Source organism: Zobellella denitrificans (genome assembly GCF_002407485.1).
Taxonomy (GTDB): Bacteria; Pseudomonadota; Gammaproteobacteria; order Enterobacterales; family Aeromonadaceae; genus Oceanimonas; species Oceanimonas denitrificans.
Genome location: NZ_CP012621.1, coordinates 3,173,873 through 3,286,769, shown reverse-complemented (window position 1 = coordinate 3,286,769; position 112,897 = coordinate 3,173,873). Strand labels below are relative to the sequence as shown.

106 protein-coding genes, 2 pseudogenes and 1 riboswitch (2 of these 109 cut by a window edge) are annotated in these 112,897 nt (G+C 65.7%); of the genes and pseudogenes, 78 read left to right on the top strand and 30 right to left on the bottom strand.

The features are described 5' to 3' along the window. Positions 1-16, top strand: partial view of an S-formylglutathione hydrolase gene (gene fghA, locus AN401_RS15505; protein ID WP_198401748.1) — the 3' portion only. The gene continues 824 nt to the left of window position 1, outside the view; the window shows 16 of its 840 coding nt (coding positions 825-840); its start codon lies beyond the left edge, outside the window; the stop codon is at positions 14-16. Positions 17-221: 205 nt separating this feature from the next. Here the strand turns inward: fghA and AN401_RS15500 are convergent, their stop codons facing one another. After that, the gene (locus tag AN401_RS15500; RefSeq protein WP_198401747.1) at positions 222-2,264 is read right to left on the bottom strand and encodes a diguanylate cyclase; all 2,043 of its coding nucleotides are present in this window, start codon (positions 2,262-2,264) and stop codon (positions 222-224) included. Positions 2,265-2,486: 222 nt separating this feature from the next. Further along, positions 2,487-3,761: an L-methionine/branched-chain amino acid transporter gene (gene yjeH / locus AN401_RS15495; protein ID WP_096779854.1), complete on the bottom strand. Its 1,275-nt coding sequence runs from the start codon at positions 3,759-3,761 to the stop codon at positions 2,487-2,489. A 140-nt stretch (positions 3,762-3,901) separates the two neighbouring features. Between yjeH and AN401_RS15490 the strand changes: the two genes are divergently transcribed. The 4 genes from AN401_RS15490 to AN401_RS15475 all read left to right on the top strand — a co-directional run bounded on the left by AN401_RS15490 (position 3,902) and on the right by AN401_RS15475 (position 8,454). Beyond that, positions 3,902-4,327 carry an Lrp/AsnC family transcriptional regulator gene (locus tag AN401_RS15490; RefSeq protein WP_096779853.1) on the top strand — a complete coding sequence of 142 codons (426 nt, stop codon included), beginning with the start codon at positions 3,902-3,904 and terminating at the stop codon, positions 4,325-4,327. 2 nt (positions 4,328-4,329) lie between these two features. Beyond that, the gene (locus tag AN401_RS15485) at positions 4,330-6,342 is read left to right on the top strand and encodes a UvrD-helicase domain-containing protein (protein ID WP_096779852.1); all 2,013 of its coding nucleotides are present in this window, start codon (positions 4,330-4,332) and stop codon (positions 6,340-6,342) included. A 78-nt stretch (positions 6,343-6,420) separates the two neighbouring features. Beyond that, positions 6,421-7,134 (top strand): GntR family transcriptional regulator, encoded by a 714-nt coding sequence (locus AN401_RS15480; RefSeq protein ID WP_094038273.1) that lies wholly within the window; start codon positions 6,421-6,423, stop codon positions 7,132-7,134. A gap of 258 nt (positions 7,135-7,392) precedes the next feature. Beyond that, positions 7,393-8,454, top strand: a complete 1,062-nt coding sequence (locus tag AN401_RS15475) for a succinylglutamate desuccinylase/aspartoacylase family protein (protein WP_096779851.1) — start codon at positions 7,393-7,395, stop codon at positions 8,452-8,454. 432 nt (positions 8,455-8,886) lie between these two features. Here the strand turns inward: AN401_RS15475 and AN401_RS15470 are convergent, their stop codons facing one another. Both AN401_RS15470 and AN401_RS15465 read right to left on the bottom strand, forming a co-directional pair. Beyond that, positions 8,887-10,356, bottom strand: a complete 1,470-nt coding sequence (locus AN401_RS15470; RefSeq protein ID WP_096779850.1) for an amidohydrolase family protein — start codon at positions 10,354-10,356, stop codon at positions 8,887-8,889. A gap of 278 nt (positions 10,357-10,634) precedes the next feature. Then, the gene (locus AN401_RS15465) at positions 10,635-11,825 is read right to left on the bottom strand and encodes an amidohydrolase family protein (protein WP_096779849.1); all 1,191 of its coding nucleotides are present in this window, start codon (positions 11,823-11,825) and stop codon (positions 10,635-10,637) included. Positions 11,826-12,093: 268 nt separating this feature from the next. On the opposite strand from AN401_RS15465, the gene AN401_RS15460 reads away from it, so the two are divergent. From AN401_RS15460 to AN401_RS15440, 5 genes are all read left to right on the top strand, one after another. Next, complete coding sequence (locus AN401_RS15460) at positions 12,094-13,683, top strand: ABC transporter substrate-binding protein (RefSeq protein WP_198401746.1); 1,590 nt, start codon at positions 12,094-12,096, stop codon at positions 13,681-13,683. A 206-nt stretch (positions 13,684-13,889) separates the two neighbouring features. Continuing rightward, a complete protein-coding gene (locus AN401_RS15455; protein WP_094038268.1) occupies positions 13,890-14,861 on the top strand; it encodes an ABC transporter permease in 972 nt (323 codons plus the stop codon). Between the two features lie 14 nt (positions 14,862-14,875). After that, complete coding sequence (locus tag AN401_RS15450) at positions 14,876-15,865, top strand: ABC transporter permease (RefSeq protein WP_094038267.1); 990 nt, start codon at positions 14,876-14,878, stop codon at positions 15,863-15,865. Between the two features lie 10 nt (positions 15,866-15,875). Further along, the gene (locus AN401_RS15445; protein ID WP_094038266.1) at positions 15,876-16,874 is read left to right on the top strand and encodes an ABC transporter ATP-binding protein; all 999 of its coding nucleotides are present in this window, start codon (positions 15,876-15,878) and stop codon (positions 16,872-16,874) included. Then, positions 16,871-17,881: an ABC transporter ATP-binding protein gene (locus AN401_RS15440; protein ID WP_232513332.1), complete on the top strand. Its 1,011-nt coding sequence runs from the start codon at positions 16,871-16,873 to the stop codon at positions 17,879-17,881. The genes AN401_RS15445 and AN401_RS15440 overlap by 4 nt, the downstream gene beginning before the upstream one ends. 82 nt (positions 17,882-17,963) lie before the next feature. On the opposite strand, the gene AN401_RS15435 is transcribed toward AN401_RS15440, so the two are convergent. Further along, a complete protein-coding gene (locus AN401_RS15435; RefSeq protein WP_198401745.1) occupies positions 17,964-18,443 on the bottom strand; it encodes an Lrp/AsnC family transcriptional regulator in 480 nt (159 codons plus the stop codon). 147 nt (positions 18,444-18,590) lie between these two features. Here AN401_RS15435 and hppD point away from each other — a divergent pair, with 147 nt between their 5' ends. The 3 genes from hppD (at position 18,591) to AN401_RS15420 (ending at position 22,629) form a co-directional block, all read left to right on the top strand. Next, entirely contained in the window at positions 18,591-19,682 is a 1,092-nt protein-coding gene (hppD, locus tag AN401_RS15430; RefSeq protein WP_408645724.1) for a 4-hydroxyphenylpyruvate dioxygenase, read from the top strand. A 136-nt stretch (positions 19,683-19,818) separates the two neighbouring features. Beyond that, complete coding sequence (locus AN401_RS15425) at positions 19,819-21,210, top strand: sodium-dependent transporter (protein ID WP_232513331.1); 1,392 nt, start codon at positions 19,819-19,821, stop codon at positions 21,208-21,210. 186 nt (positions 21,211-21,396) lie between these two features. Next, the gene (locus AN401_RS15420; RefSeq protein WP_096779847.1) at positions 21,397-22,629 is read left to right on the top strand and encodes a Glu/Leu/Phe/Val dehydrogenase dimerization domain-containing protein; all 1,233 of its coding nucleotides are present in this window, start codon (positions 21,397-21,399) and stop codon (positions 22,627-22,629) included. A gap of 314 nt (positions 22,630-22,943) precedes the next feature. On the opposite strand, the gene AN401_RS15415 is transcribed toward AN401_RS15420, so the two are convergent. Both AN401_RS15415 and AN401_RS15410 read right to left on the bottom strand, forming a co-directional pair. Next, complete coding sequence (locus AN401_RS15415; protein WP_094038263.1) at positions 22,944-24,284, bottom strand: sigma-54-dependent transcriptional regulator; 1,341 nt, start codon at positions 24,282-24,284, stop codon at positions 22,944-22,946. Beyond that, complete coding sequence (locus AN401_RS15410) at positions 24,281-26,152, bottom strand: sensor histidine kinase (RefSeq protein ID WP_096779846.1); 1,872 nt, start codon at positions 26,150-26,152, stop codon at positions 24,281-24,283. Before AN401_RS15410 ends, AN401_RS15415 begins: the two co-directional genes overlap by 4 nt. A gap of 285 nt (positions 26,153-26,437) precedes the next feature. Between AN401_RS15410 and AN401_RS15405 the strand changes: the two genes are divergently transcribed. Together AN401_RS15405 and AN401_RS15400 are read left to right on the top strand one after the other, a co-directional pair. Continuing rightward, positions 26,438-27,844 carry a cytochrome ubiquinol oxidase subunit I gene (locus AN401_RS15405; RefSeq protein WP_096779845.1) on the top strand — a complete coding sequence of 469 codons (1,407 nt, stop codon included), beginning with the start codon at positions 26,438-26,440 and terminating at the stop codon, positions 27,842-27,844. A 1-nt stretch (position 27,845) separates the two neighbouring features. Then, on the top strand, positions 27,846-28,841 hold the full coding sequence (locus AN401_RS15400; RefSeq protein ID WP_094038260.1) for a cytochrome d ubiquinol oxidase subunit II: 996 nt from the start codon (positions 27,846-27,848) through the stop codon (positions 28,839-28,841). Positions 28,842-28,954: 113 nt separating this feature from the next. On the opposite strand, the gene AN401_RS15395 is transcribed toward AN401_RS15400, so the two are convergent. The 4 genes from AN401_RS15395 to AN401_RS15380 all read right to left on the bottom strand — a co-directional run bounded on the left by AN401_RS15395 (position 28,955) and on the right by AN401_RS15380 (position 34,798). Beyond that, positions 28,955-30,139: a YeeE/YedE family protein gene (locus tag AN401_RS15395; protein WP_096779844.1), complete on the bottom strand. Its 1,185-nt coding sequence runs from the start codon at positions 30,137-30,139 to the stop codon at positions 28,955-28,957. Positions 30,140-30,192: 53 nt separating this feature from the next. Beyond that, the gene (locus AN401_RS15390) at positions 30,193-31,119 is read right to left on the bottom strand and encodes a sulfurtransferase (RefSeq protein ID WP_096779843.1); all 927 of its coding nucleotides are present in this window, start codon (positions 31,117-31,119) and stop codon (positions 30,193-30,195) included. A gap of 217 nt (positions 31,120-31,336) precedes the next feature. Continuing rightward, the gene (locus AN401_RS15385) at positions 31,337-32,821 is read right to left on the bottom strand and encodes a Na+/H+ antiporter NhaC family protein (RefSeq protein ID WP_096779842.1); all 1,485 of its coding nucleotides are present in this window, start codon (positions 32,819-32,821) and stop codon (positions 31,337-31,339) included. A gap of 573 nt (positions 32,822-33,394) precedes the next feature. Further along, positions 33,395-34,798 carry a glutamine synthetase family protein gene (locus AN401_RS15380; RefSeq protein WP_269769024.1) on the bottom strand — a complete coding sequence of 468 codons (1,404 nt, stop codon included), beginning with the start codon at positions 34,796-34,798 and terminating at the stop codon, positions 33,395-33,397. Between the two features lie 201 nt (positions 34,799-34,999). Between AN401_RS15380 and puuD the strand changes: the two genes are divergently transcribed. The 5 genes from puuD to AN401_RS15355 all read left to right on the top strand — a co-directional run bounded on the left by puuD (position 35,000) and on the right by AN401_RS15355 (position 40,314). Next, entirely contained in the window at positions 35,000-35,764 is a 765-nt protein-coding gene (gene puuD, locus AN401_RS15375) for a gamma-glutamyl-gamma-aminobutyrate hydrolase (protein ID WP_096779840.1), read from the top strand. Continuing rightward, on the top strand, positions 35,761-36,327 hold the full coding sequence (gene puuR / locus AN401_RS15370; protein WP_096779839.1) for an HTH-type transcriptional regulator PuuR: 567 nt from the start codon (positions 35,761-35,763) through the stop codon (positions 36,325-36,327). Before puuD ends, puuR begins: the two co-directional genes overlap by 4 nt. Before the next feature lie 17 nt (positions 36,328-36,344). Further along, positions 36,345-37,829: an aldehyde dehydrogenase PuuC gene (gene puuC / locus AN401_RS15365; RefSeq protein WP_096779838.1), complete on the top strand. Its 1,485-nt coding sequence runs from the start codon at positions 36,345-36,347 to the stop codon at positions 37,827-37,829. 14 nt (positions 37,830-37,843) lie between these two features. Next, positions 37,844-39,118 carry an NAD(P)/FAD-dependent oxidoreductase gene (locus AN401_RS15360; protein WP_096779837.1) on the top strand — a complete coding sequence of 425 codons (1,275 nt, stop codon included), beginning with the start codon at positions 37,844-37,846 and terminating at the stop codon, positions 39,116-39,118. Positions 39,119-39,882: 764 nt separating this feature from the next. Further along, positions 39,883-40,314, top strand: coding sequence for an META domain-containing protein (locus AN401_RS15355; protein WP_096779836.1), 432 nt, complete (start codon positions 39,883-39,885; stop codon positions 40,312-40,314). A gap of 139 nt (positions 40,315-40,453) precedes the next feature. Here the strand turns inward: AN401_RS15355 and AN401_RS15350 are convergent, their stop codons facing one another. The 4 genes from AN401_RS15350 to AN401_RS15335 all read right to left on the bottom strand — a co-directional run bounded on the left by AN401_RS15350 (position 40,454) and on the right by AN401_RS15335 (position 43,547). Beyond that, positions 40,454-40,795, bottom strand: a complete 342-nt coding sequence (locus tag AN401_RS15350; protein WP_096779835.1) for a 4a-hydroxytetrahydrobiopterin dehydratase — start codon at positions 40,793-40,795, stop codon at positions 40,454-40,456. 9 nt (positions 40,796-40,804) lie between these two features. Continuing rightward, positions 40,805-41,602, bottom strand: a complete 798-nt coding sequence (gene phhA / locus AN401_RS15345; RefSeq protein ID WP_094038251.1) for a phenylalanine 4-monooxygenase — start codon at positions 41,600-41,602, stop codon at positions 40,805-40,807. 108 nt (positions 41,603-41,710) lie between these two features. Further along, complete coding sequence (gene pncB, locus AN401_RS15340; RefSeq protein ID WP_096779834.1) at positions 41,711-42,904, bottom strand: nicotinate phosphoribosyltransferase; 1,194 nt, start codon at positions 42,902-42,904, stop codon at positions 41,711-41,713. After that, positions 42,897-43,547, bottom strand: a complete 651-nt coding sequence (locus AN401_RS15335; RefSeq protein ID WP_094038249.1) for an isochorismatase family protein — start codon at positions 43,545-43,547, stop codon at positions 42,897-42,899. The genes pncB and AN401_RS15335 overlap by 8 nt, the downstream gene beginning before the upstream one ends. Positions 43,548-43,691: 144 nt before the next feature. On the opposite strand from AN401_RS15335, the gene AN401_RS15330 reads away from it, so the two are divergent. Then, positions 43,692-44,033: a DUF2750 domain-containing protein gene (locus tag AN401_RS15330; protein WP_094038248.1), complete on the top strand. Its 342-nt coding sequence runs from the start codon at positions 43,692-43,694 to the stop codon at positions 44,031-44,033. 81 nt (positions 44,034-44,114) lie between these two features. On the opposite strand, the gene AN401_RS15325 is transcribed toward AN401_RS15330, so the two are convergent. Both AN401_RS15325 and AN401_RS15320 read right to left on the bottom strand, forming a co-directional pair. Then, on the bottom strand, positions 44,115-45,680 hold the full coding sequence (locus AN401_RS15325) for a GGDEF domain-containing protein (RefSeq protein WP_096779833.1): 1,566 nt from the start codon (positions 45,678-45,680) through the stop codon (positions 44,115-44,117). A 23-nt stretch (positions 45,681-45,703) separates the two neighbouring features. Next, a complete protein-coding gene (locus AN401_RS15320; protein ID WP_094038246.1) occupies positions 45,704-46,456 on the bottom strand; it encodes a transporter substrate-binding domain-containing protein in 753 nt (250 codons plus the stop codon). A gap of 753 nt (positions 46,457-47,209) precedes the next feature. On the opposite strand from AN401_RS15320, the gene AN401_RS15315 reads away from it, so the two are divergent. The 12 genes and pseudogenes from AN401_RS15315 to zapE all read left to right on the top strand — a co-directional run bounded on the left by AN401_RS15315 (position 47,210) and on the right by zapE (position 58,891). Then, positions 47,210-48,376 carry a methyl-accepting chemotaxis protein gene (locus tag AN401_RS15315; protein ID WP_096779832.1) on the top strand — a complete coding sequence of 389 codons (1,167 nt, stop codon included), beginning with the start codon at positions 47,210-47,212 and terminating at the stop codon, positions 48,374-48,376. Between the two features lie 12 nt (positions 48,377-48,388). Then, complete coding sequence (locus AN401_RS15310; protein ID WP_094038244.1) at positions 48,389-48,757, top strand: response regulator; 369 nt, start codon at positions 48,389-48,391, stop codon at positions 48,755-48,757. A 12-nt stretch (positions 48,758-48,769) separates the two neighbouring features. Beyond that, on the top strand, positions 48,770-49,096 hold the full coding sequence (locus tag AN401_RS15305) for an STAS domain-containing protein (RefSeq protein ID WP_094038243.1): 327 nt from the start codon (positions 48,770-48,772) through the stop codon (positions 49,094-49,096). Between the two features lie 30 nt (positions 49,097-49,126). Continuing rightward, complete coding sequence (locus AN401_RS15300; protein ID WP_096779831.1) at positions 49,127-51,271, top strand: chemotaxis protein CheA; 2,145 nt, start codon at positions 49,127-49,129, stop codon at positions 51,269-51,271. A 48-nt stretch (positions 51,272-51,319) separates the two neighbouring features. Next, positions 51,320-51,853: pseudogene (locus AN401_RS20410) on the top strand (MCP four helix bundle domain-containing protein); the annotation flags it as partial. Positions 51,854-52,108: 255 nt separating this feature from the next. After that, positions 52,109-52,948 (top strand): annotated as a pseudogene (locus tag AN401_RS20405) (methyl-accepting chemotaxis protein); the annotation flags it as partial. A gap of 83 nt (positions 52,949-53,031) precedes the next feature. Then, positions 53,032-53,568 (top strand): chemotaxis protein CheW, encoded by a 537-nt coding sequence (locus AN401_RS15290; RefSeq protein ID WP_096779829.1) that lies wholly within the window; start codon positions 53,032-53,034, stop codon positions 53,566-53,568. 74 nt (positions 53,569-53,642) lie between these two features. Beyond that, entirely contained in the window at positions 53,643-55,319 is a 1,677-nt protein-coding gene (locus AN401_RS20370) for a methyl-accepting chemotaxis protein (RefSeq protein WP_198401744.1), read from the top strand. Between the two features lie 32 nt (positions 55,320-55,351). Further along, the gene (locus AN401_RS15280) at positions 55,352-56,158 is read left to right on the top strand and encodes a CheR family methyltransferase (RefSeq protein ID WP_096779828.1); all 807 of its coding nucleotides are present in this window, start codon (positions 55,352-55,354) and stop codon (positions 56,156-56,158) included. A 20-nt stretch (positions 56,159-56,178) separates the two neighbouring features. Next, positions 56,179-56,649 carry a chemotaxis protein CheD gene (locus tag AN401_RS15275; protein WP_198401743.1) on the top strand — a complete coding sequence of 157 codons (471 nt, stop codon included), beginning with the start codon at positions 56,179-56,181 and terminating at the stop codon, positions 56,647-56,649. A gap of 1 nt (position 56,650) precedes the next feature. After that, complete coding sequence (locus tag AN401_RS15270) at positions 56,651-57,724, top strand: protein-glutamate methylesterase/protein-glutamine glutaminase (protein ID WP_096779826.1); 1,074 nt, start codon at positions 56,651-56,653, stop codon at positions 57,722-57,724. Positions 57,725-57,793: 69 nt separating this feature from the next. After that, positions 57,794-58,891 (top strand): cell division protein ZapE, encoded by a 1,098-nt coding sequence (zapE, locus tag AN401_RS15265; RefSeq protein WP_096779825.1) that lies wholly within the window; start codon positions 57,794-57,796, stop codon positions 58,889-58,891. Between the two features lie 215 nt (positions 58,892-59,106). On the opposite strand, the gene AN401_RS15260 is transcribed toward zapE, so the two are convergent. Together AN401_RS15260 and AN401_RS15255 are read right to left on the bottom strand one after the other, a co-directional pair. Further along, positions 59,107-59,715 (bottom strand): hypothetical protein, encoded by a 609-nt coding sequence (locus tag AN401_RS15260; RefSeq protein ID WP_096779824.1) that lies wholly within the window; start codon positions 59,713-59,715, stop codon positions 59,107-59,109. A 128-nt stretch (positions 59,716-59,843) separates the two neighbouring features. Further along, positions 59,844-60,668, bottom strand: coding sequence for a hypothetical protein (locus AN401_RS15255; protein WP_096779823.1), 825 nt, complete (start codon positions 60,666-60,668; stop codon positions 59,844-59,846). 716 nt (positions 60,669-61,384) lie between these two features. Between AN401_RS15255 and AN401_RS15250 the strand changes: the two genes are divergently transcribed. From AN401_RS15250 to AN401_RS15210, 9 genes are all read left to right on the top strand, one after another. After that, positions 61,385-61,966 (top strand): anthranilate synthase component II, encoded by a 582-nt coding sequence (locus AN401_RS15250; RefSeq protein WP_096779822.1) that lies wholly within the window; start codon positions 61,385-61,387, stop codon positions 61,964-61,966. A 389-nt stretch (positions 61,967-62,355) separates the two neighbouring features. Then, positions 62,356-63,570, top strand: coding sequence for an aspartate aminotransferase family protein (locus tag AN401_RS15245; RefSeq protein WP_094041410.1), 1,215 nt, complete (start codon positions 62,356-62,358; stop codon positions 63,568-63,570). A 77-nt stretch (positions 63,571-63,647) separates the two neighbouring features. Continuing rightward, positions 63,648-64,664, top strand: a complete 1,017-nt coding sequence (gene astA / locus AN401_RS15240; RefSeq protein ID WP_096779821.1) for an arginine N-succinyltransferase — start codon at positions 63,648-63,650, stop codon at positions 64,662-64,664. Positions 64,665-64,668: 4 nt separating this feature from the next. Continuing rightward, entirely contained in the window at positions 64,669-66,138 is a 1,470-nt protein-coding gene (astD, locus tag AN401_RS15235) for a succinylglutamate-semialdehyde dehydrogenase (RefSeq protein WP_096779820.1), read from the top strand. A gap of 164 nt (positions 66,139-66,302) precedes the next feature. Further along, the gene (locus AN401_RS15230; RefSeq protein WP_096779819.1) at positions 66,303-67,103 is read left to right on the top strand and encodes a DUF1338 domain-containing protein; all 801 of its coding nucleotides are present in this window, start codon (positions 66,303-66,305) and stop codon (positions 67,101-67,103) included. Between the two features lie 177 nt (positions 67,104-67,280). Further along, complete coding sequence (locus AN401_RS15225; RefSeq protein ID WP_096779818.1) at positions 67,281-68,144, top strand: NAD(P)-dependent oxidoreductase; 864 nt, start codon at positions 67,281-67,283, stop codon at positions 68,142-68,144. A 274-nt stretch (positions 68,145-68,418) separates the two neighbouring features. Continuing rightward, the gene (gene hupA / locus AN401_RS15220; protein ID WP_094040604.1) at positions 68,419-68,691 is read left to right on the top strand and encodes a nucleoid-associated protein HU-alpha; all 273 of its coding nucleotides are present in this window, start codon (positions 68,419-68,421) and stop codon (positions 68,689-68,691) included. Between the two features lie 107 nt (positions 68,692-68,798). Further along, complete coding sequence (locus AN401_RS15215) at positions 68,799-69,233, top strand: hypothetical protein (RefSeq protein WP_094040605.1); 435 nt, start codon at positions 68,799-68,801, stop codon at positions 69,231-69,233. Position 69,234: 1 nt separating this feature from the next. Then, positions 69,235-69,591: a sirohydrochlorin chelatase gene (locus AN401_RS15210; RefSeq protein WP_096779817.1), complete on the top strand. Its 357-nt coding sequence runs from the start codon at positions 69,235-69,237 to the stop codon at positions 69,589-69,591. A 105-nt stretch (positions 69,592-69,696) separates the two neighbouring features. On the opposite strand, the gene purD is transcribed toward AN401_RS15210, so the two are convergent. Beyond that, the gene (purD, locus tag AN401_RS15205; protein ID WP_096779816.1) at positions 69,697-70,983 is read right to left on the bottom strand and encodes a phosphoribosylamine--glycine ligase; all 1,287 of its coding nucleotides are present in this window, start codon (positions 70,981-70,983) and stop codon (positions 69,697-69,699) included. Between the two features lie 219 nt (positions 70,984-71,202). Then, the gene (purH, locus tag AN401_RS15200) at positions 71,203-72,786 is read right to left on the bottom strand and encodes a bifunctional phosphoribosylaminoimidazolecarboxamide formyltransferase/IMP cyclohydrolase (protein WP_096779815.1); all 1,584 of its coding nucleotides are present in this window, start codon (positions 72,784-72,786) and stop codon (positions 71,203-71,205) included. Positions 72,787-72,983: 197 nt separating this feature from the next. On the opposite strand from purH, the gene zntR reads away from it, so the two are divergent. Next, a complete protein-coding gene (zntR, locus tag AN401_RS15195; protein WP_094040610.1) occupies positions 72,984-73,412 on the top strand; it encodes a Zn(2+)-responsive transcriptional regulator in 429 nt (142 codons plus the stop codon). 139 nt (positions 73,413-73,551) lie between these two features. Here the strand turns inward: zntR and AN401_RS15190 are convergent, their stop codons facing one another. The 5 genes from AN401_RS15190 to AN401_RS15170 form a co-directional block, all read right to left on the bottom strand. Continuing rightward, on the bottom strand, positions 73,552-73,974 hold the full coding sequence (locus AN401_RS15190; RefSeq protein WP_096779814.1) for a universal stress protein: 423 nt from the start codon (positions 73,972-73,974) through the stop codon (positions 73,552-73,554). A gap of 7 nt (positions 73,975-73,981) precedes the next feature. After that, positions 73,982-75,298: a TRAP transporter large permease gene (locus tag AN401_RS15185; RefSeq protein WP_094040612.1), complete on the bottom strand. Its 1,317-nt coding sequence runs from the start codon at positions 75,296-75,298 to the stop codon at positions 73,982-73,984. Continuing rightward, complete coding sequence (locus AN401_RS15180; RefSeq protein ID WP_094040613.1) at positions 75,298-75,828, bottom strand: TRAP transporter small permease subunit; 531 nt, start codon at positions 75,826-75,828, stop codon at positions 75,298-75,300. Before AN401_RS15180 ends, AN401_RS15185 begins: the two co-directional genes overlap by 1 nt. Positions 75,829-75,889: 61 nt before the next feature. Then, a complete protein-coding gene (locus AN401_RS15175) occupies positions 75,890-76,897 on the bottom strand; it encodes a TRAP transporter substrate-binding protein (protein WP_094040614.1) in 1,008 nt (335 codons plus the stop codon). 266 nt (positions 76,898-77,163) lie between these two features. Then, on the bottom strand, positions 77,164-78,096 hold the full coding sequence (locus AN401_RS15170) for a LysR family transcriptional regulator (RefSeq protein ID WP_094040615.1): 933 nt from the start codon (positions 78,094-78,096) through the stop codon (positions 77,164-77,166). Positions 78,097-78,303: 207 nt separating this feature from the next. Here AN401_RS15170 and AN401_RS15165 point away from each other — a divergent pair, with 207 nt between their 5' ends. The 14 genes from AN401_RS15165 to AN401_RS15100 all read left to right on the top strand — a co-directional run bounded on the left by AN401_RS15165 (position 78,304) and on the right by AN401_RS15100 (position 91,371). Continuing rightward, positions 78,304-79,767, top strand: coding sequence for an NAD-dependent succinate-semialdehyde dehydrogenase (locus AN401_RS15165; protein ID WP_096779813.1), 1,464 nt, complete (start codon positions 78,304-78,306; stop codon positions 79,765-79,767). 25 nt (positions 79,768-79,792) lie between these two features. Then, positions 79,793-81,073 (top strand): 4-aminobutyrate--2-oxoglutarate transaminase, encoded by a 1,281-nt coding sequence (gene gabT / locus AN401_RS15160; protein WP_096779812.1) that lies wholly within the window; start codon positions 79,793-79,795, stop codon positions 81,071-81,073. 152 nt (positions 81,074-81,225) lie between these two features. After that, positions 81,226-81,417 carry a heavy-metal-associated domain-containing protein gene (locus AN401_RS15155; RefSeq protein ID WP_096779811.1) on the top strand — a complete coding sequence of 64 codons (192 nt, stop codon included), beginning with the start codon at positions 81,226-81,228 and terminating at the stop codon, positions 81,415-81,417. A gap of 105 nt (positions 81,418-81,522) precedes the next feature. Further along, positions 81,523-81,927, top strand: a complete 405-nt coding sequence (cueR, locus tag AN401_RS15150) for a Cu(I)-responsive transcriptional regulator (protein WP_096779810.1) — start codon at positions 81,523-81,525, stop codon at positions 81,925-81,927. Positions 81,928-82,048: 121 nt separating this feature from the next. Next, positions 82,049-82,513 carry a Na+/H+ antiporter subunit E gene (locus AN401_RS15145; RefSeq protein WP_094040620.1) on the top strand — a complete coding sequence of 155 codons (465 nt, stop codon included), beginning with the start codon at positions 82,049-82,051 and terminating at the stop codon, positions 82,511-82,513. After that, the gene (locus AN401_RS15140) at positions 82,513-82,812 is read left to right on the top strand and encodes a monovalent cation/H+ antiporter complex subunit F (protein ID WP_096779809.1); all 300 of its coding nucleotides are present in this window, start codon (positions 82,513-82,515) and stop codon (positions 82,810-82,812) included. Before AN401_RS15145 ends, AN401_RS15140 begins: the two co-directional genes overlap by 1 nt. Then, positions 82,799-83,101 carry a monovalent cation/H(+) antiporter subunit G gene (locus tag AN401_RS15135; RefSeq protein ID WP_094040622.1) on the top strand — a complete coding sequence of 101 codons (303 nt, stop codon included), beginning with the start codon at positions 82,799-82,801 and terminating at the stop codon, positions 83,099-83,101. The genes AN401_RS15140 and AN401_RS15135 overlap by 14 nt, the downstream gene beginning before the upstream one ends. After that, entirely contained in the window at positions 83,094-83,372 is a 279-nt protein-coding gene (locus tag AN401_RS15130) for a Na(+)/H(+) antiporter subunit B (RefSeq protein WP_094040623.1), read from the top strand. Before AN401_RS15135 ends, AN401_RS15130 begins: the two co-directional genes overlap by 8 nt. Then, on the top strand, positions 83,369-84,055 hold the full coding sequence (locus AN401_RS15125) for an MnhB domain-containing protein (RefSeq protein WP_096779808.1): 687 nt from the start codon (positions 83,369-83,371) through the stop codon (positions 84,053-84,055). The genes AN401_RS15130 and AN401_RS15125 overlap by 4 nt, the downstream gene beginning before the upstream one ends. Then, on the top strand, positions 84,052-84,354 hold the full coding sequence (locus AN401_RS15120) for an NADH-quinone oxidoreductase subunit K (RefSeq protein ID WP_096779807.1): 303 nt from the start codon (positions 84,052-84,054) through the stop codon (positions 84,352-84,354). The genes AN401_RS15125 and AN401_RS15120 overlap by 4 nt, the downstream gene beginning before the upstream one ends. Beyond that, positions 84,354-85,808 (top strand): complex I subunit 5 family protein, encoded by a 1,455-nt coding sequence (locus tag AN401_RS15115; RefSeq protein ID WP_096779806.1) that lies wholly within the window; start codon positions 84,354-84,356, stop codon positions 85,806-85,808. Before AN401_RS15120 ends, AN401_RS15115 begins: the two co-directional genes overlap by 1 nt. Then, positions 85,805-87,301, top strand: a complete 1,497-nt coding sequence (locus AN401_RS15110) for a complex I subunit 5 family protein (protein ID WP_096779805.1) — start codon at positions 85,805-85,807, stop codon at positions 87,299-87,301. Before AN401_RS15115 ends, AN401_RS15110 begins: the two co-directional genes overlap by 4 nt. Continuing rightward, positions 87,298-88,812, top strand: coding sequence for a proton-conducting transporter transmembrane domain-containing protein (locus tag AN401_RS15105; RefSeq protein WP_096779804.1), 1,515 nt, complete (start codon positions 87,298-87,300; stop codon positions 88,810-88,812). Before AN401_RS15110 ends, AN401_RS15105 begins: the two co-directional genes overlap by 4 nt. Positions 88,813-88,965: 153 nt before the next feature. Next, positions 88,966-91,371 carry a heavy metal translocating P-type ATPase gene (locus AN401_RS15100; protein WP_157772288.1) on the top strand — a complete coding sequence of 802 codons (2,406 nt, stop codon included), beginning with the start codon at positions 88,966-88,968 and terminating at the stop codon, positions 91,369-91,371. Between the two features lie 9 nt (positions 91,372-91,380). On the opposite strand, the gene chrA is transcribed toward AN401_RS15100, so the two are convergent. After that, complete coding sequence (chrA, locus tag AN401_RS15095; RefSeq protein WP_096779802.1) at positions 91,381-92,511, bottom strand: chromate efflux transporter; 1,131 nt, start codon at positions 92,509-92,511, stop codon at positions 91,381-91,383. 278 nt (positions 92,512-92,789) lie between these two features. On the opposite strand from chrA, the gene AN401_RS15090 reads away from it, so the two are divergent. From AN401_RS15090 to AN401_RS15020, 15 genes are all read left to right on the top strand, one after another. Beyond that, positions 92,790-93,680 carry a FliM/FliN family flagellar motor switch protein gene (locus AN401_RS15090; protein ID WP_094040908.1) on the top strand — a complete coding sequence of 297 codons (891 nt, stop codon included), beginning with the start codon at positions 92,790-92,792 and terminating at the stop codon, positions 93,678-93,680. Positions 93,681-93,692: 12 nt separating this feature from the next. After that, positions 93,693-94,055 (top strand): flagellar motor switch protein FliN, encoded by a 363-nt coding sequence (fliN, locus tag AN401_RS15085; protein ID WP_094040909.1) that lies wholly within the window; start codon positions 93,693-93,695, stop codon positions 94,053-94,055. Beyond that, positions 94,045-94,776, top strand: a complete 732-nt coding sequence (gene fliP, locus AN401_RS15080; protein ID WP_096779801.1) for a flagellar type III secretion system pore protein FliP — start codon at positions 94,045-94,047, stop codon at positions 94,774-94,776. The genes fliN and fliP overlap by 11 nt, the downstream gene beginning before the upstream one ends. Beyond that, complete coding sequence (locus AN401_RS15075) at positions 94,777-95,046, top strand: flagellar biosynthetic protein FliQ (RefSeq protein ID WP_094040911.1); 270 nt, start codon at positions 94,777-94,779, stop codon at positions 95,044-95,046. After that, complete coding sequence (gene fliR, locus AN401_RS15070; RefSeq protein ID WP_096779800.1) at positions 95,043-95,822, top strand: flagellar biosynthetic protein FliR; 780 nt, start codon at positions 95,043-95,045, stop codon at positions 95,820-95,822. Before AN401_RS15075 ends, fliR begins: the two co-directional genes overlap by 4 nt. A gap of 3 nt (positions 95,823-95,825) precedes the next feature. After that, positions 95,826-96,959, top strand: a complete 1,134-nt coding sequence (gene flhB / locus AN401_RS15065; RefSeq protein ID WP_094040913.1) for a flagellar biosynthesis protein FlhB — start codon at positions 95,826-95,828, stop codon at positions 96,957-96,959. A 38-nt stretch (positions 96,960-96,997) separates the two neighbouring features. Beyond that, complete coding sequence (gene flhA / locus AN401_RS15060; protein WP_269769037.1) at positions 96,998-99,043, top strand: flagellar biosynthesis protein FlhA; 2,046 nt, start codon at positions 96,998-97,000, stop codon at positions 99,041-99,043. Positions 99,044-99,197: 154 nt separating this feature from the next. Further along, positions 99,198-99,284, top strand: a riboswitch (cyclic di-GMP riboswitch). Between the two features lie 125 nt (positions 99,285-99,409). Beyond that, positions 99,410-100,258: an OmpA family protein gene (locus AN401_RS15055; RefSeq protein ID WP_096779799.1), complete on the top strand. Its 849-nt coding sequence runs from the start codon at positions 99,410-99,412 to the stop codon at positions 100,256-100,258. After that, entirely contained in the window at positions 100,255-101,610 is a 1,356-nt protein-coding gene (locus tag AN401_RS15050) for a sigma-54 dependent transcriptional regulator (protein WP_232513330.1), read from the top strand. The genes AN401_RS15055 and AN401_RS15050 overlap by 4 nt, the downstream gene beginning before the upstream one ends. Before the next feature lie 5 nt (positions 101,611-101,615). Beyond that, positions 101,616-101,936 (top strand): flagellar hook-basal body complex protein FliE, encoded by a 321-nt coding sequence (gene fliE / locus AN401_RS15045; RefSeq protein WP_094041231.1) that lies wholly within the window; start codon positions 101,616-101,618, stop codon positions 101,934-101,936. 9 nt (positions 101,937-101,945) lie between these two features. Further along, positions 101,946-103,670 carry a flagellar basal-body MS-ring/collar protein FliF gene (gene fliF / locus AN401_RS15040; RefSeq protein WP_096779797.1) on the top strand — a complete coding sequence of 575 codons (1,725 nt, stop codon included), beginning with the start codon at positions 101,946-101,948 and terminating at the stop codon, positions 103,668-103,670. Next, the gene (locus AN401_RS15035; RefSeq protein WP_094041225.1) at positions 103,663-104,676 is read left to right on the top strand and encodes a FliG C-terminal domain-containing protein; all 1,014 of its coding nucleotides are present in this window, start codon (positions 103,663-103,665) and stop codon (positions 104,674-104,676) included. The genes fliF and AN401_RS15035 overlap by 8 nt, the downstream gene beginning before the upstream one ends. Beyond that, positions 104,676-105,371, top strand: coding sequence for a FliH/SctL family protein (locus AN401_RS15030; RefSeq protein ID WP_094041223.1), 696 nt, complete (start codon positions 104,676-104,678; stop codon positions 105,369-105,371). The genes AN401_RS15035 and AN401_RS15030 overlap by 1 nt, the downstream gene beginning before the upstream one ends. After that, positions 105,358-106,692: a FliI/YscN family ATPase gene (locus AN401_RS15025; protein ID WP_096779796.1), complete on the top strand. Its 1,335-nt coding sequence runs from the start codon at positions 105,358-105,360 to the stop codon at positions 106,690-106,692. The genes AN401_RS15030 and AN401_RS15025 overlap by 14 nt, the downstream gene beginning before the upstream one ends. Then, the gene (locus AN401_RS15020) at positions 106,685-107,092 is read left to right on the top strand and encodes a hypothetical protein (RefSeq protein WP_096779795.1); all 408 of its coding nucleotides are present in this window, start codon (positions 106,685-106,687) and stop codon (positions 107,090-107,092) included. Before AN401_RS15025 ends, AN401_RS15020 begins: the two co-directional genes overlap by 8 nt. Positions 107,093-107,143: 51 nt before the next feature. On the opposite strand, the gene flgN is transcribed toward AN401_RS15020, so the two are convergent. From flgN to flgA, 3 genes are all read right to left on the bottom strand, one after another. Beyond that, positions 107,144-107,566: a flagellar export chaperone FlgN gene (flgN, locus tag AN401_RS15015; protein ID WP_096779794.1), complete on the bottom strand. Its 423-nt coding sequence runs from the start codon at positions 107,564-107,566 to the stop codon at positions 107,144-107,146. Then, positions 107,563-107,844, bottom strand: coding sequence for a flagellar biosynthesis anti-sigma factor FlgM (gene flgM, locus AN401_RS15010; protein WP_094041219.1), 282 nt, complete (start codon positions 107,842-107,844; stop codon positions 107,563-107,565). The genes flgN and flgM overlap by 4 nt, the downstream gene beginning before the upstream one ends. Positions 107,845-107,912: 68 nt before the next feature. Then, positions 107,913-108,656: a flagellar basal body P-ring formation chaperone FlgA gene (flgA, locus tag AN401_RS15005; protein WP_232513329.1), complete on the bottom strand. Its 744-nt coding sequence runs from the start codon at positions 108,654-108,656 to the stop codon at positions 107,913-107,915. A gap of 81 nt (positions 108,657-108,737) precedes the next feature. Between flgA and flgB the strand changes: the two genes are divergently transcribed. The 6 genes in view from flgB to flgG are tightly spaced (at most 40 nt apart) and all read left to right on the top strand, a layout consistent with a single transcriptional unit that may run on beyond the window. Continuing rightward, complete coding sequence (gene flgB / locus AN401_RS15000) at positions 108,738-109,103, top strand: flagellar basal body rod protein FlgB (RefSeq protein WP_094040706.1); 366 nt, start codon at positions 108,738-108,740, stop codon at positions 109,101-109,103. A gap of 2 nt (positions 109,104-109,105) precedes the next feature. After that, a complete protein-coding gene (flgC, locus tag AN401_RS14995) occupies positions 109,106-109,525 on the top strand; it encodes a flagellar basal body rod protein FlgC (RefSeq protein ID WP_094040707.1) in 420 nt (139 codons plus the stop codon). A 2-nt stretch (positions 109,526-109,527) separates the two neighbouring features. Continuing rightward, complete coding sequence (locus AN401_RS14990; RefSeq protein WP_096779792.1) at positions 109,528-110,184, top strand: flagellar hook assembly protein FlgD; 657 nt, start codon at positions 109,528-109,530, stop codon at positions 110,182-110,184. A gap of 22 nt (positions 110,185-110,206) precedes the next feature. Next, complete coding sequence (gene flgE, locus AN401_RS14985; protein WP_094040709.1) at positions 110,207-111,388, top strand: flagellar hook protein FlgE; 1,182 nt, start codon at positions 110,207-110,209, stop codon at positions 111,386-111,388. 10 nt (positions 111,389-111,398) lie between these two features. Beyond that, positions 111,399-112,127 (top strand): flagellar basal body rod protein FlgF, encoded by a 729-nt coding sequence (locus AN401_RS14980; RefSeq protein ID WP_096779791.1) that lies wholly within the window; start codon positions 111,399-111,401, stop codon positions 112,125-112,127. A 40-nt stretch (positions 112,128-112,167) separates the two neighbouring features. After that, positions 112,168-112,897 carry the 5' portion of a flagellar basal-body rod protein FlgG gene (gene flgG / locus AN401_RS14975; protein WP_094040711.1) on the top strand. The gene runs 56 nt beyond the window's last position, so 730 of the gene's 786 nt are visible here — the first part of the coding sequence; it begins with the start codon at positions 112,168-112,170; its stop codon lies off the right edge, out of view.

Here is a 112,897-nt window from a genome sequence, read left to right as displayed (position 1 = left end):
TCTGGGCAACCGGTAGTCAGACCAACCACTGCCAGCATATCCACCATAAGCCCGGCATTCGCCGTGAGCCGGCCCTGCTCCGGCGCTTTATGCGCCACCAGGGGGTCTTCACGGTGGCCGGGCTGATGCGCTGGTGCCTGGCGATGGCTCGGGTGGCGGCCTCCTGGGCCGTGCCCAGGTTGGGCGGGTACTGGCACTCCACCACCCGGGGGACATGCGTTTTAATGCGTCGTTAACACTTCGGAGCCTGGCGGAGCAAGGTCGGAGGGGGCTGCTGGGTCGCCTACCACGCGGTTCCTGCCCTGGTGCTTGGCCCGGTAGAGGGCGGCATCGGCCCTGTTGTAGAGGGTATTGAAGTCATCATCATCGACCAGTTCGGTAATGCCGACACTGATGGTGACCGATATCCGTTGTTCCGCTGTCTGGACAGGGGCAGCCGCAATCCGCGTTCGCAACCGCTCACCCACTTCCATGGCCTCGGCCGCGGCGGTGTAGGGAAGCAGGGCTGCGAACTCCTCGCCGCCGATCCGGGCGAACCGGTCGTTGGTGCGCAAGGTCTCCCGGCTGAACTCGGCCACGGCTTTAAGCACCTCATCGCCCGCACTATGGCCGTAACTGTCGTTGACGCGCTTGAAGTAATCGAGGTCGAGCAGCAGCAGCGACAGCGGCTGCTGGTAGCGCCGGGCCCGGCCGATCTCCTGCTCCGCCTCCGTTACGAAGCTGCCCCGGTTCATGGCCCCGGTCAGGGCATCCGTCGTCGCCAGGGTTTTCAGCTCGTTGTGCGTGCGCTCTTCGGCAATTACCGTTCCCACCCAGCGTGCCAGCAGGCGCAGGAACTCCCTGTCGCTGCTGTCGAAGACGCGGGAATGTGGCTGCGTCGAGGAGAAATTCAGGGTGCCGTAGACGGCGCCGTTGACCTTGATGGGGATGCCGAAATAGGCTTCCAGCCGGAAGGCCTCGAAGCAGGGATGGCCGGCGTATTCGGAGTGACTCATGTGCTCTATGGTCACCAGATCCCTGGCCCCGAGGGTGATTGAACAATAGGTCCGGGCCAGTGCGAATTCATCCCCGGCCTTCAGCGCTACCGTCGGTGGCACGAAACAGCACTCGACCCGGTAGCGATCACCGGATACCCGGCTGACGATGCCAAACTCCACGCCCAGGTGACGGCAGCCGAGCGCCAGTGCCAGGTGCAGCCTGGCGGCGAGTTCCCCGTCCGGCTGAGTGGCGATATCGTTCAGGATCCGCAGGCTGTCGTTGACATAGAGCAGGCGCCGCTGCTGCTCCAGCAACTGGTGTTTAAACCGGCGCTGCAGCTGCAGCGAACGGGCCAGCCAGCCCGCCCCCGCCAGCAGCAGCAGAGAGACCAGCCCGGCCCCCAGGCGATAGCGGAGCCAGCGCCGCTCATGCTCGGCGAACACCTCCTCGACGGCCTTGGTCACCGCCACCACCATGGAATAGCCGGGCAGCAGGCGGTAGCTGACAAACCTTCTGATGCCGTCGATAGTGCTATCGGCCTCATACATGCCCGAGGTCGGCGCATCGGGTTGCAGAAAAGGGCGGTCGGGTGGCACCCGGGTGCCGATGCTGTCGGTATCCAGCCTGGAGTCGCTGCCCCTGGCCCGGAACACCCCGTCGGTACCGACCAGGGAGATGGAGCCGCTACGGCCCAGGTCTACCGAGCCGAAAAAACGGGAAAAGTAGTCAGGGCTCAGGGAGATCACCAGTACGCCAATAAAGCCTCCGAGCTCATTCAAAAGAGGACGGGTGACCTGGATGCTGTATCGGCCCGATACCCGACCCAGTATCGGCTTGCTGATAAACAGGTTGTCTTCTTTGCTTTCCCTGTGCACCTGGAAATGTTCGCGATCGCTGAGATCCACCGGTTCTGCATCGGGATCCAGGTTGGAATAGGCAAGCAGGCCGTCGGCTCCAATCACGGCGATCTGCACCAGCAGGGCTTCACCGTCGGCCTTTTGAATAATACGAACCATCTGCTCGAAACTGCTCCGTTCCTCTCCCCAAGCCTGCCGCAGCAACAGCAGCGCCGCATTGACATCATGGAAGATACGAACCACATGCTCCTCGAAGGCGCGGGCCAGGTTGGCTGCTTCGTTATGGGCATCGCGTTCCACGGCGGCACGATTGCGGCCTTGTTCGAGCAGCAGGGCAAACCAGAGGGCGGCGACCAGCACGGTTGCCAACACCGGTATGGCCAGGGGATGAAGGGCGCGGGGAAGACGCGAGTGAGCGGGATCGAACATGAGTGACGCTGCCTGTATCCATGGCGGGGCTGAGCCCTGAGCGAGTGGCGCCGATATTATCCCGCACCGGGTGATATTGCCATGATTTGTATCAGGTTTTATAAAGAATTAAGTCACATTATCAGGCCTGGGCCCACATTGCTCGCTGCGCAGTAACGCCAATGGGCCGCCCTTCCCGTGGAGCGCAAAAGCTGCGCTCCCATTAAGCCGAACGAGACCCCTTCAGGCCGGAGTCTGCGGAGGCAGTGGCTGGCGCCGCTTTTTCCGGCGCCGGGCGCGCCAGGCCACAAAGCCGGTGCCCAGGGCCAGGGCGTAGCCCGCCTCCGGCCCGAGCGAGAGCAGCACCCCCAGGCAGAGCAGGCTGGCCAGGGCCGCCAGGGCGCGCCAGGGGCCGGTGAGCAGCCTGACTCCCGCCACCATGGCGAGCAGGTAGACCAGGATGAAGTTGCCGTTGGCGTAGCGGATCAGGGTATCCAGCGGCAGCCGGAACAGCCAGGCGGCCAGCACGCAGAGGGCGCACACGCCGATCACCCAGGCCAGGGCGCGCAGCGGCGCGCCGTTGCGGTTGAGGCGGGCCAGGCTCGCGGGCAGCTTGCCCTCGTCCGCCAGGCTCCACAGCAGCCGGGCGAATCCCTGGATATAGATATTGATGCTGGCGAAGCAGGCCAGGTAGCCCACCAGCGCCGCCGCCCAGCGCCCGCCTTCGCCGAACAGCCCGGCCATCAGGGTGGGGATGGAGGTGGTGTTGGCCAGCTCATCACCGAACACCCCGAAGCGGAGCACCGCCAGGGCACAGCCCAGGTACACCAGCCCGGCCAGCAGCACCCCGAACAGCAGCGCCAGGGGAAAGTCCCGCCGGGGATTTTTGAACTCTTCTCCCATATGGGTAAAGGCTTCCAGCCCCACGAAGCACCAGAACATCACTCCCAGGGCGGCGGGCAGCAGGCCCCATTGCACCTGGGCGAGGGGCGGCAGGGCGGGCGGCGCCGCCAGCAGACCGCCGGCCCACCAGATGGCCAGCAACAGCAGCACTATGGCCAGCGCAATCAGTACCTGCACCAGGCCGGAGGCCCGGGTCTTGCGGCTGCCGAGCAGCAGGATAAGCCCCAGGGTGCCGAGTTGCACCAGCAGATCGCCGCCGGCGGAAAGATCGAACAGGGCGTGCCAGAAGCCGGCGGTGAGGGTGAGAGCGGCGGGAATGCCGACCGGCAACACCGCCAGGAACAGGAAGGCGGCCAGTTTTTCCATGGGCGCGCCCAGGCCCCGGCCGATCAGGTGCGGCGCGCCACCGGCGTGGGGAAAACACTGGCCCAGGCGGGCGAAGCTGAACGCCACCGGCAGCACCAGCAGTATCAACCCCAGCCAGGCCCACAGCGAGCCCGGGCCGGCGATGCTGGCGGCCACCGCCGGCACCACGAAGATGCCGGTGCCGAGCAATGAGGTGGCCATCATGCCGGTGCCATGGGCCAGCCCCAGTTCCTTGTTCAAACGCGCCATTTTAGTTTCGATTCCGTGCCTGAGAATTCTGATATATTAGCGCCCACGCATCAGATTCCGACGCTGCAAAACGCCGTTTGCCGGCGGCAGTTCGTCGCTTTGTGCCGCCGTTTCGCCGGCGGGTGGGAGAAAGGCTTCGGGTGGACAAATTCGATCGACAGATAGTGGCCCTGCTGGCGGCCAATGCCCGCATGGCGGTGGCGAGCATCGCCCGCGAGGTGAGCCTGTCCCGCTCGGCGGTGTCCGAGCGCATCCGCCAGCTGGAGGAGCGGGGCATCATCCGCGGCTATCACGCCCGCATCGGTGGGGGCGGCGGCGCCGTGCGCGCCTATTTCGAGCTGCATTATCATGTGCACCGCTGCGAGCAATACGCCGCCCTGCTGCGCGCCATTCCCGAGGTGAAGCTGTGCTACACCATCAGCGGCGAGACCGACATGCTGGTGTATGTGGAGGCGGCCTCCATGATCCGGCTGGATGAGGTGCGCGGCCAGATCGAGAACATGCCCAATATCAAGACGGTGAAAACCCACATGATCTTGTCCGAGCTTATCAACAACCTGGGGTGAGCATGCAGATATACAAGGCCCACTGGCTGGCGCCCTGGTTCAACCATCCCTTCCTGGCCACCGAGCTGACCGCGGACGGCCTGGTGCTGCACCTCAAGCGCGAGCGCCACGGGCTCGGCTGGCACGAACTGAGCGCGCCGCCCCGGCTGGAGGAAGCCCGCCGCCTGTACCGGCTGCGGCTGTTCTGCACCCAGGGCGATATCGAGCTGGGCTGGCTGCCCCGGGCGGTGGCCGAGCCCCTGGCCGAGGCGGTCACCCTCGGCTGGTACCGATATCATGCGAACCGGGTGCTGCCCCTGGCGGAGCAATGCCTGGGGCTGCTGGACGCCGGCTACCTGCGCCATTCCCGCTGGCGGCGGCTGCAGGCGCTGGTGGCCGGGGAGGCGGTGGACTGGTCCGCCTGTCCGCCGCCCGAGACGCTGGACGACCGGGCCCGGGCCGCCTTCGAGCTGGTGGCCACGCTGCAGGCGGCGGACGAGGCCTGGTGGGAGCAGTGCTGCCAGGATTATTGCCGGCAGGCCCTGGCCGAGCATACTGCCCTGTTCGACGGCCTGGAAGCCCATCCGCTGACCCCGGCCCAGCGCCTGGCCTGCGTGGTGGACGAAGACCACAACCTGGTGCTGGCCGGGGCCGGCTGCGGCAAGACCAGCGTGATGGCGGCGCGGGCCGCCTTTCTGCTGGCGTCGCGCCAGGCCCGGGCCGACGAACTGCTGCTGCTGGCCTTCGGCAACGAGGCGGCGGCGGAAATGGCCGAGCGGCTGGCGCGCCGGCCCGAGACCACTCCGGTCAAGGTCAGCACCTTTCATGCCCTGGGGCTGATGATACTGTCCCGGGTGGAGGGGCGCACCCCGCCCCTGAGCCCGTTGGCCCAGGACGAGCGGGCCCGCCAGGGCGCCTTCGCCGCCTGGCTGGAGCAGTTCGGGCAGGAGGATCCGGCCTACGGCGAGCGGCTGCTCGACTGGCTGCGCCGCCACCGCTTCCAGGTGGTGCCCCGGCCGGATTTCATGCGGCTGGCGCGGGAGTGGGCACCGCTGGTGGCGGCACTCAAGCTCTATGGCGAGCCGGATCCCGTCGAACTGACCCCGGATCAGGCCGAGCAACTGGCCCTGGTGCGGCCGCTGCTGCACCGTTACCAGGCGCAGCTGCGCGAGCGGGGCGACATCGACTTCGACGACATGATCGAAAAGGCCACCCATTATGTGCGCCAGGGCCGGTTCGAGGTGCCCTGGCGCCATGTGCTGGTGGACGAGTTCCAGGACATTTCCGCGCCCCGGGCCGAGCTGCTCAAGGCCCTGCGCGATGCGGCCCCCGGGCTTTCCCTATTCTGCGTGGGGGACGACTGGCAGGCCATCTACCGCTTCAGCGGCGCCGATGTGTCGCTGACCACCCGCTTTGCGGAGCATTTCGGCGCCAGCCGGATCACCGTCCTGGACCAGACCTTCCGCTTCAACAACCGTATCGAGCAGGTGGCCAGCCGCTTCGTGACCCGCAACCCCGGCCAGTTGCCCAAAACCCTGGGTACCCACAAGCGCAGCGAGGGCCCCTGCGTGCACGTGCTGCCGGTGGAGCACGACAGCCAGATGGACGCGGTGACCCGGCTGCTGGGGCAGATCGCGGCCCAGCGGCCGGACGCCTCCGTCTACCTGCTGGCCCGCTTCCGTTTCAGCTTGCCGGACGAGTCCCAACTGGCGGGCTGGCGCCGGCGCTTCCCGGATCTCCGGCTGGAGGCCCAGACCCTGCACGGCGCCAAGGGCAAGGAGGCGGACTGCGTGATCCTGCTGGGCCTGGTGCGGGGACGTTACGGCTTTCCCCCCGACAAGAGCGGCCCCAGCCTGCTGGAGCTGCTGCTGCCGGAGGAGGAAGCCTTCCCCCATGCCGAGGAGCGCCGGTTGTTCTATGTGGGGCTGACCCGGGCCCGGGATCAGGTGTTCCTGCTGGCGGATCGGCAGATCCCCTCGGTGTTCGTCAAGGAGCTGCTCGACGGCGGCTACCCCGGCGTCAGCCGCTGGGGCTAGGGTAACAAGGCGCTGGAGCCGGTCCGGCGGTTTTGTTAATCTTTTTTACATGAAAATTTATGCATTCCGGGAGGGAAAGTGCCCAGTATCAAGCGAAGGGAAATCCAGCGTATCGTCGGTATCATTTCCCGCGCCATCCTGGAGCAGCGGCTGGCGCCGGGCACCCGGCTGGTGGAAACTCGGCTGTCCGAGGCGCTGGGCGCCAACCGCAACCATGTGCGCGCCGCCCTGCTGGAACTCAGCCATCAGGGGCTGGTGGCCATCGCCGCCAACCGGGGGGCCACCGTGGCCTGTCCCAGCCAGCAGGAGGCGGCCGAAGTGTTTGCCATGCGCCGCATCCTGGAAGAGGAGGCGGTGGCCCTGGCCGCCCGGGGCGAGCGGCGGGGCGAGCTGGCCCCGCTCCGGGCGCTGATAGAAGAAGAGCGGCGGGCGGTCGAGGAGGGCCGACGGCCGGCGGCGGTGGACTGCGCCGCCCGCTTTCATATCGAACTGGCCAGGCTCGGCGGCAACCGCCTGCTGGTGGAGGTGCTGGAACGGATGATCGCCAAGACCTCGCTTATCGTCAGCATGTACCAGAAAGACAGAAACGCCCACCACTGCCATTGTGAAGAGCACGGCAAGCTGCTGGATCTGGTGGCGGCGGGGGAGGCCGACACGGCCGCCCTGTCCATGCGCCGCCACCTGGAACATCTGGAGGCCAGCCTGGAGCTGACCGAGGAGGAAGAGCAAAGCCTGGATCTGGCGGCGCTGTTCGCCGAACTGCAAACCGAGGCGGAAACCGGCCCGCGCTGAGCCGGCTGCCGCCTTTCCTCACTCCCCATTCGGCCCTTCCCGGGCCTCCCTGCGGCGGGGCCTGCGCCCCGCGCGGTATCGATCAGATAAATATTCTGCTTTTTTGAATAATTCAAAAGCAAGCTTTCGCTGTGCTTCCATTTAGTGCTTTATTATTCGTTAACCTTAGTGTAACGTTTTTTGCTGATTTTATTGCTAACAATTATGTTGCTTTATTTTTAGCAATGAGTTCGGGCTATTTCACTTAGGGAAAGAATCATGACCATAAAACCTCTTATCTGGGGCGGTGCCCTGGGCGTGCTGACCTCGACCTTGCCGGTGCTGGCCGAAACCCGGTTCAACGGCGATATGATCCAGGGCAAGCCGGTGATCACCCGGCTGGATGTGGAGTCCCTCGAGCCGGGCAAACAGCATGAGTTCTACTTTCGGGTGGCGGGCCAGAACAACGCCGGCCAGCACTACTACCTGCCGGTGAGCGTGCTGAAGGGGGAAGCACCGGGCAAGAAGGTGATGCTGGTGGCCGGGGTGCACGCCAACGAGATGAACCCCTATCTCACCGTGCACAAGGTCAAGGAGCGGCTCGCCGTAGAGGCGCTGAAGGGCACCGTGACCATAGTGCACCAGTTCAACATTCCCGGGCTTATCGCCAATGTGCGCGAATTCGTGCCCTCGGGGCCGGTCAAGGTCAATGAGAACCTCAACCGCCAGGCCAACACCGAAGACACCCGCACCTCGGGCCAGCGGTATTCCCACAGCATCTGGAACGATCTGCTCAAACACAATGCGGACTATGCCATCGACATGCATACCGCCAACCCCACCACCTTCCCGTTGTTCGCCTACACCGACTACAGCATTCCGGCGGTGAAGGAGATGACCCGGCTGTTCGGGGTGGACGTGGCCTTCAGCAGCCAGAGCCAGACCACGGTGGACGGCGCCTACAACGGCATAGGGGTACCGGCCTTTACCCTGGAGATCGGCGCAAGGGATGTGTACGAACCCGAACTGGTGGAACGGGCGGTGGACGGCACCCTCAACTTCCTGCGCCATATCCAGCTGATCGAAGGCGAGGTGATGCAGCCCGAGCTGCCGGTGGAAACCGAGCACTGGGAGGACGTGCGCGCCGAGTTCGGCGGTTTCGTGGTGCCCAAGGTGCAACTGCTGGACAAGGTGAAGAAGGGAGACCTGATGTTCGTGCAGTACGACGCCTTCGGCCACGAGGTGAAACAGTACCACAGCCCGGCCGACGGGGTGGTGGTGCAGATCATCCAGAACCCCATGGCGGAAAGCGGCAGCCAGCTCGGCAGCGTGGTGTACTAGCGCACCGATCAGTTTAAAAATCGACCAACCGGCTATTTGTTGTCTGTTGCAACCTAGAGAAGAGGCAACAGGGCCACCTCCGCCGACACGCCGCAAAATATGACACTCGCTGTTTCGGCCTGCTGCGAACATTCACTGGAGGTTCGGTCAGGCCGAAACGGCTCGTCACGGCGAGCAAGCTCGCCCCCTGTAGGCTCGCACCTGCCGAATGTCGCGGAAACCGCCGTATCATCGCTTCGCGATGCTGGCGGCGGTGCAAGGCGCTTCGCGCCCCCTGGCAGGTGACGGTCGGCGGAGGCCATCCCTGTCACCTCTTTGCAAGCCCCGGCGCCGCTTGATGGTGGTCCGGCAGACGACTGCGGGATGAAGGGGAGGACCAAGGGTGGCAGCGAAGCCGGCCCTCCGCGCCAGGGAGGATTCACGGCGTGTTGTCTATGGCCGGCTCAGCGGAAAGCTGGGCGGGAAGATCTCCGCCAGCGGCGGATGGCGGTGGCAGCGCTCCGGGTAGCTGGTCATGAACCGCTCGAACTGGCGCTGAGCCTGGTGGTGCAGCTCCTGCACATCCAGCCCGGCCTTGACCAGTTGGCCGTCCCATACCACCTTGTCGCCGTTGACGATCACTCCCTTGATATCCCGGCCGTTACCGTTGATCACCATGGTGGTGATGGGATCGAACACCTGACCGGTGTGGATGCGGTCGAAGTCGAACACCATGATATCGGCCCTGGAGCCCGGGCAGAGCCGGCCGATGTCCTCCCGCCCCAGGGCCCGGGCGCCGCCCAGGGTGGCCATGTTGTAGTAATCGGCGGCGGAGGCGGCGGTGATGTCGTTGCTTTCCACCCGGCTCAGGATGGCGCCGATATGCATGTTCTGGATCATGTCCGGCGGAAAGGTATCCGTGCCCAGACTGAGGTTGATGCCGGCCTGCCGGAACTGGCGCACGTCATGGAAATACTTGCTGTGGCGACCGGCCACTATGGGGCAGATCACCGCATTGGCTCCGGCCTGCCCCAGCAGTGCCAGCTCCCGCTCCACCTTTTCCGGTGTGCTGTGCTTGCCGCCCAGGTATTGCAGATGGGGCAGCAGCAGGCGGTGATCCAGCAGGCCGTTTTCGGCCATCAATTCCACCGACGACATGCCATTGTGCAGCTCATGCACCATGTCCAGCTCAAATTGCCCCTGACAGCTGTGCAGCCGCACCGGGCAGTCCAGTGCACGCATGGCGCTGGCGGTCTGGCGCAGCAGCTCCGGGGTACAGCCCTCTATCCGGTCCGGCGCCAGCATGCCCCTGATGGTGTCGCCGTGGCGGCCCTGCAGCTCTTCCACGTAGCGCACCGCCTGCTCCAGTCCCTGCAACCCCCGTTGTTCGTCGAAACGCATGTCGAGGCTGCCGTCCGGGTTGACCACGCCGTAGCCCGACATATAGGCCGGCCCCAGGTAGGCGCGCACGCCCAGGCTCTCGGCGATGTCGGCGGCGCGGCGGAACTCGTCGGCGGTTTCGGCCCACTCCCGGTACAGGATGGAGGTGATGGGAGCGATGGTGGTGATGCCGTTCAGCAGCAACTGGCTGAAGGCGTAGCGCTTGTTGAAGTCGAGTTCGGCGTCGCTGTAGGTCTCGCGTCGCTGCCAGTCGCTGGCGGGCAGTCGGCCCTTCTGCCAGCCCGGCTGGTGATCGAAGGCCAGTACGGTGGAGTCCAGGTCGGCCACCGCGTCCAGGTCGATAAAGCCGGGGCCGAGCAGGGCGTTGCCCATGTCCTGGGTCTCGTCGACCTGGCCCTGGTAGCCATGGCCGACGAACAGCACGCTGTCGCCGCGGTAGACCAGCTCGCCCTGCTCGTAGATATGGTGGCCGCCGTCCTTGAAGCCGATCACGTAGCGGGCGGTCATTTTGATGGTTTTCATGGGGTGAAACTCCGTCGGTATATAGTGTTAACTAGCTGTTCCGAATAGTAGATCACTGCCGACAGCGACCGGGGCTGCTAAGCAGACCCTTCGCGCCAGGGATGGCGCGACGGAGCCCCCAGGGGGCGAGTTTGCTCGCCGTGACGAGTGGTTTCAGCCTGACCGAACATCCAGTGAATGTTCGCAGCAGGCTGAAACCGCGAGTGTCATATCCTCACGGCGTGTCTGCGTGCGGTGCCCGGTCGATGTAGCGCTATTTGGATCAGTTATTTAAGTGGTCAGAACAGGCATTCGCCCCGGTCGGCGACCAGCCGGCCGGCCTTGAACACGGCGCGCTCCCGTGGCGGCTCGGCGATCACCTCGGCCACCGCCTGCCCTGCCAGCAGCACCAGATCCGCCCGGCAGCCCACTTCCAGGCCGTAGTCCTTCAGCCCCATCACCTCGGCGCCGCCCCGGGTGATGGCGTGCAACGCCTGAGCCAGCTCCCGGTCCTGGCGCCAGCGGTATTTCAGCCCCATCAGCATGGCCCGCTGCAGCATGTCGCCGTTGCCATAGGGGCTCCAGGTGTCGCGGATGCCGTCGTTGCCGGCGGCCACCCTGACCCCGGCGGCGCGCAGTTTTTCATAGGGCGGCACCTGGCGATTGGCGGGGGCCGTGGTGGCGATGGCGATGTCCGCCTCGGCCAGCCCGGCGATCAGCCGATCCTGGTAGCCGGGATCCACCTCGCCCAGGCAAAAGGCGTGGCTGATGGTGACCTTGCCCTGCATGCCCAGGGCGCGGGTGCGCTCTGTCATCAGTTCCACCGAGAAGGCGCCCAGCTCGCCCGGCTCATGCAGGTGCAGATCCACCCCCTTGCCGTATTTGGCGGCGAGCTCGAACACGGCGTCGAGATGGGCCACCGGATTGCGCTCGAAGCTGGACGGATCTATGCCGCCCACATAATCGGCGCCCAGTTTGATCGCCTCTTCCATCAATGCCCGGGTACCGGGCCGGCCCAGCAGGCCGCTCTGGGGAAAGCAGACCGTCTCTATGTAAATCTGCTCGGCCAGGGCGTCCCGGGTGGCCAGCACCCCTTCCATATGGCGCAGGCCGATTTCCGTGTCCACGTCGATATGGGTGCGGATATGGGTGGTGCCCAGGCGAATCGCCTGGCGGGCGATGCGCTCGGACTGGCGCCGGCTGTCGAACGCCTGTTCACGCCGGAAGCGACGCTCGTTATCGATGATGGCGGGCAACTCCCGCGGCACTTCGTTGACATACCAGTCCATGCCCCACAGGGATTTGTCGATATGGGCGTGGCCGTCGATAAAGCCGGGCAGGGCCAGGCGGTGGCCGCCTTCGACCACATGGGCACCGGGCGGCGGCGTGATATGGGGTTCGATACGGCCGATGCGGCCCTGCTCGATCAGCAAGTCCCGGCTTTGCTGTTGGCCGTTGAGGCGTACCTGCCGGATGAGGGTGGTCGTCATGGTTGCTCCCTGTTGGTCCTATCGAAGGCGGACCCCTTGTGTTTGAGTGAGGGCAGCGATCCGCTGCCCGGGACTGGACTCATCTTACCGAGTGGTAACTTTGTGTTTTTTGATTGATATCACATGGTATATAAATTGTTAGCAATTTTATATTGATTTGTTAATAGGTGCAAAGCTAACGTACAGACAAAGTCCGGTGTGGCCAGTGCGGCCCCCGGACTGCCAGGCCGGCCAAGCCGGTGTTTTTCACTCACAGGGAAGGTAGTAGATGATGAAACTCAAGACGGTAGCAGCCTGCCTGATGGCGGCTTCGTGCAGCCTGATGGCACAACCGGCGATGGCGGAAAAGGTGGTGCGCTGGGCCCAGCAGTCGGATATCCCCACCCTGGACCCTTACGCCTTCGCCTCGACCCCGGCCCTGGCGTTCCAGAACCATATCTATGAAGGCCTGGTGCAATGGAACGAGCAACTGGAGATGGAAGGGGCCCTGGCCACCCGTTGGGAGCAACGGGACGACACCACCCTGCGCTTCTACCTGCGTGAAGGGGTCCGCTTCCACAACGGTAACGACTTCAATGCCGACGACGTGGTCGCCTCCATCGCCCGGGTCACCCACCCGGACTCCGGCATCCGCGGCAACGCCTCTTCCATCAAGGAGGCGGTGAAGGTGGACGAGTACACCGTCGATATCCGGCTGAGCTCCAAATCTCCCATCGCCCTCAACGAGCTGAGCGGCATCCTGATGATGGACAAGGAATGGATGGAAGAGCACCGGGCGCTGGAGCCCACCAGCATGAGCAAGGGCACCGAAGGCTACGCCACCAACAACACCAACGGCACCGGCCCCTTCCGGCTGGAAAGCCGCCGGCGTGACGCCGAGATGGTGCTGGTGAAGAATGCGGACTGGTGGAACGGCGACCAGGCGCAGCACAATATCGATCGCATCATCTACAAGCCGGTGTCATCCGACGCCACCCGCCTGGCCGGCATCCTGGCCGGGGAGTTCGATCTGGTGAGCGACGTCCCCCTGCAGGACCTGCCCCGGCTGGAGAAGGAAAAGCGCGTGGAGGTCATGGTCCGGCCCTCGCTGCGGGTGATCTTCCTGTCCCTGAACATGGCCGATGAGCTGAACGCGGGCAATGTGGACGGCAAGAACCCGCTCCAGGACCGGCGGGTGCGCGAGGCCATGCACATGGCGATCGACCGGGAGGCGATCGTCAAGAAGATCATGCGCGGCATGACCGACGTGGCCAACACCTTCGTGGCCCCGGCCATCGCCGGCTTCGACGCCGAACGCGGGGTCGAACTCGGCTACGATCCCGAGCGGGCCAAGGCGCTGCTGGCCGAGGCCGGCTACCCGAAGGGCTTCAAGCTGGCCTTCGACTGCGAGCAGGGCTACTACCTCAATGCGGAGCAATGGTGCCAGGCGGTGCAGCGCTACTGGGCGCGGATCGGCATCGACAGCAGCCTCAACGTGCATCCGCGCAGCGTCTATTCCCAGATCCGCGACAACGGCCGTACCGACGTGGCGGTACTGGGGTGGGCCAACCTGCCCCTGTACGATGCCTACAGCATCAACCAGCAACTGCTCCACTCCCGCGACGGCGGCATCTACGGCGCCTTCAATATCCCCCGCTTCAAGAACGACACCATAGACCGGCTGATCGAGCAGTCCAACACCGAGCTGGATCAGCAGGTCCGGGCCGATCTGATGGGCGAGGTGCTGGCGCTGGCCCAGCAGGAACTGCCTTTCCTGCCCCTGCACTTCGAGCCGGTGGCCTGGGCGACCTCCGACAAGCTGTCGATCACCCAGAACCCGGACAACGTGGTACGGCTCTGGTACGCCAGCCTGAACTAAATAGCTGTTCCGAATAGTGCTACATCGACCGGGTTCCGCACGCAGACACGCCGTGAACCCATCCCTGGGGGCTCCGCCGCGCCATCCCTGGCGCGGAGGGTCTGCTTAGCGGAACCCTGTCGCTGCCGGTAGTTATCTACCATTCGGAACAGTTATTTAGGACAAGGGGGCCCGCGGGCCCTTGTTTCCCATCAAAGGAGTGAACTATGTTGGCTTTTATTATCCAGCGCCTGATCCAGGCCTGCGGGCTGATGCTGTCGGTGGCCTTGATCGCCTTCGTGATGTTCCAGTTCGTCGGCGATCCGGTCGACAACATGCTGCCCGAGAGCGCCACCCCGCTGGAGCGGGAAGAGCTGCGGGAAAAGCTGGGTCTTAACGACTCCGTCATTACCCAGTACGCCCGCTTCGTGGGCAACATCGCCCAGGGCGATTTCGGCATTTCCTACTACAACAAGATGGAAGTGCTCAACCTGATCACCGAGCGGTTGCCCGCCACCCTGGAGCTGGTGTTCGTCGCCGTGATCATCTCCCTGGCGGTGGGATTGCCGGCGGGGGTCTGGGTCTCGCTGTCGCGCAACAAGTGGCTCACCAGCCTGGTGCAGACCATTTCCCTGGTAGGGGTGTCGCTGCCCAGCTTTATCGCCGGCATCGCCCTTATCATCATCTTCTCCGTCTGGCTGGGCTGGCTGCCGTCCCACGGCCGGGGCGAGGTGATGGATCTCGGCTGGTGGAGCACCGGATTGTTCAGCAAGTCGGGCTGGGCCTCCATCATATTGCCGGCCCTGTCCCTGGCGCTGTTCATGATCACCATGATCATGCGCCTGGTGCGCAGCGAGATGAAGGAGGTGCTGCGCACCGACTACATCAAGTTCGCCAAGGCCCGCGGCATCCGCCAGCGCAGCATCAACTACGGCCATGCCCTGCGCAACTCCCTGCTGCCGGTGATCACCATCGTCGGCCTGCAGATCGGGGGGCTGATCGCCTTCGCCGTGGTCACCGAGACGGTGTTCCAGTGGCCGGGCATGGGGCTGTTGTTTATCCAGGCGGTGAACTACGTGGATATACCGGTGATCTCTGCTTATCTGGTGTTCATCTCCCTGATCTTCATCTGCATCAATACCCTGGTCGACATCCTCTACCGGGTGATAGATCCGCGCATGAAATCCAGCAACCATTAAGGACGAGGTAACCCATGGATATCGATACCGTCTCCAAACCGGCACCGGCCGCCGAGGGCAAGGCGTCCCGGCCCGGCTATGCGACGCGCCTGTGGCAGGGCTGGCTGGCCTTCGTGGACAGCGATCTGTGCTACAACTTCCGCACTTCCCGGCTGACGGTGGTGGCCACGGCGGTGCTGGCGCTGCTGCTGTTCGCCGGCATCTGCGCGCCTTTGCTGTCCCACTACAACCCCTTCGACATGGCCGCCTTCGATCTGATGGACTCGGAACTGCCCCCGGCCTGGGTGGAAAGCGGCGAGGCCCGCTTCTGGCTGGGCACCGACATCCAGGGACGGGACGTCTACTCGCTGATCCTCTACGGCCTGCGGGTGTCCCTGATCGTCGGCTTTATCAGCGTGCTCTGCGCCATGGCCCTGGGTGTTACCCTGGGGGTGGTCAGCGGCTATTTCGGCGGCACCGTCGACGCCCTGATCATGCGCCTGGCGGACGCCATGCTGAGCTTTCCCACCATCATGTTCGCCCTGCTGGTGAGCGGCGCGGCCCGGGGCCTGCTGCCCCAGGAGATGCACGAGCAGATGGCGGTGTACATCATCGTCATCTCCATCACCCTCACCGGCTGGATGCAGTACGCCCGCACCGTGCGCGGCTGCACCCTGCTGGAAGGCCACAAGGAATACGTGCAGGCCGCCAAGGTCATGGGCAGCGGCAACCTGCGCATCATGTTCCTGCACATACTGCCGAACGTGCTGAGCCCGGTGCTGGTGCTGGCCACCCTGCACCTGGCGCTGGCGGTGCTCACCGAGGCCACCCTGTCCTTCCTCGGGGTGGGCATGCCGCCCAACCAGCCGTCCCTCGGCACCCTGATCAACGAGGGCAACAAGTACCTGTTCTCCGGCCAGTGGTGGGTGGTGGTGTTCCCCTCCCTGGTGCTGGTGGTGCTGGCGCTGTCGGTCAACCTGGTGGGCGACTGGCTGCGCGACGCCCTCAACCCCAAGCTGCGTTAAGGAGCACAACATGGCGAATGGAAGCAACAACAGTGGCGAGGTGGTGCTGCAGGTCGAGGATCTGTGCATCGAATTCAGCCATCGCAAGGGCAACCTCAAGGCGATCCAGCAGGTGTCCTTCGAGATGCGGGCGGGCGAAATCCTCGGGGTGGTGGGCGAGTCGGGGGCCGGCAAGTCCCTCACCGGCTCGGCCATCACCGGCCTGCTCGAGCCGCCGGGACGGATCGCCTCGGGGCAGATCCGTCTCTACGGCCAGCGCATCGACGATCTGGACGAGGAGCGGCGCCGGCTGCTGCGCGGCAAGGAGATCGGGGCCATCTTCCAGGATCCCCTGACCAGCCTGAACCCGGTGATGACGGTGGGCAAGCAGCTGATCGAGACCATCCAGACCCACCTGCCCCTGTCCTACCAGGCGGCGCGGGACAAGGCGCTGAAGCTGATGCAGGAAGTGGGCATACCGGCGGCGGAGCAGCGCATCGATCAGTATCCGCACCAGTTTTCCGGCGGCATGCGCCAGCGCATCGTGATCGCCCTGGCGCTGTGCGTCGAGCCCAGGGTGATCATCGCCGACGAGCCGACCACGGCCCTGGACGTGTCGGTGCAGGCCCAGGTGCTGCAACTGCTTAGGCGGCTGTGCAAGCAGCACCAGGCCTCGGTGATGCTGGTGACCCACGACATGGGGGTGATCGCCGAGATCTGCGATCGGGTGGCGGTGATGTACGCCGGCCGGTTGGTGGAAATCGGCCCGGTCGAGGCGGTGCTCAAGGCGCCGCACCACCCCTATACCGCTGGGCTGATGGCCTCCATTCCCCGCATCGGGGTGCGCGAGCCCAGGCTGTCCCAGATCCCCGGCGCCATGCCCCGGCTCAACGCCATTCCCCCGGGCTGCGCCTTCAATCCGCGCTGCCCGCACAGCGGGGCCGAATGCCGGCAGCAGGCGCCGGTGCTGGAAAAAGTGGGGGACTCCCGGGTCGCCTGTTTGAAAGTCAAGCAAGAGGAGCTGGCATGATGAGCGAGATGATCACCGGGACCGAGCTGGTAGAGGTACGCAACCTGCATATCAAGTTCGATATTTCCAGGCCCTTTATCCATCGCCTGCTGAACCGGGCGGAAAAAACCTATGTGCACGCGGTGCGCGGCATCGACTTCCAGATCCGCAGGGGCGAAACCTTCAGCCTGGTGGGGGAGTCCGGCTGCGGCAAGTCGACGGTGGCCCGGCTGCTGTCGGGCCTGTACCGGCCGACCGAGGGCGACATCAGCTACCAGGGCACCCGGCTGGCGACGGCCAGCCGCGAGCAGCGCCAGTATATCCGCCGCCGCTGCCAGATGATCTTCCAGGATCCCTTCGCCAGCCTCAATCCGCGCTGGAAGGTGGAGCGCATCGTGGCCGAGCCGCTGGTGCTGTTCGGCATGATCAACGGCCGGGAGCAAGGCCGGCGCCGGGTGGGGCAACTGCTGGAGCAGGTGGGGCTGGCGGCCTCGGACATGGACAAGTTCCCCCACGAGTTCTCCGGCGGCCAGCGCCAGCGCATCTCCATCGCCCGGGCCCTGGCCGGCGAGCCCGAGTTTCTGATCTGCGACGAGCCCACCTCGGCCCTGGACGTGTCGGTGCAGGCCCAGGTGCTCAACCTGATGAAGGATCTGCAGCAGGAGCTGGGCCTGACCTACCTCTTTATCAGCCACGACATGTCGGTGGTGTCCCACTTCTCCGACCGGGTCGGCATCATGTACCTGGGCCGGCTGGTGGAGGTGGGCACGGTGGCGGAGGTGTTCAACCGGCCCCGCCATCCCTATACCCGCATGCTGATGGACGCCATTCCCAGCATGGAGGTGATCCACAAGGAGCGGACCCCGGTCACTGGCGAGGTGCCCAACCCGATTTCGCCTCCTTCGGGTTGCGCCTTCCACCCGCGCTGCCGTTTCGCCACCGAGCAGTGCAGGCAGGCCGCCCCGGCGGCGCGGGAGTTCAGCGCCACCCAGCAGGTGGCCTGCCACCATCCCCTCAGCCTGGGCTGAGCCGGAACCCCGGCTGGTGAAGCGGTCGATTGAAATCGGCCCTGCGGCTTGTGGCCGCCGGGCCGGCTTTATTTCGAGCCTGTCAGCCCAGCGGCAGCACCGTGGTGTGCTTGAGCTTGTCGAGCAGGATATTGGAGCGGATGTTGGACACCGTCTTCAGGTTGAGCAGCTGGTGCATCATAAAGTCGGACAGGCTCTTGAGATCGGTGGCCACCACCTTCAGCATATAGTCGGCGTCGCCGGTGACGCTCCAGCATTCCAGCACCTGGGGAAAGTGCTGGATGGCCTGGTGGAATTCGTCGGCGATGCGCTCGCCGTGCTTGCCCAGGGTCACGCTGATCAGCGCGGTCACGTGCAGCCCCACCTTCTCCGGGTCCACCTGGGCCACGTATTTCTGCACCACCCCCAGCTCTTCCAGCTTTTGCCGCCGGCGCTGGCACTGGGACGGGGAGAGGTGGATGAGTTCCGACAGCTCCACGTTACTCAGCCGGCCATTCTCCTGCAGCGCCTGCAGCAGGCGGGCGTCCTGGCGGTCCAGTTCGATTTCGTGCGCCTTTCTCACGGTGATCCCTTCTTTGATGCAACATTCACGCAAAAAACTAAACTTTAATGTAACAACTTGCAAACAAAATGTGTGGGCATTGCCTTATGCTGTTTCCATTGCATCGAAGCATGAACCAATGGAACAAGGCGATTAAGGAGAAGAATCATGATGTCTGAAGCGATTTCACCGGAAAAATCCTCTTTGTGGGACAACCCCCTGGGCACCGACGGCTTCGAGTTCGTGGAGTACGCCTCCAGCGAGCCGGAGCAACTGGCGCAACTGTTCGAACGGCTGGGCTTTGTCGCCATCGCCCGCCACCGCAGCAAGAACGTGACCCTCTACCGCCAGGGTGACATCAACTTTATCCTCAACGCCGAGCCCAACAGCCAGGCGGAGCAGTTCGCCCGCATCCATGGTCCCTGCGCCAACGCCATGGCGTTCCGGGTGAAGGACGCGGCCCAGGCCATCAAGCAACTGGCCGCCAACGGCGCCAGGGTGGTGGCCTCCGGCGCCGGTCCCATGGAACTGCAGATCCCGGCCATCGAGGGCATCGGTGGCTCCCTCATCTACCTGGTGGACCGCTACGGCGAGCAGAGCATCTACGACGTGGACTTCCGCCCCATTCCGGGCGTGGACCAGCACCCCCAGGGCGTGGGCCTGACCTACATCGACCACCTCACCCACAACGTGGCCATGGGCAACATGAATCTCTGGGCCGGTTTCTACGAGAAGCACTTCAACTTCCGCGAGATCCGCTACTTCGACATCGAGGGCAAGCTCACCGGGCTCAAGTCCCGGGCCATGACCAGCCCCTGCGGCAAGATCCGCATTCCGATCAACGAGTCCGCCGACGAAAAGAGCCAGATCGAGGAGTTCCTGCACCAGTACAAGGGCGAGGGCATCCAGCATATCGCCCTGGGCACCAACGACATCTACCGCACGGTGGAAACCCTGCGTGACGGCGGCATGAGCTTTATGGCCACCCCCGACACCTACTACGAGAAGCTGGACGCCCGCCTGCCCGGCCACGGCGAGGATCTGGCCCGGCTGCGCAAGAACCATATCCTGATGGACGGGGCGCCGACCCAGGGCCAGGGGCTCCTGCTGCAGATCTTCACCGACACCGTGATCGGCCCGATCTTCTTCGAAATCATCCAGCGCAAGGGTAACGAAGGCTTCGGCGAGGGCAATTTCCAGGCCTTGTTCGAGTCTATCGAGGAGGATCAAATCCGTCGAGGCGTGCTCAAGGCCGAATAATCTCTAATTTTTTACCACAGCCATTTTTTCAATCGGGAAGATGGTGGCAAAATAGCAGGACATACTGTCAGCCATACTTTACACCTTTAGCTGGGGTGGCTGACGTTGTCCTAATACAGCTAAAGGAGGAGAAGCTGTGTCTGTGGTGGCAACCAATGTTCAGGGTAAAGAGAGCGCCGGCGTGACCCCGGCCCTGTGGTCCAGCCGTTTCGTGTTTATCATGGCGGCGGTGGGCTCGGCGGTGGGCCTCGGCAATATCTGGAAGTTCCCCTATATCACCGGCCAGAACGGCGGTGGTGCCTTCGTGCTGGTGTATCTGATCTGCATCGCCATCATCGGCATCCCCATCATGATGTCGGAAGTCATGCTGGGCCGGCGCGGCGGCAAGAGCCCCATCGGCACCATGGGCGCGGTGGCGGCGGCCGAAGGGCGCAGCCGGAACTGGGCCGGGGTCGGCATCATGGCCACCCTGGCGGCCTTTTTGATCCTCTCCTTCTACAGCGTGATCGCCGGCTGGACCATGCCCTATATCGTGGAGGCGGCCAAGGGCGGCTTTGCCGGCATAGCGGCGGAGGATTCCGGCGCCATGTTCGGTGGCCTGCTGGCCTCGCCGGGCCAGTTGCTGCTGTGGCACTCGGTGTTCATGGGGCTGACGGTGCTGGTGTCCGCCGGCGGCGTCAAGCACGGCCTGGAGCGGGCGGTGTCCTGGCTGATGCCGGCGCTGTTCGTGCTGCTGCTGATCCTGGTGGGCTACGCCATGACCACCGGCCACTTCGGCGAGGCGCTGGTGTTCCTGTTCCGGCCCGACTTCTCCAGCCTGACCGCCGAGTCCATACTGGTGGCCCTGGGCCATGCCTTCTTCACCCTGAGCCTGGCCAGCGGCGCCATGATGGCCTACGGCGCCTACCTGAAGAAGGACGTGTCCATCGCCCGTACCTCCTTCACCGTGGCCATCATGGATGTGTGCGTGGCCCTGCTGGCGGGGCTGGCCATCTTCCCGGTGGTGTTCGCCCACGGCCTGCAGCCGGGCGAGGGCCCGGGCCTTATCTTCGTGACCCTGCCGGTGGCCTTCGGCCAGATGCCGGGCGGCGGCTTCTTCGCCACCCTGTTCTTCGTGCTGCTGCTGTTCGCGGCCTGGACCTCCTCCATCTCCATGCTGGAATCCCTGGTGCGCTTCCTCGAAGAGAAGGGCGTGGGCCGGGTCAAGGCGGCGGTGGGCGGCGGCCTGGCGGCCTGGCTGGTGGGCATCACCACAGTGCTGTCGCTGAACCTCTGGTCCGACTTCGCACCCCTGGCCATGTTCGAACGTTTCGAGGGCAAGACCCTGTTCGACATCTACGACTACCTCACCGCCAACATCATGATGCCGCTCGGCGCCCTGCTGACAGCCATCTTCGTGGGCTGGGTGATGAAGCCGGAGCACTCGGCGGCCGAGCTGGGCGGGCAGTGGCATGCCCTCTGGCATGCGGTGGTGCGCTACGTTACCCCCATCGGCGTGCTGGTGATCTTCTACTTCAACCTGTTCTGACCTTGCGGGCTTCAACCGAAGCCATGAGATAGCGGGCGGGTACCGTTAAGCAGAGCCTCTGTCCTTACGGCGAGTCTGCGTACGGTGCCCGGCCGGTATGCACATTACTTAACTTCTCCCTGATGCTTATTGATGGCCTTTGCCGGTCAGGGATCCCTATTGCCTGTAACACGGAGTAATCAACGGATGAAAGCACTGCTTACCCAATTCGAGCGGAAAAACCCGGAAATCGTGTTCGAGTGGCACGACAGCGAGACCGAGGCCAAGGGCTGGGTGGTGATCAACTCCCTGCGCGGCGGGGCGGCCGGCGGCGGCACCCGCATGCGCAAGGGGCTGGATCGCCACGAGGTGGAGTCCCTGGCCAAGACCATGGAGGTGAAGTTCGCGGTGTCGGGCCCGGCCATCGGTGGCGCCAAGTCGGGTATCGACTTCGATCCGGCCGATCCGCGCCGGGACGGGGTGCTGGCGCGCTGGTTCCAGGCGGTGGCGCCGCTGTTGAAAAGCTATTACGGCACCGGCGGCGATCTCAACGTGTGCGAGGTGAAGGACGTGGTGCCGCTGACCGAGCGCCACGGCATCTGGCATCCCCAGGAGGGGGTGGTCAACGGCCACTTCAAGCCCTCGGTGAGCGAGCAGATCCAGAAGCTGGGCCAGCTGCGCCTGGGGGTGGCCAAGGTGGTGGAAGACGGCCGTTACAGCCCGGACGCAGGGCGCAAGTACAAGGTGGCGGACCTCATCACCGGCTGGGGCCTGGCCGAGTCGGTGCGCCACTACTACGGCATCTGGGGCGGGCAACTCGCCGGCAAGCGGGTCATGGTGCAGGGTTTCGGCAACGTGGGGGCGGCGGCGGCCTGTTACCTGGCCCAGGAAGGCGCCTGCATCGTCGGCATCATGGATGCTTCCGGCGGGGTGATAGCGCCAGAGGGGCTCGGCGTCGAGCAGCTGAAGGCGCTCTACCTGGGCCGCCAGGGCAACCGGCTGGCGGGGCCCGGGGTGGTGAGTTTTGAACAGGCCCAGGCCGCCTTCTGGCAGTTGGAGGCCGAGGTGTTCCTGCCCTGCGCCGCCTCCCGCCTGGTCAGCGCCGAGCACCTGGCGGCCCTGGCGGACAACGGCGTGGAGCTGATCGCCTGCGGCGCCAACGTGCCCTTCAGGGATCAGGAGATCTTCTACGGCCCCGTCTACCAGCAGGCGGACGAACGGCTTAGCGTTATCCCGGATTTTATCGGCAACTGCGGCATGGCCCGGGCCTTCGCCTTCCTGATGGAAACCGAGCAGGAGATCTCCGACGAGGCCATCTTCCGGGACGTGTCCGAGCGCATCCGCGGCGCCCTGCAACGGGTGCACAACCACAGCAGCCGCACCACCGGCATCGCCGCCACCGCCCTGGAGCTGACCCTGAAGGAGCTGATGGGAGACTAGAGCACCGATCGGTTTAAAACGTGAGCAGTGCGATATCTCACCTGTAGGTGCCCGGTTACGTGGCGCAAACCTGCAAAGGGCGGGGAATGCGGAAATTGGACATCCTTGCCCGCCGGTTTGTGCTGGCTCATGCCGGTTTGTGCTGGTTCATGCCAGCTAAAGCGGCATCTACAGCGGCATCTACAACGGTATCTACAGCAGCTCGGTGCCACCCTCATGCGGGCGGGCCGCCCGCGCCCCAAGAGTCGGTGCCGCCTGATTTTTAAACTATATGGTGCGCTGGTCAGCGATACCTCCAGCTTCCAGCTTCCAGCTTACAACCCGTACCGCTCGATCTTTTTCAGCAGGCCCTGGCGCGACAGCCCCAGGGCCTGGGCGGCATGGGTGCGGTTGTTGTCGTGGCGGGCCAGGGCCTCGGTGATCAGCGCTATCTCCAGGGCCCGCACCTGGGCCTCCAGGCTGTCGCCGGCGGCGGCCTGGGCCGGGCCGGGTTTGGCGTCCGGGTAGAGCAGGGCGATGTCCTCCAGGCGGATGACGCCGCCCCGGGCGATGGCGGCCACGCTGTCCAGCGCGCTTTTCAGCTCGCGCACATTGCCCGGCCAACGGCGGTGGATAAACCAGTTGAAGGCCTCGGTGTCCGGGCGCAGCGGCGGCTGGCCCCGGGCCTGCAGTTCGAGGAAGTGGCTGACCAGCAGCGGAATGTCCTCCGGGCGCTCGTCCAGGGGACGGGTCTCTATGGTCACCCCCTTGATGCGGTAGTAGAGATCCTCGCGGAATTCGCCCCTTTTCACCTTTTCCGGCAGGTCCGCGTTGGTGGCGGAGATCACCCGCACGTCTATGGTTTCCAGGCTGCGCCCGCCCACCGGGTAGTAGCTGCCTTCCTGCAGCACCCGCAACAGCTTGACCTGCATCGCCAGCGGCATGTCGCCGATTTCGTCGAGGAAGAGGGTGCCGCCGTCGGCCAGCTTGAGCAGGCCGTCCCGGGCCTTGTCGGCGCCGGTGAAGGCGCCCCTGGTGTGGCCGAACAGCTCGCTTTCGAGCAGCTCGGCGGGAATGGCGCCGCAGTGCACCGAAATAAAGGGCCCCCGGGCGCGCTGGCTGAGATCGTGGATGGCGCGGGAGATCACCTCCTTGCCGGTGCCCGAGGGGCCGGTCACCAGCACCCGCACGTCGGTGGGGGCGATGCGTTGTACCAGGGCGCGGATGTTCTCCATGGAAGGGGAGGCGCCGATCAGGCTGGCCAGCGGCGGCTGGCGGCGCTGCTTCAGGCTGTTCAGCTCGCGCACCAGCTGGTGCTTGGTGAGGGCCCGGCGCACCACCACCGCCAGCATGTCCGGATCGATGGGCTTGGCCAGAAAGTCCCAGGCGCCCTGGCGCAGGGCCTCCAGCGCCAGCTCCCGCTCGCCGTGGCCGGTGAGAATGATCACCGGCCGGTCGATGAACTGGGGCAGGGCCGCCAGGGTGTGGTGGGGATCGAAATGGGGCGGCAGCGACAGGTCGAGCAGGACCAGATCGGCGTCGAATTGCTGCAACTGGTCGCGCAACCCGTTGAGATCGGCGCAGTCCTTCACCTCGTAGCCCTCGGCCTCCAGCCACTGGGCGCAGAGGGTGCGGAAGGCGGGTTCGTCGTCGACCAGCAGGATGCGCGGGATCATGAGTGCTTCTCCTCGGGAAAATACAGTTCGAAGGTCACCGGCCAGCCCAGATCCTGGCGGTGGCGGACATGGCCGCCGTGGGCCTCCATGATGCGCTGGACGATGGCCAGCCCCAGGCCGCTGCCGCCGCTGCGCTTGCCGACGAAGGGGCGGAACAGCCGCTCGCCGAGTTCGGCATCGATCAGGGGGCCGTTGTTGTGCACCCGCACCAGGCCGGGCCTGTCCCCCGCCTCGACGCAGATGCGCCCGCCGGGCCGGTTGCGCACGAAGGCCAGGGCATTGTCCACCAGGTTCACCACCACCTGCTGCAGCCGGTAGGGGTCGGCCCACAGCCGGTAGTCGGCCGGCAGTTGGTGCTCGAAGGCGGTGCCCTGCCAGTCGAACTGAGGCCTGAGGCTGTCGAGCAGGGCGGCGAGGGGAATGGCCTGGCACTGCACCTGGATGCGGCCGGAATAGGCCAGCATGTCCGAGATCAGCCGATCGGCGCGCTTCAGCTGGGCCTGGATCATCTCCTTGCGGCTGGCCTCCAGGCCGGCGGTGGCCATGGAGATGATGTTGAGCGGGTTGCGCAGCTCGTGGGCCATGGCCGCCGACAGTCCGCCCAGCTCCACCAGGTGCTGCTCCGACAGCCGCCGGCGCTCGGCTTCCGCCAGTTGCAGGGAGCGTTCCAGCAGGCCGCAGCGGGTGGCCAGCAGGGAGGCGAACACCTCCGCCGCCAGGCGCAGGCCCGGGGTCACGTCCTCGAAGCCCTGCAGCCGGGCCTGCCAGCCCTGGGGCTGGTGCCGGCACTGGATGCAGGGGCCGGCGGGCAGGGCCTGGGCCGACTCGCCTTCGGGCGTGAAGCGGATGGCCACCGGCTGGCCCATCTGGCGCGAGATCAGCCCGGCGGCGGCATTGGCCAGGCCGCTCCAGCTGCTGGCCTCGCCCAGGCGCTGCTGCCAGAGGGCGAGCAACTGCTCGTCGAGCCGGCTGCCCGGGTAGATCAGCCGCTCCACCAGCTTGCTCACCGGCTGGTACAGGGCCAGGGCCAGCATCAGCAGCAGCATGGAATAGAGCCACAGCTGCCACTTGGGCACGTTGGCCAGGGCCTGCATGCCGAACTGGCCGGCCATGGCGCTGAGCAGGGCGATCAGCCCCATCACCAGCGCCGTCATCAGGGTCCACAGCAGGGCCCGGTTGGCCCAGGCGTTGATTTCCAGCATCTGGTAGCGCACCACGCCGTAGACCAGCAGCACCACATAGCTCGGCAGTAGCAGCATGGGCCAGGGATACCAGTACAGGCCGAGGGAGGGGAAGATAAAGCTGGTGGCCAGCAGCAGGCCCCAGGCGCCGGCGGCGAACATGGCGGCGATGGAGCGGCGGCGGTTGCCGCTGTGGATGCGCAGGCCCCACAGCAGCAGGGCGTGGGCCAGCACCCCGATGGCGATGGTGTAGGCGATGTTGAACCAGCCGATGCCCTGGAACACGAAGTAGTGGGCGAAGGGGCCGAAGGCGATGACGCCGCCTCCCTCCAGCCAGAGGCTGGCCAGCAGCACCGCCAGGGCGGCCAGGTAGAGCAGGCCGCGGCCGCGGGCCAGGCGGTCGAGCCAGGGGCGCCTGCCCACGCCCTGGTTGACGAAGCCGACGGCGAAGTCGAGGAAGAAGGTGGGCATCAGGGGGTTGGCCAGGATCAGGGCGATGCCGAGCCGCTCCCAGCCGTGGAACACCGCCACGTGGCCGGCGCACCAGAGCGCCATCATCACGCCGAAGCCCGCCAGCGCCTTCATGCTGCGCCGGCGGCGGGCGCGCCAGTACAGCCAGGCGGACACCAGCAGGGCGCAGCCGCTGGTGAGGATCATCATCAGTTCGAAGGCGACATCCGGTGACATCGGCGGGCTCCAGGTGTAAATAAGGTTTACAGTTTACCGGCGAAAGACTGTAAACCTTGTTGTCGGTTCGGGCAAGTTTTCGCCGGTTTTTTGATCCAGAACAAGGCGGCACAAGGTGTCGGACGTAGTGGCACGGTTTCTGCTTTATGGGGGTATCAACCCAGCGAGTGAGCAACAATAATGAACATGACCGCCTTACTGATTGAATTCTCCGCTATTTTTATCGTTCTGCTGTTAGCGACCCTGCCGGCCGCCGTCAACCGTTACCGTCGTTAAGGAGGAGCCATGGAGCTCGATTCCGCCCTGCTGTCGCGCATTCAGTTCGCGTTCACGGTCAGCTTCCACATCATCTTCCCGGCCATCACCATCGGCCTGGCCACCGCCATCGCCATCTGGGAAGGGCTCTGGCTGAAGACCCGCAACCCCATCTACTTCCAGTTGGCCAAGTTCTGGATCAAGCCCTTCGCCATCACCTTCGGCATGGGGGTGGTCAGCGGCATAGTGCTGTCCTACGAATTCGGCACCAACTTTTCCGAGTTCTCCGAAATCACCGGCCCGGTGCTGGGGCCGCTGATGGCCTACGAGGTGCTCACCGCCTTCTTCCTGGAGGCGGGCTTTCTCGGGGTCATGCTGTTCGGCTGGCAGCGGGTGAGCGAGCGGTTGCACTTCTTCGCCACCTGCGTGGTGGCGGTGGGTACCTGGCTTTCCGCCTTCTGGATCATCGCCGCCAACTCCTGGATGCAGACCCCGGCCGGTTACGAGATAGTGGACGGCCGCTTCGAGGTGGCCAGCTGGCTGGAGGTGATCTTCAACCCCTCCATGCCCTACCGGCTGGTGCACATGCTGCTGGCGGCCATGCTCAGCGCCACTTTCGTGATCGGCGGCGTCAGCGCCTGGTTCCTGCTCAAGGGGCGGGAGCAGGCCTTCGCCCGCAAGGGGTTGTCGATGGCGCTGTGGGCGGCGCTGATCCTGGCGCCGGTGCAGGCGCTGGTAGGCGATTTCCACGGCCTCAACGTCAAGGAGCACCAGCCCATCAAGCTGGCGGCGATGGAGGGCATCTGGCCCGAGCGGGAGGCCGGCGCGCCCCTGCTGCTGTTCGCGGTGCCGGACATGGAGAACGAGACCAACCGCTTCGAAATCGCCATTCCCAAGCTGGCGTCTCTGATCCTCACCCACGAGTGGGACGGGGAGCTGCAGGGGCTCAAGTCGGTGCCCGCCGACGAGCGCCCCAACGTGCCCCTGGTGTTCTATTCGTTCCGGCTGATGGTGGGCCTGGGCGTACTGATGATAGGCATAGCCCTTTGGGGGCTCTGGCTGCGCCGCGGTGATCGGCTCTATGAACACCGGCCCTTCCTGCGGCTGGTGAACCTGATGATCCCCTCGGGGGTGCTGGCCACCCTGGCCGGCTGGTACGTGGTGGAGATCGGCCGCCAGCCCTGGCTGGTGCAGGGGCTGGTGCGCACCATGGAGGTGGTGTCGCCCTTGCCGGCGGAGCGGGTGCTGTTCTCGCTCACCCTGTTCGTGCTGACCTACAGCCTGCTGTTTTGCGTTTATCTGTATTTCATGGCCAAGCTGGTGCGCAAGGGGCCGCCGGACATGGCTCACCTGGAACAGCACCTGATCGGCGTCGACGCCCCCGGCTACGCCCTGGCCTGGGTGAAGCAACTGAAACACGACAAGGCGGAGGCATAACATGGATCTGGCATTGTTCTACTACCTGCTGCTGGGCTTTGCGGTACTGATGTACGTGGTGCTCGACGGCTTCGATCTCGGCCTCGGCATCCTCTATCCCTGGTTTCGGAGCGAGGCGGAGCGGGATCACATGATGCGCTCCATCTCCCACGTGTGGGACGGCAACGAAACCTGGCTGGTGTTCGGCGGCGTGGTGCTGTTCGCCGCCTTTCCCGCCGCCTACGCGGGCATACTGGCGACCCTGTACACGCCCATCATCATCATGCTGATCGGGCTTATCTTCCGGGGCGTGGCCTTCGAGTACCGCTTCAAGTCGCACCGCTCCAAGCCCTGGTGGGATCTGTCCTTTTGCCTCGGCTCCACCGTCGCCACCTTCTGCCAGGGCGCCATCCTCGGCGCCGTGGTGCAGGGGGTGGAGGCCGGTCCCGGCGAGCTGGGCGCGCTGGAGTGGCTGTCGCCCTTCAGCATCTTCACCGGCTTCGCGCTGATGGTGGCCTATGCCCTGCTGGCCTGCTGCTACCTGGTGATGAAGAGCCGGGACGAGATCATGGCCCGCGCCGCCCATCTCGGCCGCCAACTGGTGCTGGCGATCATGGCGATACTGGTGGTGGTGAGCCTGTGGACCCTGCTGGCCAATACCGAGGTGCGCACACGCTGGTTCGACGGCCTCAACTTCCTGTTCCTGCTGCCCCTGCCGTTGCTGAGCGCCCTGTTCGGCTGGCTGCTGTACCGGGATCTGGACGGCCAGCCCCACGAGACCCGGCCCTTCTGGCTGGCGGTGGGGCTGTTCCTCCTGGGCTTTATCGGCCTGGTGGTGGGGCTTTTCCCCTATCTTATCCCGCACCAGCTGACCCTGTGGGACGCCCGGGCGCCGGACTCCAGCCTGCTGTTCCTGCTGCCGGGCATCTTTATCTTCCTGCCCTTGATCTGCGCCTACACCCTGTGGGGTTACCGCATCTTCTCCGGCAAGGTCGAGGATTTCGAGGAGGGCTACTGATGAAGGGCAAGAACAGCTGGCTGTGGTTCGCCGGCCTCTACCTGGGCGGGGTGCTCGGCATCACCCTGCTGGGCGCCCTGATCCGGCTGCTGGCCGGCGGGCTCTGGTAACCCTCAGCCGGGCAGACGGCGGCGCAACCACAGGCCGGCCAGGATACCGGCCGGACAGCACAGCAGGAACACCCAGCCCGAGAGGGCCCCGGCCATCACGCCCGACAGCAGGGTGCCCACGGTACAGCCCAAGGCGACCATGGCGCCCCATCCCATCAGCAGGCCGCCCGCCAGGCAGCGCACCACCTCGCCCGGGGCGGGCCGACGCGGGCGCCAGTCGCCGGCGACCAGGGCCGAGGCCAGGGAGGCGGCCACCAGCCCCAGCACGAAGAGACCGTTGTCGGAAAGCAGGTGCTCCTTGACCACCGTCATGCAGCCGGAAAAGCCGTCCAGCCCCTCCAGCCTGCCGGGCAGCAGCCCCAGGCCGTCGACGCCGGTGCGCGCCAGGCTGCCGAGCTCGGCGGTCACCCCTAGGGGGGCGACCCTGAAGTAGGCCATCACCCCTATCATGCCCACCAGTATGCCGCCCACATAGGTGGGCCAGCGCCGGCCGAACAGCAGGTCGTGCAGCGACCCGGCGGGGGGCGGTCCGGACTCTGCCGGCGGCCGGTGGGCCCGCACCAGGGCCAGGGCGAAAGCGGCGAGCAGCAACAGCTGGAGCAGCAGGGCACCGCCGTAGCCGAGGTGGGCTGGCAGCCAGATCACCGGCGCCTCCTGCATGACCCTCAGGTAGAGGGGATTCCAGCTGAGAAAGCCGAGCACGAAGCCGCCCAGGGCCCCGAGCAGGGCGAAAGGGGCGGCGAGGGAGCCTTCGCCCAGCCGGTAGAGGTGAGCGCTGAGGCAGGAACCGGACAGGGCCATGCCGATGCCGAAGGTGAAGGCGCCGGCGGCCAGCACCCAGCTCACCGGGCCTATATGGGCTCCCGGCGGCAGGCGGCCCAGGGTGGGATCGAGCAGGAAGGCGCCGAATAGCACCTGGTAGCCCAGGCAGCCCACCGCCAGGGCCACCACCAGCCCGAGCAGGCCCCGAGCGTCCCGGCGCTCGATGAAATCGCGGCTGATGCAGAAAAAGCAGAAGCGGGAGCGTTGCAACACCAGCCCGAACAGGGCGCCGGCAAGCAGGGAAAAGGCCAGGTTGTTGCCGGTGGTGGAGCCGTCGGCGAGAGCACGGCCGGCCAGCAACAGGGCGAGCAGCACCAGCAGGGCCAGGGCAATGGCCGGGCGGCGGGCCGGAGCAGGGGGGGGCATGGCTCTTATACCAGAGCAGGACGGCGGCAAGGGACCCTTGCCGCCGTCGCTTGTCAGGTGCCGCCCCAGACGGTGCCCGCGGGGTTGGCGATGGGCACGCCCACGCTGTTGCCGTATTCGGTCCAGGAGCCGTCATAGTTGCGCACCTCGTAACCGAGCAGCTTGCTCAGGACGAACCAGGTGTGGCTGGAGCGCTCGCCGATCCGGCAATAGACGATGATGGGTTTGCTGCCATCCACGCCGACGCCCTGGTAGAGCGCGCGCAGCTCTTCAACCGGCTTGAAGGTGCCGTCCGCGGCCACGGCGCTGCTCCAGGGCACATTCACCGCCCCGGGAATGTGGCCGGCCCGTACCGCCAGCTCCTGCACCCCGGCCGGGGCGAAGATCTTGCCGTTGTACTCGTCGGCGGAGCGGATATCGATCAGGGCGGTATCGGTACGGCCTTCGGCCACCGCCAGCACGTCGCCCAGGCGGGCGCGCAGGGCATCATTGCGCTCGGCGAGGGTGATGTTGCCGGGCGGGTACTGGCTCGGACGCACGTCCAGCGGGCGTCCTTCCGCTTCCCACTTGTCGCGGCCCCCGTCGAGCAGTTTGACCGAGGGCACCCGGTAAACATCGAAGATCCAGGCGCCCCAGGCGGCAAACCAGTTGTTGCTGTCGCCGTAGAGCACCAGGGTGGTGCCCTCGGAGATGCCGGCCTTGCGCAGCAGGGCCTGGAAGTTATCCCGGGAGGCGATGTCCCGCTTCACCGGATCGACCAGCTCGGTGTGCCAGTGGAGATTGACCGCGCCCGGGATATGGCCGCGTTCGAACTTGCCGGGCACCACGCTGACTTCCAGCACGCGCAGATCCTCGTTGTTCAGGTTTTGTTCCAGCCAGTCGGTACTGACCAGAAAGTCGCTGTTCGCCTGGCCGGCGCCGACCAGGAACAGACTGCCGACCGCGGCCAGGGTCAGCCGCATCACTCGTTGCCATTTCATCGCATTGTCCTTTTTATTTACCATGATGTAATGGCCTGCCCCGGATAGCCGGGGTAGGTCGCCGGGTGGTTGTTTAAGCATAGAAGATGGGCGGCTGACCGTCCGGCTCCATGGAGGGAAGGGACCGAACACCGGCTGCATAATGCCGGCGGTGCGGACTGAGTGAGATTTGAGCCAGAGCCGGGCAGCGGGCCCGACTCTGGTACGAGGAGCGGACTTACACCAGCCAGAAGCCGGCGGCGAGCAGCGCCGCCAGGGTGAGGGCGCCGCCGATCAGCGCGTAGGGCAACTGGGTCAGGGCGTGATCCATGGTGTCGCAGCCGGCGCCCTGGGCGGACAGCACGGTGGAGTCGCTGAAGAAGCAGGCGTGGCTGCCGAAGGCCGAGGCCGAGAGCAGGGCGCCCACCACCAGCGGCATGGGCACCGCCATGGCCTGGGCCAGGGGCACCACTATGGGCAGGGAGATCACGAACACCCCCCAGCTGGAGGCGGTGCTGAACACCACCAGCGCCATCACCAGGAACACCACCGCGGGCAGCAGGGCCGGGGTGAGGATGGGGGTGACGGTGTCGATGATGTATTGGGTCATGCCCAGCTGGTCGTTGACTTCCTTCAGGACGAAGCCGGCGCAGACGGTGGCGATGGGATACAGCATCACCTTGAAGCCGTCCAGGGTGGCGTCCACCTGCTGCTGGAACGACAGCAGCCGCTGCACCGAATAGAGCAGCATGGTGAAGCCCAGGGCCACCAGCACCCCTTTCAGCAGATCGATCTCGTACCAGGCGCTGGCGAGCACCAGCACCAGCATGGGCAGCAGGAAGTTGCCCAGGCCGAGCCAGGCGGGAGTATTCCGGCTTGGTTGAGCTTCTTCCTGGTCTTCCCAGCCGGTCGGCACCGGCTGGCCGGCCCGGGCGCGGGCTTCCGCTTGCTTCATGGCGCCCAGATCCGGCAGCCGGTTGGCCGCCACCAGCACCACCACCAGCAGGGCGGCCCAGCCGTAGAGCATGTAGGGAATGCTCTGGATATAAAGGGACATGCCCCGGCCACCGTCGGCGGCGCCGGAATCCTCCAGCAGGGAGGCGAAGAACACCGCCCAGGTGGAGATTGGCACCAGGATGCAGATGGGCGCGGCGGTGGAGTCCACTATGTAGGCCAGTTTTTCCCGGGAGATTTTGTAGGTATCGGTGATCTTCTTCATGGAGGAGGAAACGGCGAGGGAGTTGAGGTAGTCGTCGATAAACACCACCAGCCCCAGGCCGACGGTGCCGAACATGGCGCCGCTGGGAGACTTGATCAGCCGGGTCATGAAGTTGCCGAAGCTGTGCACGCCTCCGCCCCGGGCCAGCAGGTTGATAAGCCCGCCCATCATGCCGCACACCAGGATCAGCCAGGCGATGGTCTCGTCCATCATCACCGCCAGGGTCACGTCCGCCAGCGGGCTGACCAGATCGCCCGGATCCAGCAGCAGCAGGCCGAGCAGGGCGCCCGCCAGCAGGGATTCCACCGTCTTGCGGGTGAGCACCGCCATGGTGATCACCAGGGCGGCCGGCAGCAGGCTGAGCACGCCGTAGTCGCTGCCGGCCTCGTGGTTGAAGCCGAGCCAGGCAAAGCCCAGCGCCGCCACCAGGGCCACCGCCAGTCCACGCCACAGCGGCGGCCATTTTTCGGAGGGTTCGAGTACCAGGGTATCATCTCGTTGCATCGGTATTGTCCTTGGTCGAGGGGCCGGCGATGGCGCCGGTCATGTCCCTATGGTTGTTCGCGGCAAGCCCGGGGCCGGCCGCACCGGCTCCGGTGGCAAAGGGCCCCTTGGGGCCGGTTGCCACCGGAAAAACGTGATAGTCCGCTCAAGGCCTGTTTGCGATCTTCCCGAGGCCAGTCTGTTGCAGCCCAGAGATAAGGCAGCAGGGCCGCCTCCGTCGACACGCTTCAAGCACATCCCTGTGACGCTCGGCACATGCCATCCCTGGCATGTGACGGTCGGCGGAGGCCATCCCTGCTGCCTCTTTTAAGTTCCGGTGCCGTCTGAGCGTAGCGCCGGCAGGCGACAACGGCGCTCCGGGGAGGACAAAGGGTGCTGCTTCGCCGACCCTCCGCGCCAGGGATGGCGCGGCGGAGCCCCCAGGGGGCGAGCTTGCTCGCCGTGACGAGTCGTTTCGGCCTGACCGAATATCCAGTGAATGTTCGCAGCAGGTCGAAACGGCGAGTATCAGATCCCCGGCGTGTCGGCGGAGCAGTGCGCTTTGGCCGAGTACTGTAGATCGTCAACAGGTTATCAGGCGTTTTTAAGCATCCACTCCAGTTCGATATCGGTGATGCGCCGCTCGAACTCCAGCAGCTCGTCGTGCTTGCAGATGCGGTACACCTCGATGAACTCCTCCCCCAGGTAGCGCTTGAGCGGCTGGCTCTCGGCCAGCACCTGCAGCGCCTCGCTCTGGCGGGTGGGGAAGGGCAGCCCTTCCTGCTCCAGGCCGTTGCCCACCACCGGCGCCGGCAGCGGCAGGGTGTTGTCCAGGCCGTGCAGCAGGCCGGCGAGGATGGCCGCCACCACCAGATAGGGATTGGCGTCGGCCCCGGCCACCCGGTACTCGATGCGGCGGGCGTCGTCGTCGCCGCAGGGGATGCGCAGGGCCACCGTCCTGTTGTTGTGGCCCCAGGAAGCCTGGGTGGGCACGTACATGCCGGGCTGGAAGCGACGGAAAGAGTTCATATTGGGGGCCAGCAGCGCCATGCTGTCGGGCATCAGATCCAGCATGCCCGACAGGGCCAGGTGCAGCAGGGCCGAGTCTTCGCCGTCTTCGTCCACGAACAGGTTGTCGCCCCGGTCGTCGACCACGCTGATGTGCACGTGCAGGCCGCTGCCCGCATGCTCCTCGTAGGGTTTGGCCATAAAGGTGGCGTCCATCTCGTGCTGCTCCGCCACCAGCTTGATCAGCCGCTTCAGCGCCAGGGCCTGGTCGCAGGCGGCGAGCACGTCGTCGGTATGATAGAGGTTGATCTCGAACTGGCCCGGCGCCGCCTCGGCCACGGCGCCGTCGGCCGGCAACCCCTGCCGGATCGCCAGGTTGTCGATGTCGGCCAGGATCTCGGCGAAGTTATTGAGGTTGTCCACCGAGTACACCTGGCTGTAGGTGTCCCGCTTCTGGGTGAGCGGCGAGCAGGGCGGCTGCAGCCGGCCGCCCTCGTCCCGCTCCCGGTCCACCAGGTAGAACTCCAGCTCCAGCGCCACCACCGGCCGCAGGCCCCGGGCCTTGACCTTTTCCCACACCCGGGCCAGCACGTTGCGCGGCTCGAGCGGAAAGGGCTGCTCGTCCTCGGTGACCATGGTCAGCAGCAGCTGGGCCACGGTATCCGGATCGCAGGCCGAGGGCACCAGGGTATCGGCAATGGGGAAGCAGGGCAGATCCGGCTCGCCGATGTCCTGGCCGATGCCGGTTTCCTCCACCACGTTGCCGCGAAAGTCCATGGCGAACACCGAGCCCGGGAAGAAGCAGCCCGCTTCCAGCTTGTCCAGGGCGCTCACCGGCAGCCGCTTGCCGCGGAAGATGCCGTTGAGGTCGGTGAGCAGCACGTCCACATACTGGGTATCGGGATAGCGGGCCAGGTAGTCGGCCACCTCCCGCTCGAAGTCGCTCGGCACCAGGGGTTCGACCTGGGCCAGGGGGTTTAACATTTCCATCTCTGCTTGCATGATTGCACCGCCATGTGACCGTTAAAAATACTTACCATGAGAAACATAATTTCGTTTATTTTGTTTTGCAAGTGTTAAATATTATTGAGTGGTAAATCTCCGTGTGCTAGGTTTTAACTATATATTTGACAAAAGTAGCCCGCCAATGGTTTTTTGTTCAGGATTTAGAGCATGAGTGAGGAAACACGGATGGTGCATATATTTAACAAGCCTGTGGTCGGCATCATCATGTGCCGGCAGATGCTGGGGCCGCATCCGGCGATGACGCTGCAGGAGAAATACCTCAACGCCGTGCAGGCCGCGGGCCTGCTGCCCTTTCCCCTGGCCCAGGGGCTGGGCGACGACGAGCAGGGCCTGGAGCAGGCCCTGGCCATGCTCGATGGCCTGCTGCTCACCGGCAGCTACAGCAACATGGAGCCCCATCACTACGGCGAAAGCGGGGAAGAGCCGCTCAACGATCCGGGGCGGGATCGACTGAGCCTGCGGCTTATCGCCGCCGCCCGGCAACGCCAACTGCCCCTGTTCGGCATCTGCCGCGGCTTCCAGGAGATGGTGGTGGCCAGCGGCGGCACCCTGCACCGGCGCCTGCACGACACCGGCCTGTTCGACGAACACCGGGAAGACAAGCAGCAGCCCCTGGCCCAGCAGTACGCCCCGGCCCACGACATCACTCCCGAAGCGGGTGGCCTGCTGGCCCGGCTGGCCGGCCCCGGCCGCCAGCCGGTGAATTCCCTGCACATGCAGGGGGTGAAGGCGCTGGGCGCGGCGGCGCGGGTCGAGGCGCGGGCACCGGACGGCCTGGTCGAGGCCATCAGCCTGACTGATCAGCCCTTCGCCCTGGGGGTGCAGTGGCATCCGGAGTGGCTGAGCCGGGACAATGCCCTGTCCCGCGCCCTGTTCGACGGCTTTGCCGAGGCCTGTCGCCACTATCGGGCGGCCAGGGAGGCGGGATGAGCGAGGCGCGCAAGACCGACCTGGCCCCGGGCAGCCGGCTGGCGGCCATCCGCCAGCGGCTGGGCCTGAGCCAGCGCAAGGTGGCGGAGCTGTCCGGCCTGACCCACGGCGCCATCTGCACCATAGAGCAGGACAAGGTCAGCCCGGCGGTGAGCAGCCTGCAGAAGCTGCTCAAGGTGTACGGCATGTCGCTGTCGGAGTTTTTCGCCGAGCCGGTGCCCGTCAAGCGCAACAAGGTGGTGATCGAGCCCGAGGAGCTGATCGAGATCGGCAGCCGGGGCGTGTCCTTCAAGCTGGTGCACAACGGCAACCGCAAGCGGGCCCTGGGCTTTTTGATCGAAACCTACGCCCCCGGCGCCAGCACCGGCGGCCACCTCAAACACCAGGGGGAAGAGGTCGGCACCGTGCTCGAAGGGGAGATAGAGCTGACGGTGGACGGTGAATGCCACCGGCTCCGGGCCGGGCAGAGCTATGTCATCGACACCGGCCTGCCCCATACTTTTACCAATGTTTCGGAGCGGGAGTGCCGCATCATCAGCGCGCACACCCCGCCCAACCTGTAAGGAACGCGGAGAACATCATGGACTACAAAGACAAGGCCCACTGGCAGGCCAGGGCGGCACAACTGCGCATCGAATCCCGGCTCTTTATCGCCGGCGAATACCGGGAGGCGGAAGGGGGCGAGCGCTTCGAGGTGATCAACCCGGCCACCGACCGGATCCTGGTCGAGGCCAGCCGGGCCCAGGAGCGGGACGTCAACACGGCGGTGGCGGTGGCCCGCACCAGCTTCGAATCCGGCGTCTGGGCCGAGGCGGCGCCGGCCGAGCGCAAGCGGGTGTTGCTGCGCCTGGCCGACTTGATGGAGGAACACCGGGAAGAGCTGGCACTGCTCGAAACCCTGGACACCGGCAAGCCGATCCGCCACAGCCTGCGGGATGACATCCCCGGCGCCACCCGCGCCATCCGGTGGTATGCCGAGGCGGTGGACAAGGTGTACGGCGAAATTGCCCCCACCGGGCCCGAGGCGCTGGCGCTGATCAGCCGCGAGCCCATCGGGGTGGTGGCGGCCATAGTGCCCTGGAACTTCCCGCTGCTGCTGGCCTGCTGGAAGCTGGGGCCGGCGCTGGCGGCGGGCAACTCCGTGATCCTCAAGCCGTCGGAGAAGTCGCCGCTCAGCGCCATCCGCCTCGCCGCCCTGGCCAGGGAGGCGGGCCTGCCCGACGGCGTGCTCAACGTATTGCCCGGCTTCGGCCACGAGGCGGGCAAGGCCCTGGCCCTGCACCAGGACGTGGATTGCCTCACCTTCACCGGCTCCACCGGGGTGGGCCGGCTGCTGATGGAATACGCCGGCCGCTCCAACATGAAGCGGGTGTGGCTGGAGGCGGGGGGCAAGAGCGCCAACCTGGTGTTCGCCGACTGCCCGGATCTGGCCAAGGCGGCCCGGGCCTCCGCCGCCGGCATTTTCTACAACCAGGGCCAGGTGTGCATCGCCGGTACCCGGCTGCTGGTGGAGGCGAGCATCAAGGACGCCTTCCTGGCCGAGCTGAAGAAAGCCGCCGAAGCGTTCAAGCCGATGGATCCGCTGGATCCCGAGTCCACCATGGGCACCCTGATCGACAGCGATCACCACGGCAGCGTCTGTCGCTATATCGCCGAGGGGTTGGAAGAAGGCGCCGTACTCGGCCTGGACGGCCGGGAGCAGGCGGGCAACTTTATGGGGCCGACGGTGCTGGAGCAGGTGAGCCCGCACATGACGGTGGCCAAGGAGGAAATCTTCGGCCCGGTGCTGGCGGTGACCAGCTTCGACAGCGAGGAAGAAGCGGTGCGCCTGGCCAACGACAGCAAGTACGGCCTGGGGGCCGGGGTCTGGACCTCGGATCTGGGCCGGGCCCACCGGCTGGCGCGCAAGCTCAGGGCCGGCTCGGTGTTTATCAACAACTACAACGACGGCGACATGACGGTGCCCTTCGGCGGCGTCAAGCAGAGCGGCAACGGCCGGGACAAGTCCCTGCACGCCCTGGAAAAATTCACCGAACTCAAGACCACCTGGCTGGCACTGGATTAAGGGAGAGGTTTTAAATGGAACATGTAAACAGCTACTACGCCGCCTCGGCCAACCGGCACGAGCCCTGGCCGCAACTGACCGAAGACATCCGCTGCGACGTCTGCGTGGTGGGCGGCGGCTACACCGGCCTCTCTACCGCCCTCTTTCTCGTCGAGGCGGGCTTCGACGTGGTGCTGCTGGAAGCCAGCCGCATCGGCTTCGGCGCCAGCGGCCGCAACGGCGGCCAGATAGTCAACTCCTACAGCCGGGACATCGACGTGATCGAGGCCCGCTACGGCCAGGACACCGCCCGCATGCTGGGCAGCATGATGTTCGAGGGCGGCGACATCATCCGCAGCCGCATCGAGCAGTACGGCATCGACTGCGACTTCCGCCCCGGCGGCATCTTCGCCGCCCTCAATTCGCGCCAGTTGCACGAGCTGGAAAACCAGAAGGCCAACTGGGAGCGCTACGGCCACCGGCAGCTGGAGCTGCTGGACGAACGCCAGGTACGGGAGGAGATCGGCACCGAGGCCTACGTGGGCGCCCTGCTCGATCACCGGGGTGGCCATATCCATCCGCTCAACCTGGCCCTGGGCGAAGCCGAAGCCATCCGCAAACTGGGCGGGCGCATCTTCGAGCAGTCGGCGGTGACCCATATCCAGTATGGCGATCCGGCGGTGGCCAAAACGGCGGGCGGCAGCGTGACCGCCAATTTCCTGGTGCTGGCCGGCAACGCCTACCTCGGCAACCTGGAGCCCAAGCTGGCGGCCAAGGCCATGCCCTGCGGCACCCAGATAGTGACCACCGAGCCGCTGAGCGAGGAGCAGACGGCGAGCCTGATCCCCCGCCACTACTGCGTGGAGGACTGCAACTACCTGCTGGATTATTACCGCCTCACCGGCGACAACCGGCTGCTGTACGGCGGCGGCGTGGTCTACGGCGCCCGGGATCCGGACGATATCGAGCGACTGGTGATGCCCAAACTGCTGAAGACCTTCCCCCAGCTCAAGGGGGTGAAGGTAGACTACCGCTGGAGCGGCAACTTCCTGCTGACCCTGTCGCGCCTGCCCCAGTTCGGGCGGCTGGAGCCGAACGTCTACTATATGCAGGGCTACAGCGGCCACGGCGTGACCTGCACCCACCTGGCGGGACGGCTGCTGTCGGAGGTGCTCAAGGGCCAGGCCGAGCGCTTCGACGCCTTCGCCCGCCTGCCGCACCTGCCCTTCTTCGGCGGCCGCCGCTTCCAGGTGCCCTTTACCGCCATGGGCGCCGTCTACTACAGCCTGCGCGACAAGCTGGGGGTGTGAGGCGGCTGGAAGCTAGAGCGCCATATAGTTTAAACATCAAGCGGTCAGGCGTGTGCTATCCCTGCCACTCTCGTCGGTAGGCACACGACGTTTGCAGATTGGCACCTGACTGGTGGAGCGCAGGCGGCCCGCCTGCTTTCCCGCGCAGCGGGAACCCTCGGACGGGCCTGCCACACCACAGCTTTAAAGAGGCTTGAGGCAGAACAGGCATCGCGGGTTGAGCTGTGCTTTTGCCAGCCTCGGTGCCACTCTCATGCGGGCGGGCCGCCCGCGCCCCAATGGTGGAGCGCAGGCGGCCCGCCTGCTTTCCCGCGCAGCGGGAACCCTCGGGCTGGCCTGCCACACCACAGCTTTAAAGAGGCTCGAGGCAGCGCGGGTTGGGTTGTGCCTTCGCCCACCTCGGCGCTACCCTCATGCGGGCGGGCCGCCCGCATGAGGGTGGCACCGAGCTGCTGTAGATGCCGCTTTAGCCGGCATGAACCGGCACAAACCGGCGCCCAATTGCCACGCCCCACGCCGTTGGCAGGTTTGCGCCACGTAAACGGGCGCCTACAGGTGAGATATCACGCTGCTTACGTTTTAACTGATCGGTACTCTAGGGCCCATTTCAATGGGCCTCCCCACGCCGGCGTCGGGTTTGGGTCAGGGGTGGGCCTTTCCTCCCAAAGCGGGTATAGTGTTAGAGTTATTACTCAATTCATGGTCGCAGCCGGGATGCGCCTGCCCTGAGCCGGGACGGCTTTTCCTTATCCTGTGAGGCTTTTATGAATCGACTGACTTCCCTTGCCCTGGTGTCATCCCTGTCCCTGGTTGCCCTGAGCGGTTGCGCCGAACTGGGCAACCAGCAACAGGCCCTGACCGGCACCGAGTGGCAGGTGCGGGATCTGAACGGCATGGACGTAAGCGGCGAGCTGCCCGGCAGCATCGGCCAGGCCGTCGGCACCCTCAACTTCGGCGACGACGGCCGGCTTTATGGCCGTGCCTTCTGCAACGGTTTCCATGGCGGCTACCTGCTCCTGGGCGACAAGCTCGAGACCACCGGCATGGCCAGCACCATGATGATGTGCACACCGGCACAGATGGAGCGGGAGCAGGCCATGCTGGATATTCTCGGCAACGGCCAGCGCATCGAGTTCAATCCGGCTGGCGAACTGGTGATCCATGCCAAGGACGGCCGCACCCTGACCGCCCGGTAAATATCAAAAGGAGTCGGGGTCAATTTTAAAAATTGACCCCGACTCCTACTCCTTTATCTCTTCCAGCATCCAGCTTCCAGCTTCCAGCTTCCAGCTTCCAGCTTCCAGCTTCCAGCTTCCAGCTTCCAGCTCCCGGCTTTCAGCCTTCCAGCAGGGTATCGGTCCTGGCGGCCATGATAAAGTCGTTGCGGTGCAGGCCGTGGATGGCGTGGGTCCACCAGGTGACGGTGACCTTGCCCCATTCCAGGGTGATGGTGGGGTGGTGGAATTCGCTTTCGGCCAGCTCCGCCACCTTGTCGGCGAAGGCCCAGGCCAGCTTGAAGTTCTTGAATTTGTATTCCCGCTCCAGCTGCAGCACCCCGTCCCGCGCCACCGGCGTCCAGTCGGGAATGTCCTTCATCAGGGACGCCAGCTCTTCGTCGCTGACCCTGGGGGCATCGGCGCGGCAGGCTTCGCAGTGTTGTTGGGCAAGTGCGGTCATGTTCACTCCTTAACTGGCTTGTTGTTGTTTGGGCGGAAAGGTGGGGGCGAACAGCCCCAGGGCCTTGGCCTCGTTCACCCTGGCCATGATGTCCATCTCGGCGATATGGAACAGCTCGTCGATGGAGTCGATCACGTAGTAGATGGGCTGCATGATGTCGATGCGATAGGGGGTGCGCAGCACATCCAGGATATCGAAGGGGCGGAACTCCGGCACCGGGGACTCGAAGGCATAGCGGGTCTCGCCGGGGGAGGAGAGGATGCCGCCGCCGTAGATGCGCCGTCCGGCCGGGGTGTTGAGCAGGCCGAACTCCACGGTAAACCAGTACAGCCGGGCCAGGAAGCCCCTGTCCTGGGGACTGGCATCCCGCCCCAGCTGGCCGTAGGCATGGGTAAAGCGGGCGAAGGCCGGATTGGTCAGCAGGGCGCAGTGGCCGAAGATCTCGTGGAAGATGTCCGGCTCCTGCAGGTAGTCCAGCTCCTGCCGGCTGCGGATAAAGGTGGCCACCGGAAAGCGTTTGCTGGCCAGCAGTTCGAAGAAGCGATCGAAGGAGATCAGCGCCGGCACCCGGCTCACCTGCCAGCCGGTGGCGGGCTCCAGCACCCGGTTGATGTCGTCGAGCTGGGGGATGCGATCCCGGGGCAGATCCAGCCGGGCCAGGCCGTCCATGTATTCGTCGCAGGCGCGGCCGGCCACGCAGGCCAGCTGGCGTTCGATCAGGGTCTGCCAGATGGCGTTTTCTTCGGTACTGTAGTGGATAATGCCGTCCGGCCCCGGCTCCCGGGCCACATATTGGGTCGCTTTCATCTTGCTCCCTCCTCGAGCGGTGTCGGCTTCTAATCTAGAGAGCCCGCTCATTATTTAGAAGCGGCGGTCCGGCCTTGGGTTCAGTACTCCTGTAACAATAAGTTTACATCATCCGGCCACATCCGCCCCGGCCAGCCGGACCTGGAACACCTGGGCCAGGTAGGCCAGGTAGCCGGCGTCCTCGCACATGGCCTTGCCCGGGCTGTCGGACAGCTTGGCCACCGGCTGGCCGTTGCAGGCGGTCATCTTGATCACGATGTTGAGCGGCACCGGATCCGTCACGTCGTTGGTCAGGTGGGTGCCGATGCCGAAGGCCATGGCGCAGTCGTTCTGGAAGCGGTGGTGGATTTCCAGCGCCCGGGCCATGGTCAGGCTGTCGCTGTACACCAGGGTCTTGCCGCGCGGATCTATCTTCATGCGGCGGTAGTGGGCCAGGGCCTTCTCGGTCCAGATCATGGGGTCGCCCGAGTCCTGGCGCAGGCCGTCGAACAGCTTGGCGAAGTAGAGATCAAAGTCGCGCAAAAAGGCGTCCATGCCCACCACGTCGGTGAGGGCGTAGCCCAGGCGGCCGCGGTATTCGTGCACCCAGGCTTCCAGCGCCGCCTTCTGGCTGTCGATAAGCCGCGGTCCCAGGGCCTGGAAGGCCTGCAGGAACTCGTGGGCCATGGTGCCCACCGGCCTTAGCCCCAGGCGGCGGGCCAGATCCAGGTTGCTGGTGCCGGCGAACTGCACCGGCAGCTGTTGGCCGAGCCGGGCCACCACTTCCTCCTGCCAGCGGCGGGAGAAGCGGCGCCGGGTGCCGAAGTCGGAGAAGCGGAAGCTGGCGGGTGCCGCGGCCGCCAGGGCTATCTTGTGCCGCAGCCGCTCCCGGGCCTGGTGCCAGTCGGGGCTTGGGTAGTGCCGGCGGCAATAGACTTCGCAGATGATGGCCAAGAGCGGCACCTCGAACAGTATGGTGTGCAGCCAGGGGCCCTTGATATGCAGTTCGAGCCGGCCCTGCTCGCAGCCCAGCTCGATAAAGCGCCGATCCAGCCGGAACAGGCGGAGGAAGTGGATAAAGTCGGGCTTGATGTAGTCGAGCCCGGCCAGGTAGTCGAGCTCGTCCTCGTCGAGCCGGAGCCGGCACAGGTGATCGATCTCGGCCTCTATCTCGTCGAGGCAGCAGCTGAAGTCGATGCCCGGGGTGCGGCAGCGGAAGCGGTATTCCACCGGCGCCGCCGGGTGCTGGTGCAGCACCGCCTGCATCATGGTGTATTTGTACAGGTCGGTATCGAGCAGGGAGCGGATCACGGGCTCAGTCATCGGCCTGCTCCAACTGGCCGGCATCGTGCACGAAATGGGCACCCAGCTGGATCATTTCGGCGATGGCGTGGCGGCTGCTTTCGTCGGCCACGCCACGGATGGCGGAGCGGTTGACCACCACGGTGAAGCCGGCGGCCAGCAGTTGCAGCACCGTTTTGTGCACGCAGTAGTCGGTGGCCAGGCCCCCCACCAGCACGGTGCTCACCCCGTTGCAGCGCAGAAACTCGACCAGGCCGGTGCTCTGGCGCTCGGCCAGGTCATGGTAGCAGGCGCCGTAGGGATGCATGTCCGGCTCCACCCCCTTCCACACGAAAAAGTCGTAGTCGGCGGGGTGGGGCAGGCCGGCCAGCAGCTCGAAGCCCTTGGTGCCGGGCACCGCGTGGCGGGGCCAGCGGATGTCCATGTTTCTGGCGCCGGCGATGGGGGTAAAGGGCGGCTCCTGCTCGGTGGCGAGCCAGTGGGCTTGGGGCGAATGGGCGTCCTTGGAGCCGAGCCGGTAGCCGGCGAAGGCGGCCTGGCGGTTGAGTTCGTCGGCGATCTGGTCGCCCTCGGGCACCGGCAGCTCGTCCGGGCAGGCCGGGGTAAAGGTATACTGGGCGTCGACGTCCAGGCTGGCGACACGGTGTTTGGCGGGTAATTTCATGCTCCACCTCCTATGGTTAAGTATGGGCCCGAGGGGCCGGCGCAGCAGTCTGTTAATATTGTTTTGATTGAGTCTAGGGATGATTTGGTTCAGTATCGCCCCATTCGGGGGCTCTCTCCCCATTATCAGCCAAAGGTGAACAAGATGAGCGACAGCCACCAGCAAAACTACCAGCGTTTTATCGATGAAGTGAAAGCCAACCGGGTGATGTGGGGGCTGCGCTTCGGGGACGAGTGGGTGGTATGCGATTCCACCGAGTTCGAAGACACCGAGGTGATGCCGGTCTGGTCCACCGAGGACGAGGCCAGGGCCCAGTGCCTGGAGGAGTGGGCCGACTACGAGCCCTTCGAAATCAGCCTGGCCGAATTCCTGGAGATCTGGGTGGAAGATCTGTCCGAAGACGGCGTGCGCATCGGCCCCAACTGGGACGAGGAGCTGGACGGCATCGAGGTCGACGTGCTGGAGCTGGTCAAGGCCTTGGCCTGAGGGCCTTTATTCTCCGCCGTGAAAAGGGCCCTGCAAGGGCCCTTTTTTGTTGCCGATCTTTCCGCCGTTGGCGCCTCATCCTCAGCCCAGGGCGGATCTCGGCTCTTCGAGGCGGGGGAGTTCCCGCTCGCCGATCACCACCCGGTTGCGGCCGCCCTGTTTGGCCTGGTACAGGGCCTTGTCGGCCAGCATCAGCAACTCGGTTTCCTGCCCGAGTTCGGCGGCGGGCAGCAGGGCGGCGCCGATGCTGACGGTAAAGCGCATGGGCGGACCCGGCTCGGCCTGGGGCAGGAGCAGCCTGGCCACCTCCTGCCGGATCTGCTCGCACAGCCGGATCAGTTGCTGCCGGTTGAGATCGGTGAGGATCAGCGCGAATTCCTCGCCGCCGTAGCGGGCGGCCAGTTCACCGCTGCGCTGGCCGTAGCCTTTCAGGATACGGGCCAGGGCCTTCAGGCATTCGTCGCCGTTCAGGTGGCCGAAGCCGTCGTTGAGCTGCTTGAAATGGTCGATGTCCAGCATCAGCAGGGCCAGGGTGCCGTGGTGCCGGCGGACCCGGTTCAGCGCCTCCCGCAGCGCCAGATCGAAATGGCGGCGGTTGGCCAGGCCGGTCAGGCCGTCCTTCTGGGACAGTTGGTGCAGTTCGTCGTTGGCCTGCCACAGCTTCCGGGTCATGGCCGAATAGTCTTCCACCGCCCGGCAGATGGTATCCAGCTCGCTGAACAGGACCGGAGGCAGCTGGACATGGTCGTTCTTGTCCTGCTCTATGGCGCGCAGGGCCTGCACCGAGGCCTGCAAGGGCCGGAGCACGAAATAATGCAGGGCGGCGAACAGCAGCAGGGTGAGCAGGGTGATGACCCCGATCAGCAGGTAGGTGTAGCGGGTTGCGGCCCCGGCATCCCGGGCGATGTTCTCGGCCAGTTGCTGGACCCGCAGGGCGGCGTCCGTGGTCAGGTAATTGGCTATCTGCTGCAACTGCTGCTGGCCCGCGTTCATCAGTTCGTCCGCCCGGGTGTTGAGGGCCGACACTTCCCGCAGGTGGCGGGCGAGCGCGTCGAGCCACTGCCGGTGCGGCTCGCTGTCGCCGGTTTCCGGCAGCGCCTGGAGCAGCGCTTCCAGCATTGGGGCCAGGCGTGGCCAGCGGATGTCGGTCAGGGGAGGCAGGGGCAGCAGGGGGGCGGCTCCGCCCTGTCCCAATGACCGGACGGGGGAATCCGCAGAGGCAAGCTCGGCCAGCAGCCGACCCACCCTGTCCATTTGTTCCCGCTGCTGGCTCCTTATCTCGATCAGCCGCTTGATGGTTTCCAGGGAGTCGGCGGTGGCGGTGGCCAGGGGGGAGCGGTCTTCCAGCATGAAACTCTGGATCAGCACCTGGGCCTGCAACCGGGCCCGTCGCTCCATGTCGGCGTTCTGGGCCCAGTAAACGGTATTGAGGTAGCTGCTGATCTTCTCGATTTTCAGGGCATGGCGCTGGTGGTTGAGGATCTCCGGCATATGCTGTTCGCGGGTCTGGCCCGAACTCTGGCCGATGCCGGCCAGCAGGGGGACCACCAGCCAGGTGATCCCGGCCATGAACAATAGCAGGGCGCAGACCACCAGGGAAAGGGTGGTGGACAGGCTGGGGTGGAATTCCCGGGATCTCGGTGTCACCGCTCGGCTGCCTCCTGTGCGCCTCAATATACGCTGAACGGAATATATTGACGGTTGATGTGATCGTAGCTGCCGTTCAGGCGGATGGTGGTGATGGCCTTGTTGATCCGCTCGAGCAGCGCCCGCCGGCCCTTGGCCACCGCGATGCGGGCTTCCGCCTGCAGTATCTCGTCGGCCAGGGGCTCGCCCACGTAGTCGAAGGGCGAGCCTGCCGGGCTCTGCAGAAAGCTCAGCAGGTTGATGCTGTCGGACAGCACCAGGTCCACCTTGCCCTCGGCCAGCCAGGCCAGGGCTTCTTCCTGGCTGCGGGCCAGCAGGATATGGCTCTGCCGGTAGCGCTGTTGCAGGAACTCGGCCTGGATGGTGTCGACCCCGGTGGCAAGGCGCAGGCCGGCCAGGGTTTGGGGGGATACGTCGGCATGGCGGTTGGCCTGGCCGGCGAACATCGAATGGGTGCGGTAGTAGTACTCGGAAAAGTCGGCCCGCTCGGCCCGCGCCGGGGTGCGGGCCATGCTGGCCACCACCAGGTCAAACCGGCCCTGCTCCAGGCCGTCGAGCAGCTTGTCCCATTCCTCGGCGACCAGTTCGCATTCGGCCGCCATGGCCCGGCACAGGGCCAGGGCGATGTCCACGTCGAAGCCGGTGAGCCGGCCCTGCTCGTCATGGTAGTTGAAGGGGGGATAGGCGCCTTCGGTGGCCACCACCAGGCGGTCGGCCAGAGCGGGGAACGCCGTGGCCAGCCACCACGCCAGCAGGGGTAAAGCGAATTTCCTCATAACGGGCATCCATGCAAGTCTGGGGAGAGGGAACATATTGCCATCAAATCACGGCCCCGAACACCACTAGCTGCATGGTCGCGGGCCCGGCGGTCCGCGTACGGTATCCGGTCGCTGTAGCATATCCGGCGCGGTTATTTAGGACTCAGGCGCAAAACTCCGTAATCCGGAGGTTATTTAAATCATCTTCAGCTAATACAGCCAGGGTTTTGATAAATACCTCTTATTGGGTAAGTGTGACATCGCTGTCTGATTTATATCCATTCGTCAGCGGGGGAATGGCCGTCACGTTTTTTGGCCGTCTTGCCATCCGGCTTATCGACATGGATGGAAATGTGCGGCGCCGGGAGAGTATGAAAGGAACATTCCGTAATACCCTGCATCCGCCTTGGTGCCATGCAAAAAAATATTAATTTTTCATGTGTAAGCTGACACTTATCTTTTTTTTATGCTAATTGTTAATACGCGTTGCGGATTGGCGTTACCGTTTGCCGAGCCCCGATCTTAATAATAAGAAAAATGGCAAGGATGATTTTTCAGGGAGCACCTAAAACCCACACTTATTCCTTTTATATTGACCAGGCACTATACCATTGCCAATTCCATGGCCATGGCAGGGGATTATTGTCCCGGATTTTGGATGCCCGGTTTAATTAACTGGCCACAATGTTTGTTTTTTACCGGCTGTTCAGGCCGGCGGGATCCTGCGCGCTTTTTTAGGCGACCGGGAGAAAGCATGTCCGGGAGGCATAGATGAATAACGCTGACATAGTGCAGGGGGAGCGGAAGGCGCCGGCGGTGCCACTTCTCGTCGCCCTGTCGCCCGTCCTGGTGGCGGTGACGGCCAGCTTGCCGTTGCTGTGGCTCACCGACTTTTCCACCCCCGCCCTGCTGGTGTCCGTGCTCCTGTGCCCGGCCTCTGCCGGCCTGGGGCACTACTGCAGACTCAGCCTGGCCAGGCTGGCCGACGCCCGGGCCGAGGCGGTGGCGCCGCCTTCCCCGGAGCCGGCCGACGGCCCGGCCCTGGCCCAGGCGGTGCTGCCCATACTGGGGCGCCATATTGAGACCGCCCGTGGCCAGACCGAAGAGGCCATCGCCGAACTGACCGGGCAATTTTCTGCCCTGGTGGCGCGGCTGAACGAGCTGGTGGGCGAGTCCGGGGCTTCCATCGCCCGGGGTGAGGAAGACATGAAGGCGGTGACCCGCGCCAGCGAGCAGGCCCTGGCGGAGATAGTGGCCTCCCTGCGCGGTGCCCAGCAGCGGCACAGGGCCATGCTCGACGAGGTGCGGGTGCTGACCGGCTATACCGAGGAGCTGCAGAAGATGGCGGCGGAGGTGGACGCCATCGCCGGCCAGACCAACCTGCTGGCGCTCAATGCCGCCATCGAAGCGGCCCGGGCCGGCGAGGCCGGCCGGGGCTTCGCGGTGGTGGCCGACGAGGTGCGCAGCCTGTCCATCCGTTCCAGCGCCACCAGCAAGAGCATGGCCGACAAGGTCAACGTCATCAACCAGGCCATCCTCGATACCTTCAGCGACAGCGAACAGGCCAGCGCCGAGGACGACAAGGAACTGGACCAGGCGGAGGCCGCCCTGCGCAAGCTGCTGAGCCAGTTCGACGGTACCGCCGAGAGCCTGACCCGGGCGGTGGACAGCACCCGCAGCGAAGGCGAAGGGGTGCGGGGCGAGATAGAGCAGATGCTGGTGTCGCTGCAGTTCCAGGACAGAACCAGCCAGATACTGCGCCAGGTGTGCGACAACCTGGAGGAATTCGGGCGGACCCTGGCGCAGGCGGGGGAGCCCATCGACGTGGATGCCTGGCTGGCGCGCATGAGCCGCAGCTACGCCATGCTGGAGCAGCACCTCATTCACCAGGGCCAGGCCGCCGAACGCCAGGGCCAGTCGGACATTACCTTCTTCTAGGGGAGAACACTCATGGCCAAAACCATCATGATCGTCGACGACTCCGCCTCCTTGCGACAGGTGGTCAGCATCGCCCTCAAGGGCGCCGGCTACGACACCATCGAGGCCTGCGACGGCCGGGATGCCCTGTCCAAGCTCAATGGCGGCAAGGTGCACCTCATCATCAGCGACGTCAACATGCCCAACATGGACGGCATCAGCTTCCTGAAGGAGGTCAAGCGCCACCCCGGCTACAAGTTCACCCCGGTGATCATGCTCACCACCGAGTCCCAGGCGGAAAAGAAGGCCGAGGGCCAGGCGGCGGGGGCCAAGGCCTGGGTGGTCAAGCCGTTCCAGCCCCAGCAGATGCTGGCGGCGGTATCCAAATTGATCATGCCCTAGGGAGAAACGCCGATGCAGATCGTTGCCGAAACCCGGGAGCAGGGGGTGCTGTTACGGCTGGAGGGGGAACTGACCATCTACACCGCCGCTGCCCTCAAGTCACAGCTGGCGCCCTATCTGGCCGGGCCACAACAGCTGGGCCTGGATCTGGCCGGGGTCAGCGAGCTGGACAGCGCCGGTTTGCAACTGCTGCTGCTGGCCAAGCGGGAGCTCGACCGCCAGGGCGGGGCCCTGTCCCTGCTCTGGCACAGCCAGGCGGTGCTGGAGGTGCTGGAGCTGTGCCGGCTGAACGCCCACTTCGGCGATCCCCAGTGGCTGCCGGGTGATCCGAGCGCCTGAGCCCCTTATGGCAAGGAGAAGGAATTACAGATGAGCATCAACCTTGATCAGGTACTGCACACCTTTATCGACGAGGCCAGGGAGCTGCTGCAAGAGATGGAGAGCGGCCTGCTGGGGCTGGAGCAGGAGGCCGGCGCCGAGGTGCTGGACGCCATCTTCCGCGCCGCCCACACCATCAAGGGCTCGGCCGGGCTGTTCGGCCTCGACCCCATCGTCGACTTCACCCACGTGGTGGAGGACGTGCTGGACCGGCTGCGGGAGGGCAAGCTGGCCGCCGACGCCGAGCTGGTGGCGCTGTTGCTGGCCGGGCGGGATCATATCGAGCAACTGGTGGACGGGGTGGCGCGGGGCGAACCGCCGGCCGCCGACACCCTGGAGCGGGGCCGGGCCCTGCTGGCTCGGTTGCAGGCCTTCCGCGGCGGCGTCCCGGCGCCGGTGGCGACGGACGGGCCGGTTTCCCGCCAGCCCCGGGAGGAAGAGAGCGAGGCGGCGGCGAGCCTTTGGCACCTGTCCCTGCGTTTCGGCCCCGAGGTGCTGCGCAACGGCATGGATCCCCTGTCTTTCCTGCGTTACCTGGGCACCATGGGCCGCATCCTCTCGCTGACCACCCTGACCGACACCATGCCGGCGGCGGCGGAGATGGATCCCGAATCCTGCTACCTGGGGTTCGAGCTCGACTTCCAGTCGGAGGCGGACAAGGCGGCCATCGCCGAGGTGTTCGACTTCGTCCGCGACGACTGCGAGCTGCAGATACTGCCGCACCACGGCAAGGTGTCCGAATATATCGCGCTGATCCGCTCGCTGCCGGAGGACGACGCCCGCTTGGGGGAAATACTGGTGGCGAGCGGGGCCCTGACCCGGCAGGAGCTGGAGCAGGCCGCCGCCGAGGCGGCGCCGGCCCCCCGGCTGGGGGAAGTGCTGGTGGGGCAGCAGGCGGTGGCGCCGGTGCTGGTGCAGACCGCCCTGGAGAAGCAGAGCCAGGGCCGGGAGCAGAAGAAAAAGGAAAGCCGCTATATCCGGGTCCAGGCCGACAAGCTGGACGAGCTGATCAACCTGGTGGGCGAGCTGGTGATCGCCGGCGCCGGGGTCAAGCTGCTGGCCCAGCGCGCCCAGGACACCGCCCTGCAGGAAGCGACCTCGCTGGTGTCCGAGCTGATGGAGGAGATCCGCGACGGGGCCCTGCGCCTGCGCATGGTGCCGATTGGCGATACCTTCAACCGTTTCCAGCGGGTGGTGCACGACGTCAGCCAGGAGCTGGGCAAGGACATCGCCCTGCACATCAGCGGCGCCGACACCGAGCTGGACAAGACGGTGATCGAAAAGATAGGTGATCCCCTGATGCACCTGCTGCGCAACGCCATGGACCACGGCATAGAAACGCCGGCGGCACGGCTGGCGGCGGGCAAGCCGGCCACCGGCAACCTCCGGCTCAACGCCTTCCATGATGCCGGCAGCATCGTCATCGAGATCGCCGACGACGGGGCCGGCCTCGACCGGGAGCGCATATTGCAGAAAGCCATGGAGCGGGAACTGGTCCCGCCGGGGACCAGCCTGAGCGAACAGGAAGTGTACCAGCTTATCTTCGAACCCGGCTTTTCCACCGCCGACACGGTCACCAACCTGTCGGGCCGGGGCGTGGGCATGGACGTGGTCCGCCGCAACATACTGGCGTTGCGGGGGCGCATCGATCTGGACAGCCGGCCGGGGCAGGGCACCCGGATCAGCATCCGTTTGCCGCTGACCCTGGCGATCATCGACGGCTTCCTGGTGGGGGTCGGTGGCGAGCGCTACGTGGTGCCGCTGGACACGGTGCAGGAGTGCATCGAACTGAGCGAGGCGGATCGCCGGCTGGCCCGGGAACACAGCTACCTCAATCTGCGCGGCGAGGTGCTGCCGCTGATCAAGCTCGGCGAGCACTTCGGCCTGGCGGCGGCGAAGGGCCGGCGCGAGAACGTGGTGGTGGTGCAGTGCGCCGGGCAGAAGGCGGGGCTGGTGGTGGACGAGCTGCTGGGGGAGCACCAGACGGTGATCAAGCCCCTGGGCAAGTTGTTCGGCGCCCTGCGGGGCATCGGCGGCTCGACCATACTGGGCGACGGCTCCGTGGCCCTGATCCTCGACGTGTCCAGCTTTGTGCAAGCCATGATTTCCCGGGAGGGGCGGGCCCTGTCCGCCTAGACGCCGGCGCGGAATAAATCCGTCAGTATCCATCTTAAGGAGAGCACCATGTTTAAAGGAATGAGAGTCGCCACCAAGCTGGCCCTGGGCTTCGGCCTGGTGATCGCCATGCTGCTGTTGGTGTCCCTGGTCGGCATCAGCCGGATGCAGCAGCTCAACCAGGCCCAGCAGATGATCGTCGAGGATCTCTGGCCCAAGACCAAGCGGGCCAACGACGTGATCGACAAGGCCAACGCCATCGCCATTGCCCTGCGCAATATGATGCTGACCCAGGACTCGCGGGATCGGCAACAGCAGCAGGCGCTGATCCAGGATCTCCGGCGGGAGATCGCCGCCGAACTCGAGTGGCTGCAGCAGCGTATCCACTCGGAGCAGGGAACGGCGCTGCTGCGCCAGATCAGCGAACAGCGGCAGCACTATATCGCCGGCCAGGATCGCCTGCTGGGCCTGATCGTCCAGGACAATCCGGACGCCGCCCAGCGCTACCTGCAGAACGAACTGCGCCCCGTGCTTCGCGCCTACCAGGAGAGCGTGGTGGCCCTGATCGAGTACCAGGGCGATCTGCTCGAGGCCTCCGGCCTCGAAGCCCACCAGACCTACGAGCAGGCCCGGCTGCTGATGCTGCTGTCCGCGGGCGTGGCCCTGCTGGCCGCGCTGCTGGCCGGCGGGCTGATCACCCGTAACCTGCTGCGCCAGCTGGGCGGCGAGCCGGATTATGCCGCCGCCGTCGCCGGCCGGATCGCCCAGGGGGATCTGTCGGTGGATATCGTCCTGCGCCGGGGCGACAGCACCAGCCTGCTGGCCGCCATGAAGGACATGGTGGATAAACTGTCCCAGATCATCGGCGAGGTGCGCACCGCCGCCGACAACCTGGCCAGCGCCTCCGAGGAGGTGAGCGCCACCGCCCAGTCCATGAGCCAGGGGGCCAGCGAGCAGGCGGCGGGAGTGGAGCAGACCAGCGCCTCCGTCGAGCAGATGAGCGCCAGCATCAACCAGAACACCGACAACGCCCGGGTCACCGACGGCATGGCCAGCAAGGCGGCGCGGGAAGCGGCCGAGGGCGGCGAGGCGGTGCAGCAGACGGTGGCGGCGATGAAGCAGATAGCCCAGCGCATCGGCATCATCGACGACATCGCCTACCAGACCAACCTGCTGGCGCTGAACGCGGCCATCGAGGCGGCGCGGGCCGGGGAGCACGGCAAGGGCTTCGCGGTGGTGGCGACCGAGGTGCGCAAGCTGGCGGAACGCAGCCAGGTGGCGGCCCAGGAGATCGGCGAGCTGTCCGACAGCAGCGTGGCCCTGGCGGAGAAGGCGGGGCGGCTGCTGGAGGAGATGGTGCCGGCCATCGACAAGACCTCGGATCTGGTGCAGGAGATCAGCGCGGCCTCGAGCGAGCAGGCCACGGGGGCGGCGCAGATCAACACCGCCATGAGCCAGCTGAGCCAGGTGACCCAGCAGAGCGCCTCCAGCAGCGAAGAGCTGGCGGCGACGGCGGAGGAGATGAGCAGCCAGGCGGAGCAGCTGCAGCAGGCGATGAGCTTCTTCACCTTGGTCGCCGGGGCCGCCGTCAAACGGGAGAGCCGGGCGGCGGCCGGCAAGGGGAAAGCGGCCAGGCCGCCCCAGCCGGAGCCGGATCTGGGCGAGGGCGAACTGGAGCCCGGCTTCACCCGCTTCTAGGCACGGGCCGGGCGCCCCGGCGCCCGGCATCGGGGAATACAGTGGCAGGGCCCGGGGCGGGCCCTGGTGCAGGAGGAAAAGCAATGAATGCATTAGTGGCGACAGAGCCCAAGGTCGACGGCGAGGCCCAGTACCTGACCTTCGTGTTGGGAGGCGAGATGTTCGCCATGGACATCCTCGGCATCAAGGAGATCATCGAGTATGGCAACCTGACCACGGTGCCCATGATGCCCGCCTTCGTGCGCGGCGTCATCAACCTGAGGGGGGCCGTGGTGCCGGTGGTGGATCTGGCGGTGCGCTTCGGCCGGCCGTCCACCCCGGTCAACAAGCGCAGCTGCATCGTCATTCTCGAAGTCCATGGCGAGGAGGGCGTGCAGGACATCGGCGTGCTGGTGGACGCGGTGTCGGCGGTGCTCAGCATAGCGGCGGCCGACATCGAGCCGGCCCCGAGCTTCGGGGGCGGCATCCGGGCGGATTTTATCGGCGGCATGGCCAAGGTGGACGGCCGCTTCGTGATAGTGCTCAGCGTTGAGCGGGTGCTGTCGGTGGAGGAGATGGCGCAGCTGTCCCAGGCCGGCGACGGCCGGGCCCCGGTCAGGGAGGGAGAATTCGCCCAGTAATCATCACCCCACATGGCTCGGCACTGCCAACACCCCAACCAATAACAATAACGGCGGGAACACAAGGAAACCCTATGTTTCAATTACGGATAAAAACCCTGTTCATGGGCCTGACCCTCGCCTCGCTCGGCATGCTGCTGCTGACCCTGGCGGCGGTCAACCGCTATCAGGCGGCGGTGGAACAGGTGGCCGAGGCCAAGGATCGGCAATACCAGTCCTACCTGCTGGCCGATGAGCTGCGGCAAAGTTCGGACGATCTGACCCGCCTGGCCCGGACCTATGTGGTCACCGGCGACAGCCGCTTCGAACAGCAGTACTGGCAGGTGGTGGCCATCCGCAACGGCGAACAACCCAGGCCGGAGGCCTACCACCGGATTTACTGGGACTTTGTGGCGGCGGGAGACGCCAAGCCCCGGCCGGACACCCCGGCGGTGCCGCTCGCCGAGCTGATGCGCCGGGCCGGCTTCACCGAGCAGGAATTCGACCTGCTGGCCGACGCCAACGCCAAGTCCGCCGCCCTGGTGGAGACGGAGGCGGTGGCCATGCAGGCGGTGAAGGATTATGCCGGCGGCGCCCTCGGGGCGGTGAGCCCCGAGCAGGCCCGGCGGATGCTGCACGATGCGGCCTACCACCGGGAAAAGGCCAATATCCAGCGCTCCATCGACGACTTCTTCGTGCTGATGGAAAACCGCACCGCCACCCTGGTGGCGACGGCCCTGGCCGACAAGGACAAGGCCTTTTCCTGGGTGCTGGGCAGCATGGCCGGTACCTTGCTGGTGCTGGGGCTGGTGCTCTGGTTCGTGTACCGCCGCCTGGCCGGCTCCCTGGCGGTGGCGGTGCAGGCGGCCGAGCGGCTGGCGGAGGGGGATCTGAGCCAGCCCATCCGGATCCGCTCCCGGGACGAGGTGGGCCTGCTGCTGGCGGCCATGGGCCGGATGCAGGACCGGCTGACCCGGATCATCGGCGAGGTGCGCGGCGCCGCCGACAACCTGGCCAGCGCCGCCGAGGAGGTGAGCGCCACCGCCCAGTCCATGAGCCAGGCGGCCAGCGAACAGGCGGCGGGGGTGGAAGAGACCGGCGCCTCCATCGAGCAGATGAGTGCCAGCATCAACCAGAACACCGACAACGCCCGGGTGACCGACGGCATGGCCAGCAAGGCGGCGCGGGAAGCGGCCGAGGGCGGCGAGGCGGTGCAGCAGACGGTGGCGGCGATGCAGCAGATAGCCCAGCGCATCGGCATTATCGACGACATCGCCTACCAGACCAACCTGCTGGCGCTGAACGCGGCCATCGAGGCGGCGCGGGCCGGGGAGCACGGCAAGGGCTTCGCGGTGGTGGCGACCGAGGTGCGCAAGCTGGCGGAGCGCAGCCAGGTGGCGGCCCGGGAGATCGGTGAGCTGTCCGACGGCAGCGTGGCCCTGGCGGAGAAGGCGGGGCGGCTGCTGGAGGAGATGGTGCCGGCCATCGGCAAGACCTCGGATCTGGTGCAGGAGATCAGCGCGGCCTCGAGCGAGCAGGCCTCGGGGGCGGCGCAGATCAACACCGCCATGGGCCAGTTGAGCCAGGTGACCCAGCAGAATGCGGCCAGCAGCGAGGAGCTGGCGGCGACGGCGGAGGAGATGAGCAGCCAGGCGGAGCAGCTGCAGCAGGCGATGGGCTTCTTCACCCTGGCCGCCGCCACCGGTACGCCGGTCGCGGCCGGGCGAAGGGCGGGCGCCTTCGATGACAGGGCGGAGCCCGGTTTCGTTTGAACCCGGATTTCCGGGCCGAGGGAGCTTGACCCATGCAGATACCGTCGTTGCAGGATGAGGAGTTCCAGCTGTTCCGGCGCTGGCTGTACCGCAGCGCCGGGATCAACCTGTCCCCGGGCAAGAAGGCGCTGGTGGCGGGGCGGCTGGGCAAGCGGCTGCGCCACCACGGCCTGGGCAGCTACGGCGACTACTTCCGCCTGATCATGGCGGAGCGGGGCGGGGGCGAGCTGCAGACGGCGCTGGATCTGCTGACCACCAACGAAACCTATTTCTTCCGGGAGCCCCGGCACTTCGACTTTCTGCGGCAGCAGGTGCTGCCCGCGCTCGGCAGGGGCCGCCCGGTCCGGCTGTGGAGCGCGGCCTGCTCGTCCGGGGAAGAGCCCTACAGCCTGGCCATGACCCTGGCCGAGGCGCTGGGGGCCGGGCCCTGGGAGCTCGTCGCCTCCGACATCAGCAGCCGGGTGCTGGCGCAGGCCGGACGCGGCCAGTATCCCCTGAGCCGGGCGGAACACATCGACACCCGCCTGCTGCACAAATACTGCCTGAAAGGGGTGGGGGAGCAGGAGGGCAGCTTCCTGGTCGAGCGGCGGCTGCGGCAGCGGATCCGCTTTATGCAGATCAACCTCAACCAGCGCCTGCCCGAGATCGGCGATTTCGATGTTATCTTCCTGCGCAACGTGATGATCTACTTCGATCTCGACACCAAGCGCCAGGTGGTGGAGCGGATCCTGCCCCGGCTGAAACCGGGCGGGTATTTTATCGTCAGCCATTCGGAGAGCCTGAACGGGGTGTCCGAGGCGCTCCGGCTGGTGCAGCCGTCCATCTACCGCAAGCCATGACAGCGGGCGAGGTCGAGGAGGTGTTACTGCAGCCCGGCCAGTTCCATTTCGGCGGCCCGGCCACCCGCATCCGCACCCTGCTCGGCTCCTGCGTCGCCATGGTGTTGTGGCACCCCCGCCGGCGGATTGGGGGCATGTGCCACTACCTGCTGCCGGCGGGGGGCCGGGGCGGGAGCCGGCTCGATGGCCGTTACGGCGAGGACGCCATGGCCCTGTTCCGGGCGGCGGCCCGGCAGCACGGCACCGGGCTGGAGGAGTATCAGTGCAAGCTGTTCGGTGGAGGCAACATGTTCGGCGCGCCGGTACCCGCCCGCCTCGACGTGGCCCGGCAGAACGTGGCGGCGGCCCTCCGGCTGGTACGCGAGCACCGCCTGCGGCTGGTGGCCCAGAGCCTGGGCCAGAGCGGCCACCGCAGGGTGGTGTTCGAGGTGTGGAGCGGGGCGGTCTGGGTGAGCCACAGTCCCCTGAAGGGAGCGGAGGAACAAGGATAAGATGCAAAAAATCAAGGTATTGCTGGTAGACGACTCGGCGGTGATGCGCCAGGTGCTGGTGGCGCTGCTGGAGCGGGAGCCGGACATGCAGGTGCTGGGCACGGCCTCGGATCCGCTCTTCGCCCTGGACAAGATGGCGCGGGACTGGCCCGACGTGATAGTGCTGGATGTGGAGATGCCGCGCATGGACGGCATCACCTTCCTGAAGAAGATCATGGCCGAGCGGCCCACCCCGGTGGTGATCTGCTCGTCCCTGACCGAGCAGGGGGCCGAAACCACGCTGCAGGCCCTGGCGGCCGGCGCCGTGGAGATCATCACCAAGCCCAGGGTGGGGCTGAAGCAGTTTCTGCAGGACTCGTCCGCCGCCCTGGTCGGGGCGGTGCGCGCCGCGGCCCAGGCCAGGGTCGGCCGGCTGACGGCGCGCGCCCCCTTGCCGGTGCCGCCCAGGCTGGGGGCGGATGCCATGGCGGAGCCGCCGGGCAGCCAGGCCATGGTGCAGACCACGGAGCGCATCGTGGCCATCGGCACCTCCACCGGCGGCACCCAGGCTCTGGAGCGGGTGCTGACGGCGCTGCCCCGGGTGTGCCCGGGGCTGGTGATAGTGCAGCACATGCCGGAGAAGTTCACCGCCTCGTTCGCCGCCCGTCTGAACCAGCTGTGCCGGCTGGAGGTGCGGGAAGCCCGCCACCAGGACCGGGTGCTGCCGGGGCTGGCGCTGATCGCCCCCGGCGGCCGGCACATGCAGCTCAGGCGCAGCGGCGCCTACTACCAGGTGGAGGTGCTGGACGGACCGCCGGTGAACCGGCACAAGCCCTCGGTGGACGTGCTGTTCCGCTCGGTGGCCAAGTTTGCCGGTAAAAACGCCACCGGCATCATCATGACCGGCATGGGCGACGATGGCGCCCGGGGACTGAAGGAGATGGCCCAGGCCGGGGCCGAGACCCTGGCCCAGGACGAGGCCTCCTGCGTGGTGTTCGGCATGCCCAGGGAGGCCATCGCCCTGGGGGCGGTGGAGCGGGTGGTGTCGCTCGAGCGGATACCGGCGGAGATCATGCGCCACGCGGCCCGGCGCTAGGGGCCGGCCTTGTCCGGCGGCGGGCGCTGTGGCTTAATGCCCTTCCGTTTCGCAGATCCCGGCCCCGTTATGACCCTTTCCCCCTACGCCGCCTACCTCGCCGCCCTGGACGCGGGCTTTAAGGACGATGCCGCCCAGCGCCGGGCCGCCGAATGGCTGGAGCAGTGCCAGCGCCGGCTGCATGCCGGCGAGCGGGATATCGGCGGCGTTTACCTGTGGGGGCCGGTGGGGCGGGGCAAGACCTGGCTGATGGACCTGTTCCATCGCGGCCTGTCGGTGCCGGCCCGGCGCCTGCACTTTCATCACTTTATGCGCTGGGTGCACCGGCGGCTGTTCCAGCTGACCGGCACCGAGGATCCGCTGGCGCAACTGGCGGCGGAGCTGGCCGCCGAGGTGAGGGTGCTGTGCCTGGACGAGCTGTTCGTGAGCGACATCGGCGACGCCATGCTGCTCGGCCGCCTGCTGCAACAGCTGTTCGCCGAAGGGCTGGTGCTGGTGACCACCTCCAACCAGCCGCCCGAAGGGCTCTACGCCGAGGGCTTCAACCGGGATCGCTTCCTGCCGGCGGTGGCGGCCATGGCAGAGCGGATGCGGGTGGTGGCGGTGGACGGCGGCGAGGATCACCGGCTGCACCCGGGGGCGCCCAGGCAACGCTACTGGGTGAACGACCCCCAGGCCCTGGCGACCCTGTTCGCCGAGCTGGCGCCGGCGGGCGGCGGCCGCGACTCCTTGCCGCTGGGCCACCGGCAGATAGCGGTGCAGGGGCGGAGCGAGGCCGTGCTCTGGTGCCGCTATGCGGACCTGTGCGAACAGCCGCTGGCGGCGCCGGACTTTATCGAGCTGTGCGACCGCTTCCGCCATATCCTGCTGGGCGGGGTGCCCCGCCTGAGCGGCGGCCGGCGGCAAGGCGCCATTGCCCGCGGCACCGAGGACGGCGCGACCCAGGTCGCCGCCGGCGAGCGCCAACTGCCGCCCCTGTCCCGCCAGGACGACGGCGCGCGCCGCTTTATCGCCCTGGTGGACGAATGCTACGACAGGGGCATACCACTCTGGCTGGAGGCCGAAGTGCCGCCGGAGGAGCTTTACCAGGGCGGCGCCCTGGCCTTTCCTTTCCGCCGCACCCTGAGCCGGCTGCGGGAAATGCAGCTGGCCCGGTTCGGCGGCTAAGGCCGGCCGTGGCGGGTGGTGGCATCACAGTCAAAGGCGGGGCAGCTTAAAGACACCGAGAAGACAGACAGCGGAACAACGCCTGCCTGAAAGCCCGGGGCTTATATGCATTGCGTGATGGAGGGAGCAGCCTTCACCATGCCAAGTGAAACGCCCTGTGCGGGCTGCATGCTGGGAGTGGTGTGGCTGAGGGTTAGAAAGCCTCGGCTACTCGATTAGGTGCGTCGATTAAGCTTCCTTGCCTTCCTCAACTCGCTCACCATAAATTCTCTGCCTTCTTCTGATTGCAACCACGCTGCCAGCGCTTGGCGAGTTTCAAATTGTCTTTTCCCAATGTTGTACGAAAAATCGACCTCCTCCTTCAACCGCTGATGTTGATTATCCAACATCGCAACTAATTGCCGACGGCTTTTTTCATCGTTAAGTTTATAGGTCGCCAGTAAATGATGAACCAAGTCGTTTCGCTCCTTGACGAGGCCAGCAAGAACAGATTTTCTCTTTTCCAGAAAATCATCTTCGCATTGCGTAGTGATCCTCATGGATAGGTGTGGCTCTTTTCTCATTGGCGATGGCTCTGGCCCATGCTCGTCGACAGAATTGAAGCTCTCGACATGCTCGCCAACTATCTGGCCGAGTGTCTTTTTCATTGCCCAAGCTGTCCGGAGATCTATATTTTCTTCCAAGTTAGTGGCATACCCTGAAATCTCCGACATAGCGACCATCATCTTCAGTGTGTACTCTAACTTTTGAAACAGAAGCAGGTTTCTACCGATTTTTTGGTGCACTAGTTCAATTGTAATTGACGCGTCATCGTCCCCTTCCATATAACTTTTCCCCCTCGATTGATGCGTGTGTCTGGATGTGCGGCAGAGCACCTAACGCTTAGGTTAAGACGCGGACCAGCCGAAGGCGGGGTTGTCGATTTGAACCGCCTTTTGGGTTTTTTTGAGTCTCAGTTGCTGTCTCTGTCCAGCGATACCTGCAGAATAATACGTTGATACAAGTCTGATTCACGGATCGGACCTTTATAGCCAAGACTCCGTGCAACGGCCTCGCGTTCCCGCTGCTCAAATAGCTCTAGCCGCGGATCGAATGTGATCTCATCAAATAGCTCGTTTGGATCGATCGGTACGCGAAACAGATTGTCAGCACATGACTCGTTGCAAAAATAAAGCAACCGCACTTCTGCCTCATGCTGAAATGCCTGCCGCTTCAGAAAAAGGAGGTCTGCGCGGACATCCGGCTCGCGAAAAGCGTCTATTCCATGAGAGCGGATAGTATTAGCGATACCCTGAAGTATCTCATTGTGAGGTATGTATCGAACTGTTCCGATGTAACACTTTCCGTGCGGCGAGCCTTTTGCTTTTTCCATCAACGCACGAATTAGCTTTCGTGTTGTGGTGCGAACTTGGACACCTTCATACCGAGGGCTCGTATTCCGCCGAAAATGTGTGTCCTTATCCACGCGCGAGTAGGCTCGCAGAAGAGTATCGCTTTCGGCGGTAGCAGACCAGCACTGGGCAAATACAGGTGGCAGATCTTGGTTTATGACCACTTGCTTGTCAGCCCATCCATTAACTGCAATCGCATCTCCAACAACCTCAAGGGGATCCTCCCACGTATGGGGGCGAATCAAGGTAATGTGCTTTATGCGGAGACATTCTTCAAAGAACCACAACGGAAAGATGCGATAGATAGGTGCATCGAGATCTGCAATGTCCTTCACAGAAGCGTACATTCGCTGTTGCTCGACGTTGCCAATAACGTTTTCTGCCATCGTGATCTCCTTTTGATCTAACAATTTTATATTGACCTAACTTGATAACCTGCATTTATTTAGATTAAGAAATTGACGGTAATATTTTGATTTTATTGGATTTTTATAAAAATTTCGATCTTCTTTAAAGAATGAAACAAGCCTTCTCGATAACTGCTTGTTTTAGGTGTAAGTGTTTTCGAAAGCTGAACTCTCAAAAGCTCAGATTGCGGCGGTACGGCCAGGCTACCGCCCTGATGTTTCAGGCCATCATCCCTGCCACCACGGTTTCCATACAGAAATTATTCTGGACACTGGATGAGAATGGGGCAATTGCAAGCAGGCAGAAAGGCTGTGCAAAACGATTGGTTGGTTGTTTTTTGAACAGCATGGTGCCGGCAGGCGCCCGTTGGTGCGGCGTAAATCGGCAAAGGGTGGGGGTTTTCCCCGCCAGCTAAAGCGGCGGCTACAACGGCGGTGCAGCCCTACAACGGCGGTTACCGCAGCACCACGGCGGTGCGGGGATGGCGCCGTCCCGGTTTCAAACTGTATGGTGCTTCAGGAGCATTTGGTTAAAGCAGCAGCGGGTGAGGTTGGACACCGGGTGGATAGATGCGAGAATACGGCTTTCTCGTGCATGCCGTTGCGGTCCCGGGTTTTGGTGTCAACTGGAATTGCGGCCGGTAAAGCGATGAATGGCTGTTTTTATTCTCTTAAATCAAATAGATAAGCTAAATATGCTGTTGATGATCGACAACTACGACTCCTTTACCTGGAACCTGGTGCAGTACTTCGGTGAGCTGGGGCAGGAGGTGGTGGTGCGCCGCAACGACGAGATCGCCCTGGACGAGATCGCCGCGCTGGCGCCGCGGGGGCTGGTGATCTCGCCCGGGCCCTGCACGCCCAACGAGGCGGGGGTGTCGCTGGCGGCCATCACCCGGTTTGCCGGCGTCATCCCCATCCTGGGCGTCTGCCTGGGGCACCAGGCCATCGCCCAGGCCTTCGGCGGGCGGGTGGTGCGCGCCCGCCGGGTGATGCACGGCAAGACTTCCCCCATCCGCCATACCGGCCGGGGCCTGTTCAAGGGGCTGCCGGATCCGCTCACCGTCACCCGTTACCATTCCCTGGTGGTGGAGCCCGAGAGCCTGCCCGATGGCTTTGAACTCACCGCCTGGACCGAAACCGGCGAGGGGCGGGTGGACGAGATCATGGCCATGCAGCATCGCCGCCTGCCGCTTTACAGCGTGCAGTTCCATCCCGAGAGCATCCTCACCCAGGGCGGCCACCTCCTGCTGCAGAACTTCCTCGAACTTATCTGAGTCCTTCCCTGGCGCCGTCCGCGGCCCATTAGAAATCCTGTTGCCGGCCCCGACTATTAGTTTTCCTTATCGGGGCTATCAGTGTTTTTCGTTCGTCAGCCACGCCCGGAGCGGGAATAATGCGGTTTCCGCCTGTCGGGCCGGCCGCGTCAAAAATTTTTTTGGTTGCCCTTTTATGCAGCCGGGGCGCTGGGCCGGGGCCCGGACCGGCGGTTTTGATGCGAGCTTATGCAATATAAATGACTATATTTTTTCTTTTATCCGAATAAATGACTAATATTTTCGGTGGTTGTAGAGACAAGTCACCATTGTTTTGCAATAATGCTCGCGTGTTTACATGGATTTAACTTTTATCGCAGAGCAAGCTGCGGTATCTGGAGGAGATAAGCATGTCTGATATGGCAGTCACCCGCGAATTGTTCGACCAGGTTATGGTACCCAACTACGCCCCCGCCCAGGTGATCCCGGTGCGCGGCCAGGGTGCCCGGCTGTGGGACCAGCAGGGTCGGGAATACATCGACTTCGCCGGCGGTATTGCGGTCAACTGTCTCGGCCACTGCCACCCGGCGCTGGTGTCCGCGCTCAAGGAACAGGGCGAGAAGCTCTGGCACCTGAGCAACGTGTTGACCAACGAGCCGGCGCTGCGCCTGGCCAAGAAACTGGTGGACGCCACCTTCGCCGAGAAGGTGTACTTCTGCAACTCCGGCGCCGAGGCCAACGAGGCGGCCCTCAAGCTGGCCCGTCGTTACGCCATCGACAACTTCGGCCCGGAAAAGACCCAGATCATCGCCTTTACCCAGGGCTTCCACGGTCGTACCTTCTTCACCGTGTCGGTGGGTGGCCAGGCCGTCTATTCCGACGGTTTCGGTCCCAAGCCGGCCGACATCGACCACGTGCCCTACAACGATCTGGCCGCGCTCAAGGCGCTGATCTCCGATCGCACCTGTGCCGTGGTGATGGAGCCGCTGCAGGGCGAGGGCGGCATCATCAGCCCGGAGCCGGCCTTCGTGCAGGCGGTGCGCGAGCTGTGCGACCAGCACAACGCCCTGCTGGTGTTCGACGAGGTACAAACCGGCGTGGGCCGTACCGGCGCCCTCTATGCCTACATGGATCTGGGCGTGACCCCCGATATCCTCACCAGCGCCAAGGCCCTGGGCGGCGGTTTCCCCATCGGCGCCATGCTCACCACCACCAAGATCGCCGCGGCCTTCAAGGTGGGCACCCACGGCTCCACCTACGGCGGCAACCCCCTGGCCTGTGCGGTGGCCGAGGCGGCCTTCGACACCGTCAACACCGAATCGGTGCTGAAGGGCGTGAAGGAGCGCGAAGCCTGGTACCGGGAAGGGCTGGACGCCATCAACGCCAAGTACGGCTGCTTCAAGGAAGTGCGCGGCAAGGGCCTGCTGCTCGGCTGCGTGATGAACGAGCAGTTCCAGGGCCGGGCCCGCGACTTCCTGCTGGCGGCCATGGAAGAGCAGCTGATGGTGCTGATCGCCGGTGCCAACGTGGTGCGTTTCGCCCCTTCCCTGGTGATCACCAAGGAAGAAGTGGCCGAAGGCCTGGCCCGCTTCGAGCGTGCCGTGGCCAAGGTTGTGAACGGCTAAGTCATCCCGGCGACAGCTATCAGGGCGGGGCAGGGTTGCCTCGTCCTGGTCGCCAACTTTGTAATAAGGAGTTCTGCATGTTGGTGATTCGCCCCATCGAGCAGAGAGATTTCCCCACCCTCAAGCAGATCGCCATTGAATCCGGCCACGGTTTTACCTCGCTGCCGGTCAACGATGAGCTGTTGCAAAACAAGATCGATCATTCCATGGCCTCCTTCGCCAGCCGGCCGGCGGGCAAGGGCGAGTGCCTCTATTTCTTTGTGGCGGAAGACAGCGACACCGGCGAGGTGCTGGGCACCACCGCCCTGGACGCGGCCGTGGGCCTGTCTTCCCCCTTCTATACCTACCTGCTGGGCAAGCAGGTACACAGCTCGCGCAAGCTCGGCATCTACAACGTGGTCGAGACCCTGACCCTGACCAACGACTACACCGGGGTCAGCGAGCTGTGCACCCTGTTCCTGCGCGAAAAGGCGCGGGAAGGGCTGAACAGCCGGCTGCTGTCCAAGTGCCGTTTTCTGTTCCTGGCCGAGTTTTCCGAGCTGTTCGACCATCGCATCCTGGCCGAAATGCGCGGCGTGTCCGACGAGCGGGGCAACAGCCCGTTCTGGAGCTGGCTGCAGGAGCACTTTTTCTCCATGGACTTCCCCACCGTGGATTACCTCACCGGCATCGGCCAGAAGGGCTTTATCGCCGATCTGATGCCCAAGTACCCGATCTACGTCAACCTGCTGTCCCAGCAGGCGCGGGCGGTGATCGGCAAGACCCACGACAAGACCCGGCCGGCCCTGCGCCTGCTGGAGGAAGAAGGCTTCGCCTGGCGCGGCTATGTGGACATCTTCGACGCCGGCCCCAGTGTGGAATGCGATCTCAAGCACATCCGCACCGTGCGCAACAGCCGGCGGCTGACGGTGCAGGTTGGCCAGCCGGTACATGCCGGCAAGTTCCTGATCAGCAACACCCGTTTCGATGGTTTCCGGGCCCTGATCGGCGATATGGCAGTCAATGAAGAAAAAGCCCAGGCGGTGCTGTCCCCCGAGATGGCCCGCTTGCTCAAGGTTGAAGACGGCGACACCGTCCGGGTAGTGGAGATGTAAGGCAATGACTGAAGCAGTGCAATATATCAATGGTCAATGGCTGGCGGGCGAGGGCGAACCCTTCGCCTCCCTGGATCCGGCCAAGAATGAAGTGATCTGGCGCGGCGCGGCCGCCGGCCCCGAGCAGGTGGCCGCCGCCATCGCCGCCGCCCGCGAGGCGTCCCTGGCCTGGGCCGAGCGCCCGGTCGAGGAGCGGCTGGCCATCGCCAAGCGCTATGCCGAGCTGCTCAACGAACACAAGGAAGAGCTGGCGCAGGTGATCGCCCGGGAAACCGGCAAGCCCCAGTGGGAAACCCTCACCGAGGTGGCGGCCATGGTCGGCAAGGTCGGCATCTCCGAAAAGGCCTACTTCGAGCGCACCGGCACGGTGGAAAATCCCATGCCCGGCGCCCGCGCCTTTGTGCGCCACAAGCCCCACGGCGTGGTGGCGGTGTTCGGCCCCTACAACTTCCCCGGCCACCTGCCCAACGGCCACATAGTGCCGGCGCTGATCGCCGGCAATACCGTGGTGTTCAAGCCTTCCGAGCTGACCCCCATGGTGGCCCAGGAGATGGTCAGGCTGTGGGCGCAGGCCGGCCTGCCCGCCGGGGTGCTCAACCTGGTGCAGGGCGAGGTGGCCACCGGCAAGGCGCTGGCGGCCCATCCAGGCATCGACGGCCTGTTTTTCACCGGCTCGTCCCGCACCGGCAACCTGCTGCACAGCCAGTTCTCCGGCCAGCCGGGCAAGATCCTGGCGCTGGAGATGGGCGGCAACAACCCCCTGGTGGTGACCCGGGTGGAAGACGTGGACGCCGCCGTGCACACCATTATCCAGTCCGCCTTCATTACCTCCGGCCAGCGCTGCACCTGCTCGCGCCGTCTGCTGCTGCCGAAAGGCGAGGCCGGTGACCGCATCCTGGCACGGCTGGTGGCGGTGACCAAGGCCATCCGGGTCGGCCGGTACGACGCGGATCCCCAGCCCTTTATGGGCTCGATGATCTCCGAAAAGGCGGCCAAGGCCATGGTGGCGGCCCAGGCCCATCTGCTGGCCCTGGGCGGCGAGTCGCTGCTGATGCTCAAGCACCTGCAGGCCGGCACCGGCCTGGTGTCGCCGGGCATCATCGACGTTACCGCCATCCATGATCTGCCCGACGAGGAATACTTCGGCCCGCTGCTGCAGGTGATCCGCTACACCGAGCTGCCCGAGGCCCTGGCCATCGCCAACCACACCCGCTACGGGTTGTCGGCCGGCCTGCTGTCGGACCACCAGGAAGACTGGGACTATTTCTTCCGCCGCATCCGCGCCGGCATCGTCAACTGGAACAAGCCGATCACCGGCGCCTCCAGCGCCGCCCCCTTCGGCGGCATCGGTGAGAGCGGCAACCACAGGGCCAGCGCCTACTATGCGGCGGACTACTGCGCCTACCCGGTGGCCTCGGTGGAAGACGACAGGGTGACCATGCCGGCCAGCCTGTCGCCCGGGCTGCAGTTCTAGGGCGCACCGATGGCAGGCCCCGGCCTTGGCCGGGGTGGGGGAGGAGACAAGGCCGGCCGGCGTTTTGCCGGTCGGCCATCAAGGTACTGAGCGGCCCGGCGCCGTTATCCGGACCGCTCGGATTGCGTGAAATAGGGATGACCCCACAACAAGGAAAAAAGAGCATGCACACTTCGGTGAATGAACTGTTCAACGCCCTGTGGCAGGACTATCTGAAGATGACCCCCAGCGCCCTGGAGATCCACGAGCTGCTGGGCGGCGGCAAGGCCATCATCAACGACCACGTGGCGTTTCGTACCTTCCGCCATCCCAAGCTGGGGCTGGAGAAGCTGGCCGCCCACTTCCTGGCGCTGGGCTACGAGCAGAAGGGCGAGTACCATTTCGAGGCCAAGAAGCTCTACGCCCGCCACTACGAGCATCCCCTCGATGCCACCGCGCCCAAGGTGTTTATCAGCGAACTGCTGCTGGAGCAGTGCTCCCCCGGGCTGCAGCGCATCGTCGCCGGCCTGATCGACCAGGTGGACGAGGGCCTGCCCGCCCAGACCGGTTTCCTCTATTCCGGCGCGCCCTGGAAGCTCTCTTATGAAGACTACAAGGCCCTGCTGGAAGAGAGCGAATACGCGGCCTGGCTGGCGGCCTACGGCTTTAGGGCCAACCACTTCACCGTCAGCGTCAACGAGCTGGACGGCTTCGACAGCCTGGAGGCGGTGAACAGCGCGCTCAAGAACGCGGGCTTCCGGCTCAACACCGCGGGCGGCGAGATCAAGGGCTCGCCCGAGGTGCTGCTGGAGCAGTCCTCCACCATGGCCGACACCGCCATCGTCGAGTTCAGCGACGGCAAGGCCGAGCTGCCGAGCTGCTTCTACGAGTTCGCCCTGCGCTATGCCCAGCCCGACGGCAAGCTCTACACCGGCTTCGTCGCCGCCTCGGCGGACAAGATTTTCGAAAGTACCAACGTCAATTGATAACCCGCGGGGACACCCCGCCGCTTGCCCATAACAAGAAGTGCCCTTTCGGCAAGGCCCGCGCAGGCGGACCTTGCCTTTTTTATGGTGCCGGCAAGGCTTGTCCCCATTCCCTCGGCGTGTGATGATTTCTCTCCGATTCAATTTGTTATCTCTACCAGAGCAGGGGAACAGAAGATGAAACTGGCATTTATCGGACTGGGGGTCATGGGCTTTCCCATGGCCGGACATCTGCAGCAGGCGGGCCACGAGGTCTGCGTTTACAACCGCAACCCGCAAAAGGCGGCCGACTGGGTGGCGCGCTTTGGCGGCGCCCGTGCCGACACCCCCGCCGAGGCGGCCCAGGGCGCCGACATGGTGATGATTTGCGTGGGCAACGACGACGACGTCCGTGGCGTGGTGTACGGCGAGCAGGGGATACTGGCCGGGATGAAGGCCGGCGCCCTGCTCATCGACCACACCACCACCTCGGCGGAGCTGGCGGAGGAGCTGGCCGGCAAGGCCGCCGGGGCCGGGCTGCGCTTTATCGATGCCCCCGTGTCCGGCGGCCAGTTGGGGGCGGAAAACGGTGCCCTGACGGTGATGATCGGCGGCGACGAGGCGGACGTGGCCGAGGCCGCGCCGGTGCTCGCCGCCTACGGCAAGAAGGTGACCCGACTGGGGCCGGTGGGCGCCGGCCAGCGTTGCAAGATGGTCAACCAGATCTGCGTGATCGGGGCGGTGCAGGGCATTGCCGAGGGGCTGATGATCGCCAGGAAGGCCGGGCTCGACATCCCCACCCTGATCGAGGTGCTGGCCGGCGGCGCGGCCCAGAGCTGGCAGTTGCAGAACCGGGCCCAGACCATGGCCGAGGGCAAGTTCGACTTCGGCTTCGCCGCCCAGTGGATGCACAAGGATCTGGGCATCTGCCTGGACGAGGCCAAGCACCAGGGACTCAAGCTGCCGCTCACCGAGCATGTGTACCAGGTCTACGAGAAGTTGCTGGCCGAGGGCTATGGCCGCTGCGACTCCACCGTGGTGATCAAGGATCTGGAGTCCTGACGCGTCAGCCGGGCCGCCGCCAGGCCCGGCATTGCGGCAGATTTTGCCTGTGGCACGGCGCCGGGGCTTGGCAGCCCGGGTTCCGGTCGGCTATGCTGACGTCGTCCGTCGTCCTGTCGTCACGGGCTTTTCCCTTGCGGTTATGTGATGTTTTCCGCAGTTTCCGAACAAAACAACGGCACTTGATATTTGGCTTCAAGACAAAGGCTTTGCTTGAGCCCGAAATTTGACTAGAGTGGGCAACCGCTTAATGCCAAGTGAGAAAGGATCCCCTATGAACAAGACTCAGCTTGTCGATGCAATCGCCGCCAAGGCGGACTTGAGCAAGGCTCAGGCCAAGGCAGCACTGGAAGAAGTACTCAACGGTATCACCCAAAGCCTGAAGGAAGGTGATCCGGTTCAGCTGGTCGGCTTCGGCACTTTCAAGGTAAACCATCGCGCCGCCCGCACCGGTCGCAACCCGCAAACCGGCAAGGAAATCGAAATTGCCGCCGCCAATGTGCCGAGCTTCGTGGCCGGCAAGGCGCTGAAAGACGCGGTCAAATAATCTCCCCAAACCCGGCTCTGCCGGGTTTTTTTTCACCTTCTCTTGCTCCTTTGATTGTCCGGTTGTTATAACTGAACCAGGTCTGTTCCCGTTTCAGGGAGGCTGTTATGGAAGTAAACGCGATTCGACAGGTGGCGACACCCTGGGCTGGTGCCCGAGGGCTGGCCACGGGGCTGATGCTCACCGAGCTGCATCAGGATGTGTGGAATGGCAGTCTGCGGTTGTCGATGGGCATGCCCACCGATATCGACACACCGCCCCGGGTGATCTACCGGCTGGTGTTCGAGCACCTGCTCGGCTACCGGGTACTGGAGGGAAGCGACGTACTGGATTTTGTGGACGACGACGAGCGGGATGTCGACGCCCAGGTGCAGCTGATTACCCCGTCCCGTTTTCTGACCTGGTTTCACCAGCAGACCCAGGGCACTCACCTGGATGAAGACATCCAGCACTACCGTATTTCCAGCTGGGATTTTTGTGTTGACGTACTGGCGGCCCAGGCGCCCCTGGTACAGCTGAAAACAGGATTGAGAAAGGAGTGATATGAAGGGGTTTATCCTGGTCGCCCACGGCAGCCGGCGGGCGGCCGCCAACGACGAAATCGCCGCCTTTGCCGGCGCCCTGGCCGAGGGCATGGGCGACAAGTTTGCTGTTATCGGCCATGGGTTCTGGGAGCTGGCCGAGCCCAGCCTGGAGCAGGCCATCGATGCCCAGGTGGCGGCCGGCGCCACCGACATCCGCTTGTTTCCCTATTTCCTGGCCCAGGGCAAGCATGTGGTGAAGGACTTGCCCTCGGTGCTGGAGCAGAAGCGGGAGCAGTATCCGCAGCTGAGCATCACCCTGCTGCCCCACCTGGGCGCCCTGCCCGGTTTCGCCAACTGGCTGGGGCGGCAGCTGTAAACCGCCGCCAACGCGCAAAAAGAAAGAGGGGCCTATCCGGCCCCTCGGTATTATCCTTCCAGCTTCCAGCTTCCAGCTTCCAGCTTCCAGCTTCCAGCTTCCAGCTTACGCCTGCTGTTCCCGTTCGATGGCGCGGTAGGCGATGTCGTTGCGGTAGAAGACGCCATCCCATGCGATCTGGCGGGTTACCGCATAGGCGTTGGCCTGGGCCTCGGTCACGGTATGGCCCAGGGCGGTGGCGCACAGCACCCGGCCGCCGGAGGTGACCAGCTCGTTGTCCTTGAACTTGGTGCCGGCGTGGAACACCTTGGTGCTCTCGGTTTCGGCGGGGATGCCGGTGATGACGTCGCCCTGGCGATAGTGGCCCGGGTAGCCGCCCGCCGCCAGCACCACGCCCACCGAGGCGCGCGGGTCGAACTCGGCGGTCACTTGGTCCAGCTCACCCTTGCAGCCGGCCAGGCACAGCTCCACCAGATCCGACTGCAGGCGCAGCATGATCGGCTGGGTTTCCGGGTCGCCGAAGCGGCAGTTGAACTCGATCACCTTGGGCTGGCCGCTCTTGTCGATCATCAGGCCGGCGTAGAGGAAACCCTTGTAGACGTGGCCTTCTTCCGCCATGCCGCGCACCGTGGGCATGATCACCTGCTCCATGATGCGGTCGTGGATTTCGGGAGTGACCACGGGGGCGGGACTGTAGGCGCCCATGCCGCCGGTGTTGGGGCCGGTGTCGCCGTCGCCGACGCGCTTGTGATCCTGGCTGGTGGCCATGGGCAGCACGTGCTCGCCGTCCACCATCACGATAAAGGAGGCTTCCTCGCCGTCGAGGAACTCCTCGATCACCACCCGGCTGCCGGCGTCACCGAAGGCATTGCCGGCCAGCATGTCGCGGACCGCCGCCTCGGCCTCTTCCAGGGTCATGGCCACGATCACGCCCTTGCCCGCGGCCAGGCCGTCGGCCTTGACCACGATGGGGGCGCCCTGCTCGCGCAGGTATTCCAGCGCCGGCTCCACCTGGGTGAAGTTTTGGTAGGCGGCGGTGGGGATCCGCTGCCGGGCCAGGAAGTCCTTGGTGAAGGCCTTGGAGCCTTCGAGCTGGGCGGCGGCGGCGCTGGGGCCGAAGATGGTCAGGCCTTCGGCCTCGAAGGCGTCGACCACGCCGGCCACCAGCGGGGCCTCGGGGCCCACTATGGTCAGGCCGATCTGTTCCTGCTGGGCGAAGGCCAGCAGATCCTTGATGTCGGTGGCGGAGATGGCCACGTTGGTGAGGCTGGGCTCGAGCTCGGTGCCGGCGTTGCCGGGGGCCACGAATACCTGGCTTACCTTGGGAGACTGGGCGGCTTTCCAGGCCAGGGCGTGTTCACGACCGCCACCGCCGATAACCAATACCTTCATGGTCTGTTCCTTAAAATCGGTTCGAAGATAGTGTCTGTTTTGTGCCGCGCGAGACTGGCAGGGTCGGCACGCCGACACGCTGCAAGTACATCCATGTAAGCTCGACGGCGGCATCCCTGCCGCCGACGGTCGGCTTAGCCGACCCTGCCAGTCCTGCTTTCAATACCTGGTGTTGCCTGCTGAACATGCCATGCAGGCGCATCCGGCACAGAAGGATAATCAGTGCCGGAAATGGCGCATACCGGTAAACACCATGGCCATGCCGTGCTCGTCGGCGGCCTGGATCACTTCTTCGTCGCGCATGGAGCCGCCGGGCTGGATCACGCAGCTGATGCCGGCGGCGGCGGCGGCGTCGATGCCGTCACGGAAGGGGAAGAAGGCGTCGGAGGCCATCACGGATCCTTCCACCTGCAGGCCTTCGTCGGCGGCCTTGATGCCGGCGATCTTGGCGGAGTAGACGCGGCTCATCTGGCCGGCGCCCACGCCGATGGTCTGGCCGCCTTTAGCGTAGACGATGGCGTTGGATTTGACGTACTTGGCCACCTTCCAGCAGAACAGCAGATCCTGCAGCTCCTCGGCGGTGGGCTGGCGCTTGCTGACCACCTTGAGGTCGGCCAGCTCCACCATGCCCTGGTCGCGATCCTGCACCAGGATGCCGCCGTTGACGCGCTTGATGTCCAGTCCCCGGGTCTTGCCGGCCCACTGGCCGCACTCCAGCAGGCGCACGTTCTTCTTGTCGGCCACGGCCGCTTTCGCCTCGGCGGAAATGCTGGGGGCGATGATCACCTCCACGAACTGGCGCTCGATAATGGCACGGGCGGTGGCCTCGTCCAGCTCGCGGTTGAAGGCGATGATGCCGCCGAAGGCGGAGGTGGGGTCGGTCTGGTAGGCGCGGTCGTAGGCTTCCAGCAAGTCCTTGCCCAGGGCCACGCCGCAGGGATTGGCGTGCTTGACGATGACGCAGGCCGGCTCATCGAATTCCTTCACGCACTCCAGGGCAGCGTCGGTATCGGCGATGTTGTTGTAGGACAGTTCCTTGCCCTGCAGCTGGGTGGCGGTGGCGACCGAGGCCTCGTCCACCTGGTTCTCCACGTAGAAGGCGGCGCTCTGGTGGCTGTTTTCGCCGTAGCGCAGATCCTGCTTCTTGGTGAACTGGTAGTTGATGGTGCGGGGGAACTTGGAGCCCTCGGCGGCCTCGTGGTAGGCCGGCACCATGGTGCCGAAGTAGTTGGCGATCATGCCGTCGTACTGGGCGGTGTGCTCGAAGGCGGCAATGGCCAGGCTGAAGCGGGTGGCCTGGGTCAGGCTGTTGCCGTTGGCGTCCATCTCGGCCAGCAGGCGGTCGTAGTCGCCGGCGTTGACCACTATGGCCACGTCGTTGTGGTTCTTGGCCGCGGCGCGGACCATGGTGGGGCCGCCGATGTCGATGTTCTCGATGGCGTCTTCCAGGGTGCAGTCAGGCTTGGCCACGGTGTTGGCGAAGGGGTAGAGGTTGACCACCACCATGTCGATGGGCAGGATACCGTGCTCGGCCATGATGGCATCGTCCTGGCCGCGGCGACCGAGGATGCCGCCGTGCACCTTGGGGTGCAGGGTCTTGACCCGACCGTCCATCATCTCCGGAAAGCCGGTATAGTCGGACACTTCGGTCACGGGCAGGCCCTGGTCGGCCAGCAGGCGGGCGGTGCCGCCGGTGGACAGCAGTTCCACGCCGCGGGCCTGCAGGCCGCGGGCGAACTCCAGGATGCCTTGTTTGTCGGACACACTCAGCAGAGCACGGCGAATGGGTCGAGCAGTTTCCATTATGTTCTCGTTCCTTTAACGATCAATCGGGGGGTTTGGTAAAATCGGCGTGACCACCGGCTTTACCAAACCGCCTGGTACGCCAGAACGGAGGCGGCATATTCTACAGCATTTTGTGGTGCCTTGTCGGACTATTTGCTTTGGTGTCAAGAGGTTTTATGTATAACAAAACCATGCTGCAAGCGGAGGATTGAGGAATGTTTCGAATCGGCGAACTGGCCAGGCATTTCGGCATCAAGGCCGATACCCTGCGCTTTTACGAGAAGGAGGGGCTGCTCGCCCCCAGCCTGCGCACCCCGGCCGGCTACCGGCTCTACAGCGAGGAGGACAAGAACCGGCTGCATTTTATTTTGCGCTGTAAACGGGTGGGCTTTTCCCTGAAGGACATCGAAGAGCTGCTGTCGCTGCGGATCAGCAGCTGCCAGGCTACCTGCCGCGAGGTGAAGGCGGTGGCCGACGCCAAGCTGGCGGACGTGGAGGAGCGCATTGCCGAGCTGGAACGCTTCCGCCACTCCCTCAAGCAGCTGTCCGACGCCTGCTGCGGCGGCCTGGAAAGCGCCGAGCACTGCTCCATCCTCGAGGCGCTGGACGGCCGGCTCCCCACCGCCGAAAACAACGCCCGCTGAACGCCCCCTGAACACGGCAGCCTGGTCTGCCGCACCGGCCTGCCCCGCGCAGGCTTACCGACGTCTCCCCGGTTTTTCCATCTGCTCTCCGCTTCCGGAGCCCCGTCGGGTTCGCGTATTTCCCTGTCTCTCCGCCGGCTCAGCGGATCACCAGCACGGCGCAGTCGGCGTGGCGCACCACCTTGGAGGAGTTGGAGCCGAGCAGGTAGGTCTCGGCGCCGGGGCGGGAGGCGGGCATGATGATCAGATCCACCCCGTGCTTGCGGGCCTGGGCGAGGATGCTGTCGTACACCACCCCCCGCTTGACCCAGAGTTTGCCCCGGTGGGGCTCGGGGATCCCGTTCTCCATAAAGGCCTCCATCTGTTGCCGGACCACTTGCTCCAGGTTGTCGAGCAGCTCGTTCGACAGCAGGGCGGCGGCGGCGTGGTGGATGCGCGCCGGGTTGACGTAGAGCAGGTTGATCCTGCCCTCGGGATGGCAGAGTTTGAGCGCCGACTCCAGCACCTGGGGACAGAGATCCTGGTGTTCAAAGTCCAGTGGCAGCAGTATTTGCTTGAACATAAGCGTGTTACCCCATCAGTTTGTTGGGCAGCCAGGTCACGATGTCGGGCACCAGCATGCACAGGATAAGGACGCCCAGCTTGAGCATGACGAAGGGCAGCACCGACTTGTAGATATCCAGCATTGTCACGCCCGGCGGGGCTATGCCCTTGAGGTAGAAGAGGGCGAAGCCGTAGGGCGGGGTCTGCACCGCGATTTCGATGTTCAGTATCATCAGTATGCCGAACCAGATGGGATCATAGCCCAGGCTCACCGCGATCGGGGTGAACAGGGGGGCGCAGATCAGCACGATGATCATCTCGTCGATGATAAAGCCGAGCAGCAGCATCACCACCTGCATCATCAGGATGATCACGATGGGGGGCAGATCCAGGCCGGCGGCGAAGTCGGCCACCATGCCCTGCACGCCCATCAGCAGGTGGAAGTTGCTGAACACCGAGGCGCCCAGCACTATCCAGATGGCCACGCTCACCAGCAGGGCGGTTTCGATGCCGGACCGTTTCATCATCTTGAGCTTGAAGCGCTTGTACATGATGGCCAGCAGCAGGGCGCCGACCACGCCGATGGCGCCAGACTCGGTGGGGGTGGCGATGCCGCTGATGATGCTGCCCAGCACCACCACGATCAGCAGCAGGGCCATCAGGCCGTCGCGCAGGGTGATAAAGCGCTCTTTCGGGCTCTGGGGCGCATCCAGGGCGTGGCCGATGGGGGCCCGGCTCGGGTTGAGCTTGCAGGAGATCACCACGTAGAGGATGAGCACGGTAATGGAGATCAGCGCCGGCACCAGGGCGGCGATAAACATCTTGCCCACCGAGGTCTGGGTGGTGGAGCTGAACAGTATCATGGGGATGCTGGGCGGGATCAGGATCCCCAAGCCGCCGCCGGCCATGATCACGCCGAGTGCCAGCTTCTTGTCGTAGCCGCGTTCCAGCATGGGGCGCAGGGCGATGCTGCCCGAGGTCATGATGCCGGCACCGATGATGCCCACCATGGCGCCGATCATGGAGCAGACGCCGATCACGCTGATGGCGAGCGACCCGCGGATACGGCCGATGAGCAGCTGGCTGGCCTTGAACATGGCGTCGCCGATGCCGGAGCGGGTCAGCAACTGGCCCATGTAGATGTAGAGCGGGATGGCCAGCAGCACAAAGCTGAACAGGGTGCTCTCGATGGTGGTGGGCACTATGTTGAAGATGCCCTCGCCCCAGGTGGCATAGCCGAGCAGCATGGCCACGCCGCCCAGGGCCAGGCCCACCTGGGCGCCCAGCATAAAGGAAATCAGCACTCCCAGCAGCAGGAGGCCGGTGATCATTTCAATACTCATTATTCCTCGTCCTCGGACAGCAGGGGCTCACCGGTGAACAATTGCCAGGCATCCTTGAGCATGTCGCCGGACAATTGCAGCAGGAACAAAATGGCGGCGGCGGTCACCATCACCCAGAAGTGGCCGATGGAGGGGCCCCATTCCGACTGGCGGGTGTAGCCGAAGTCGATGGCCTCCAGCGCCTTTTCCCAGCTCTTGCTGGCGACCACGATCAGGAAGAAGCCACCCAGCACATTGGAAAGCAGGTTGAACAGGTTCTTGATGCGCTGGGACACCGCCAGGTAGACGATATCCACGTTGATATGGGCCTTTTTCAGCTGGGCATGGGCCCCGCACAGGGCGCCGATATAGCCGAACAGGAACAGCGACACGTCGTAGGCCCAGAGGGTCGGGCTGTTGAGCACGTAGCGGGCGAACACCTCGAAGGCGATGGTCGCCGCCAGCAGGGGCAGGGCCAGGGCGATGGTGTGGCTGACCGTGGACACCAGCAGGCCGACCCCTTTGCACCATAAACAAAGCAGTGTTTTCATCGTGCATCCGTGGGTTGAGATACGGATCTGCCCCGCCTGGGCGGGGCAGCATGGTGGAGGGTTACTTGAGCAGCTCTACCAGTTGGGCGCTGTACTTGTCGGTTTTGCCGTAGTGGGCCCAGACCGCCTCGGCTGCTTCACGCCACTTGGCCTGGTCGGCGTCGGAGGCCGCGGGGCTCCACTGCATGCCGATCTTCTCCATGTCGGCCACCGCGTCCTGCTCCCACAGGGCGGACTTCTCGGCCTGCTGCTGGGCGTGCCAGCTGGCGGCGTTGCGGACCACTTCCTTCAGGTCGTCGGGCAGCTTGTTCCAGGCGTTCTTGTTGACCAGCACGGGCAGGGCCTGGGCGCTGGACACCGGCAGCGGGTACATGTACTTGGCCACCTCGGCGAAGTTGCCGTCGCGGTGGTCGATCAGGTTGGAGCCGATGGTGCCGTCGATGACGCCGGTGGCCAGGCTGGTGTAGACCTCGCCCCAGGCCAGGTTGACCGGGGAGGCGCCCAGCTCGCGGAAGAAGCGGCCGTAGGCGCCGGGGGCACGGATCTTCAGGCCCTTGAAGTCCTCGATGGATTCGATTTTCTTCTTGGTGATGACGTAGACGCCGGGCTGGAAGTAGGGATCCAGCCACACCAGGCCATGGCGGTCGTAGGCTTCGGTCAGGATCTCGCCCCAGCCTTTCTCGTGGAACAGGGTGTTCAGCTCTTCCAGGGTGCCGCTGGAACCGGGCAGGCCCACCTCGACCACGCCGAAGGGAATTTCACCGGCGTGCATGGGCTGGAAGGGGGCGGCCATGTCCAGCAGGCCGGACTTGGTGGCGCCGATGATGCCGGCGGTGTCCACGCCTTCACCGGCGTAGAGCATGTTGATCTTCATGCGACCGTTGGAGTCGGCTTCGATCTTGTCGGCGAAGGACTGGTAGACGTCACCGAAGGCGGTGCCACGGGAGTAGAGGTTGGTAAAGCGCCAGGTGATGTCGGCAGCCATGGCTTCCATGGTCATGCCCATGCCGGCGACGGCGATCAGGGAGGCGGCGATTTTGGTGCGAGCTGAGCTCCAGATACGAGTCATGGTTAGTCCCTTGTGTTATCACATTCCATCGCTTTGGGCGGGCCCAAAGTCATTGTTGATATTTTGTTACCCCTGAGGGGTATACGCAGTCTGCGACAGCTCCGTCATGGATTAAATACATAATGATTCATGTTTGGTTTGAGCCCAGTCAAACAAAACGCGGAAAACCCAGCTTGGTGCAGTAGTAAGCACCAAAAGGGTGCATATTTAAAGCATTTTCGATGGAGGTTATGTGAAGCCGGTCACGGACGCAACCGGCTTGGTTCTCAGGAGGCGGGTACCAGGTGGCTCTGCAACAGCTGCAGGAACAGTTCCTTCAGCCGGCTCTGGCGGCCATGGCTGCGGGTGATGGCGGAGATGCCGAGGTAGTGGTTCTTCTGCTCCGGCAGCAGCGCCTTGAGCCGGCCGCTTTCCACCCAGCGGCGGGCGAAGCTCTCGGGCAAAAAGCCGATATACTGGCCGGAGAGGATCAGCGCCGCCCTCGGCTCGTAGTGGTAGGCGCGCCCGGCCAGGCGCAGGCCGGCCAGTTGGGCGCTGGCCTCCGGGTTGGTATAGATGCCGGGGTGAATGAGCTTGTGGTCACCCAGGCGCTGTTCGATGATCTGGTCGTCCTCGGCGTAGAACAGCGGATGGCGGTCGCTGCAATAGAGGAAGCAGCGCACCTTGTACAGGTGGTGGTATTCCAGCCCTTCCAGATCCCGGTGGTAGTGGATAAAGCCGATGTCGGCGTCCTCGCTCAGCACCCGCCGCTCGATCTCGCCCATATGGGCCACGTCCACGCTTACGTTCACATCCGGCGCCTGCTCGCCCAGGGCGGCGAACACATCGGCCATGGGAAAGTCGTCCTCCAGCCAGATGTTATCGCTGGACACGATTTTCAGCTCGCCGGTGAGCTGTTCGTGCAGCTCGTTCACCGTATAGCGGAACTCCTCCAGCCGGGCGAACAGCCGCTTGGCGGACTCGTAGATCACCATGCCGTCGTCGGTGAGGGCGAAGCCGGAGCGGCCCCGCCGGCAGAGCTTGAGCTTGAGCCGGTTTTCCAGGTTGGCCATGTGCACGCTGATGGTGGAGCGGCTGATGTTGAGTTCGGTTTCCGCCGCCGAAAAGCCGCCGCACTCCACCACCGTCTTGAACAGTTTGAGCAGGCGGATTTCGTAATCACCGATTTGCCCCAGCACGGGCCTGCTTGCTTGGCTCATAGTTTGATATTCTTCAATGTGAATGTTGATACGTGATCATTTATAGGACTTTAAGCGCAAGGCTAACATGCAATCAAAGTATGGCCAATGCGGCCACGGCGACGAAGGCGCAAATCGCGGATTTTAACGCGATTCTGTGATGGCGGTGCCGTGGTTGTCGGCCGGCCCCTTGGGGCTTGCATGGACTCAACACCGAGGCGCAGTTTTATGAGCATCAATACCGTCAACAGCAACCTAGTGAAAGACGCCGGCCACATCAATGGCCAGTGGCGCCAGGCCGACAGCGGCGCCACCATTTCCGTATATAACCCCGCCACCGGCGAGTTGCTGGGCCGGGTGCCCGACATGGGCGTGGACGAAACCCGTGCCGCCATCGACGCGGCCAGCCAGGCCCTGGCCGGCTGGAGCGCGCTCAATCCCAAGGAGCGGGCCCGGCTGCTGCGCCGCTGGTTCGATCTGATCATCGAGCACAAGGAAGAGCTGGCCCGGCTGATGACCCTGGAGCAGGGCAAGCCGCTGTTCGAGACCCGGGGCGAGGTGCTGTACGGTGCTTCCTATATCGAGTGGTACGCCGAGGAAGGCAAGCGCGCCTACGGCAAGCTGTTTGCCGCGCCCACCGCCGACCGGCGTACCCTGAGCATCCAGCAGCCCATCGGGGTGGTGGCCGCCATCACCCCCTGGAACTTCCCCAACGCCATGATCACCCGCAAGATAGCGCCGGCGCTGGCGGCGGGCTGCACCATAGTGGTCAAGCCCTCCGAGGAAACCCCCTTCTCCGCTCTGGCGCTGATGGCCCTGGCGGAGCAGGCCGGCATTCCCGCCGGGGTGATCAACATGATCACCAGCTCCCGGGCGGCGGACGTGGGCCAGGCGCTGACCGGCGACAGCCGGGTGCGCAAGCTGTCCTTCACCGGCTCCACCCGGGTGGGCAAGCTGCTCTACGGCCAGAGCGCCGACACCGTGAAGAAGCTCAGCCTGGAGCTGGGCGGCAATGCGCCCTTTATCGTGTTCGACGACGCCAACCTGGAGGCGGCGGTGGCCGGCGCCCTGGCATCCAAGTTCCGCAACGCCGGCCAGACCTGCGTGTGCGCCAACCGCATCCTGGTGCAGGACGGCATCTACGACGCCTTTATGGCCCGCTTTAAAGAGGAAGTGGAAAAGTTCGTGGTGGGCAACGGCCTGGAAGAGGGCACCACCATGGGGCCGGTGATCAACCGGGCGGCGATAGACAAGATCGCCGCCATGGTGGACCGGGCCCAGAGCCAGGGCGCCCGACTGCTGACCGGAGGCCAACGTCACCCGGCCGGCGAGCTGTTCTTCACCCCGACCATTCTGACCGGGGTGACCCAGGACATGGAGATCGCCCAACAGGAGATCTTCGGCCCGGTGGCGCCGGTGATCCGCTTCAGGGACGATGCCGAGGCGATTGCCATCGCCAACGACACCCCCTACGGCCTGGCCGCCTATTTTTATACCGAGAGCCATGCTCGCATCTGGAAGGTGGCCGAGGCGCTCGAGTACGGCATGATCGGCATCAACGAAGGCATCATTTCCAACGAAGCGGCGCCCTTCGGTGGCGTCAAGGAATCCGGCCTGGGCCGCGAAGGCTCCGCCCAGGGGCTGGAAGATTACATGGAAACCAAATACCTGTGCATGGGCGGCATCCGCTGAGCAGGACTTTTCAGGAGACAAGACGATGAGCAAGAACCAAGAGCTGCAACAACGCAAAGATGCCGTCTTCGCCCGGGGCATGGGCAACATGGCCGCCCTCTACGTGGACAAGGCTAAAAACAACGAGATCTGGGACGTGGAAGGCCGCCGCTATATCGACTTCGCCGCCGGCATCGCCGTGGTCAACACCGGCCACAGCCACCCGCGTATCCAGGCCGCGGTGGCCGCCCAGCTGGAGCGATTCAGCCACACCTGCGCCATGGTCACCCCCTATGAGAGCGTGGTCGAGCTGGCCGAGAAGCTGGTGGCGCTGGCGCCGGGCAACAGCCCCAAGAAGGCGATGTTCGTGACCACCGGCGCCGAGGCGGTGGAAAACGCGGTCAAGATCGCCCGCGCCCACACCAAACGCAGCGGCGTCATCGCCTTCAACGGCGGCTTCCACGGCCGGACCAACCTGGCCATGGGCCTGACCGGCAAGGTGGCGCCCTACAAGGCCGGCTTCGGCCCCTTCCCGGGCGAGATTTACCACCTGCCTTACCCCAACGCCTACCACGGCGTGACCGAGGCCCAGTCGCTCAAGGCGCTGGATGAGCTGTTCCACTGCGACATCGAGCCGGGCCGGGTGGCCGCGATCATCATCGAGCCGGTGCAGGGCGAGGGCGGTTTCTACCAGGCGCCGCCGTCCTTCCTGCAGAAACTGCGCACCCTCTGCGACCAGCACGGCATCCTGTTGATCTGTGACGAGATCCAGACCGGCTTCGCCCGTACCGGCAAGCTGTTCGCCACCGAATATGCCGGCATCGAGCCGGATCTGATGACCATGGCCAAGGGCATTGCCGGCGGCTTCCCGCTGGCGGGCGTGGTCGGCAAGGCCGACATCATGGACGCCGCCAACCCGGGCGGCCTGGGCGGCACCTACGCGGCCTTCCCCCTGGCCTGTGCCGCGGCGCTGGAAGTGCTGAAGATCATCGAAGAAGAGCAGCTGTGCGCCAAGGCCCTGGCCCTGGGCGAGCTGATGAACAAGCGCCTGTCCGAGCTGCAGGCCAGGTATCCCCGCCATATCGGCCAGGTGCGCAACCTGGGCGCCATGGTGGCGATGGAGCTGATCCATAATGGGGACGTGGATCAGCCCAACCCCGAGCTGACCAAGGCGATAGTGGCCAAGGGCATAGAGAAGGGCGTGATCCTGCTGTCCTGTGGGGTACGGGGCAACGTGATCCGCTTCCTGCCGCCGCTGACCTCGCCGCTGGAGGTGGTCAACGAGGGGCTGGATCTGCTGGAGCAAGTGCTGGCGGATCTGGTTTGAGTCAGTGAAAACGTCGATGTCATAACCTTTTTGGCGGGCCGGTTGGCCCGCTTTTTTTGTTTGCGTGCCGGGTCAGGAAAAAGGGCTTGACCTTGCCCTTGTGGTAAGGTTGAAAGTAGGGGGGTAAAGCAACCAAACCCGAGGAGAGAGCGATGCTGACCTTTACCCTGCCCGACATGAGCTGCGGCCACTGCACCGGTGCCATCAGCCGGGCGCTGAAAGAACTGGATCCGGACTGCGTGCTGGCATTCGACCTGGCGGCGCACCGCCTGCAGGTGGAGAGTACCGTCGACCGGGACGAGGTGATCGAGGCCCTGGTGGAAGCCGGCTACCCGCCGGCCTGAGCCGGGCGGACACCGCCATTTGCCGTTGGGGCGCAGGCGGCCCGCCCGCGCCCCAAGAATGGGGGCTGACCAGGTTGTAAACTAGATGGCACTACGGAGGTTTCCATGAATATCGGAGAAGCGGCGCGGCGGGCCGGGGTGTCGGCCAAGATGATCCGCCACTATGAACAGAACGGCCTGCTCAGGCCGGCGGCCCGCACCGAGGCCGGCTACCGGCAATACGACCGGCACAGCGTCGAGGAGCTCAAGTTCATCCGCCAGGCGCGGGTGCTGGGCTTTTCCATCCGCCAGATAGAAGACCTGCTCCGGCTGCGGCGGGATCCGCACCGGGCCAGCCGGGCGGTGCGCACCCTGGCCGAGCAGCACCTGGCGGAGGTGGAGGAAAAGATGCGGGAGCTGGCCGCCATGAAGACCACCCTGGAACAACTGATCGCCGCCTGCCCGGGGGATGAGCACCCCGACTGCGCCATACTGGAACGGCTCTCCGCCCCCGCGAAGGAACAGCCGTAACACCGATGGCGGCCGGCCCTCCCGGTCGCCATCCTGCCACCCGAGAAAGCGAAACCTGCCAGCTCCCGGCCCCGGTGTCCTATAGTCTTTTATAACAGAATCAATTACGTAAAGGACGGTTATGGTTCGTTTCGCGGGCATGCTGGCGCTCTGGTGGGTGCTGACCGAAGGGGAGGCCGGGGCGCTGCTCTTCGGTGTTCCGACCGCCCTGGGCGTGACGGTGCTTAGCTTCAGGCTGTTCGCGCCCGGCCGGTACCGTATCCGCCCGGGGCAACTGCCCCGTTTTCTCGTTTTCTTCGTTACCCGCTCGATGGCCGCCGGGCTCGATGTGGCGCGCCGGCTGCTGCTGCCCTCCCTGCCGGTTGCTCCCGGCATCCTCACCCTGCCGTCGCGCCTGCCCGCCGGCGGTCCCCGCTGGCTGTTGGCCAATGTGTTGAGCCTGCTGCCGGGCACCCTGTCGGTGCGGTTGCATGAACACGACCTCGAACTGCATTGCCTGGATCTGGACATGCCGGTGGCGGCTTCGCTGCGGGACGCCGAGCGCCATATCGCCCTGCTGTTCGGGCTGCCGGGGGAGTGGCCCTGATGGCGGCGGTGCTGTCCCTGGTGGCCGGCCTGCTGCTGCTCAGCCTGCTGCTCGGCCTGTGGCGGGTGTGGTGGGGGCCGGCGGCGGCGGATCGCATGCTGGCGGCCCAGCTGTTCGGCACCACCGGCATCGGCCTGTTGCTGGTGTTGGCGGAAGCCATGAATGAACCTGCCCTGCGGGACGTGGCCCTGGTGCTGGCGGTGCTGGCCATCCTGGCCACCGTGGCCTTTGTCACCCGGGTGGTGCGCATCGACAGGGCGCGAACCGGCAAGGGAGGGAACGACCATGACGCCCCTTGAACTGGTGCAGAGCCTGCTGCTGCTGGCGGGGTGCGGCTTCTACGCCGTCGGTACCCTGGGCCTGTTCCGCTTCCCCGATACCCTGAGCCGCATCCACGCCCTGACCAAGGTGGACAACCTGGGGCTGGGCCTGATCATCCTGGGCGTGCTGCCCTTTGCCGGTTCGCTGGCGGGGGTGGCCAAGCTGGTGCTGATCTGGCTGCTGGCGCTGGCGGCCAGCGCCACCGCCGCCCATCTGGTTGCGCTGGCGGTACGGCCTAGGGCCGACGAGGAGGAGCACCATGATTGAACTGTTGCCGGATCTGCTGTTGGTCATCGCCCTGCTGCTGACCGCCCTGGGGACCCTGTTGTCGCCGGATCTGTTCAGGGCCGTGGTGATGTTCATGGCCTTCGGCCTGCTGATGGCCCTGGCCTGGGTACGGCTCCATGCTCCCGATATCGCCCTGGTCGAGGCCGCCCTCGGCGCCGGCCTGACCGGGGTCCTGCTGCTGGATGCGGTGAGTCACTTCCGGGAACCGCGTCCCGGCGACAGGGCGCCTCCGGGCGAGGAGGACAGATGAAGGTGGCGCTGGTGCTGCTGTCCAGCCTGGCACTGACCGGGGCCCTGGGCTATACCGCCTGGCAGGTACTGGCCCGGGAGGCGGAGGTGGATCTGCGCCTGCGGGTGGCCGAACGGCTGCCGGACAGCGGCGTGGACCATGCCATCACCGCCGTGCTGCTGAATTTTCGCAGCTACGACACCCTGCTGGAGATAGGGGTGCTGATGGTGGCGGGGCTGGCCGGTCTGTCCATGCGCGCCGTGGCGCCCATGGAGGCGCGGGAGCTGCGCACCCGGGACCCATTGCTGCAGGCGCTGATGCGCTGGTTCGTGCCGCTATTGCTGGTGCTGGCCGCCTACCTGTTGTGGGCGGGCAGCGATCGCCCCGGCGGCGCCTTCCAGGCCGGTTCGGTGCTGGGCGCCACCGGGGTGCTGCTGCGCCTGGGCGGGGTGCCGCTGCCCTTTTTGCGGCCGGGGCCGATGTTGCGGCTGGGGCTGGTGATCGGTTTCGCCGTCTTCCTGCTGGTGGCGGTGATGGGGGCGGTGCGGGGGGACGCCTTCCTGGCCTATCCGCCCGCCTGGGCCGGCGGGCTTATCCTGCTGATCGAGGCCATGCTCACCCTGTCCATCGCCATGGTGCTGGTGGGACTGTTCGCGGTGGCGCCGGCGCAACTGTCCGCCGCCGACCGGGAGGATGCCCCATGATCCAGGTGCAACTCTATGTGCTGGCCGCGGTGGCCTTGTGCGGCATCGGTCTGGCGGGATTGCTGCTCTGTCGTCACCTGCTGCGGCGGCTGATGGCCTTCAACCTGATGGGCTCGGGCACCTTCCTGCTGCTGGTCGGCCTGGCCCAGTCCGACGGCGTCGCCGATCCCGTGCCCCAGGCGCTGGTGCTGACCGGCATAGTGGTGGCGCTGGCGGCCTCCGCCCTGGCGCTGGTGCTGATCCGGCGCTGGTACCACCTGAGCGGGCACAGCGGCCTGGACCGAGGGCCCGACTCCTGATGCTGGCGCTGCTGATCCCCGGTTTGCTGTTTACCCCCCTGGCCTGGGCGGTGATGTCCGTATTGGTGGATTTTCGGCGCGGCTACTGGCTCTGCTGGGCCGGTATACTGCTGCAGGCGCTGGTGTCCGCCGGCCTGTGGCTGACCGTCGCCCGGGAGGGCGGGCTCTACTATGCCCTGGGCGGCTGGCCGGCTCCCCTGGGGATAGAACTCAGGGTGGACGGCATGGCGGTGACCTTCGTGCTGCTCACCGCCCTGGTGGCCTCGGCCGCCGCCCTGCACGCGGGGGTCTACCTGGACGCCGCCAAAGGCTACCAGCGTTATTTCTGGCCTTTGTTCTGGTTTCTCTGGGCCGGGCTGAACGGGGTCTGGCTGGCGGGGGATCTGTTCAACCTCTATGTGGGGCTGGAGCTTATCACCCTGGCGGCGGTGGGACTGGTTGCCCTGGGCGGGGAGGCCGGGGCGCTGCGCGCCGCCTTGCGCTATCTGTTTGCCGCCCTGCTCGGCTCCCTGGGTTATCTGCTGGCGGTGGCGCTGCTTTACGGCGATTATGGCAGCCTGTCCCTGGCCGGCCTGACGGCGCTCGCCGCCGAGCGGCCGCCGCCGCCCCTGGTGATCCTGCTCGCCGCCGCCGGCCTGGCGCTTAAAACCGCCCTGTTTCCGCTGCACTTCTGGCTGCCCCCGGCCCACGGCATCGCCAGGTCGCCGGTCAGCGCCCTGCTGTCGGCGCTGGTGGTGAAGGCGTCCTTCTATATTTTCGCCCGTCTGTGGTGGGGGTTGGGGGAGGGCGCCTACGGCTGGTGGCTGGCTCAGGCGCTGGGGGCCCTGGGCGCCGGCGGGGTCTTGGTGGGCGGCTGGCTGGCGCTGCGCCAGGCGCGGCTGAAGATGGTGGTGGCCTATTCGTCGGTGGCCCAGATAGGCTACCTCTTTCTGTTGTTTCCCCTGAGCCAGGGAGGCGAGGCAGCCGAGCTGGCCCGCCAGGGGGTCATGCTGCACCTGTTGAGCCACGCCCTGGCCAAGGCGGCCATGTTCCTGGCGGCGGGCAACCTGATCCTGGCGGTGGGCAGCCACCGGGTGGATGCCCTGGCCGGAGTGAGCCGCTTTCTGCCCTTTTCGCTGTTTTCCTTCGGCCTGGCGGCGGTGTCCCTGATGGGGCTGCCGCCTTCCGGCGGCTTCGTCGCCAAGTGGCTGTTGCTGCAGGCCAGTATCCAGAGCGGCCAGTGGTGGTGGATACTGCTGCTGGTGGCGGGGGGACTGCTGTCGGCGCTCTACCTGTTCCGCATCTTCCGCGCTTCCTTCCTCGAAAAGGGGGGCGAGGATACCTTCTACCACCCGTCCCGGGGACTGGAGGTGATCCCCATGGTGCTGGCGCTGATGGCCATCGGCCTCGGCTTCGCGGCGGAATGGCCGCTGGCGGTGCTGGCCCTGCCCTTTAGCGGGGAGGGGGGCTCATGAATCTCACCACCTGGATGCCGGTGCTGGTGATCATGACCTCGCTGCTGGCGGCGCTGATCATCTTTATGCTGCCGGAGCAGAGCCACGGCCGCCGCACCCTGGTCAACCTGCTGGCGGCGGTGATCAAGCTGGGACTGGTGGCGGTGATGACCCTGGGGGTGTTCCGGGGCACCGACTACGGACTGAGTTTCCCCCTGGCACCGGGAGTGAACTTCGTGCTGCAGGCGGACGGGCTGTCGGTGATGTTTGCAGCCCTGTCCGCCCTGCTCTGGTTGTTCACCACCATCTACGCGGTGGGCTACCTGGAGGACTCGCCCAACCGCAGCCGCTTCTTCGGCTTCTTCAGTCTGTGCGTGGCCAGCACCATGGGCATCGCCCTGGCGGGCAACCTGTTTACCTTCCTGCTGTTTTACGAGCTGCTGACCCTGTCCACCTACCCGCTGGTGGTGCACAGGGGCAACGACCAGGTCCTTCGGGCGGGCAACAACTACCTGGTTTACACCCTGTCCGGTGGCATGGTGCTGATGCTGGGCATCGCCTGGCTGCACGCCCTGGTCGGGGATCTGAATTTCCGCGCCACCGGCCAGCTGCGCGATCTCGATCCGGCACTGCACGGCACCCTGTCGATGATTTTTGCGTTGCTGATCGCCGGCCTGGCGGTGAAGGCGGCGATCTTTCCCTTCCACGGCTGGCTGCCCAGGGCCATGGTGGCGCCGGCGCCGGTCAGCGCCCTGCTGCACGCGGTGGCGGTGGTCAAGGCCGGCGCCTTCGGCATAGTGCGGGTGGTCTACGATATCTACGGTATCGAGTTCACCCAGTTGCTGGGGCTGTTGCAGCCCCTGGCCTGGCTGACCGCCTTTACCGTGCTGTACGGCTCGCTGCGGGCCCTGGTCCAGCAAAACCTCAAGCGGCGGCTGGCCTTTTCCACCGTCAGCCAGGTGTCCTACATCATACTGGGCGTGGCCCTGTTCGGCCCCGTGGGCACCGTCGGCGGCCTGGTCCACCTGCTGCACCAGGGCATCATGAAGGTGACCCTGTTCTTCTGCGCCGGCAACTACGCGGAAACCCTGGGGGTGACCCGTGTCGATCAGCTCGACGGCGCCGGGCGGCGCATGCCCGGTACCAGCATCGCCTTTACCATCGGCGCCTTCGGCATGATGGGGGCGCCGCCCCTGGCGGGCTTCATCACCAAGTGGATGCTGGGCTCGGGGGCGCTGGCGGCGGACATGGCCTGGGTGCTGCCGGTGCTGATCGCCAGCAGCCTGCTCAATGCCGCCTATTTCCTGCCGATAGTGCACCGGCTATGGTTTCGTCCCGAACCCACCTACTGGCCCCGGGATCGGGGCCGAGGCCGGCTGGAGACCAGCGGCTGGCTGTTGTGGCCGGCCCTGTGCACCGCCCTGTTCACCGTGCTGGCCGGGGTGCTGGCGGCGGCGCCTTTCAGCCCCCTCAGCTGGGCGCGCCTCATCGCCCTGCGGGAGTACCTGCCATGACCGCCCTGCTGCTGCTGACCGTGCTGCTGCCCCTGGGCCTGCTGCCGCTGGCCGCCCTGGCCAGGAGCGGTTATTCCTGGCGGTTGGGACTGGTGCTGATGCCGCTGCCAGGGTTGCTGCTGGCCCTGGCCTACGAGGGGCCCTTTTCGCTTTCCCTGCCCTATCTGCTGACCGGTGCCCTCTGGGGGCTGGACGACCTGCGCCGCCTGCTGCTGCTGGCGGCGGCGACTTTGTGGCTGGCGGCCGGGCTCTACGCGGCGGGCTACCTGAAGCGACGCCGCCGCCGCTTTTACCTGCTGTGGGCCCTGACGCTCACCGGCAACCTGGGCCTGATGGTGTCGCTGGATCTGGCGAGTTTCTACTCCTTCTTCGCGCTGATGACCTTTGCCGCCTACGGCCTGGTGATCCACGACCAGACCTCGAGGGCGCTGTTTGCCGGCAAGGTCTACCTGGTGATGGCGCTGCTGGGGGAGATGCTGCTGCTGGCCGGGCTGCTGCTGGCGGCCCAGCGGGCGGGCGGCATGATGCTGGCCGAACTGGCCCCCGCCGTGGCGGCCGGTGACGGGGGTGGGATCATCTTCCTGTTGCTGCTGCTGGGCTTCGGGGTCAAGGCCGGCCTGCCGCTGCTGCATTTCTGGCTGCCCCTGGCCCATCCGGTGGCACCGACTCCCGCCAGCGCCGTGCTCAGCGGGGCCATGATCAAGGCCGGGCTGCTGGGTTGGGTGCTGCTGCTGCCCCTGGGATTGCCCGGCCAGGAGTGGCTTGGCCAGGGGCTGGTGCTGGCGGGAGCGGTCGGCGCCCTCGGCGGCGCCCTGCTGGGGTTGATGCAGCGGGAGCCCAAGACCATACTGGCCTATTCCAGCATCAGCCAGATGGGGCTGATGACCTTGCTGGTGGGGGCCGCCGTGGCGGCCCCGGGCGAGGCGGCGGTCATGGTACCGGTGATCGGCCTCTATGCCCTGCACCACGGCCTGGCCAAGGGCGCCCTCTTTCTTGCCACCGGTCTGGCTCGCCCCGCGCACCGGGGCGGGCAGGCGTTGTGGTGGGGGCTGGTGGCGTTGCCGGGGCTGTCCCTGGCGGGCCTGCCCCTGACCAGCGGGGCCGTGGCCAAGCTGGCGATGAAGTCGGTGCTGGTGCCGGATTTACCGGGTGTCGGGCTGGCGGCCCTGCTGCCGGCGCTGATGAGTGCCGGCGCCCTGGCCACCACCCTGGTGGTGATGCGCTTTCTGTGGTGCCTGCAGGGAGAGACCAAGAGCGGGCGCCATTCCCCCTGGATGCTGGCGGGCTGGGGCGGCCTGACCCTGGTCAGCCTGGTGCTGTTCTGGTGGCTGCCCTGGCGGGCCACGGCGGAACTACCCCCCATGACCTTCGGCGAAACGGGCCTGAGGCACGCCTGGAGCCTGCTGTGGCCTATCATGGTGGGGTTGCTGTTGACCCTGGTGCTGCTGTTGATCCGCTCAGGAAGGACGGCGCGGGCCGCTCCGGCGAGGGCAGACAACGGCCGGGAGTGAGCCGTTGAAAAAAATGCCTCTTTACGCTTGACCTTCCCATGATGGTAAGCCTGATAGTCAGCCCATAATGTCAAACCGAGGAATTCCATCATGACCGCATTACCTCAAACCGCTTTTCTTGACGAGCATCGCCTCAGGTTGCCGATTGCAGGCATGACCTGCGCTTCCTGCGTGCGACGGGTGGAAAAGGCGCTGCTTGCCACACCCGGGGTGCAGTCGGCCTCGGTCAACCTGGCCTCGGAAAGCGCCGAACTCATCCTGGACCGGGAGGTCGCCCCCGCGACCCTGGTCGCTGCCCTGGAAAAAGCCGGCTACCACAGCCGTACCGAGCAACTGGAGCTTGCCATCATCGGCATGAGCTGTGCCTCCTGCGTGGGGCGGGTAGAGAAGGCGCTCGCCGGTCTGCCCGGGGTCTTGTCGGCCAGCGTCAACCTGGCCGCCGAGCAGGCCCGGGTGGAGGTACTGGCCGGCAACCAGGACGCGGCCAGCCTGGTCGAGGCCATCCGCCGGGCCGGCTACGACGCCGTTCCCCTGTCCGCCGAGCGGGAAGACGACAGCCAGCGGCGGGAGCGGGAACAACTTGTTCTCAAGCGGGCCTTCTGGCTGGCGGCGGTGCTGACCCTGCCGGTGTTCGTGCTGGAGATGGGCGCCCATTTCGTGCCCGGCATGCACCACTGGCTTGAGCAGACCCTGGGCCGGCCGCTCAACTGGGGAGTCCAGTTCGTGCTCACCAGCCTGGTGCTGTTCGGCCCCGGCCTGCGCTTTCTGCAGAAGGGGCTGCCTGCCCTGGTGCGCGGCGCGCCGGACATGAACTCCCTGGTGGCCCTGGGCACCCTGGCCGCCTGGGGGTTTTCGGTGGTGGCCACCTTCGCCGGCCACTGGCTGCCGGCGGGCAGCCGCCATGTCTACTACGAGGCGGCGGCGGTGATCGTGACGCTGATCCTGCTCGGCCGCTACCTGGAGGCGAGGGCCAAGGGGCGCACCGGCGAGGCCATCGCCCGGCTGCTGAGCCTGCAGGTCAAGACCGCCCGGGTGCGGCGCGGGGAGGAATGGCGGGAAGTCCCCCTGGCCGAGGTGCGGGTGGGGGACAGGGTGCAGGTGCGCCCGGGGGAACGGATCCCGGTGGACGGGCGGGTGCTCGAGGGCAGCTCCTACGTGGACGAGTCCATGCTCACCGGCGAGCCGGTGCCGGTGGCCAAGCAGGCGGGGGACGAGGTGGTGGGCGGCACCGTCAACAAGAACGGCGCGCTCGGCTTCGAGGCCGTCAAGGTGGGCGCCGATACCCTGCTGGCCCAGATCATCCGCATGGTGGAGCAGGCCCAGGGCGCCAAGCTGCCGATCCAGGCGCTGGTGGACAGGGTTACCGCCGTGTTCGTGCCGGTGGTGATGACGGTGGCGGTGCTGACCTTCCTGGTCTGGCTGTGGCTGGGGCCCGAGCCCGCGCTCACCTTCGCCCTGGTCAACGGCGTGGCGGTGCTGATCATCGCCTGCCCCTGCGCCATGGGCCTGGCCACGCCCACCTCCATCATGGTCGGCACCGGCCGGGCCGCCGACATGGGCATACTGTTTCGCAAGGGCCAGGCGCTGCAAAGCCTGCGCGAGGCGAGCGTCATCGCCCTGGACAAGACCGGTACCCTGACCCGGGGCCGGCCGGAGCTGACCGATCTGTTGATGCGGCCGGGCTTCGACGAGGCCGAGGTGCTGGCCCTGGTGGCGGCGGTGGAACGGCAGTCCGAGCACCCCATCGCCGAGGCCATCGTCCGGGCGGCCGAAGAGCGGGGCCTGGCCCTGGTCGAGCCGCAAGGGTTCGAGGCGCTGCCGGGGCTGGGGGTGTCCGCCATGGTTGCCGGCCGGCGGCTGCAGGTGGGGGCCGATCGCTACCTGACACAGCTGGGGCTGAGCCTGGACGAGGTGAGCGAGGCCGCCGCCGCCCTGGCCTCGGCCGGCAAGAGCCCGCTCTACGTGGTGGTCGACGGTCGCCTGGCGGCGGTCATGGCAGTGGCGGATCCGATCAAGGAGGGGACGCCCGAGGCCATCGCCGCCCTGCACCGGCTGGGATTGAAGGTCGCCATGATCACCGGCGACAACAGGCGCACCGCCGAAGCCATCGCCGCCGAGCTCGGCATCGACGAGGTGGTGGCCGAGGTGATGCCGGACGGCAAGGTGGCGGCGTTGCAGGCATTGCGCGCGCGCTTTGGGGCCGTGGCCTTTGTGGGCGACGGCATCAACGACGCCCCGGCCCTGGCCGAAGCGGAAGTGGGCATCGCCATCGGCACCGGCACCGATATCGCCATCGAGGCGGCGGAGGTGGTGCTGATGGGCGGGGATCTGCGCGCCGTGCCCAATGCCCTGGCCATCAGCCGGGCCACCCTGCGCAATATCCGCCAGAACCTGTTCTGGGCCTTCGCCTACAACGCCAGCCTGATCCCGCTGGCGGCGGGTGCCCTCTACCCGGCGCTGGGCCTGCTGCTGTCGCCCATGGTGGCGGCGGGCGCCATGGCCCTGTCCAGCGTCTTCGTGGTGGGCAACGCCCTGCGCCTGAAAAGGGTGAAGCTGTGAGCCGGGCGGCTACAGCCAGAAGCCCAGCAGCATAAAGGCCGGGATCAGCACCAGCAGCGGGCACTTGAACACCCGCAGGGCCAGCAGCCCCAGGGCGGCGGCGGCCAGGGCCGGGGCGCCGGTGACGCTGCTGACGAACACCGGCTGGTACAGCGCCGCCAGCAGCAAGCCCACCACGGCGGCGTTGATGCCGGTGACGGCGCCGGCCATCAGCGGCCGGGCCGCCAATGCCTGCCAGCCGTGTTGCAGTGCCAGCAGCAGCAGGAAGCCGGGCAGGAAGACCCCGAAGGTGGCCACCAGGGCGCCCAGCACCGGTGATGCCGGCCACAGCTCGGCACCCAGAAAGGTGGCCAGGGTGAACATGGGTCCGGGCATGGCCTGGGCGGCGGCGTAGCCGGTGAGGAAGGCCTCACTGCTTATCCGCTCGCCCAGCAGCCCCTGCAGCAGCGGCAGCACCACATGGCCGCCGCCGAACACCAGGCTGCCGGCCTGGTAGAAGTCGGCGAAGATCCGGGCGGTGCCGTCCAAATGCAGCAGCCAGGGCAGCAGGAAGAGGCCGGCGAACAGCAACAGAAAGGGCCAGTTGGGGCCTATTTTGCGGTGGCTGTCCCCGCCGGTTTTTTGGAGCCACAGGGCGCCGACCAGGGCCGCCGCCAGCAGGGCGGTGAACTGGGCAAGCAGGCTGGGCATCAGCCACAGCAGGGCGGCGGTGCCCACCGCCAGCGCCAGGGTCAGCCGCTGGCGGCAGAACTGGCCGGCCATGGTCAGCACGGCGTCGGCCACCACCACCAGGGCGAACAGCTTGAGGCCGGCGATCGCCGCCAGGGCAGCGGGCTGGCTGGCCCAGGCCTGGCCGGCCAGGGCCAGGCCCAGCATCAGCAGGAAGGAGGGCAGGGTGAAGCCGATAAAGGCGGCGACGGCGCCGCCCAGGCCGGCGCGCTGGTAGCCGATGGCGAAGCCCAGCTGGCTGGAGGCCGGCCCGGGCAGGAACTGGCACAGGGCGAGGGTGGAGGCGAAGCGATCCTGCGGGATCCAGCCGAGTTGTTGCACGAAATGGCGCTGAAAATAACCGATATGGGCGGCCGGGCCGCCGAAGCTGACCCAGCCGAGCTTAAAGAACTGCCAAAACACCTGAAACATAAAATTAAGTCGTCAATTCGCATCCGAGTGCCTATCATAGCCGCCCCATATGAAAATCCCATGATGGGAAACGGCAAAAAATCAGCGGAATGATTCAAGTTTCGAGGCCTGGCGGCCGTTATTACTCATGTCGTGCCGGTTGCCGGCGGGGCCGTCGTGCTCCCCCGGTGGGGCGGGAATTTGGTCATTGCGGCCGAAGCCCGGCCATTTGCCGCCGATGTCGGCATGTTCAGGTTTTTTCAGAGCAGACCCCAGGGTCTCACCGGAGGTAAGTTGTCGTGAGAGAGAGGCCGCCGAAAAATACATCCACCGCCGGCGCCAGGGTCCATCTGGCGGCGCCGGACGTCCAGTTTCCCCGCTACGATTTTTTCCGCGATCAGGAGCCGGCGCTGCAACAGCAACGGCAGGTGAAACTGTGCCTGGAGGCCAGGAAGAATGCCTGGCGCGGCAGGCTGGAAGCCATGCTGTACAGCACCGAGCTGTCCCTGTCGCTGCGTTTCCTCCCCTCCTTGCCCGTCGCCGAACAGGGCGCCGTGTTGCTTTGTTTTGCCGGCGACGGCGAACGGGATGGCGCCATGATGCCGGGGCCGGCCCTGGTGATGGAGCATGCCTATCTCTACCAGCTGGCGGAGATGACCTTCGGCGGCCGGCCGGGGGACCAGCCGGCGCCGCCCCGGCGCCCGGTATCGGAAACCGAACGGCGGCTGGGGCTCAGCCTGCTGTCCCTGTTCGGCCAGGATCTGCTGACCCAGCTGGTACCGGGTGGCACCCTGAGCGGAGGACGCATGCTCCCCCTGGCCCAGTGCGAGCCACCGGCCACCCTGGTCGAGGTGGAACTCTCCCTGCACGGCCGGCAGATGCGCTGGTACCTGCTGCTGCCGGCCCTGGCCGCGCCGGCGGAAAACCCGGATCTTATCGAGGTCCGCCGGCTGGAGCTGGCCGAGGCGCTGAGGGAGATGCTGCCCCAGTTGAAGACCCGCCTCAGCATCCCCCTGGCCGAGTGCGAGCTGAGCCTGGGGGAGCTGGCCGGCCTGAAGGAAGGGGACATACTGCCCATCTCCCTGTTCCACGAGGCGACCGCCCGGGTGGGCGAGCAGCCGCTGCTCAAGGGCCGGGTGGCCGAGCAGCAGGGCATGCTGGTGTTTGCCAGCCACGGATTTATTGATTGAACATCGAGGTTGATGATGGAAAAACAAATGGATGAGGGCCTGCTGCTGGGCGATGGCCTGGACAGCCTGTTCCAGGACGTGGCCGAGCCCGAGGTCAAGGAGTCGGGCAGCCGGGATCTGGGCTATTTTCAGCAACTGCCGGTGAAGGTGTCGTTGGAGGTCGCCAGTGCCGAGATCAGCCTGGGCGAGCTGATGAAAGCCGGCGAAGGGGCGGTGATCGAGCTGAACAAGCTGGCCGGCGAGCCCCTGGACGTGCGGGTCAACGGCACCCTGCTGGCCCAGGGCGAGGTGGTGGTGGCCAACGGCCGTTACGGCGTGCGCCTGACCCGCATCCTCCACCAGCAGGCGGCGAAAGACCGGCAAGATGAAGCTTAAGGTGTATTGGGGGCTGGCGGCCCTGCTGCTGCCGGCGGCGGCCCTGGCCGACATTCCCCTGTTGTCGGTGATGGGTCCGGACGGCGAGGCCGAGTACAGCATCAAGCTCCAGATACTGCTGCTGATGACGGCCCTGGGGCTGCTGCCGGCCTTTCTGCTGATGCTGACCAGCTTCACCCGCATCATAGTGGTGCTGGCGGTGTTGCGGCAGGCGCTCGGCCTGCAGCAGAGCCCGCCCAACCGGGTGCTGATCGGCATCGCCCTGGCCCTGACCCTGCTGATCATGCGACCGGTGTGGCAGGACATCTACCACAACGCCTTCGTGCCCTACGATCAGGGCGCCATCGGCTTCGAGCAGGCGCTGGTGACGGCCAAGGCGCCGCTGCAACAGTTCATGCTGGCCCAGACCCGGGAAACGGATCTGGAGCAGATACTGCGCATCGCCGAAGAGGATGTGAGTCTCGAACCCCGGCAGGTGCCTTTCGACGTGCTGATCCCGGCCTTCGTGCTGAGCGAGCTGAAAACCGCCTTCCAGATAGGCTTTATGCTGTTTATTCCTTTCCTGGTGATCGATCTGGTGGTGGCCAGCGTGCTGATGGCCATGGGCATGATGATGCTGTCGCCCCTGGTGATCTCGCTGCCCTTCAAGCTGATGCTGTTCGTGCTGGTGGACGGCTGGTCGATGACGGTCGGCACCCTGGCGCGCAGCTTTGGAGGCTAGGTGACACCGGAGCAGACCGTCGATCTTATCGGCCAGGCGGTGCTGACCATCATCGCCATGGTCAGCGTGCTGATCATACCGGGCATGGTGGTGGGCCTGGTGGTCAGCATCATCCAGTCGGCCACCCAGATCCAGGAGCAGACCCTCAGCTTCTTTCCCCGGCTGCTGATCACCCTCCTGATGCTGGTGTTCGCCGGCCACTGGCTGTTGCGCCAGGTGATGGAGCTGTTCGATCAGCTGTTCCTGATGATACCGGGGACCATTGGATGAGCCCCCTGGTCAGCCTGACCACGCCGGAGCTGATGGCCTGGCTGGGCAAGGGCTGGTGGCCCTTCTGCCGGCTGGCCGCCTTTTTCTGGGTGCTGCCCCTGTTTGGCGATGGCCACCTGAGTCCCCTGGTGCGGCTGCTGTTCGCCTTCCTGATCAGCCTGCTGCTGTTTCCGCTGCTGCCCCCCGGGCCGGCCGTGGATCCCTTTTCCTTTGGCGCCGCCGTCCTGACCCTGGAGCAGATACTGTTCGGGGTGCTGCTGGCGCTGATGCTGCAGATGCTGTTCACCCTGGTGACCATGGCCGGCCAGATACTGTCGATGCAGATGGGCCTGGCCATGGCGGTGATGAACGATCCGGTCAACGGCGGCTCGGCGCCCCTGCTGGGCCAGTTGCTGTGGCTGTTCGCGGCCCTGCTGTTCCTGGCCTGGAACGGCCACCTGCTGGCGCTGGACATCATAGTGGAGAGCTTCCGTACCTGGCCCGCCGGCCACAGCCTCTATCGCCTGGATCTGGAACTGCTGAGCCGGCTGTTCGGCTGGATGTTCGGCGCCGCCCTGATCCTGGCGCTGCCGGCGGTGATCGCCATGCTGCTGGTCAACATCACCTTCGGGGTGATGAACCGCAGCGCGCCGTCCCTCAACATCTTCGCCCTGGGCTTTCCCATGAGCATGATGCTGGGGCTGGCGTCCCTGCTGCTGATGCTGGCCAACATCCCTCAGCGCTACCTGGAGTTCAGCCAGGAGGTGTTCGACCTGATGCGCCACTGGAGTCGCTGAGGCATGGCGGAGCAGCAGTCGGCCCAGGACAAGACGGAGCAGCCCACGGAGCAGAAGCGGCGCAAGGCGCGGCGCGAGGGCCAGGTGGCCCGCTCCAAGGATCTGAATACGGTGGTGTTGCTGCTGCTGGGCGGCCTGCTGCTGTGGTGGCAGGCCGCGGCCCTGGGGGACTTTTTCAAGCGGCTCTTCGTCCTGGCCATGGAGCTGCCCGCCGAGGCCAGCCGCGAGCCGGAACTGATGCTGGCCTACCTGTACCAGGCGCTGATGGAAAGCCTCCGGGCCCTGCTGCCCTTCTTCCTGACCATATCGGTGCTGCTGGTGCTCTCCGGCCTGGTGCCGGGCGGCCTGCTGCTGGCCTGGGGCAGCGTCAAGCCCAAGCTGGAGCGGCTCAACCCCCTGGCCGGCCTGAAGCGGATGTTCTCCAGCCATGCCCTGGTCGAGCTGTTCAAGGCGGTGCTCAAGGTCGGCCTGCTGGGTGCCACCCTGGGCGCCACCCTCTACTACAACTGGGAGCGGCTGCTGTTCCTCGGGCGTCAGCCGCTCTACACCGGTTTCGGCCAGGGCCTGGCGCTGCTGGTGCTGGCGGTGCTGCTGCTGTGCCTGGCGCTGGCGGTGATCGCGCTCATCGACGTGCCCTTCCAGAAGTGGTCCACCACCAAAAAGCTGAAGATGACCCGGCAGGAGGTAAAGGACGAGCAGAAGAACACCGAGGGCCGGCCCGAGGTCAAGCAGCGCATCCGCCAGATCCAGTTCCAGATGGCCCGGGGCCGCATCGATCGGCGGCTGCCCGAGGCGGACGTGGTGGTGGTCAACCCCACCCATTACGCCGTGGCCCTGAAATACGATCCCAAGCGGGCCGAGGCGCCCTTCGTGATCGCCAAGGGCAGCGACGAGCTGGCGGCGCGGATCCGGGAGTTGGCCCGGCTGCACCAGAAGGAGGTGATCAGTGTCCCGGCCCTGACCCGGGCCCTGTACTATTCCACCCGGGTGGATCAGCAGGTGCCCGCCGGCCTCTACAGCGCCGTGGCCTATGTGCTGACCTATGTGCTGCAACTGCGGGCCTGGCGGGAAGGGCGGGGCAAGGCCCCCGGCCGGCTGCCCGAATTCAAGATACCGCAACAATACCGACGACAATGAGGTGAAGCGTGAACTGGAGAGGCCTTAGCCATCCTTATATGGGAGTTCCCCTGCTGCTGATAGCGGTGCTGGCCATGGTGATACTGCCGTTGCCGCCCTGGCTGCTGGACGCCCTCTTTACCTTCAACATAGTGCTGGCGATCCTGGTGCTGCTGGTGGCGGTCTCGGCCCGCCGGCCGCTGGACTTCTCGGTGTTCCCCACCGTGCTGCTGGTGGCCACCCTGATGCGGCTGACCCTGAACGTGGCCTCGACCCGGGTGGTGCTGCTCACCGGCCACGAGGGCGGGGACGCGGCGGGCAAGGTGATCCAGGCCTTCGGCGAGGTGGTGATCGGCGGCAACTATGTGGTGGGCATGGTGGTGTTCGTGATCCTGATGATCATCAACTTCGTGGTGATCACCAAGGGCGGCGAGCGCATCTCCGAGGTGGCGGCCCGTTTCACCCTGGACGCCCTGCCCGGCAAGCAGATGGCGATCGACGCGGATCTCAACGCCGGCGCCCTGGATCAGCACCAGGCCAAGCAGCGCCGGCAGGAAGTGGCGCGGGAGGCCGACTTCTACGGCTCCATGGACGGCGCCTCCAAGTTCGTGCGCGGCGACGCCATCGCCGGCCTGCTGATCCTGTTCATCAACCTGCTGGGCGGCTTCCTGATCGGCATGTTCCAGCACGAGCTCGGCGCCGGCGAGGCCTTCCAGCGCTTCGCCCTGCTCACCATCGGTGACGGCCTGGTGGCCCAGATCCCCTCGCTGCTGCTGGCCACCGCCGCCGCCATCATCGTCACCCGGGTCAACGACGAGGCCGAGATGTCGAGCCAGGTGGGCCAGCAGCTGCTGGCGTCGCCGCGGGTGGTGTACACCGCCGCCGCCGTCATGCTGATCCTCGGCCTGGTGCCCGGCATGCCGACCCTGGTGTTCCTGCTGTTCGCCGCCGTGCTGGGCTATGTGGCCTGGCAGCTGCAACGGCAGGGGCCCGAGAGCACGCCTCTGGAGCAGGCCGAGGCCCTGCTCTCCCAGGAGCAGGAGTCGGTCCAGGCCCTGGCCTGGCAGGATCTGCCCCGGGTGGATCTGCTGACCCTGGAGCTGGGCTACCGCCTGGTCGGCCTGGTGGACGAGCAGCAGGGTGCGCCCTTGCTGGGACGGATCCGCGGGGTGCGCAAGACCCTGTCGGAGCAGGCCGGCTTCCTGCTGCCCGAGGTGCGGGTGCGCGACAACCTGCAACTGGCGCCCCAGGAATACCGCATCAAGCTCGGCGGCGTGGTGATGGCGAGCGGCAGCGCCGACGGCGAGCGGATGCTGGCCATCAACAAGGGCCAGATCTACGGCGAGATCGACGGTGAACTCACCCACGAGCCGGCCTACGGCATGCCGGCGGTATGGATAGACGCGGCCAGCAAGCCCAAGGCGCTCAACCTGGGCTATGCGGTGGTGGATGCCGCGACCGTGGTGGCCACCCACCTCAGCAAGCTGATGCGGGAGCACCTGTCCGAGCTGCTGGTGCTGGACGACGTGGTCAAACTGGGGGAGCGGCTGCAGCAGCAGTCGCCCAGGCTGGCCGACACCCTGGCCGAGGCGCTGCCGCCCATCCTGCTGCTCAAGGTCTACCGCTACCTGCTGAAGGAGCAGGTGAGCCTGGCGGATATCAACACCATCGCCACCGCCCTGGTCGAGGGAGCCGAGATCACCAAGGATCCGGTGTTGCTGGCGGCGGACGTGCGCTGTGCCCTGAAGCGGGTGATAGTGCGCCAGATCATGGGGGAACGCGGTGTGTTGACTGCCTTCACCCTGGCGGACGGGCTGGAGCAGACCCTGCTGCAGGCCCTCAACCAGGCCCAGCAGCAAAACGCCAAGGCCAGCATCGACAGCTTCCCGGTCGAGCCGGCCCTGCTGTCGCAGCTGCAGCAGAAAATGCCCGCGGTGGGGGAAGCCCTGCAGGCCCAGGGCGTGCCGCCGGTGTTGCTGGTCATGCCCCAGCTCAGGCCCTTGCTGGCGCGCTACGGCGCCGTTTTCGCCAGGAGCCTGAAGGTGCTGTCCTACAACGAGGTGCCCGAGCATATCCAGATCGACGTGGTCGGCACCCTGGGCTGAGCCGCGCCGGATTTAGGCAAGGCTGTCTGGTAGGAGGACTGGCGGTATCTTGAGCAGGATGCGATGCCAGTCCCACATCAACGGAAAAAACACACTTTTGTTGTTGAATTACGTCGTTTTTTTTAGTCAACTATTGTCGCACTAAATCGATTGCTGATGACAAGGGCAAACTGGCCGAAAGGTCAGGACGCAAAGCCTCCGGTCTAAGGGATGTGAATCCTAGGATAGCGGGGTTGCCAAGGCAGGGATTTCCCTCCAGGCCCTCAGGGGCCCGCCTGTATTACCTTTCTCAGCCGTACACAATAAAAAACTGGCCAGTGGCCTGACCGGCGGGAAGTGCCGGTACACACTCTCAAAAGACGGAATATGAACAAGCTTACAAAACTGCAGGGCATGTTTGGCCTGGGTGTTTTGTTGAGCGGCTCCCTCATGGCGCAGGAATACGCAACCGCCATGGACAGGGCCGCTTGGCGTGCCTCTGGCAATGCCTCCCGTTGTGTGATGGAACACCAGATAGACAGGGTGGCCTTGGCCCGGTTCGTTGCCGAGCCAGGCCGTGGCGTACGCTTCGAACTCGAGTGGCAGCAGGCCGGCATTCAGGGCGGTGGCGCCGAGCTGGCCCTGATCCCCGCGCCCTGGCAGCAGGGCGATGCCGAGCCGGTCGCGTCCGGCCAATGGCAGCGGCAGCAACTGCATTACCACCAGGGCATCCCCGGGGTGCTCGGCGCCATGGCCAACGGCCGCTGGCTGGAGATCCGCGAGCCGGGCAGCCGGCGCCGTTTCGTGATGCCCAGCGTCCATTTCCAGCAGGCCTACAGCCAGTTCCGCCTGTGCCGGGGCGAGGCCGCGGCCGAACCCGGCCGCGACGGCAACGGCCTGACCCTTCATTTCCACGCCGGTGTGCGCGGCCTGAGCGCCGGCCAGCGGCAAGGACTCTCGGCCCTGGCCGGCCGCCTGGCGGCGGAGCCCGGCGTCCGCGGCATCCTGGTCGAGTCCTTTACCGACAGCAGCGGCCATCCCGAGCTCAACCTGCGCCTGTCCCGGGAGCGGGGCGAGCAGGTGGCCGAGCTGCTGCGCCGGCAATTGCCGGCCCTGGCGGTGGAGGTCAGGGCCTATGGCGCCGCCTCCCCCCTGGCCACGAACGATACCTCGGCCGGGCGCTACCAGAACCGGCGGGTCGTTATCCGGATCATCAAGGAGGAACAGGCATCATGAGAGGGGAATCTGCATCGTCGACACTGCTGTGGCTGGTGTCCCGGGCCGGTGTGTCCGATCTGTGTTACGGCGCTTTGCTCTCGGCGGGATACCGGGTCGAGGCGATGGCCGGGCTGGGCCGGACCGGGGGAGAACAGCCCGGGGTGATCCTGGTCGACAGCGACATCGGCGCCGGTTTTCTCGAGTCGATCCGCACCGCCGTCAGCCGCTTTCCCCAGGCGGTGATCATGGCCATGGTGGAACACGGGGAAAGCGCCCTGGCCGGGGAAGCCCTGCGCGCCGGGGCGAGCGATTATGTGCTCAAGCCCTACCAGCCCAGCCAGCTGCTGCGGGTGTTGGGGCAGAGCCTGGCCCTGCGGCGGAGCACCGGCAACATGGTGGTGCGTTCGCGTGCCGGCCTGCAGGTGCTGCAACTGGCCTACCGGGCGGCCCAGACCCAGGCGGCGGTGCTGATCGGCGGCGAGTCGGGCACCGGCAAGGAATGCCTGGCGCAATATGTGCATCAGGTTTCCGACCGGGCGGCGGGCCCCTTTGTGGCGGTCAACTGCGCCGCCATTCCCGAGACCATGCTGGAGGCGGTGCTGTTCGGCCACAGCAAGGGTGCCTTCACCGGGGCCGCCCAGGCGCAGCCGGGCAAGTTCGAGCTGGCCAACGGCGGCACCCTGCTGCTGGACGAGATCTCGGAAATGCCCCTCGGCCTGCAGGCCAAGCTGCTGCGGGTGTTGCAGGAGAAGGAAGTGGAGCGGCTCGGCAGCCACCAGAAGATCCGCCTGGACGTGCGCATCGTCGCCGCCAGCAACCGGGATCTGCGGGAGGCGGTGGCGGCCGGCCAGTTCCGGGAAGACCTGTTCTACCGGCTGGACGTGCTGCCCCTGTGCTGGCCGCCGCTCAGGGAACGCATCGAGGACATACTGCCCCTGGCCCAGCATTTCCTGGCCCGTTACGGCCGGGGAGAGGCTTTCCGCCTGAGCCAGCAAGCGGAGCGGGCCCTGCTCGACTACGGCTGGCCCGGCAATATCCGGGAGCTGGAAAATGTCATCCAGCGGGCGCTGATCCTGGCCCGGGGCGCCATCATCGACGTAGCGGATCTGATGCTGCCGGAAGGTACGCGCCGGCCTTCTCCGTCGTCCTTCGGCGCGGCGCCCTGCACTGATGGCGGGGAGCGGGGCGAGGGGCTGCAGGCCAGCCGCCAGCGCGCCGAGTTCGACTATGTGCTGCAGATCTTGCGCCAGCACAGCGGACACCGTTCCCGCACCGCCGAAGCCCTGGGGCTGACCACCCGGGCGCTGCGTTACAAACTTGCCGCCATGCGTGAGCAGGGCATCGATATCGACCGAGCCGTAGGGGCCTGACCTTGATGAATATCTCACTCCAGACAGAACAACAGGCGATGCTGGTGCGGATGACGCAACTGCAGCAACGCGCCGCCGGCGGCGACATCGCACCGGCGGTGGAGCAGGGCTCCTTTACCGACTTGATGAAGCAGTCGGTGCGCGGCATCAATGCCGAGCAGGTGCAGTCGGCCCGGCTGATGACGGCGGTGGAGACCGGCGCCAGCGACGACCTGGTGGGCGCCATGCTCGCCAGCCAGAAGGCCGGGCTCAGCTTCTCCGCCCTGGTGCAGATCAGGAACAAGCTGACGACCGCCTTCGACGACATCATGCGCATGCCGCTGTAAGGAGACTCCATGGCCGAAGTGCAATCCATCAACAACCCCGGCCTGGCCGCGGGCCGGCAGCTCAAGGCCTCCCTGGGCCAGGGCTGGTCCCGCTGGCAGGGGCTGTCCCGCCACCATCGGCAGGTGCTGCTGCTCAGCCTGCTGGCCTCGGTGATCGCCGTGGCGGTGGTAGGGCTGCTGTGGCAGTCGGGACGCAGCTATGTGCCCCTGTACGGCAAGCAGGAACTCTACGACAAGGGCAGCATCGTCGAGGCCCTGGAGGCGGGCAAGATAGACTTTCGCCTCGACCCCCAGAGCGGGGAGATACTGGTGGAGCCGGGGCTGCTGGGCCAGGCCCGCATGCTGCTGGCCTCCCGCGGTATCAAGGCGGTGCTGCCGACCGGCCTGGACGGCCTGGCCCAGCATACCGGCCTGGGCACCAGCCAGTTTATGGAAACCCGCCGCTATCGCCATGCCCTCGAAGGTGAGCTGGCCCGCACCATCATGGCGCTGGATTGGGTGCGCAACGCCCGGGTGCACCTGGCGGTACCCGAGCGCACCCTCTTTATCGGCCGGGCCGAGCAGACCCCGACCGCGTCCGTGATGCTGGACATCATCCCCGGCCGGCAGCCGGATCCGAGCCAGGTGGAGGGCATCGTCAACCTGGTGGCCGGCAGCGTGCCGGGCATGGAAAACAACAAGGTGTCGGTGATCGACCAGGGCGGTCAGCTGCTGAGCGACCACCTGGCCGCCGACGGCCTCAGCCGGGGCCTGAGCCTGCGCCAGGTGGAGCTTACCCGCCAGCTGGAGCAGCAACTGACCCAGCGCGCCCGGGACATGCTCTATCCGGTGCTGGGGGCCAACAATTTCCGGGTGAAGGTCACCGCCGAGCTGGATTTCAACGCGGTCGAGGAAACCCGGGAAACCCTGGACCAGAGCCCGGTGCTGCTGCGGGAGAGCGGCAGCGAAAACAACAGCCAGGACAGCCTGGGCCTGGGCATTCCCGGCGCCCTGGCCAATGTGCCGCCCCAGACCGGGGAGGACGCCGAGGGCGACAAGCAACCGAACCAGAACCTGCGGGAACGGCGTGAATTCCAGCGCCAGTTCGAGAGTGGCCGCTCCGTGGTGCATACCCGCTACCAGACCGGCCGGCTCAGCCAGCTCAGCGTGTCGGTGCTGCTGAACAATGGGGTGGCGCCGGAAGGCGGCTGGCAGCAGGCGCAGCTGGAGCAACTGGGACAGATGGTGCAGGGAGCCGTGGGCTTCAATGGGGCGCGGGGCGACCAGTTCGCCCTGACCAGCTTCGACTTCACCCCCCAGGCGGTGCTGACCGAGTTTCCGCCCGAGCCCCAATGGTGGCAGAGCCCCGAATGGCAGGACTATGCCCGCTACCTGGCCGCCGGCCTGATGCTGCTGGCCCTGTTGCTGTTCGGGGTACGGCCGCTGGTGCGCCACCTCAACGGTCGCCAGCTGGCGGCGGCCAGGCGGGACGAGGACGCCCTGGTGGCGGGGGCGCCCGCCCCGGCCCTGTCCCGGGAACCGGGCCGGCTGGCGGTGGCGGGGCAGGAATCGTCCTCGCCCGGCAAGGCCGGTCCCCATACCCTGCTGCCCTGGGAGATGGATGAGCGGGAGTGGCAGCTGCCGCCCCCCGGCAGCGAACTGAAGGTGCAGGTGGCCCACCTGCAGATCCTGGCCGAGCGGGAAACCGATCGGGTGGCGGAAGTCATCAAACACTGGATTAAAGATCATGACTGAGCAACAGACGGCCATGGCGCTGGATGAAATGGAAAAGGCCGCCGTGCTGCTGCTCAGCATGGGCGAGGCCGCCGCCGCCCGGGTGCTGCAGCGGCTGGACCGGGACGATGTGCGCAAGGTGACGGCGGCCATGGCCAGGTTGTCGGGCGTGTCGGCCGACTCCGCCAAGGGCACCCTGCAGGAGTTTTTCGACCTGTTCCGCCAGCAGAGCGGCATCAATTCCGCCTCCCGGGAGTACCTGGAACGAACCCTGGACCTGGCCCTGGGCGAAAAGCTGGCCCGGGGCCTGCTCGACTCCATGTACGGGGATCAGGTCCGCCAGGAGATCCAGCGGCTGCAATGGGTGCAGCCCGAGGTGCTGGCGCGCTTCCTGCAGCAGGAGCATCCCCAGATGCAGGCGGTGATCCTGGCCTTCCTGCCGCCGGACTCGGCGGCGGCGGTGCTGTCCCTGCTGCCGGCAAGCGTGCACGACGAACTGTTGCTGCGGGTGGCCAACCTGAGCGAAGTGAGCGAGTTCGTGGTGGTGGAGCTGAAGGCGGCGCTGCGGCGCTGCCTGGATTTCGTGGCCGAGAACGCCGGTGCCCGGGTGGACGGGGTACGCCAGGTGGCCGATATCGTCAACCGCTACCAGGGCAACCGCGGCCAGCTGATGGAGGCCATCAAGCAGCAGGATGCGGATACCGCCGGCCATATCGAGCGCAACATGTACGACTTTACCAGCCTGGCCCGGCAGACCCCGGAAACCCTGCAGCGCATCGTGCAGGAACTGCCGCTGGAGACGCTGGGGCTGGCGCTCAAGGGCGCCGACAGCAATGTGCGCCGGGTCATGCTGGAAGCCATGCCGAGGCGCATGGCCCAGCAGATGGAGCAGGACATGTTGCGCCAGGGCGCGGTGGCGGTGAGCAAGGTGGACAATGCACGGCTCCAGGTCATGGCGCTGGTGCGCGAACTGGTCGAACTGGGCGAGCTGGAGTTCCAGCTGTATGAAGAACAGGTGGTGAGCTAGTGAAGGGTCCTTCAGGCAGCAAATGGCCCGCCGGCGGCTATCGCCGCTACCGCTTTCCCTCCCTCTACGGCGAGGCGGAAGTACGGGAGACGGCGGAGCAGGACGAAGAGCGGTTCCGGCAGGGCTTTGAGCAAGGCTATGAACAGGGGCTGGAGCAGGGCCGCCAGGCCGGCTACGAGGCCGGGGCGGAAAGTGGTCGCCAGGCCGGCTTCGAGCAGGGGCGGCAGCAGGGTCTGGCCCAGTTGAAGGAGCTGCAGCGAACCCTGGCGGAGGAGCTGCGCCAGTGGCAGACGGGGGCCGAGCAGCAATGGCAGCAGTTGTCCCTGTCGGCGCTGCGCCAGCAGCGGCAGCAGATCTGCGAGCTGGTGGAAGAGGTGTCGCGGCGGGTGATCCGCACCGAGCTGACCCTGAATCCCCAGCAGGTACTGGCGATAGTGGAAGAGGCGTTAAAGGGGATAGATCCCCGGGTGCAGGAGCTGCAATTGTTTCTGAACCCCGATGATCAGCAGCGGCTGCAGGCCCTCGGCATCACCGACTGCCAGGGCTGGACGCTGCACACCGACCCGGCCCTGGCCCCGGGGGACTGCCGCATAGAAACCGAAACCCTGACCCTGGAGGCCCTGACCGAGGAACGGCTGCAAAAGGGCATCGCCCGGGTGAGCCAGGGACTGGAAGCCGGCGATGAGCCGGCTTGAGGCGCGGCTGCAGCAGGCCAGGGCGGCGCTGGACGAGGATCTCGGCGTCGGCCAGGTTTACGGCCGCCTGCTCCGGGTGACCGGCATGGTGCTGGAAGTGTCCGGTTGCCGGCTGATCCTGGGCCAGCGCTGCCGCGTCGAGACCCATGGTGGTGGCGAGCTGGAAGCCGAGGTGGTGGGCCTGGATCGGGAACAGGCCCTGCTGATGCCGCTGGCGCAGCCGTCGGGCCTTTTTACCGGCTCCCGGGTGAGCCCCTGCTCGCCGGATGCCCGGCTGGCGGTGGGCGACAACCTGCTCGGCCGCATCCTGGACGGCCAGCTGCGGCCGCTGGATGGGCTACCCCTGAAACTGGGGCGGCAGATCCCCTGGCACGCCCCCGTGCCCAATCCCCTGCACCGCCAGCGGGTAAGCGAGCCGCTGGACGTGGGGGTGCGCGCCATCAATGCCCTGCTGACCCCGGGCAAGGGCCAACGCATGGGGCTCTTTGCCGGCCCCGGCGTGGGCAAGAGCGTGCTGCTCGGCATGATGGCCCGTTATACCCGCGCCGAGGTGGTGGTGGTGGGCCTGATCGGCGAGCGGGGGCGGGAGGTGCGCGAATTTATCGACGACTGCCTGGGGCCCGAGGGACGGGCCAAGGCGGTGGTGATCACGGCGCCCGCGGATCAGAGCCCGCTGTTGCGGGTGCGGGCGGCGGAGGCCTGCCACCGGGTGGCGGAGTATTTCCGCGATCAGGGCCGGGACGTATTGCTGCTGATGGACTCCCTGACCCGCTTCGTGCAGGCCCGGCGGGAAATCGGCCTGGCGGTGGGCGAGCCGCCGGTGGCCAGGGGCTATCCGCCTTCCGCCTTCAGCGCCCTGACCGAGCTGGTGGAGCGGGCCGGCAACGGCCACCACCCCCAGGGCAGCCTGACCGCCTTCTACACGGTGCTGGCGGAGGGGGACGATCAGCAGGAGCCGGTGGCCGACGCGGCCCGGGCCATCCTCGACGGCCACATCGTGCTGAGCCGGCGCCTGGCCGAGCAGGGCCACTATCCGGCCATCGACATCGGCGCCTCCATCAGCCGGGTGATGAGCAAGGTGGCCGAGCCGCCGCACTGGACCCGGGCGGTGCAGTGCAAGCGCTGGTTCAGCCTCTACCAGCAGGTGCGGGAGCTGCTGCCCCTGGGCGGCATCCAGGCCGGCAAAAGCCCGGAGACGGACGAAGCCATCGCCCGCTATCCGCAGTTGCAGCAGTTCCTGCAGCAGCGGGAGGAGGAAGCGGTGGATCTGGCCGAGAGCCTGCGGGCCCTGGCCGCACTGACCGGAGAGCAGGATGCGTAACCATTTGATCAAACAGCAACAGCAGCAACTGGACAGCCTGTTGCAGCAACGGGACCGGCTGGCCGAGCGGGAGGCGGTGCTGCAGGAGCAAGAGCAGCGGCTGCGGCAGGCCCGGCAACTGCTGGCCGAGCCCCAGGCGCGCACCTCTGCCCTCGGCCTGCTCAACCAGGGGCAGATCCGGCAGCATCTGGAGCAGGTGCTGGCAGTCCAGCAGCGGCAGTTGCAGGCCGCCACCCAGGACAGGGAGCGCTTCGCCCGCCTGAGCCGCCAGCAGGCGGGCAAGGTCAAGGGGCTGGAGCTGCTGGAGCAGGAGCGGCGGCAGGAGCTGCAACGCCGGCAACAGAACCGGGAATGGGAAAACCAGCTGGAATGGTGCCTGAGCCGGGGTTCGGCCGAATAAATTCGACCCTACAAGTCGACCCTGCAGTCGCCCTACACGTCGCCCAACCGGTCAGTCCGGCGCGTAGGTGGGGGCGTTCAGATTGAGATGGCGTTCCAGCCATTCCTTCTGGCTGGCCAGCAGGCGGCCGTTGCCGTCGTTCAGCTGTTTGCAGTGGCGGGCCGTGGCCAGCAGCTCCCGCCATTGCCGCCCCAATTCCCGGGCCGGCTTGTCGGGCAGTTGCCGGCACAACCGTTCGATGGCGTCGGCGCCCCTGCTGCCGGAAAGGGCCTGGGCCAGCGCCTCCCGCTGTTCGCCGAGCTCGCCCAGGCGAGCGGCGAGCTGCAGCTGGCGGGGATTGTGCGCCAGCAGGCCCTGGTGATCCTGGCCGAGCAGCAGCCGCCCCTGTTGCAGCAGGAGGCGGTGCAGCCGGCGGTAGCCTTCCAGCTCCTGGCCGATCAGTTGCCAGAGCCGTTGCAGTCGCTCCCGGCTCATGGCTTGCCGTGCAGATCCATGACGGCCCGGGACAGGGCGTCCATGTCCAGGGGCAGGGCGTTGTCGGCGATGGCCTGGCGCAGGGCGGCCACCCTGTCCATGTCCACCTCCGGCAGGGCGTCGAGCGCCGCTCGTGCCTGCTGGACCATCTTCAGCTCCTGGCTGAGCCTGGGCGCGCTTTCCTGCCGGGGCGAAACCTCGGTCGCCGGGCCTTTCCGGCTGTCGTCCTGGGAGGAGAGGGGGCCGAGGGCGCCTATCCTCTGGGGCGTGATCTTCATGATTCTCTACCTTTTATCCGCAGCTACCGGGATATAACGACCCGCCGGCGGAAAAACTTGAATGCCAATCACAACAGGGTCCGCACCCGGTTGGCGCCCACCACCCGGGCCCGGATTTCCTGGCCCGAATCGCTGTTGCGCACCCGGATAAGCTCCCGCTCGGCGCCGTTGTCCAGGGCCAGGCCCCGGGTGCTGATGGTGAAGCTCTCGCCCACCGCCTCGATCACCACCGGCTCTCCCCGGCGCACCAGCCAGGCCGGGGCCAGCAGGGCCGGGTAGAGCGGCTCGCCCGCCGGCAGATCCCGCAGCAATCGCTGCGCGCCGGGGCGGGGGCCGCTGACAAAGCCCCGGTGCAACCGGCCAATGTCCATGGCCTGCAGTTCGAGCCGGGCGGAAACCAGTTCCTGCTCCCGGGACAGGGGCTCGGCCGCGACCCACACCGGCAGCCGTACCCGCACCATGAGCCTGGCCCGGATCTGCCAGCCGGGGCTGTCGGGGCACTGGATCAGGTAGGGGATGCGGCCCCAGGGGCGGGCGTCCGGCTGGGCCGGGGAGAAGCGGGGTGCCTGCTCGCAGGCGGGCAACTGGGCGGCGCCGGCGGGCAGCCAGGGCTCGAACTCGGCCCGGTAGGGCGGCCAGGCCTGCTGTTCGGCGTGCGCCTGCAGGCGCGATTCCGCTTCCCGCTGAAGCTGAGCGGCCAGCTCGGCCCGCACCGGCAGGGCGAACAGCAGGCACAGCAGCAGTAGTTTTCCGGGCGGAAGCCGCATTTCCCATGGGGGGCGGAAATGGCCCCGGCTATTTATGTAATTCATTGAAATTTAATTCTTTTTATTGATGGCATGGTTCTTGTTAGCAACAGGCTCACAGATTCGATTACCAAACGAGGAAAGCGGATGGCTCTGGGGCTGGACAAGGCGCTTGGCATTCATCCCTACGCATTATCGCTCAGGATGGACAGAACACAATTGCTGGCGGGCAACCTGGCCAACGTGGATACCCCCGGCTATCTGGCCCGGGATGTCGACTACCGCACCGTGTTGCAGCAGGCCGCCCGGCAACTGGAACAGGGCCGGGACAAGCCGTCCCTGGCCAGTGAAAACCTGTATCGCATTCCCTACCAGCCGGCCCGGGACGGCAACACGGTGGAACTGTCGGTGGAGCAGACCGCCTTCGCCGAAAATGCCATGGATTTTCAGACCAGCCTGACTTTCCTGAACATCAAGCTACGCGGCCTCAACCAGGCCATAGAAGGACGTTGATCATGTCGTTTAGCGGCGTTTATGACATCGCGGCCAGCGCCCTGCAGGCGCAGACCAGCCGCATGAACACGGTGGCCTCCAACCTGGCCAACGCCGGCTCGGTGGCGGCCAGCGAAAACGAGGCCTACCGGGCCATCAAGCCGGTGTTCGCCACCCTCTACCAGCAGGCTCAGGACGGTGAGCTCAAGGGCGCCAAGGTCAATATCGCCGGCGTGCTCCAGTCCGACCGGGTGCCCGAGCGGCGCCACCAGCCGGATCATCCCCTGGCCGACAACGACGGCTATGTGTACCACGCCGGGGTCAACGTGATGGAGGAGATGGCCGACATGATGTCCGCCTCCCGCAGCTTCGAGTCGGCGGTGGAAGTCATCGGCCGGGTCAACAGCATGCAGCAGGGGCTGCTCAACCTGGGGCAGCGCTGATCATGGCACTGGCAAGCATCAACGGCCTGGACGGGGCCATGGGTTCCTCCCTGAACAACATTGCCCCCAGCAACGACATCGGCAGCCTGCGCAGCGAATTCCTGCAGATGATGGTGGCCCAGATCAACAACCAGGATCCGCTCAACCCCCTGGACGGCACCCAGTACGTCAGCCAGCTGGCCCAGTTCAGCATGGTGGAGGGCATAGAGCAGATGAAGATGCAGGGCCAGCAGCAGGCCACCCTGCTCGATACCCTGCAGGTGCTGGGCAGCACCTCCCTGATGGGCAAGCAGGTGACGGTGCCGGCCCAGAATATCAGCCTGAGCGAGGCGGAAGCCCTGCAGGGGCATATCCCGGTGCCGGCGGGTACCCAGAAACTGAGCCTGACGGTGTTCGACAACGCGGGCAAGGCCGTGCATGAACAGGAGTGGGGCGGGGTCAGCGGCGAGGTTGGCTTCAACCTGCCTTCCCTGCCGGCCGGCGACTACCGGTTCCGGGTGCTGGCCCATAAGGACGGACAGACGACGCCCCTGGCTCCTTATCTTTCCCGCACCGTCGAGAAGGTCAGCCTGCCCGGTGGTGGCGGCGACATCATGCTCAGCCTGGCCGGCATCGGCCAGGTGTCGTTATTCCGGGTGACCGAGTTCGGTCAGCCCTAACCCCCTTTCAAGGAGCACACTCATGTCCTACAGCATCGGCCTGAGCGGATTGCGGGCGACCAACCAGTCCCTCGGCGTGATCAGCCACAACATCGCCAACGTCTCCACCGCCGGCTTCAAGAGCGCCAGGGCCGAATTCGCCGCCGTCTACGGCGGCGGCCAGCCCGGCGGGGTGGAGGTGAACAACGTGTCCCAGAACTTCGAGCGGGACGGCGACGTGGTCAACACCGGCCGCTCTCTCGACCTGGCCATTTCCGGCAACGGCTTCTTTATGACCAGCCTGAACGGCCAGACCGCCTATACCCGGGCCGGCACCTTCAACCGCGACGCGGACAACTTTATCGTGGCCAACAACGGCATGCGGCTGCAGGGCTACATGACCAATGCCGCCGGCCAGCTGATCAACGGCGTGGTGCAGGATCTGCGGGTGGACGTGGCCAACCTGCCGGCCAAGGCCAGTACCCGGCTGGACTTTGTCGCCAACCTCAAGGCCGACGCCACTGTTCCCGCCAACGCCTTCGACCCGGACGACGCCACCAGCTACAACTTCTCCCAGTCCAGCGAGCTGTACGACTCCCTCGGTACCCGCCATATACTGACCCAGTATTTCGTCAAGACCGGTGCCAACAGCTGGGAAGTGAACTATCGGATAGACGGCAACGCCGTAGGCGGCGCCCAGGCCCTGACCTTTAATACCGACGGCACCCTGGCCACCCCGGCGGGCAATATCACCCTCAACTTTGCCCCCGCCGGCGCCGACGCCATGACGGTGACCCTGGATCCGTCCCGCATGACCCAGTTCGCCGCCGACTTCAACGTGTCCCGCAACCAGCCCGACGGCCATACCGCCGGCGAGCTGGCGGGCGTGCGCTTCGAATCCAACGGCGACATGTACGCGGTGTTCACCAACGGCCAGGATCAGCTCAAGGGCAAGGTGGTGATGGCCAACTTCGCCAACCCCAACGGCCTGCGCCAGGGCGACGACACCAGTTGGTACCAGAGCTTCGCCTCGGGCGCGCCGGCCATCGGCGAGCCCGGCACCGGCACTCTGGGCAGCCTGACCGCCGGGGCCTACGAGGGCTCCAACGTGGAGCTGACCGGCGAGCTGGTCAACCTGATGACGGCCCAGCGCAACTACCAGGCCAACTCCAAGAGCATCAGCACCGCCGACAAGATGACCCAGGTACTGTTCAACTCGTTTTAAGGATTAGTGAATGGATCGCCTGCTATACACCGCCATGTCGGGGGCCCAGCACAGCATGATGGCCCAGTCCATCAGGGCCAACAACCTGGCCAACGCCAACACCCAGGGTTTCCGGGCCGACTACGAGCAGGCCTCGGCCCACTTCCTGGCCGGCGACGGCCTGCGCACCCGCGCCCTGGCCCAGAGCCAGCCGGCCGGCACCAACATGGCGCCCGGGCCCTTGCAGCCGACCGGCCGTGATCTGGACATCGCCGTCCAGGGCGAGGGCTTTATTGCCGTGCAAAACGGCGAGCAGGAAGCCTACACCCGGGCCGGCAACATGCTGATCAGTCCCGAAGGCGCGCTGACCATCAACGGCTACCCGGTGGTGGGCGACGGTGGCCCCCTGGTGCTGCCCGAATTCAGCAAGATGGAAATCGGCGCCGACGGCACCCTCAGCCTGATCCCGCCGGGCGGCGGCGCCCAGGTGGAGGGGGGGCGCATCAAGCTGGTGCTGCCCCAGGCCGGGGATCTGAAGAAGGGGCTGGACGGCCTCTTCCATGCCGAGCAGGGCCGGCAGCTGGAGCAGGACGACGAGGTGGTGCTCAAGCAGGGCTACCTGGAAGGGGCCAATGTCAACGTGGTGGAAGAGATGGTGCACACCATGGCCCTGGGGCGCCAGTTCGAGCTGCAGGTCAACGTGATGAAGGCCGCCGATGACCAGGCCCGGGCCGGCGGCCGGCTGATCCGCGGCAGCTGAGCCGTGGCCGCGATTTTGAATCAACCAACAGGATAACAGCATGCATTCAGCCTTATGGGTAAGCAAGACCGGTCTGAGCGCGCAGGATGCGCGCATGACCGCCATTTCCAACAACCTGGCCAACGTCAATACCGTGGGTTTCAAGCGGGATCGGGTGGCCTTCGAGGATCTGTTCTACCAGGTGCAGCGCCAGCCCGGTGCGGCGGCGGATCAGCAGAACCAGGTGCCCTCCGGCATCCAGATGGGCAACGGCGTCAAGGTGGTCGGCACCCAGAAAGTCTTTACCACCGGCAGCTTCCAGAACACCGGCCAGGAGCTGGATCTGGCCATCGTCGGCCAGGGTTTCTTCCAGATAGAGCGGCCCAACGGCGAACTGGTCTACACCCGCAACGGCCAGTTCCACCGCAACGCCGAGGGCCTGATGGTCAACGCCGAGGGCCTGCCCCTGGTGCCTCAGATAGAGATCCCCGAAAACGCCATCAATGTGGCGGTGGGCGCCAACGGCACCGTCACCGCCACCCTGGCCGGCCAGGCCGATCCCCAGGAGCTGGGGCTGATCACCCTGGTGAACTTCACCAATCCGGCGGGGCTGGAAGCCATGGGCGGCAACCTCTACCGCCAGACCGGTTCATCCGGCGAACCCTTGGAGGGCCAGGCCGGTGACGACGCCCTGGGCACCCTCAAGCAGGGCACCCTGGAAGGCTCCAACGTCAACGTGGTGGAGGAGATGGTGGACATGATCACCACCCAGCGGGCCTACGAGATGAACG

Coding starts and splice junctions, on each gene's coding strand:
- AN401_RS15485 (WP_096779852.1), top strand. CDS start 4,330: ATGCAGATATACAAGGCCCACTGGCTGGCGCCCTGGTTCAACCATCCC.
- astA (WP_096779821.1), top strand. CDS start 63,648: ATGTTGGTGATTCGCCCCATCGAGCAGAGAGATTTCCCCACCCTCAAG.
- astD (WP_096779820.1), top strand. CDS start 64,669: ATGACTGAAGCAGTGCAATATATCAATGGTCAATGGCTGGCGGGCGAG.
- gabT (WP_096779812.1), top strand. CDS start 79,793: ATGAGCAAGAACCAAGAGCTGCAACAACGCAAAGATGCCGTCTTCGCC.
- AN401_RS15330 (WP_094038248.1), top strand. CDS start 43,692: ATGAGCGACAGCCACCAGCAAAACTACCAGCGTTTTATCGATGAAGTG.
- flgC (WP_094040707.1), top strand. CDS start 109,106: ATGTCGTTTAGCGGCGTTTATGACATCGCGGCCAGCGCCCTGCAGGCG.
- AN401_RS14980 (WP_096779791.1), top strand. CDS start 111,399: ATGGATCGCCTGCTATACACCGCCATGTCGGGGGCCCAGCACAGCATG.
- purH (WP_096779815.1), bottom strand. CDS start 72,786: ATGGAAACTGCTCGACCCATTCGCCGTGCTCTGCTGAGTGTGTCCGAC.
- AN401_RS15410 (WP_096779846.1), bottom strand. CDS start 26,152: ATGTCACCGGATGTCGCCTTCGAACTGATGATGATCCTCACCAGCGGC.
- AN401_RS15100 (WP_157772288.1), top strand. CDS start 88,966: ATGACCTGCGCTTCCTGCGTGCGACGGGTGGAAAAGGCGCTGCTTGCC.
- AN401_RS15260 (WP_096779824.1), bottom strand. CDS start 59,715: ATGGAAGGGGACGATGACGCGTCAATTACAATTGAACTAGTGCACCAA.
- cueR (WP_096779810.1), top strand. CDS start 81,523: ATGAATATCGGAGAAGCGGCGCGGCGGGCCGGGGTGTCGGCCAAGATG.
- AN401_RS14990 (WP_096779792.1), top strand. CDS start 109,528: ATGGCACTGGCAAGCATCAACGGCCTGGACGGGGCCATGGGTTCCTCC.
- AN401_RS15380 (WP_269769024.1), bottom strand. CDS start 34,798: ATGGAAATGTTAAACCCCCTGGCCCAGGTCGAACCCCTGGTGCCGAGC.
- AN401_RS20370 (WP_198401744.1), top strand. CDS start 53,643: ATGTTTCAATTACGGATAAAAACCCTGTTCATGGGCCTGACCCTCGCC.
- AN401_RS15475 (WP_096779851.1), top strand. CDS start 7,393: ATGACCATAAAACCTCTTATCTGGGGCGGTGCCCTGGGCGTGCTGACC.
- AN401_RS15350 (WP_096779835.1), bottom strand. CDS start 40,795: ATGACCGCACTTGCCCAACAACACTGCGAAGCCTGCCGCGCCGATGCC.
- phhA (WP_094038251.1), bottom strand. CDS start 41,602: ATGAAAGCGACCCAATATGTGGCCCGGGAGCCGGGGCCGGACGGCATT.
- puuD (WP_096779840.1), top strand. CDS start 35,000: ATGGTGCATATATTTAACAAGCCTGTGGTCGGCATCATCATGTGCCGG.
- AN401_RS15190 (WP_096779814.1), bottom strand. CDS start 73,974: ATGTTCAAGCAAATACTGCTGCCACTGGACTTTGAACACCAGGATCTC.
- AN401_RS15130 (WP_094040623.1), top strand. CDS start 83,094: ATGATTGAACTGTTGCCGGATCTGCTGTTGGTCATCGCCCTGCTGCTG.
- AN401_RS15170 (WP_094040615.1), bottom strand. CDS start 78,096: ATGAGCCAAGCAAGCAGGCCCGTGCTGGGGCAAATCGGTGATTACGAA.
- AN401_RS15405 (WP_096779845.1), top strand. CDS start 26,438: ATGGAGCTCGATTCCGCCCTGCTGTCGCGCATTCAGTTCGCGTTCACG.
- zapE (WP_096779825.1), top strand. CDS start 57,794: ATGACCCTTTCCCCCTACGCCGCCTACCTCGCCGCCCTGGACGCGGGC.
- AN401_RS15050 (WP_232513330.1), top strand. CDS start 100,255: ATGAGAGGGGAATCTGCATCGTCGACACTGCTGTGGCTGGTGTCCCGG.
- AN401_RS15140 (WP_096779809.1), top strand. CDS start 82,513: ATGGCGGCGGTGCTGTCCCTGGTGGCCGGCCTGCTGCTGCTCAGCCTG.
- AN401_RS15335 (WP_094038249.1), bottom strand. CDS start 43,547: ATGAAATTACCCGCCAAACACCGTGTCGCCAGCCTGGACGTCGACGCC.
- hupA (WP_094040604.1), top strand. CDS start 68,419: ATGAACAAGACTCAGCTTGTCGATGCAATCGCCGCCAAGGCGGACTTG.
- AN401_RS15455 (WP_094038268.1), top strand. CDS start 13,890: ATGTTGGCTTTTATTATCCAGCGCCTGATCCAGGCCTGCGGGCTGATG.
- AN401_RS15155 (WP_096779811.1), top strand. CDS start 81,226: ATGCTGACCTTTACCCTGCCCGACATGAGCTGCGGCCACTGCACCGGT.
- AN401_RS15255 (WP_096779823.1), bottom strand. CDS start 60,668: ATGGCAGAAAACGTTATTGGCAACGTCGAGCAACAGCGAATGTACGCT.
- AN401_RS15440 (WP_232513332.1), top strand. CDS start 16,871: ATGATGAGCGAGATGATCACCGGGACCGAGCTGGTAGAGGTACGCAAC.
- AN401_RS15115 (WP_096779806.1), top strand. CDS start 84,354: ATGCTGGCGCTGCTGATCCCCGGTTTGCTGTTTACCCCCCTGGCCTGG.
- AN401_RS15415 (WP_094038263.1), bottom strand. CDS start 24,284: ATGATCCCGCGCATCCTGCTGGTCGACGACGAACCCGCCTTCCGCACC.
- AN401_RS15315 (WP_096779832.1), top strand. CDS start 47,210: ATGAATAACGCTGACATAGTGCAGGGGGAGCGGAAGGCGCCGGCGGTG.
- AN401_RS15225 (WP_096779818.1), top strand. CDS start 67,281: ATGAAACTGGCATTTATCGGACTGGGGGTCATGGGCTTTCCCATGGCC.
- AN401_RS15175 (WP_094040614.1), bottom strand. CDS start 76,897: ATGACTCGTATCTGGAGCTCAGCTCGCACCAAAATCGCCGCCTCCCTG.
- AN401_RS15245 (WP_094041410.1), top strand. CDS start 62,356: ATGTCTGATATGGCAGTCACCCGCGAATTGTTCGACCAGGTTATGGTA.
- AN401_RS15465 (WP_096779849.1), bottom strand. CDS start 11,825: ATGACGACCACCCTCATCCGGCAGGTACGCCTCAACGGCCAACAGCAA.
- AN401_RS15500 (WP_198401747.1), bottom strand. CDS start 2,264: ATGTTCGATCCCGCTCACTCGCGTCTTCCCCGCGCCCTTCATCCCCTG.
- AN401_RS15290 (WP_096779829.1), top strand. CDS start 53,032: ATGAATGCATTAGTGGCGACAGAGCCCAAGGTCGACGGCGAGGCCCAG.
- AN401_RS15105 (WP_096779804.1), top strand. CDS start 87,298: ATGACCGCCCTGCTGCTGCTGACCGTGCTGCTGCCCCTGGGCCTGCTG.
- chrA (WP_096779802.1), bottom strand. CDS start 92,511: ATGTTTCAGGTGTTTTGGCAGTTCTTTAAGCTCGGCTGGGTCAGCTTC.
- fliE (WP_094041231.1), top strand. CDS start 101,616: ATGAATATCTCACTCCAGACAGAACAACAGGCGATGCTGGTGCGGATG.
- AN401_RS15180 (WP_094040613.1), bottom strand. CDS start 75,828: ATGAAAACACTGCTTTGTTTATGGTGCAAAGGGGTCGGCCTGCTGGTG.
- AN401_RS15450 (WP_094038267.1), top strand. CDS start 14,876: ATGGATATCGATACCGTCTCCAAACCGGCACCGGCCGCCGAGGGCAAG.
- flgA (WP_232513329.1), bottom strand. CDS start 108,656: ATGAATTACATAAATAGCCGGGGCCATTTCCGCCCCCCATGGGAAATG.
- AN401_RS15390 (WP_096779843.1), bottom strand. CDS start 31,119: ATGAAATGGCAACGAGTGATGCGGCTGACCCTGGCCGCGGTCGGCAGT.
- AN401_RS15300 (WP_096779831.1), top strand. CDS start 49,127: ATGAGCATCAACCTTGATCAGGTACTGCACACCTTTATCGACGAGGCC.
- flgN (WP_096779794.1), bottom strand. CDS start 107,566: ATGAGCCGGGAGCGACTGCAACGGCTCTGGCAACTGATCGGCCAGGAG.
- hppD (WP_408645724.1), top strand. CDS start 18,591: ATGATGTCTGAAGCGATTTCACCGGAAAAATCCTCTTTGTGGGACAAC.
- flhA (WP_269769037.1), top strand. CDS start 96,998: ATGGGAGTTCCCCTGCTGCTGATAGCGGTGCTGGCCATGGTGATACTG.
- yjeH (WP_096779854.1), bottom strand. CDS start 3,761: ATGGCGCGTTTGAACAAGGAACTGGGGCTGGCCCATGGCACCGGCATG.
- AN401_RS15445 (WP_094038266.1), top strand. CDS start 15,876: ATGGCGAATGGAAGCAACAACAGTGGCGAGGTGGTGCTGCAGGTCGAG.
- AN401_RS15145 (WP_094040620.1), top strand. CDS start 82,049: ATGGTTCGTTTCGCGGGCATGCTGGCGCTCTGGTGGGTGCTGACCGAA.
- AN401_RS15215 (WP_094040605.1), top strand. CDS start 68,799: ATGGAAGTAAACGCGATTCGACAGGTGGCGACACCCTGGGCTGGTGCC.
- AN401_RS15470 (WP_096779850.1), bottom strand. CDS start 10,356: ATGAAAACCATCAAAATGACCGCCCGCTACGTGATCGGCTTCAAGGAC.
- AN401_RS15125 (WP_096779808.1), top strand. CDS start 83,369: ATGAAGGTGGCGCTGGTGCTGCTGTCCAGCCTGGCACTGACCGGGGCC.
- puuR (WP_096779839.1), top strand. CDS start 35,761: ATGAGCGAGGCGCGCAAGACCGACCTGGCCCCGGGCAGCCGGCTGGCG.
- AN401_RS15055 (WP_096779799.1), top strand. CDS start 99,410: ATGAACAAGCTTACAAAACTGCAGGGCATGTTTGGCCTGGGTGTTTTG.
- zntR (WP_094040610.1), top strand. CDS start 72,984: ATGTTTCGAATCGGCGAACTGGCCAGGCATTTCGGCATCAAGGCCGAT.
- AN401_RS15310 (WP_094038244.1), top strand. CDS start 48,389: ATGGCCAAAACCATCATGATCGTCGACGACTCCGCCTCCTTGCGACAG.
- AN401_RS15135 (WP_094040622.1), top strand. CDS start 82,799: ATGACGCCCCTTGAACTGGTGCAGAGCCTGCTGCTGCTGGCGGGGTGC.
- flgM (WP_094041219.1), bottom strand. CDS start 107,844: ATGAAGATCACGCCCCAGAGGATAGGCGCCCTCGGCCCCCTCTCCTCC.
- AN401_RS15355 (WP_096779836.1), top strand. CDS start 39,883: ATGAATCGACTGACTTCCCTTGCCCTGGTGTCATCCCTGTCCCTGGTT.
- AN401_RS15395 (WP_096779844.1), bottom strand. CDS start 30,139: ATGCCCCCCCCTGCTCCGGCCCGCCGCCCGGCCATTGCCCTGGCCCTG.
- AN401_RS15280 (WP_096779828.1), top strand. CDS start 55,352: ATGCAGATACCGTCGTTGCAGGATGAGGAGTTCCAGCTGTTCCGGCGC.
- flgE (WP_094040709.1), top strand. CDS start 110,207: ATGTCCTACAGCATCGGCCTGAGCGGATTGCGGGCGACCAACCAGTCC.
- AN401_RS15020 (WP_096779795.1), top strand. CDS start 106,685: ATGCGTAACCATTTGATCAAACAGCAACAGCAGCAACTGGACAGCCTG.
- AN401_RS15360 (WP_096779837.1), top strand. CDS start 37,844: ATGGAACATGTAAACAGCTACTACGCCGCCTCGGCCAACCGGCACGAG.
- AN401_RS15165 (WP_096779813.1), top strand. CDS start 78,304: ATGAGCATCAATACCGTCAACAGCAACCTAGTGAAAGACGCCGGCCAC.
- AN401_RS15385 (WP_096779842.1), bottom strand. CDS start 32,821: ATGCAACGAGATGATACCCTGGTACTCGAACCCTCCGAAAAATGGCCG.
- fliN (WP_094040909.1), top strand. CDS start 93,693: ATGATGGAAAAACAAATGGATGAGGGCCTGCTGCTGGGCGATGGCCTG.
- AN401_RS15400 (WP_094038260.1), top strand. CDS start 27,846: ATGGATCTGGCATTGTTCTACTACCTGCTGCTGGGCTTTGCGGTACTG.
- AN401_RS15250 (WP_096779822.1), top strand. CDS start 61,385: ATGCTGTTGATGATCGACAACTACGACTCCTTTACCTGGAACCTGGTG.
- AN401_RS15035 (WP_094041225.1), top strand. CDS start 103,663: ATGACTGAGCAACAGACGGCCATGGCGCTGGATGAAATGGAAAAGGCC.
- AN401_RS15230 (WP_096779819.1), top strand. CDS start 66,303: ATGCACACTTCGGTGAATGAACTGTTCAACGCCCTGTGGCAGGACTAT.
- pncB (WP_096779834.1), bottom strand. CDS start 42,904: ATGACTGAGCCCGTGATCCGCTCCCTGCTCGATACCGACCTGTACAAA.
- AN401_RS15305 (WP_094038243.1), top strand. CDS start 48,770: ATGCAGATCGTTGCCGAAACCCGGGAGCAGGGGGTGCTGTTACGGCTG.
- fliP (WP_096779801.1), top strand. CDS start 94,045: ATGAAGCTTAAGGTGTATTGGGGGCTGGCGGCCCTGCTGCTGCCGGCG.
- fliF (WP_096779797.1), top strand. CDS start 101,946: ATGGCCGAAGTGCAATCCATCAACAACCCCGGCCTGGCCGCGGGCCGG.
- fliR (WP_096779800.1), top strand. CDS start 95,043: ATGAGCCCCCTGGTCAGCCTGACCACGCCGGAGCTGATGGCCTGGCTG.
- purD (WP_096779816.1), bottom strand. CDS start 70,983: ATGAAGGTATTGGTTATCGGCGGTGGCGGTCGTGAACACGCCCTGGCC.
- AN401_RS15025 (WP_096779796.1), top strand. CDS start 105,358: ATGAGCCGGCTTGAGGCGCGGCTGCAGCAGGCCAGGGCGGCGCTGGAC.
- AN401_RS15110 (WP_096779805.1), top strand. CDS start 85,805: ATGAATCTCACCACCTGGATGCCGGTGCTGGTGATCATGACCTCGCTG.
- AN401_RS15270 (WP_096779826.1), top strand. CDS start 56,651: ATGCAAAAAATCAAGGTATTGCTGGTAGACGACTCGGCGGTGATGCGC.
- AN401_RS15420 (WP_096779847.1), top strand. CDS start 21,397: ATGAAAGCACTGCTTACCCAATTCGAGCGGAAAAACCCGGAAATCGTG.
- AN401_RS15210 (WP_096779817.1), top strand. CDS start 69,235: ATGAAGGGGTTTATCCTGGTCGCCCACGGCAGCCGGCGGGCGGCCGCC.
- AN401_RS15460 (WP_198401746.1), top strand. CDS start 12,094: ATGATGAAACTCAAGACGGTAGCAGCCTGCCTGATGGCGGCTTCGTGC.
- AN401_RS15320 (WP_094038246.1), bottom strand. CDS start 46,456: ATGAGGAAATTCGCTTTACCCCTGCTGGCGTGGTGGCTGGCCACGGCG.
- puuC (WP_096779838.1), top strand. CDS start 36,345: ATGGACTACAAAGACAAGGCCCACTGGCAGGCCAGGGCGGCACAACTG.
- AN401_RS15185 (WP_094040612.1), bottom strand. CDS start 75,298: ATGAGTATTGAAATGATCACCGGCCTCCTGCTGCTGGGAGTGCTGATT.
- flgB (WP_094040706.1), top strand. CDS start 108,738: ATGGCTCTGGGGCTGGACAAGGCGCTTGGCATTCATCCCTACGCATTA.
- flhB (WP_094040913.1), top strand. CDS start 95,826: ATGGCGGAGCAGCAGTCGGCCCAGGACAAGACGGAGCAGCCCACGGAG.
- AN401_RS15120 (WP_096779807.1), top strand. CDS start 84,052: ATGATCCAGGTGCAACTCTATGTGCTGGCCGCGGTGGCCTTGTGCGGC.